The sequence below is a fragment of the Peribacillus sp. BM1 genome, from assembly GCF_056679975.1.
Genome location: NZ_JBWXPJ010000003.1, coordinates 1 through 104063, shown reverse-complemented (window position 1 = coordinate 104063; position 104063 = coordinate 1). Strand labels below are relative to the sequence as shown.

104 protein-coding genes, 1 tRNA gene and 2 pseudogenes are annotated in these 104063 nt (G+C 36.7%); 37 read left to right on the top strand and 70 right to left on the bottom strand.

Going from position 1 to position 104063, the window contains the following annotated elements:
* The 3 genes from AC1MGI_RS22210 to AC1MGI_RS22200 form a co-directional block, all read right to left on the bottom strand.
* A partial coding sequence (locus tag AC1MGI_RS22210; RefSeq protein WP_480350259.1) for an alcohol dehydrogenase catalytic domain-containing protein occupies window positions 1-492 on the bottom strand: 492 nt, incomplete at its 3' end.
* 16 nt (window positions 493-508) lie between these two features.
* The gene (locus tag AC1MGI_RS22205; protein ID WP_480350257.1) at window positions 509-871 is read right to left on the bottom strand and encodes a spore coat protein; all 363 of its coding nucleotides are present in this window, start codon (window positions 869-871) and stop codon (window positions 509-511) included.
* A 10-nt stretch (window positions 872-881) separates the two neighbouring features.
* Window positions 882-1097 carry a spore coat protein gene (locus AC1MGI_RS22200; protein ID WP_480350256.1) on the bottom strand — a complete coding sequence of 72 codons (216 nt, stop codon included), beginning with the start codon at window positions 1095-1097 and terminating at the stop codon, window positions 882-884.
* 144 nt (window positions 1098-1241) lie between these two features.
* Between AC1MGI_RS22200 and AC1MGI_RS22195 the strand changes: the two genes are divergently transcribed.
* The 9 genes from AC1MGI_RS22195 (at window position 1242) to AC1MGI_RS22155 (ending at window position 8181) form a co-directional block, all read left to right on the top strand.
* Complete coding sequence (locus AC1MGI_RS22195) at window positions 1242-1454, top strand: hypothetical protein (RefSeq protein ID WP_009330592.1); 213 nt, start codon at window positions 1242-1244, stop codon at window positions 1452-1454.
* On the top strand, window positions 1447-1746 hold the full coding sequence (locus tag AC1MGI_RS22190) for a spore coat protein (protein WP_480350254.1): 300 nt from the start codon (window positions 1447-1449) through the stop codon (window positions 1744-1746). Before AC1MGI_RS22195 ends, AC1MGI_RS22190 begins: the two co-directional genes overlap by 8 nt.
* 282 nt (window positions 1747-2028) lie before the next feature.
* Window positions 2029-3498 carry a spore germination protein gene (locus AC1MGI_RS22185; RefSeq protein WP_480350253.1) on the top strand — a complete coding sequence of 490 codons (1470 nt, stop codon included), beginning with the start codon at window positions 2029-2031 and terminating at the stop codon, window positions 3496-3498.
* Window positions 3499-3514: 16 nt separating this feature from the next.
* Entirely contained in the window at window positions 3515-4609 is a 1095-nt protein-coding gene (locus tag AC1MGI_RS22180) for a GerAB/ArcD/ProY family transporter (RefSeq protein ID WP_480350252.1), read from the top strand.
* Window positions 4606-5838 carry a Ger(x)C family spore germination protein gene (locus AC1MGI_RS22175; RefSeq protein ID WP_480350251.1) on the top strand — a complete coding sequence of 411 codons (1233 nt, stop codon included), beginning with the start codon at window positions 4606-4608 and terminating at the stop codon, window positions 5836-5838. Before AC1MGI_RS22180 ends, AC1MGI_RS22175 begins: the two co-directional genes overlap by 4 nt.
* A gap of 1 nt (window position 5839) precedes the next feature.
* Window positions 5840-6001, top strand: a complete 162-nt coding sequence (locus AC1MGI_RS22170) for a hypothetical protein (RefSeq protein WP_480350250.1) — start codon at window positions 5840-5842, stop codon at window positions 5999-6001.
* Between the two features lie 887 nt (window positions 6002-6888).
* Window positions 6889-7086: a hypothetical protein gene (locus AC1MGI_RS22165; RefSeq protein WP_480350249.1), complete on the top strand. Its 198-nt coding sequence runs from the start codon at window positions 6889-6891 to the stop codon at window positions 7084-7086.
* Window positions 7087-7451: 365 nt separating this feature from the next.
* Window positions 7452-7583: a hypothetical protein gene (locus AC1MGI_RS22160; RefSeq protein ID WP_480350248.1), complete on the top strand. Its 132-nt coding sequence runs from the start codon at window positions 7452-7454 to the stop codon at window positions 7581-7583.
* Window positions 7561-8181 carry a Cthe_2314 family HEPN domain-containing protein gene (locus tag AC1MGI_RS22155; RefSeq protein ID WP_480350247.1) on the top strand — a complete coding sequence of 207 codons (621 nt, stop codon included), beginning with the start codon at window positions 7561-7563 and terminating at the stop codon, window positions 8179-8181. The genes AC1MGI_RS22160 and AC1MGI_RS22155 overlap by 23 nt, the downstream gene beginning before the upstream one ends.
* A 371-nt stretch (window positions 8182-8552) precedes the next feature.
* Here the strand turns inward: AC1MGI_RS22155 and AC1MGI_RS22150 are convergent, their stop codons facing one another.
* The 20 genes from AC1MGI_RS22150 to AC1MGI_RS22055 form a co-directional block, all read right to left on the bottom strand.
* Complete coding sequence (locus AC1MGI_RS22150) at window positions 8553-9161, bottom strand: recombinase family protein (protein WP_480350246.1); 609 nt, start codon at window positions 9159-9161, stop codon at window positions 8553-8555.
* A 289-nt stretch (window positions 9162-9450) separates the two neighbouring features.
* Window positions 9451-10323 carry a class II fructose-bisphosphate aldolase gene (locus AC1MGI_RS22145; RefSeq protein ID WP_480350245.1) on the bottom strand — a complete coding sequence of 291 codons (873 nt, stop codon included), beginning with the start codon at window positions 10321-10323 and terminating at the stop codon, window positions 9451-9453.
* Between the two features lie 78 nt (window positions 10324-10401).
* Window positions 10402-11361 carry a 6-phosphofructokinase gene (pfkA, locus tag AC1MGI_RS22140; protein WP_480350244.1) on the bottom strand — a complete coding sequence of 320 codons (960 nt, stop codon included), beginning with the start codon at window positions 11359-11361 and terminating at the stop codon, window positions 10402-10404.
* Between the two features lie 288 nt (window positions 11362-11649).
* Window positions 11650-12039, bottom strand: a complete 390-nt coding sequence (locus AC1MGI_RS22135) for a rhodanese-like domain-containing protein (protein WP_480350243.1) — start codon at window positions 12037-12039, stop codon at window positions 11650-11652.
* Between the two features lie 48 nt (window positions 12040-12087).
* On the bottom strand, window positions 12088-13377 hold the full coding sequence (locus AC1MGI_RS22130; RefSeq protein WP_480350242.1) for an MFS transporter: 1290 nt from the start codon (window positions 13375-13377) through the stop codon (window positions 12088-12090).
* A 345-nt stretch (window positions 13378-13722) separates the two neighbouring features.
* Complete coding sequence (locus AC1MGI_RS22125) at window positions 13723-14772, bottom strand: 2,3-butanediol dehydrogenase (RefSeq protein WP_480350241.1); 1050 nt, start codon at window positions 14770-14772, stop codon at window positions 13723-13725.
* 80 nt (window positions 14773-14852) lie between these two features.
* Window positions 14853-16859, bottom strand: a complete 2007-nt coding sequence (tkt, locus tag AC1MGI_RS22120; RefSeq protein WP_480350240.1) for a transketolase — start codon at window positions 16857-16859, stop codon at window positions 14853-14855.
* A 246-nt stretch (window positions 16860-17105) separates the two neighbouring features.
* Window positions 17106-17720 carry a TetR/AcrR family transcriptional regulator gene (locus tag AC1MGI_RS22115; protein ID WP_480350238.1) on the bottom strand — a complete coding sequence of 205 codons (615 nt, stop codon included), beginning with the start codon at window positions 17718-17720 and terminating at the stop codon, window positions 17106-17108.
* Between the two features lie 342 nt (window positions 17721-18062).
* On the bottom strand, window positions 18063-18791 hold the full coding sequence (locus AC1MGI_RS22110; protein WP_480350236.1) for a Fic family protein: 729 nt from the start codon (window positions 18789-18791) through the stop codon (window positions 18063-18065).
* A gap of 210 nt (window positions 18792-19001) precedes the next feature.
* On the bottom strand, window positions 19002-19535 hold the full coding sequence (locus AC1MGI_RS22105) for a hypothetical protein (protein ID WP_480350234.1): 534 nt from the start codon (window positions 19533-19535) through the stop codon (window positions 19002-19004).
* A 17-nt stretch (window positions 19536-19552) separates the two neighbouring features.
* Window positions 19553-20587, bottom strand: coding sequence for a bifunctional lytic transglycosylase/C40 family peptidase (locus tag AC1MGI_RS22100; RefSeq protein ID WP_480350232.1), 1035 nt, complete (start codon window positions 20585-20587; stop codon window positions 19553-19555).
* 92 nt (window positions 20588-20679) lie between these two features.
* Complete coding sequence (locus tag AC1MGI_RS22095) at window positions 20680-22710, bottom strand: CD3337/EF1877 family mobilome membrane protein (protein ID WP_480350230.1); 2031 nt, start codon at window positions 22708-22710, stop codon at window positions 20680-20682.
* Between the two features lie 11 nt (window positions 22711-22721).
* Complete coding sequence (locus AC1MGI_RS22090) at window positions 22722-23153, bottom strand: hypothetical protein (protein WP_480350229.1); 432 nt, start codon at window positions 23151-23153, stop codon at window positions 22722-22724.
* Window positions 23150-25600, bottom strand: coding sequence for an ATP-binding protein (locus AC1MGI_RS22085; protein WP_480350228.1), 2451 nt, complete (start codon window positions 25598-25600; stop codon window positions 23150-23152). Before AC1MGI_RS22085 ends, AC1MGI_RS22090 begins: the two co-directional genes overlap by 4 nt.
* A 12-nt stretch (window positions 25601-25612) precedes the next feature.
* Complete coding sequence (locus AC1MGI_RS22080; RefSeq protein ID WP_480350227.1) at window positions 25613-26002, bottom strand: TcpE family conjugal transfer membrane protein; 390 nt, start codon at window positions 26000-26002, stop codon at window positions 25613-25615.
* Complete coding sequence (locus AC1MGI_RS22075) at window positions 25999-26229, bottom strand: TcpD family membrane protein (RefSeq protein WP_062187292.1); 231 nt, start codon at window positions 26227-26229, stop codon at window positions 25999-26001. Before AC1MGI_RS22075 ends, AC1MGI_RS22080 begins: the two co-directional genes overlap by 4 nt.
* A 6-nt stretch (window positions 26230-26235) precedes the next feature.
* Window positions 26236-27303, bottom strand: coding sequence for a conjugal transfer protein (locus AC1MGI_RS22070; protein ID WP_480350226.1), 1068 nt, complete (start codon window positions 27301-27303; stop codon window positions 26236-26238).
* Window positions 27290-29278: a type IV secretion system DNA-binding domain-containing protein gene (locus AC1MGI_RS22065; RefSeq protein WP_480350273.1), complete on the bottom strand. Its 1989-nt coding sequence runs from the start codon at window positions 29276-29278 to the stop codon at window positions 27290-27292. The genes AC1MGI_RS22070 and AC1MGI_RS22065 overlap by 14 nt, the downstream gene beginning before the upstream one ends.
* On the bottom strand, window positions 29244-30038 hold the full coding sequence (locus AC1MGI_RS22060) for a hypothetical protein (protein WP_480350225.1): 795 nt from the start codon (window positions 30036-30038) through the stop codon (window positions 29244-29246). The genes AC1MGI_RS22065 and AC1MGI_RS22060 overlap by 35 nt, the downstream gene beginning before the upstream one ends.
* A gap of 1149 nt (window positions 30039-31187) precedes the next feature.
* Window positions 31188-32735 carry a primase C-terminal domain-containing protein gene (locus AC1MGI_RS22055; RefSeq protein WP_480350223.1) on the bottom strand — a complete coding sequence of 516 codons (1548 nt, stop codon included), beginning with the start codon at window positions 32733-32735 and terminating at the stop codon, window positions 31188-31190.
* A 1095-nt stretch (window positions 32736-33830) separates the two neighbouring features.
* Between AC1MGI_RS22055 and AC1MGI_RS22050 the strand changes: the two genes are divergently transcribed.
* Complete coding sequence (locus AC1MGI_RS22050; RefSeq protein ID WP_480350221.1) at window positions 33831-35687, top strand: helix-turn-helix domain-containing protein; 1857 nt, start codon at window positions 33831-33833, stop codon at window positions 35685-35687.
* A gap of 697 nt (window positions 35688-36384) precedes the next feature.
* On the opposite strand, the gene AC1MGI_RS22045 is transcribed toward AC1MGI_RS22050, so the two are convergent.
* Entirely contained in the window at window positions 36385-36975 is a 591-nt protein-coding gene (locus AC1MGI_RS22045; RefSeq protein ID WP_480350271.1) for a C1q-like domain-containing protein, read from the bottom strand.
* Window positions 36976-37847: 872 nt separating this feature from the next.
* Here AC1MGI_RS22045 and AC1MGI_RS22040 point away from each other — a divergent pair.
* Together AC1MGI_RS22040 and AC1MGI_RS22035 are read left to right on the top strand one after the other, a co-directional pair.
* A complete protein-coding gene (locus tag AC1MGI_RS22040; RefSeq protein WP_480350220.1) occupies window positions 37848-38177 on the top strand; it encodes a transposase in 330 nt (109 codons plus the stop codon).
* Window positions 38099-39040 carry an IS3 family transposase gene (locus tag AC1MGI_RS22035; RefSeq protein ID WP_480350270.1) on the top strand — a complete coding sequence of 314 codons (942 nt, stop codon included), beginning with the start codon at window positions 38099-38101 and terminating at the stop codon, window positions 39038-39040. The genes AC1MGI_RS22040 and AC1MGI_RS22035 overlap by 79 nt, the downstream gene beginning before the upstream one ends.
* A gap of 173 nt (window positions 39041-39213) precedes the next feature.
* On the opposite strand, the gene AC1MGI_RS22030 is transcribed toward AC1MGI_RS22035, so the two are convergent.
* From AC1MGI_RS22030 to AC1MGI_RS21975, 12 genes and pseudogenes are all read right to left on the bottom strand, one after another.
* On the bottom strand, window positions 39214-40227 hold the full coding sequence (locus tag AC1MGI_RS22030; RefSeq protein ID WP_480350265.1) for a zinc-dependent alcohol dehydrogenase family protein: 1014 nt from the start codon (window positions 40225-40227) through the stop codon (window positions 39214-39216).
* 141 nt (window positions 40228-40368) lie between these two features.
* Entirely contained in the window at window positions 40369-40671 is a 303-nt protein-coding gene (locus AC1MGI_RS22025) for an ArsR/SmtB family transcription factor (protein ID WP_062187369.1), read from the bottom strand.
* Window positions 40672-41000: 329 nt separating this feature from the next.
* Window positions 41001-42649, bottom strand: a pseudogene (gene ltrA / locus AC1MGI_RS22020) (group II intron reverse transcriptase/maturase).
* An 855-nt stretch (window positions 42650-43504) separates the two neighbouring features.
* Entirely contained in the window at window positions 43505-43774 is a 270-nt protein-coding gene (locus tag AC1MGI_RS22015) for a 2TM domain-containing protein (protein ID WP_480350219.1), read from the bottom strand.
* Between the two features lie 222 nt (window positions 43775-43996).
* Window positions 43997-45345 (bottom strand): IS3 family transposase gene (locus tag AC1MGI_RS22010; RefSeq protein ID WP_480348478.1). Its coding sequence is split into 2 segments (ribosomal slippage): window positions 43997-44901 and window positions 44901-45345, totalling 1350 coding nucleotides; the frame shifts between segments, so codons are not numbered across the junction.
* A gap of 144 nt (window positions 45346-45489) precedes the next feature.
* Window positions 45490-46506, bottom strand: coding sequence for a transthyretin-like family protein (locus AC1MGI_RS22005; RefSeq protein WP_480350217.1), 1017 nt, complete (start codon window positions 46504-46506; stop codon window positions 45490-45492).
* Window positions 46507-46875: 369 nt separating this feature from the next.
* Window positions 46876-47154: a DUF2798 domain-containing protein gene (locus tag AC1MGI_RS22000; RefSeq protein WP_062187367.1), complete on the bottom strand. Its 279-nt coding sequence runs from the start codon at window positions 47152-47154 to the stop codon at window positions 46876-46878.
* Between the two features lie 274 nt (window positions 47155-47428).
* Window positions 47429-48145, bottom strand: a complete 717-nt coding sequence (locus AC1MGI_RS21995; RefSeq protein WP_480350268.1) for a cupin domain-containing protein — start codon at window positions 48143-48145, stop codon at window positions 47429-47431.
* A 390-nt stretch (window positions 48146-48535) separates the two neighbouring features.
* Window positions 48536-48670, bottom strand: a pseudogene (locus AC1MGI_RS21990) (group II intron reverse transcriptase/maturase); the annotation flags it as partial.
* Between the two features lie 580 nt (window positions 48671-49250).
* On the bottom strand, window positions 49251-49538 hold the full coding sequence (locus tag AC1MGI_RS21985) for a TIGR04104 family putative zinc finger protein (RefSeq protein WP_480350215.1): 288 nt from the start codon (window positions 49536-49538) through the stop codon (window positions 49251-49253).
* Between the two features lie 369 nt (window positions 49539-49907).
* A complete protein-coding gene (locus AC1MGI_RS21980; protein WP_480349977.1) occupies window positions 49908-50294 on the bottom strand; it encodes an exosporium leader peptide-containing protein in 387 nt (128 codons plus the stop codon).
* Window positions 50295-50544: 250 nt separating this feature from the next.
* Window positions 50545-51153, bottom strand: a complete 609-nt coding sequence (locus tag AC1MGI_RS21975) for a collagen-like protein (RefSeq protein WP_480350214.1) — start codon at window positions 51151-51153, stop codon at window positions 50545-50547.
* A 240-nt stretch (window positions 51154-51393) separates the two neighbouring features.
* Here AC1MGI_RS21975 and AC1MGI_RS21970 point away from each other — a divergent pair, with 240 nt between their 5' ends.
* Together AC1MGI_RS21970 and AC1MGI_RS21965 are read left to right on the top strand one after the other, a co-directional pair.
* The gene (locus tag AC1MGI_RS21970; protein WP_480350213.1) at window positions 51394-51945 is read left to right on the top strand and encodes a site-specific integrase; all 552 of its coding nucleotides are present in this window, start codon (window positions 51394-51396) and stop codon (window positions 51943-51945) included.
* A gap of 19 nt (window positions 51946-51964) precedes the next feature.
* Complete coding sequence (locus tag AC1MGI_RS21965; RefSeq protein ID WP_480350211.1) at window positions 51965-52213, top strand: hypothetical protein; 249 nt, start codon at window positions 51965-51967, stop codon at window positions 52211-52213.
* 391 nt (window positions 52214-52604) lie between these two features.
* On the opposite strand, the gene AC1MGI_RS21960 is transcribed toward AC1MGI_RS21965, so the two are convergent.
* Window positions 52605-53273, bottom strand: coding sequence for a helix-turn-helix transcriptional regulator (locus tag AC1MGI_RS21960; protein WP_480350210.1), 669 nt, complete (start codon window positions 53271-53273; stop codon window positions 52605-52607).
* Between the two features lie 724 nt (window positions 53274-53997).
* A complete protein-coding gene (locus AC1MGI_RS21955; RefSeq protein WP_480350209.1) occupies window positions 53998-54477 on the bottom strand; it encodes a hypothetical protein in 480 nt (159 codons plus the stop codon).
* A 291-nt stretch (window positions 54478-54768) separates the two neighbouring features.
* Here AC1MGI_RS21955 and AC1MGI_RS21950 point away from each other — a divergent pair, with 291 nt between their 5' ends.
* Window positions 54769-55137 (top strand): hypothetical protein, encoded by a 369-nt coding sequence (locus tag AC1MGI_RS21950; RefSeq protein ID WP_480350208.1) that lies wholly within the window; start codon window positions 54769-54771, stop codon window positions 55135-55137.
* A gap of 519 nt (window positions 55138-55656) precedes the next feature.
* Here AC1MGI_RS21950 and AC1MGI_RS21945 read toward each other — a convergent pair.
* Window positions 55657-55730 (bottom strand) — tRNA-Met (locus AC1MGI_RS21945).
* Window positions 55731-55845: 115 nt separating this feature from the next.
* Window positions 55846-56058, bottom strand: coding sequence for a hypothetical protein (locus AC1MGI_RS21940; RefSeq protein ID WP_480350267.1), 213 nt, complete (start codon window positions 56056-56058; stop codon window positions 55846-55848).
* A gap of 505 nt (window positions 56059-56563) precedes the next feature.
* Here AC1MGI_RS21940 and AC1MGI_RS21935 point away from each other — a divergent pair.
* The 3 genes from AC1MGI_RS21935 to AC1MGI_RS21925 all read left to right on the top strand — a co-directional run bounded on the left by AC1MGI_RS21935 (window position 56564) and on the right by AC1MGI_RS21925 (window position 59836).
* Window positions 56564-57706: an Alp7A family actin-like protein gene (locus AC1MGI_RS21935; protein WP_480350206.1), complete on the top strand. Its 1143-nt coding sequence runs from the start codon at window positions 56564-56566 to the stop codon at window positions 57704-57706.
* A gap of 8 nt (window positions 57707-57714) precedes the next feature.
* Window positions 57715-58140: a hypothetical protein gene (locus AC1MGI_RS21930; RefSeq protein WP_480350205.1), complete on the top strand. Its 426-nt coding sequence runs from the start codon at window positions 57715-57717 to the stop codon at window positions 58138-58140.
* Between the two features lie 1012 nt (window positions 58141-59152).
* Window positions 59153-59836 (top strand): hypothetical protein, encoded by a 684-nt coding sequence (locus tag AC1MGI_RS21925; RefSeq protein ID WP_062187349.1) that lies wholly within the window; start codon window positions 59153-59155, stop codon window positions 59834-59836.
* A gap of 998 nt (window positions 59837-60834) precedes the next feature.
* Here AC1MGI_RS21925 and AC1MGI_RS21920 read toward each other — a convergent pair.
* Window positions 60835-61059, bottom strand: a complete 225-nt coding sequence (locus tag AC1MGI_RS21920) for a helix-turn-helix domain-containing protein (RefSeq protein WP_480350204.1) — start codon at window positions 61057-61059, stop codon at window positions 60835-60837.
* A 432-nt stretch (window positions 61060-61491) separates the two neighbouring features.
* On the opposite strand from AC1MGI_RS21920, the gene AC1MGI_RS21915 reads away from it, so the two are divergent.
* The 5 genes from AC1MGI_RS21915 to AC1MGI_RS21895 all read left to right on the top strand — a co-directional run bounded on the left by AC1MGI_RS21915 (window position 61492) and on the right by AC1MGI_RS21895 (window position 64957).
* The gene (locus tag AC1MGI_RS21915) at window positions 61492-61827 is read left to right on the top strand and encodes a hypothetical protein (protein ID WP_480350203.1); all 336 of its coding nucleotides are present in this window, start codon (window positions 61492-61494) and stop codon (window positions 61825-61827) included.
* Between the two features lie 82 nt (window positions 61828-61909).
* Complete coding sequence (locus tag AC1MGI_RS21910) at window positions 61910-63070, top strand: FtsK/SpoIIIE domain-containing protein (RefSeq protein ID WP_480350201.1); 1161 nt, start codon at window positions 61910-61912, stop codon at window positions 63068-63070.
* Window positions 63070-63729 carry a replication-relaxation family protein gene (locus AC1MGI_RS21905; RefSeq protein ID WP_480350199.1) on the top strand — a complete coding sequence of 220 codons (660 nt, stop codon included), beginning with the start codon at window positions 63070-63072 and terminating at the stop codon, window positions 63727-63729. The genes AC1MGI_RS21910 and AC1MGI_RS21905 overlap by 1 nt, the downstream gene beginning before the upstream one ends.
* A gap of 19 nt (window positions 63730-63748) precedes the next feature.
* Complete coding sequence (locus tag AC1MGI_RS21900) at window positions 63749-64027, top strand: hypothetical protein (RefSeq protein ID WP_480350198.1); 279 nt, start codon at window positions 63749-63751, stop codon at window positions 64025-64027.
* 339 nt (window positions 64028-64366) lie between these two features.
* The gene (locus tag AC1MGI_RS21895; RefSeq protein WP_480350196.1) at window positions 64367-64957 is read left to right on the top strand and encodes a PBECR4 domain-containing protein; all 591 of its coding nucleotides are present in this window, start codon (window positions 64367-64369) and stop codon (window positions 64955-64957) included.
* Between the two features lie 767 nt (window positions 64958-65724).
* On the opposite strand, the gene AC1MGI_RS21890 is transcribed toward AC1MGI_RS21895, so the two are convergent.
* The 5 genes from AC1MGI_RS21890 to AC1MGI_RS21870 all read right to left on the bottom strand — a co-directional run bounded on the left by AC1MGI_RS21890 (window position 65725) and on the right by AC1MGI_RS21870 (window position 69922).
* A complete protein-coding gene (locus AC1MGI_RS21890) occupies window positions 65725-66099 on the bottom strand; it encodes a hypothetical protein (RefSeq protein WP_480350195.1) in 375 nt (124 codons plus the stop codon).
* Window positions 66100-66612: 513 nt separating this feature from the next.
* Entirely contained in the window at window positions 66613-67737 is a 1125-nt protein-coding gene (locus tag AC1MGI_RS21885; RefSeq protein ID WP_480350194.1) for an NADH-dependent flavin oxidoreductase, read from the bottom strand.
* A gap of 55 nt (window positions 67738-67792) precedes the next feature.
* Window positions 67793-68806, bottom strand: coding sequence for a zinc-dependent alcohol dehydrogenase family protein (locus AC1MGI_RS21880; protein ID WP_480350265.1), 1014 nt, complete (start codon window positions 68804-68806; stop codon window positions 67793-67795).
* 141 nt (window positions 68807-68947) lie between these two features.
* Window positions 68948-69250, bottom strand: coding sequence for an ArsR/SmtB family transcription factor (locus AC1MGI_RS21875; RefSeq protein WP_062187369.1), 303 nt, complete (start codon window positions 69248-69250; stop codon window positions 68948-68950).
* A 474-nt stretch (window positions 69251-69724) separates the two neighbouring features.
* A complete protein-coding gene (locus AC1MGI_RS21870; protein ID WP_480350193.1) occupies window positions 69725-69922 on the bottom strand; it encodes a DUF4177 domain-containing protein in 198 nt (65 codons plus the stop codon).
* A 253-nt stretch (window positions 69923-70175) separates the two neighbouring features.
* Between AC1MGI_RS21870 and AC1MGI_RS21865 the strand changes: the two genes are divergently transcribed.
* Together AC1MGI_RS21865 and AC1MGI_RS21860 are read left to right on the top strand one after the other, a co-directional pair.
* Window positions 70176-70358 carry a hypothetical protein gene (locus AC1MGI_RS21865; RefSeq protein WP_480345756.1) on the top strand — a complete coding sequence of 61 codons (183 nt, stop codon included), beginning with the start codon at window positions 70176-70178 and terminating at the stop codon, window positions 70356-70358.
* 140 nt (window positions 70359-70498) lie between these two features.
* Complete coding sequence (locus AC1MGI_RS21860; RefSeq protein WP_480345755.1) at window positions 70499-70708, top strand: hypothetical protein; 210 nt, start codon at window positions 70499-70501, stop codon at window positions 70706-70708.
* Window positions 70709-71262: 554 nt separating this feature from the next.
* Here the strand turns inward: AC1MGI_RS21860 and AC1MGI_RS21855 are convergent.
* Window positions 71263-71928, bottom strand: coding sequence for a hypothetical protein (locus tag AC1MGI_RS21855; protein ID WP_480350192.1), 666 nt, complete (start codon window positions 71926-71928; stop codon window positions 71263-71265).
* 836 nt (window positions 71929-72764) lie between these two features.
* Between AC1MGI_RS21855 and AC1MGI_RS21850 the strand changes: the two genes are divergently transcribed.
* Window positions 72765-72890 carry a YjcZ family sporulation protein gene (locus AC1MGI_RS21850; RefSeq protein ID WP_480350190.1) on the top strand — a complete coding sequence of 42 codons (126 nt, stop codon included), beginning with the start codon at window positions 72765-72767 and terminating at the stop codon, window positions 72888-72890.
* 292 nt (window positions 72891-73182) lie between these two features.
* Window positions 73183-73359: a YjcZ family sporulation protein gene (locus tag AC1MGI_RS21845; protein WP_480350189.1), complete on the top strand. Its 177-nt coding sequence runs from the start codon at window positions 73183-73185 to the stop codon at window positions 73357-73359.
* A 216-nt stretch (window positions 73360-73575) separates the two neighbouring features.
* On the opposite strand, the gene AC1MGI_RS21840 is transcribed toward AC1MGI_RS21845, so the two are convergent.
* From AC1MGI_RS21840 to AC1MGI_RS21830, 3 genes are all read right to left on the bottom strand, one after another.
* A complete protein-coding gene (locus tag AC1MGI_RS21840) occupies window positions 73576-73875 on the bottom strand; it encodes a hypothetical protein (protein WP_480350187.1) in 300 nt (99 codons plus the stop codon).
* Window positions 73876-74273: 398 nt separating this feature from the next.
* Entirely contained in the window at window positions 74274-74510 is a 237-nt protein-coding gene (locus AC1MGI_RS21835; RefSeq protein ID WP_480350186.1) for a ribbon-helix-helix domain-containing protein, read from the bottom strand.
* Window positions 74511-74811: 301 nt separating this feature from the next.
* On the bottom strand, window positions 74812-74985 hold the full coding sequence (locus AC1MGI_RS21830) for a hypothetical protein (protein ID WP_480350185.1): 174 nt from the start codon (window positions 74983-74985) through the stop codon (window positions 74812-74814).
* Window positions 74986-75592: 607 nt separating this feature from the next.
* Here AC1MGI_RS21830 and AC1MGI_RS21825 point away from each other — a divergent pair.
* Window positions 75593-76174, top strand: coding sequence for a hypothetical protein (locus AC1MGI_RS21825; RefSeq protein ID WP_480350184.1), 582 nt, complete (start codon window positions 75593-75595; stop codon window positions 76172-76174).
* Between the two features lie 213 nt (window positions 76175-76387).
* On the opposite strand, the gene AC1MGI_RS21820 is transcribed toward AC1MGI_RS21825, so the two are convergent.
* Window positions 76388-76684: a DUF5661 family protein gene (locus tag AC1MGI_RS21820; RefSeq protein ID WP_480350263.1), complete on the bottom strand. Its 297-nt coding sequence runs from the start codon at window positions 76682-76684 to the stop codon at window positions 76388-76390.
* Between the two features lie 647 nt (window positions 76685-77331).
* Here AC1MGI_RS21820 and AC1MGI_RS21815 point away from each other — a divergent pair.
* Window positions 77332-77862 (top strand): isochorismatase family protein, encoded by a 531-nt coding sequence (locus AC1MGI_RS21815; RefSeq protein WP_480350183.1) that lies wholly within the window; start codon window positions 77332-77334, stop codon window positions 77860-77862.
* A 132-nt stretch (window positions 77863-77994) separates the two neighbouring features.
* On the opposite strand, the gene AC1MGI_RS21810 is transcribed toward AC1MGI_RS21815, so the two are convergent.
* The gene (locus AC1MGI_RS21810) at window positions 77995-78381 is read right to left on the bottom strand and encodes a ferritin-like domain-containing protein (protein ID WP_480350262.1); all 387 of its coding nucleotides are present in this window, start codon (window positions 78379-78381) and stop codon (window positions 77995-77997) included.
* Between the two features lie 923 nt (window positions 78382-79304).
* Between AC1MGI_RS21810 and AC1MGI_RS21805 the strand changes: the two genes are divergently transcribed.
* On the top strand, window positions 79305-79586 hold the full coding sequence (locus AC1MGI_RS21805) for a hypothetical protein (RefSeq protein ID WP_480350181.1): 282 nt from the start codon (window positions 79305-79307) through the stop codon (window positions 79584-79586).
* 84 nt (window positions 79587-79670) lie between these two features.
* Here AC1MGI_RS21805 and AC1MGI_RS21800 read toward each other — a convergent pair whose 3' ends face one another.
* The 5 genes from AC1MGI_RS21800 to AC1MGI_RS21780 form a co-directional block, all read right to left on the bottom strand.
* Window positions 79671-80261, bottom strand: coding sequence for a hypothetical protein (locus AC1MGI_RS21800; protein WP_480350180.1), 591 nt, complete (start codon window positions 80259-80261; stop codon window positions 79671-79673).
* A complete protein-coding gene (locus AC1MGI_RS21795) occupies window positions 80248-80658 on the bottom strand; it encodes a hypothetical protein (RefSeq protein WP_480350178.1) in 411 nt (136 codons plus the stop codon). The genes AC1MGI_RS21800 and AC1MGI_RS21795 overlap by 14 nt, the downstream gene beginning before the upstream one ends.
* Before the next feature lie 703 nt (window positions 80659-81361).
* Entirely contained in the window at window positions 81362-81841 is a 480-nt protein-coding gene (locus AC1MGI_RS21790) for a CDI toxin immunity protein (protein WP_480350177.1), read from the bottom strand.
* Between the two features lie 211 nt (window positions 81842-82052).
* Complete coding sequence (locus AC1MGI_RS21785) at window positions 82053-82235, bottom strand: hypothetical protein (RefSeq protein ID WP_480350175.1); 183 nt, start codon at window positions 82233-82235, stop codon at window positions 82053-82055.
* Between the two features lie 309 nt (window positions 82236-82544).
* Entirely contained in the window at window positions 82545-82997 is a 453-nt protein-coding gene (locus tag AC1MGI_RS21780) for a JAB domain-containing protein (RefSeq protein WP_480350173.1), read from the bottom strand.
* 1078 nt (window positions 82998-84075) lie between these two features.
* On the opposite strand from AC1MGI_RS21780, the gene AC1MGI_RS21775 reads away from it, so the two are divergent.
* The gene (locus tag AC1MGI_RS21775; protein WP_480345839.1) at window positions 84076-84288 is read left to right on the top strand and encodes a hypothetical protein; all 213 of its coding nucleotides are present in this window, start codon (window positions 84076-84078) and stop codon (window positions 84286-84288) included.
* Window positions 84289-84701: 413 nt separating this feature from the next.
* Here AC1MGI_RS21775 and AC1MGI_RS21770 read toward each other — a convergent pair whose 3' ends face one another.
* Window positions 84702-85247 (bottom strand): TetR/AcrR family transcriptional regulator, encoded by a 546-nt coding sequence (locus AC1MGI_RS21770; protein WP_480350171.1) that lies wholly within the window; start codon window positions 85245-85247, stop codon window positions 84702-84704.
* A 242-nt stretch (window positions 85248-85489) separates the two neighbouring features.
* Between AC1MGI_RS21770 and AC1MGI_RS21765 the strand changes: the two genes are divergently transcribed.
* The 6 genes from AC1MGI_RS21765 to AC1MGI_RS21740 all read left to right on the top strand — a co-directional run bounded on the left by AC1MGI_RS21765 (window position 85490) and on the right by AC1MGI_RS21740 (window position 89297).
* Window positions 85490-86245, top strand: a complete 756-nt coding sequence (locus tag AC1MGI_RS21765) for a carboxymuconolactone decarboxylase family protein (protein ID WP_480350170.1) — start codon at window positions 85490-85492, stop codon at window positions 86243-86245.
* Between the two features lie 11 nt (window positions 86246-86256).
* Window positions 86257-86409: a tautomerase family protein gene (locus AC1MGI_RS21760; RefSeq protein ID WP_480350169.1), complete on the top strand. Its 153-nt coding sequence runs from the start codon at window positions 86257-86259 to the stop codon at window positions 86407-86409.
* A gap of 63 nt (window positions 86410-86472) precedes the next feature.
* Window positions 86473-87336, top strand: coding sequence for an aldo/keto reductase (locus tag AC1MGI_RS21755; protein ID WP_480350167.1), 864 nt, complete (start codon window positions 86473-86475; stop codon window positions 87334-87336).
* A gap of 23 nt (window positions 87337-87359) precedes the next feature.
* Window positions 87360-87770, top strand: a complete 411-nt coding sequence (locus tag AC1MGI_RS21750) for a cupin domain-containing protein (protein ID WP_480350165.1) — start codon at window positions 87360-87362, stop codon at window positions 87768-87770.
* A gap of 91 nt (window positions 87771-87861) precedes the next feature.
* Window positions 87862-88581, top strand: a complete 720-nt coding sequence (locus AC1MGI_RS21745; RefSeq protein ID WP_480350164.1) for a dihydrofolate reductase family protein — start codon at window positions 87862-87864, stop codon at window positions 88579-88581.
* Window positions 88582-88718: 137 nt separating this feature from the next.
* On the top strand, window positions 88719-89297 hold the full coding sequence (locus AC1MGI_RS21740; RefSeq protein ID WP_480350163.1) for a sugar O-acetyltransferase: 579 nt from the start codon (window positions 88719-88721) through the stop codon (window positions 89295-89297).
* Window positions 89298-89807: 510 nt separating this feature from the next.
* Here AC1MGI_RS21740 and AC1MGI_RS21735 read toward each other — a convergent pair.
* The 12 genes from AC1MGI_RS21735 to AC1MGI_RS21680 form a co-directional block, all read right to left on the bottom strand.
* On the bottom strand, window positions 89808-90080 hold the full coding sequence (locus tag AC1MGI_RS21735) for an HU family DNA-binding protein (protein WP_480350162.1): 273 nt from the start codon (window positions 90078-90080) through the stop codon (window positions 89808-89810).
* A gap of 509 nt (window positions 90081-90589) precedes the next feature.
* Window positions 90590-91552 (bottom strand): carbohydrate kinase family protein, encoded by a 963-nt coding sequence (locus AC1MGI_RS21730; RefSeq protein ID WP_480350161.1) that lies wholly within the window; start codon window positions 91550-91552, stop codon window positions 90590-90592.
* Between the two features lie 85 nt (window positions 91553-91637).
* On the bottom strand, window positions 91638-93122 hold the full coding sequence (locus AC1MGI_RS21725; RefSeq protein WP_480350160.1) for a glycoside hydrolase family 32 protein: 1485 nt from the start codon (window positions 93120-93122) through the stop codon (window positions 91638-91640).
* A gap of 108 nt (window positions 93123-93230) precedes the next feature.
* On the bottom strand, window positions 93231-94847 hold the full coding sequence (locus AC1MGI_RS21720) for an ABC transporter substrate-binding protein (RefSeq protein ID WP_480350159.1): 1617 nt from the start codon (window positions 94845-94847) through the stop codon (window positions 93231-93233).
* Between the two features lie 19 nt (window positions 94848-94866).
* Window positions 94867-95754, bottom strand: a complete 888-nt coding sequence (locus AC1MGI_RS21715) for a carbohydrate ABC transporter permease (RefSeq protein ID WP_480350158.1) — start codon at window positions 95752-95754, stop codon at window positions 94867-94869.
* Window positions 95755-95769: 15 nt separating this feature from the next.
* A complete protein-coding gene (locus AC1MGI_RS21710; RefSeq protein WP_480350261.1) occupies window positions 95770-96663 on the bottom strand; it encodes an ABC transporter permease in 894 nt (297 codons plus the stop codon).
* A gap of 360 nt (window positions 96664-97023) precedes the next feature.
* Window positions 97024-98355 (bottom strand): ABC transporter substrate-binding protein, encoded by a 1332-nt coding sequence (locus AC1MGI_RS21705; protein WP_480350157.1) that lies wholly within the window; start codon window positions 98353-98355, stop codon window positions 97024-97026.
* 25 nt (window positions 98356-98380) lie between these two features.
* On the bottom strand, window positions 98381-99973 hold the full coding sequence (locus AC1MGI_RS21700; protein ID WP_480350155.1) for a response regulator transcription factor: 1593 nt from the start codon (window positions 99971-99973) through the stop codon (window positions 98381-98383).
* Window positions 99945-101738: a sensor histidine kinase gene (locus AC1MGI_RS21695; protein ID WP_480350154.1), complete on the bottom strand. Its 1794-nt coding sequence runs from the start codon at window positions 101736-101738 to the stop codon at window positions 99945-99947. The genes AC1MGI_RS21700 and AC1MGI_RS21695 overlap by 29 nt, the downstream gene beginning before the upstream one ends.
* Before the next feature lie 248 nt (window positions 101739-101986).
* A complete protein-coding gene (locus tag AC1MGI_RS21690) occupies window positions 101987-102481 on the bottom strand; it encodes a hypothetical protein (protein WP_480350152.1) in 495 nt (164 codons plus the stop codon).
* Window positions 102482-102576: 95 nt separating this feature from the next.
* Window positions 102577-102894: a hypothetical protein gene (locus AC1MGI_RS21685; RefSeq protein ID WP_480350151.1), complete on the bottom strand. Its 318-nt coding sequence runs from the start codon at window positions 102892-102894 to the stop codon at window positions 102577-102579.
* A 524-nt stretch (window positions 102895-103418) separates the two neighbouring features.
* Window positions 103419-104063 (bottom strand): zinc-binding dehydrogenase (locus tag AC1MGI_RS21680; RefSeq protein ID WP_480350149.1); only part of this gene is annotated, 645 nt, incomplete at its 5' end.

Below are 104063 nucleotides of genomic sequence, written 5' to 3'. Positions count from 1 at the left end.
GGCTGCATCTGCAAGTAACACTAACTTTTCATCTTCTACTTCGCAGTTCTCCGGTAATTTGAATGGAGTAAAGTTTCCATATGGAACACGCATATATTCAGCTTGTCCGCCAGCAAATCCACCGGTTGTTTCTGAATATCCAAAGAAACCGCCCATTTCACCATGAGGGTTTGAATTATCACATTGGCTGGTTAAATCATGGTTACAGTACCAGCAATGCCCGCAGCTTACATTAAAGGGAATAATTACCCGATCCCCTTTTTTCAATTTTGTTACTTCCGGTCCTACTTCTTCGACTACCCCCATCGGTTCATGGCCTATTACGTAATCAGTTGGCATATTGGGAATCATTTGATGAATCAAATGCAAATCGGATCCGCATATAGCAGAAGATGTTATTTTTACAATGATATCATCGCCATTTTTAATTTTTGGGTCTTTTACTTCTTTAACCTGGACATTTTTACTCCCCTGGTACGTGACAGCTTTCATTTTTCTCTAACCTCCCTTATTTATTAGGCGTTGCGAACATTCCAAGTCTATCCGTATCATTCGGGAATAAGTTCATCCGGGCAATCATTAAAGCATTGTCGGCAGATTTAAGATCCAACTCAACTTGCTTGCCAACATCGTTCGGATATAACCAGCCCTTGCTTATCATCAATTCAGATATCTCGGTGTGTAAATCAATAGATAGTTCCATTTGCCTGTATAATGCCTCTCTTAACTCCAGGCTCGATGTTTCAGTTAACGCAATGGCATATGTATGAATGCCCGTTTTAACTGAAAGAAGAAACTCCAATGCAATGCCCGAATCTGCCATTTCTGGCATATGTTCAGCCCCTTGGGGATCCAAATAATCCATTTCCATTTTTTTCACCTCATTCTATATAATTGGTTCTTGCCCCTTTATAAAATTCTTTAAGTTCATTTATCGCTGCAATTGACTGTTGAACATTTTTTTCCATCAGTGCTTTTAAATCATTATCGAAACAAAGGCCCTGCATAAGCTTTGATTTCAATAAGCATACAGTTTTCAGGTTTAATACCTCATGTGTTTCCATTGTTTCATGATAAGCCAAGCTTTTCTTCTCCATGACTTCACCTCCTGAAATTAAAATCCCTTTAATATGTGAATATTATTCAATTGAATATTACTGGTTATGGAATATTTTTGGTGGAATGTGAATCTCCTGTCTGAAGCAAGATAAGAGAAGTTTTTAAAGATTGGAGAGATACTCTTGACAAAATATTTAGGACTTCACGAAACACTGGAGACACTCGAGTTAATTGCATTTAAAACAGTATGTTTAACAAAAGCTGTAACTATGAGCAAATTACTTCCTGATGGAGATCTTAAAACGATTCTTTCTGGTGATTTAGAATCAGGAAGTCAAGGTCTGAAGCAACTTCAGACCTTTATTACAAACCGGGAGGAGACTCACAATGACTAATCTCCTGCAAAATATGGCTGGAATGGGAGGATTAACAGAACGGGCAATCGCCTCAGATTTTCTGATTTCATCTAAATCTGCCGTCAGAAATCTCGCATTTGCTATTACGGAAACAGCTACACCTGAACTGAAATCAGCTCTTCGCGAGCAATTAAGAAATGCAGTGGATGCACATGCCAAGATAACAGATTATATGACTGCCAATGGATATTATCACCCAAATGATTTAGATGACCAAATAAATGTGAGACTTCAGGATGCACATACCGCTTTAAACCTCAAAGAACAATAGGGGCAGTATCGTATGTTTTATTGAAGGTAAAAATCAGCTGCTATTAAACAGCTGATTTTTCCGAAACATTACCTATCCTTTTTCATCGGAACCCTCATAGCAATAAATTAATTTTGCGGCCACTGCACCAATAGTAAGTCCCGTAATATAGATGATGCTCGAACACTATGATATTTTCATGCTCTCCTCTTCCTCCAAGCTAAAAATATCCAGCCTTATTCGGTATATGTTTCCTCATTTTGCTTAAAATACATATAACATATTCACAAAGGAGAGCGTGCCATGAAAAGAAAAATCCGGCTTCCTGGAACGGAAGAAGTTCAAGACGAGCAATCTGCCAATTTTCTGTTAGTAGAGCTCGATAAGCTGAAAGAAATGTTTTCATATCCTTTGAACAGCGATTTTAAAATCAGGAAACTTTTCAGGCCTAATCAGCAACGGGTGTTTATTTGTTATTTGAATTCGATTGTAAATACTGAAGTGATAACACGTGATGTGATCTCTCCTCTGTTGAAAACCGAAGAAACATATTTACCGTCTGTTTTACCTAATTTCGAAATAAAAACCGCATCATTAATTGATGCAGTAACCTTTCTGAATAATGGATTCGCTTATATTTTTCAAGAAAAAGATCCTAATGGATATGTGATGAACGTGGCGAACTTTGAATCCCGATCAGTCGGAACCGCAGAAACAGAAATTGTCATTAAAGGACCGAAAGAAGCGTTTACAGAAAATGCTCAAAAAAATATTTCACTAATTCGAAAAAAAATAAGGAATGAGCAGCTAATCGTCGAGGATATACCGATGCAGGCGAATTCAGCTGATATCGTCAGCTTGCTTTATATTAAAAATGTGGCAAATGAAGATATCTTACAAAATATTCGAAATAAATTATCGGAAATTAAAGTAGAAAACGTTCAAAATGTTGAAATACTCGAACAGCTGATTGAAGACAAACCCTATTCTCTCTTTCCAACGATCATGTACACAGAAAGACCAGATTTAGCTTCTGCTCATTTAGAAGAGGGTCATTTTATTTTATTGACCCAAAGTTCATCAGCATGTTTGATACTGCCGATTACATTTTGGTCATTATTTCATACAGGCGAAGAACATTATTTACGGTTTTTCCCAGGGAATTTCACCAGACTGATTCGACTTATCAGCCTGCTTATTACACTATTTGCTTCTCCTTTTTATGTAGCTATTACTACTTTTCATCAGGAAATGCTTCCAATCGATTTATTACTAGCCATTAATGCTACCAGGGAGAAGGTTCCATTTCCTGTTTTTATTGAAATTTTTATTATGGAGCTTTCTTTTGAATTAATTCGTGAAGCCGGTCTTAGGATTCCTACCCAGTTAGGACCTACGATTGGAATTGTTGGAGGTTTGATTTTAGGACAAGCCGCAGTACAGGCAAATATCATAAGTCCGATTATCGTCATTATAGTTGCTCTCTCTGGATTAACTTCCTTTACAATTTCTGAGACTAGTTTAAATTACAGTGTCAGGATTTTTAGATATCCGTTTATTCTTATAGCTGCTATTTCCGGGATATATGGTGTGGCTCTTTTGTTTGCCGGATTAATTGTGTATCTTGTTTCGTTAAAATCATTCGGGGTTCCATTTTTCTCCCCGCTCACTCCACATTATCCAGCTGCTGGTGATACGTATTTTAGATCAATCATTAAAAAAGAAGGAATGCGATCAGGTAATTTGCTCCCAAAAAGCATGAAGAAAAAGTAGCAAGAGGATGATCACGTTGAATATCAAAACAGCAGGAAAAATAGGAAAAAGAGAACAATTTTCAATTTTACTCATTTGTATGGGCATTAAAATGACAGATACGATTCCTGCTCTCCTATATGCAGATACGAAAAGTGCATCTTGGATGGTTCCGCTTCTATCTGCGGCCTTCCTTCTCCCTTTCTTTTGGCTGACACTTAAAGTCGTAGAAAAGTATGAAAACAAAAATTTAATAGACGTTATGTATCTTGTGTATGGAAATTTTTTTGGCTTTTTGTTTGGATTTGGTTTTATCGCAATCTCTTTTATGATAACCATGGTCGACAGTAAAGATTATATTGATAGTATTGCATCGCTGTATTATCCGAATACCCCGCTTGTGTTTCTTATTTTACTTCCATTAGCCGGCTGCTTGTTTGCTAATCGCAGAGGACTTGAAGCAATCGGGTCTGCCATGTATTTTTTTCTCCCCTTTATTAAAGGAGCGTTCCTTCTTTTAGCTGTATTAATGTTATGGGAAGTCGAGTGGAAAAGAATGTTTCCGTTATTTGGCGGAGGTATTCCAGTGATCTTAAAAGAGAGCTTTTTGAAGTCTTCTATCTTCGGGGATGTTTTCGTCCTATTACTTATTTACCCTAAATTACATGATAAAAAATCTTTTAAGAAAATCAGCTCTTTTGCAATCGTCATTGCAGCATTGGAAATTAGTGTTTTTATTTTATTATATACGTTTGTATTTGAATATCCATTCATTCAGAGAATGACTTACCATTTTCATGAAGCAGCCAAACTCGTTGAATTAGGAGAGTTCGCTACTCATATCGAAACGTTCTTCTTGTTTTTTTGGCTGCTTGGGGCTACTTTTCGCTTTTCATTTTATCTGTATGCTATGTCTGTTGGATTTGGTTCACTTTTTAAAATAACAGATTCGAAGCCTTTAACAGTGCCTATTACAGTACTTGTTTTCCTTGCTCATCTGGTTTTAGCCAACCCCAGCATCAATACATTTTATCTACGCGAAAGGATATTCTCGATTACTTCATTTATTCTAGCCGGAATGGCTGTGCTTATTTGGTTGGTACATAAAAGTAGAGGAATGAATTCATCATGAAAAAAAATCTATTGATTCTTTTTGTGTTTTTACCGATGCTGACTAGCTGCGGAGATATGAAACAAATGGAGGAACTAGGATACGTTATTGCAATTGGACTTGATAAAGGGGATGACGGAAATATTAGGGTCACGTTTCAAATTGCAAATCCAGAAGTAGGCACCTCACTTGCTGGCGGCTCACAGGCCCCCGAAGATCCTTCTGAAATTATTTCAATAGACACAAATGATTTTATTACAGCCAGAAATACAGCAAATCTCATTTCAACGAGAAAGTTAAACTTTTATCAAACGATTGTACTGATTGCATCAGAAGATTTGGCAAGTACAGACGATTTCCTTCACATTTTATATGCATCGATTCGCGAACGAGAACTTCGGAAAGAAACCACCCTGCTTATTTCTAAAGAAAAAGCAGAAACATTTATTCGGAAAACACACTCGCCGCTTGAATCACGACCGCATAAATACTATCAATTAATGATTGATAATGCCCAGAATACCGGTCTTGTTCCCAAATCAGATTTATTACGTTATTTTCAGGTAACAGAGACTGATGCTGACCTGCTTTTAGCCATGTATGCTACCACTGATCAAAATAAGATAGAAAAGGCGAACGAAGATGCTTTGTTAGCAGGACAAATCCCAGCAAAATCCAAGTCTGCTGCCCAATACTTAGGTTCTGCTATTTTTAAACAGGGGAAAATGATTGGAAAGTTAAACGGGGAGGAAACGAGGCAATCATTAATTCTTGATGAAACATCTCATTTTAATGATATGCTGGTTTCACACTCTGACCCATTAGATGAGAATTATCGAATATCATTAAAAGTTACGTTGGAAGAAAAACCTGATGTGAGAATGGACCTATCCTTAAAGAATCCGAAAATCAAGGTTACGGTACCTTTTAATATTGAAATTCTCGGCATACCGAGTTTAAAGAACTATTCAACAAACCTGAAAAACCAAAAAATTTTAATTTCTTCCATTGAAAAAGTTATACAAAAAAAGTTGGAGAAACTTGTAGAAAAATGTAAGATTGAATTTAAAGGTGAGCCGTTTCGCTGGTCACTTGAAGCTCAAACCCACTTTCTAACGATGAAAGACTATGAAGATTTTGATTGGATGAAATCGTATCCTAATATGGATATTGATATCGAAGTGAATGCCCGAATTGTTGAATTCGGTCAGCAGGTTCAAAGCCCAAATTTGCGTGTCGTGGAGGACTAAGATGAGGTTATTAATATGGCTAATCACGATTGCAAGTGTAGTATATACGTACCGGTTTATGCTTCATAATTATCGAGAAAACGGAGGGAAATTGGGTGTAATCGGTCTGATATTTCTTATTTTCCTTTTGATAGCGGTTCAATTTTTCATCAAGATTATGTAGAGTTTTTCCCTTTTTCAAGCAGACCTAATAAGAGAGTGATAAATCTAGATCATCTTACTATACGGCAGTCCATCATTTGGACTTAGCAGTCTATGTTGAATTTCGACTGATGCTTGAGAAACCTGGTGACAATTGTAGATAAATATATAGATCTTTTTGCAGGAAAACAGGGTCGCCTTCCATAAATAGTTAAGAGCAATAAATAAGTGGAAAGGTGGTCGTTGTTTATGAGTACAGAACTGAACCTACAACAAATTGCCGAGAGTGTAACAAGATCTGTTTTAAATGCATCTGACAAAGACTTGGAAAGCTCTTTCTCGACGGGAATCCCACCCGCTATATGATACGACCTAGGCTCGGTCGCACAAGCAACCATCAGTTGAAAGTGAAACCTCATTTAAGTAACACTTTCAAGGCTTTTTCAATATCCGTCTTCATTTTGAGATAAATTATATAATGTTCCTGAAACTTTAAAATAACCACCAAAGTAATACCACAAAGTTTCGATGATACATTCGGGTCGAAACTTTTTTCACGAGTCTTTCCACCTTGATATTTTGTCAATTATGGTTAAATTAGGAATGTGTAAATATAAAGGTTGTAATTTACAATGGACATGCCCCTTTCCCAAAACCATTGTTTTTTATGCGGCGAGGAGCTGACAAAAAACACAGACGAACACATCTTTCCAAAATGGCTTCAGCACAAATTTAATCTTTGGAATCGCGAAAATGTGAAAATAGATAGAAAGCTTCTCATTAATCAATTACAGGCACCAGTTCGTGTAAGACACTGAAATAATAATTAATCGAAACATAGTATTGGATTTTATTTCAGATTAATTGTTCATACTAATTATAAAATACCTGTTACAAGAAGGAGATTATATGCCAAATCAAAAAAATAATCGTCATAATCCAGTCCCACATAAAAATCAAGTTAATCCATTAAATAAAGAAGATGATACATACAGCATACTTAAACAAGCAATGGAAGTGGATACAGATGTCAATGAAGACCCGAATCGGGAAAGATTATTGGATGAATCAGTCGATACTTTTTTAGAATCGAAAGAAGAACAGTAATATAAGAGAAGGAAGTGTCGTTGCTCCTTATCATATTTTTACTAGTTGTTGACTCAAGCACCAATTTATTTTTTTCCTAATGTATGATTTAAGATATTTAGGTATTATTTATCCTTCTAAACATTATTGTAGACTTATGTAAGCATGGTAAAGGGCAGCTGTTACACTGTCTTTTTTTAATGATTAATTTAATCAACCATTTTAATCATTTAAGCTGTTCACAATTTGAATCAAATCCTGCATGTAGAGTCCTAAGTCGATCCAATCTCCAAACGACAATTGTATCGCCTTTACGGATTTTTTCTATACTAGGTTAAATGTATAGAAAATGTTTATGGTAAAATTCATGTAAAGGAGTGAGGTACATGGTTATACATATTAAACCGTTTGATAAGATAGAAGAAATAGACGTTTTACAGTATTCAAAAGATAACCCTATAACAGATGAAGGGTATGAATTGCCTAGAGGGAGATATGTTTCAAAACCTCATAAATAATGAACTGACGCACTGGGAAAGCATTCTTCAAAATCGTCTCCTTTCTATAAACTCAAACTTTGCCTATACAATGTATTATTTCGAAAGAGGTATTCCAGATGAAGAATGGTTTATATCCCCGGGATTAAAAGGTGAATCCGTTCAATTTTTCCCTCACTTCACAGATGAACATTACAGTAACTTCTATAATTTTTGTTATTTCGTAGACAACTTTTTTCTTAAAGCATTTACGGTTTATGAAACAATAGGTCACTTATTATACAAGCAATTTGACCTACCGCTTGATGAAGATGACTGGAGAGACCAAATTAGTTTTAAAAGTGCAATTTTTAAGCTGAAAGATATAAATCCTCAACTCCATACAGATTTAAAAAAAATTAAAAACTCCCCTGAGTTTTCCAGGGGTATTAAAATGAGAAATGATATTGCTCATAATCACCCTCCCTACCAAGTTAGCTCTGGGGTTACACTCACAGAAAATATGGCTTCATATGGAGTTGGTAGCTATATACCTTCTAATGAAATTAGAAAAACAATGATAGGATTGCTCGTCAGTATTAAACAAACATTTGAAGTTTTAAATAAACATTTGACCTAACAGACATAGGGAAAATTGAATCTAATAATTTTAATCTCATCTTTTTAGCACTCAGAAGTTATTTTGCCATTTTTTTGTTTAACCCTTATTTCGTTAACCTGCCCTTATAGTTTAGGTAGAATCCTTAACAATCTCAATAAAGTTGCAGGTAGTGATACACAATCAAATTATCTCTAAATTATGTCTTATGTTGTCTAATAAAACTTGTACCAATCTAATCGTTGTATAGATTCACATTCCTGACGATACCCCAATAAAATATATTTAGAGCTCGTTTTAAAGATAGTAATAAATTATTCCTCTTTAAAGTAGCCTTTGCTGTCATATGCAAAGGCTATATTTTTTGACGAGTTTCTTCTATTATATATGATTTATTTCAATGGTCCCTCGTACTCCTTGACTAACTTATAGAAAGTCGTCTTTTTTATTCCTATTTCCTGCATAGCTTTTACAGCCGTCATTTCTCCTGATTTCCATTGATCATATACTTGTTTAAATTCTTCCGTAACGGTTGCTTTTGGCCGACCAAATACTGTGCCATTTTGTAATGCCAAGTCAATTCCCTCACGCTGTCGTTTTCGAATTCGATCCCTTTCTTCTTCCGCCATCCAAGAAAGAATCTGCAAAACGAGATCGGCAATGAAAGATCCTAAGCTATCCTTAAATTGAGTCGTATCAAGCAATGGCATATCCACCACCACAATATCAGCCTGGATGTTCTTCGTGATGTCATTCCACTCCTGTAAAATCTCTTCTTTGTTCCGCCCAAAGCGATCCAAGGAATGGATATATAGCACATCTCCTTTTCTCAACATCCGTTTAAGCAACTGATATTGAGTTCGATTAAAGTCTTTTCCACTTTGTTTGTCCATGAAAATATCTCGTTCGCCTATTTCCTTTTCTTTCATAGCCTCAAGTTGCCGTCCCTCATTTTGATCCTTGCTGCTAACTCGTATGTATCCAAACTTTCGAACGTCCATTTAAATCTCCTTTATTTTGATGCTTTTTCTATTATTCTATCAAGAAACGTTCGCAAAAGTATATACAATTCAATGAACGTTCGTAAATTAATTTCAAAGTTTTACAAACGCTAATATTGGCCGTTTTTAAACAAAAAATACGCGTTCATAAAAGTGTACTTTTATGAACGGGTGAATGATATCTATATTGAACAATTCTAACCGAACAATCTCACACCTGTATTTCTTGCTCTGTAATCTGTTGTAACAGAGCTTGAATAAGTCTTTCATTATATTTTCCCAGTAAAAATCAGCTTAATACAGTTTTACCTGAAGAACCAAATTCACGTATTTTTCCGATAACGGTTTCTTTTATTGCTTCACGACCAGGACCTATAAATTTACGTGGATCGTATACGCTAGCGTTAGCATCTATATTTAATATTTCACGAACTACTTTAGTAAAGGCCATTTGGTTTTCAGTATTTACATTAATTTTTGCTGTTCCTAATGAAATCGATTTTTTGATTTGTTCTGTCGGAATACCTGTACCACCATGTAAGACTAGAGGTAAATTAATATCTTCACAAATTTCTTTCATTTGTTCAAAACCTAAGTTTGGCTCCCCTTTGTAAGGACCATGAACGGAACCTAATGCTGGAGCAAGACAATCAATACCTGTACGTTTAACTAGCTCCTTGCATTCCTTTGGATCTGCATAAATAACACATTCGGCAATTACATCGTCCTCTTGTCCGCCGACAATTCCTAATTCAGCTTCTACCGATACCCCATGCTCAATCGCATATTCAACTACTTGCTTCGTTATTTTAACATTTTCTTCAAATGGTAAATGAGATGCGTCAATCATCACTGAAGTAAAGCCAGCATCAATAGCCGCTTTACATTTTTCTAAGCTAGAACCGTGGTCTAAATGAATCACTACTGGAACTGTGATATTCATTTCTTCAATAAGAGCTTTTACCATTGCGGTAACAACGAGAAAGCCTCCCATATAACGAACTGCTCCTTCAGAAACCCCTAGAATTACTGGAGATTTTTCTTCTTCAGCAGCGTGTAAAATAGCTTGGGTCCACTCTAGGTTATTTATATTAAACTGACCAACTGCATACCCTTCCTTTAATGCATTATTTAACATCTCTTTCATTGAAACTAATGCCATTGTATATCCCCCTTCAAAATAGATAAATGCTTAATAACGGAACTTTTTTAAAATCGGTTACAACATTTAACAGTCGGATTAGATTGATAGACTTCTCGCTAAATGATAGTCGGACATATCTAAAGTATGTTTATCTTCTTCCGCTTTCGCAAAAGGAACATGAACTAGTTGGCTATTCTTCCAGCCAACCATTACACCTTTTTCACCTTCTATTAACAAATCAATTGCTTTTGCCCCCATCCTACTGCCCATCATTCGGTCATAAGCAGTTGGTGATCCTCCCCGCTGCAAATGTCCAAGTACGACAACTCTTATGTCAAGATCTAATTCTTCTTCTATCTTGGCTTTAAGATATCCACCATTGAAAACACCTTCAGTTACTACGATGATACTGTGCATTTTCCCACGTTTTTGTCCTTGCTGAATACGGTTGACGATATCGTCAATATGATGGGGTACTTCTGGGACGATGATGGATTCTGCGCCCGTACACAATCCGGTCCATAAGGAAATACCTCCAGCCTCCCGCCCCATCACCTCAACGATACAAGTACGTTCATGAGAAAAAGCAGTATCTCGAATTTTATCAATGGCTTCTACAGCAGTGTTAACGGCTGTGTCAAATCCAATTGAATAATCGGTTCCTGCAATATCGTTGTCTATTGTTCCAGGGATACCAATGGTGGGAATTCCTTGAGCCGTTAATTTGCTTGCACCTTTGAAGGAACCATCTCCACCAATGACAATCAATCCATCCATATCAGCAGCATTCAGTACCTCTAACGCCTGTTGTTGTCCCTCAACTGTTTTAAAAGATTCACTACGTGTGCTTCTTAAGATAGTTCCGCCGCGGTGAATGATATCACCTACGCTACCAAGGTCCATTTGATATAAATCTTTATTCATTAAGCCCTCGTACCCATATCTTACTCCATAAACCTCTATCCCTTTAAAAATCCCTCGTCTTACTACTGCGCGTATCGCAGCATTCATTCCTGGTGCATCTCCTCCACTAGTTAATACGGCAATTTTTTTCATATTCATTTGCTCCTATTCTTTTCATTCCCTAATTCATTTCGCTAATTTACTCGTGTAATCAGAACATTCAGCAGTTTTTTAGAAATGAGATTGAATTAATTTTAAAAAATAAACCATTATTATTCAGAGGATTCCAAATTGAAAAAGAGTACCTCTCCAAAAACTCAAATAGATAAGTATTGAAACAATCTAATGAGATTGAAGAAGGACTCTCTATTACAAAGGGAACTTATTTGATCTTCATTTATAAAATCATACATACCATCTAAATCTTTAGATATGATTATTTCATTCCACTTTAAATCCAGCGGCCTTCCACGATTCTGTTCCTCCATCAATATAGGAAACATCCGTAAATCCCATTTGTTTGAGACAATAAGCCCCAAGTGCTGCCTGCCCACCGGCGCCGCAAGTAACTATGACAGATCTGTTTCTATCACTCAGCTGTGATTCCCGCAAATGTTCCGGTAGCTCAAGATCCGCACGAATAGGCAGCATCCCAAGTGAAATATTCATACTGCTTGGAATTAATCCACAAGCACCAGCATCAGATGCATCCTGCACATCAATAACTAATGTCTTCTTATTTTTTTCTATGTTCTCTTTTGCTCCAACCGAACTAATACCAGGTACATTTTCGCGAGCTTCTGCTACCATTTCCATAAATGTTTTTGCCATCTTTTAAACCTCCTCTTAAACTCTTACGTACCTATTTCAAATTAAGAATCAATCATTACTAGCAATAATCTCTTTTTCAGTATTTACACTTTCTTCCCTATTTGCTTTAAGATATACGCTGAGAAAAGCGCCTACAATGTACAGACAAGCAAATGTCCACATAATGGCTTGTACATTTTCACCGCCTATTAAACCTACAATGCTTGGTCCAATAAAAGTACTAAGACCTGCTCCTAAGTTTAATATTGCCATAGCAGCTCCTGTATTTTTAGATTCAAGCCCTGGTACTAATGCTCCTAGTGGGCAAAATGCCGCCAATGTAACTCCATAAAGCATTGATACCATTATCGCGACCCAAAATACTTCTCCAAACGCCAATGGAAGGTAATAAAAGAGAAGTGTTGTAATAGCACTCCCAACACACCCAAACCAAGTGATAACGAATCTTCTGCCAAATCTGTCTCCAAGATATCCCCAAATTACACAACAAAACATATTAACAGCCGACATACTTCCCCAAATGATCAACCATTGAGAGATTGTAAAACCAATTACACTAGTAAAATAAAGGGGTAAAACAACAACGAAACCATATTGTGCAGTTGTGTTAATTGTACGAAGTAGTCCAACTACCCCAATCTTAGGGTTTTCATAAACAATCGTAATTGCTTTAAGAAAACTCTTAAGCTTTCCTTTTTCTGAATTGATGCTCTCTTGGCGGTTTTGTTTAAATCCACCTTTCACCATCAAGACACCTAAAATACCACCAAGAATAATAAAGACTAAAGCAGACCATAAAGTACCCATATATCCTAATTTTGGAATTGTAAAACTAGGATAATATGCACCTATAAAACCTAATCCACCAGCATATGCGAACCAAAACCATCCCATTATCGTTCCAAGTCTCTTATTTGGAACAACTTTAGCGATCCATACGTAGAAAGAGAAAGCAAATAACGGGTATCCAAAACCGCGGAAACCATACATTAACAGGATCATCCCATAATTTTTTGCTTCTAATCCAAAAGTTAGCAGTCCGATATGAAATACTACCCAAATAAGTAAACCTGTTAGCATTACGCGACGTGGACCAAACATTTCAGACAACACGCCAGCAAGCCAAGAAGCGATTGTCAAAGTGATTCCGTATACACTAAAGACAAGAGCCGCTTCACCGACTGTAAAACCTAAATTAACTACTAAATACTTTGATAAAAAGGCTTGCTCAATGCCATCTCCTACCATAAAAAAAAATACAGCAATAATACCCCACGTTAACTTTTTATTTAAACCTTCGACTCCCTTATTATTCAGTGTCATTGAACTGTTGCTCATCAAGCTCTACCTCTTCCCCTTTTGTTTCATGATTAATTTTTTATTACTTCTTCTCCTCAGTCTTTCGATTCTTTTGCCATCCCCAAGTTTTGTAAGTTGTTCAATTTGGGATCGAGGTTTTGGTCTTGTGTACTTACCCAGGCATATCCATAGATCATATTTTGTTCTCTTTTAATATATATTTTTGATAGGTTCTATTGAAAGTCTATAAAGCTAATATGAAGGAGCCAAAATATTATCAATAGGGTGTACTTTATTGATAAAAATTAGACTGAACGGTATAAACCGATCAGTCCATTAATAATTTTCTTACTCCACCAAAGCTCCCGTTTGTTGAATAAACCTCTATTTTCCCTTACTTATCCCTACAAGAATTTTTGCTTGAGATTTGTCATTAGACAAAGCTTCAAAACCGGCTTCGACAATGTCTTGAAGTTCAACTCTATCTGTCACAATACCTTGAGGTTTCAACTGCCCATTTGCCATCATATCAATGGTCTGTTGAAAGGTAATTGGTTCATAGGCAAAAGTAGATGTAATTTTTACCCCTGAAGTTGTTAAAGACATTGGATTAAAAGAAATTGGTTTCGCAAAGATGGAAATTACTGTCAAAGTCCCTCTCGCCTTTGTCATTTGTACCGCTTGTTTAAACGTAGGTTCAATACCTGCTACTTCAAACGAAGCATCTACGCCATTCGGTTCAATTTTTTTCACTTCTTCCACAGGATCGACATTACCTGAGTTGATAATATGAGTGGCACCGACTTCCTTGGCTTTCTCCAGTCTGGCCTCAGAAAGATCCATCGCAATAATTTTTGAAGCACCTGCTGCCTTAGCGGCGACAATTGTTAACAATCCGATAGGCCCGGCTCCCACAATCGCAACCGTTTGTCCCATCCGGAAGTTTGCTTCTTTGATAGCTTGGACTCCTACTGCCATAGGTTCAACTAACGCACCATCCTCTAGAGTTAAAGCGTTAGGTAAGACATATACATGTTTCTGGTTCACAACAACAGTCTCTGCAAATCCACCATCTGTATGAAGACCTATAGCTGCATATCCATCATAGATATCTACAGAATCGTCTTTTACACCGTAGGTCACCCCAGGATTCACCGTAACGCGATCACCTTTCTTATACTTGGTGACGCTCTCACCAACCTCCTCAACAATTCCTGCGAACTCATGTCCCATTGTTAAAGGTGCCTGGTTCCCCGTGAGTGGGTCTTTATTATCTACAGGAATTTGGATAGGGCCATGACTATATTCGTGTAAATCACTGCCACAGATCCCTGCCCAAGCGACATTAATTTTTACGTCATTTTGTCCTAAATGGGTAACATCACGATCCTCCACACGAATATCCTTTTTGCCATACCATACAGCTGCTTTCATGTTAATCCCTTCTTTTCTATGAATATTGGGACAGGCACCACGTCCCCCTGCCCCATTAAATATGCAAATTAATTATCCCACTATAAACTTTCTACGTGCTTCACTACGTTTTCTACTGTAAATCCGTATTTCTTAAATAAATCTTCGGCTTTGCCTGATGCACCAAAGGTATTGATTCCGAGTATTTTTCCTTGATCGCCTACATAGCTTCTCCAGCCGAATGGGGATGCCATTTCCACCGCAAGCCTTTTCTTCACATTTGGCGGGAGAACGGAATCTTTGTATGCCTGATCTTGTTCTTCAAAACGATCCCAAGATGGCATGCTGACAACGCGCACATCGATGTTTTTCTCTTTTAATTCTTTTTGTGCTTTTACAGCTAATTGAACCTCTGATCCTGTCGCAAGGATAAGTGCATCCGGTATTTCTTTTTCAGAATCACTGATGACGTATGCACCTTTTTTCACACCCTCATATGCATGTTCTTTTGTACCTTCGAAGGTTGGTAAGCTTTGACGACTTAAAACTAATGCAGTTGGTTTGTCTTTCGATTCAACAGCTAGTCTCCATGCTGCCTGTGTTTCATTTCCATCTGCTGGACGAATTAGCGATAATCCTGGCATAGCACGGAAAGATATTAAATGTTCAATAGGTTCATGAGTAGCGCCGTCTTCACCTAATGCGATGGAATCATGAGTCCATACATACGTCACCGGTTGTTTCATCAATGCAGACAAACGTACAGCTGAGCGCATGTAATCACTGAATATGAAAAACGTTCCTCCGTATCCTTTGATACCACCGTGCAGTGCCATTCCATTTAATGCTGCTGCCATTGCAAATTCACGAACACCGAATAAAATGTTTTTGCCCGCATAATTTTCTTTAGAAAATTGATCAGCATCTTCAATAATTGTTTTATTAGATTCTGCGATGTCTGCACTTCCACCAATAAAACCTGGAACTACTTTAGCTATTGCATTTAATACTTCACCGGATGCTGCACGTGTTGCAGGTGCATCCTTTCCTGGTTCATAAACCGGAAGATTCTTATCCCAGTTTTCTGGTAGTTCATTGTTGATTGCTAACTGAAATGCATGCCATTCCTCTGGATATGCTTCTTTATATTTCTCAACTAATGTATCCCACTCCGCTTCTGCTTGGGTACCTTTTTTCACTACTTTTTCATTAAAATCACGATAAACTTCATCCGGAACATGAAATGGTTCATGTGACCAATCGTAATTTTCTTTTGCTAATTTTGCTTCTTCCTTACCAAGTGGGGCTCCATGGGAAGCGGGAGAACCGGATTTATTTGGTGAACCATAGCCAATAACTGTTTTTACTTCAATTAATGTTGGCTGCTCTGTGTTTGCTTTTGCTTGCTCAATCGCCGTGCTTAAATCAGCAATATTATTTCCATCCTCTACACGGATAACTTGCCAACCATGGGCATCGAAACGCTTTGTTACGTCTTCAGCGAACGATTTATCTATGTCTCCATCAAGGGAAATATCATTCGAGTCATAAAGAACAACTAATTTTCCTAAACCGAATTGTCCAGCAAGAGATGCTGTTTCATAAGAGATTCCCTCCATGAGATCTCCGTCACTAACTAGCGCAAATGTATAATGGTCCACAATCGGGAAGTTCCCTTTATTATATATTGCAGCTAAATGAGCTTCGGCCATTGCCATCCCGACAGCGGTTGCAATCCCTTGGCCAAGCGGACCTGATGTTGTTTCCACCCCATCCGTATCAAGGACTTCCGGATGTCCTGGTGTATTTGAACCCAACTGGCGGAAAGACTTTATATCCTCCATGCTGACATCATAACCAGATAAATGAAGTAAACTGTATAGCAGCATCGATCCATGGCCGGCAGATAATACAAAACGGTCACGGTTAAACCATTTGGAATGCTTCGGATTGTGGGTCATAAAGTCTGTCCACAATGTATATGCCATTGGAGCTGCACCCATTGGCATACCTGGATGACCTGAATTTGCATTTTCAATTGCATCGATTGAAAGTGTACGAATTGTGTTAATTGCTAGCTGTTCAACAGAAATAGTCGTTGTTGTCATTTATCTTCATTCCTTCCATAATTAATCTACTTAAATTATAGCTATCACTAGTAAGCGATTACAATATGCAGATACACCTCGAATTGTTCAATTAAAAACATTCTTCATTCAAATACGCCTCATATTGTTCAATTATGAACATTATTCGTATATTTTGTTGATTAATTAAAAAAACAGTGCAAATAAAAAAACCACAATGTATCATTGCGGTAAATAATTCGTATTTACTTTATATTTTTTACCATACTAATTCTCACTAGGACCATAATGTATCTTAAACTTCAAACTCGGATGGTCAAATAATAGAATTTGATTATGCTGTTCGGTCATATACTGTGGTGAATAAGAGTAATTACTTCTATCCCATTCAACTAATAAACCAAAGATCCCATAGCATTGATACACAGAAAAAAGCTTTTTCTCAATTTTCGGGTGCTCCATAAAGTACAATAGATCATTTATATGAACTTCACTAATGGTTTCGCAAAATATCCGTTGAAATTCGTAGAGATCTGTTGAATTTAATACTAAATGATAAAATTTCCTATTTTGATAAATATGATCGAATAAAGAGGTCTTATTTTTTTTAGTAATCTCCTCTTGTTTATAGTATGTTAATCCTTTATAAGGCAATTTATAAGCGTTACGGAGATCTTCTATAATTTTAGCCTGGACTTCTTTTATGAGATCTTCTTTATAATTATAGTATTTATAAAACGTTCCCCTATTAACGTCGGCTCGATTTACCAGATCGGTTATTGTGATACTTTTAAATTCCTTTTCATCCATTAATTCCAGTAAAGCATCTCTTAAAGCCTCTTTACTCTTTCTAGTTCTTCTGTCTACTGTCCTTTCAATCATATTCCTTCTATCCCTTCTGCACTTTCCCTTTTGGTTGCTTAATAGACATAAAACATTCAGAATGTTGTTGAATACGGAAAACCAATAATTCAGATATGTATACGATTTACTATTAATTATACTAATATTAAATTTTTTTTCAATTAAGCTGTTTTAATTGGTTAGTAACACTACAATAAGGGTATTTTTGCATATCCCCCCGAAAAGGTTTATTATGAAAATCCCTCCTGTTTTGTAAAAGTTCAGGAGGGATTTCTTTGTATTCAAATGAGTGATAGTCTACTGTTTAAAAAAGATTGATCATTTTTAGCGGTGCTTCTTAACCTAAAGCCCCCAATTATCTTAAGAAATAGCATTTAAATAAAGATTTAGTGAATCTTCTACTTCTTTTGTGATCAACTGAATGAAATCACGATAATCCTTTGTTGTATGAGATTTATCTAACGCTTCATAATAAGCTAATCGGTTTTCCACTTTAATAACAACTGCAGGAAAACCTGCTTTCATCAATTCTAAATTTAAAAGAAGTCGAGATGTACGCCCATTCCCATCAATGAACGGATGGATGCCAACGAATATTGCATGCAACATGGCTCCTCGCTCCACTGGATGTAACTTTTGCGCCTCTAAGTCATACCACTTAATCAACTGTTCCATTTGTTCCTTGATTAAATAAGGTGCTGGAGGTGTATGCTTTGCTCCAGCAATAAACACTTGTTGGTCACGATACACACCTGCGTAATCATCATCAATACCTTTTAAAACTAGTCGATGGAGATTTTTTATTTGCCATTCTGTTAGTGGCTCACCTTTTTGCACAATGTCTTCAACATACGCAATTGCATCTCGATGATTAATGACTTCTAAATGCTCTCGCATCGTTTTACCGCCGACAGTAATCCCTTCTAACACAACCTTTGTTTCGTTAATTGTTAATGTATTACCTTCAATAGCGTTGGTATTATATGTCCATTCAAGCAATAGCTTTTCACGTAAACTCTTTAACGTATATTTTGGAAATGGTCGTAGGTTATCTAAGTTCGCCTTTTTCCTATTTATTTGTTCAAACATTTAATTTCACCTCTATGCGTGACCTATTTTTCTTATCTCAATTTTACACTAATTGTTAAATAAAAACAGCTTGCATTATTTCATGATTAGCAAGCTGTTTATCAAACATTAATATATATAAATCGACTTTCGCAGTTGAGTTTTAATCCTAAGCCCTACCATTGGTGGTAACTCAATAAGAAAAACGCTGTCTATCAGAACCATTTACTTTTATTTACGCCCAGTTAATTGACCAACAAACTCAACATCATCAACTTTCCAACCTTGCTCATTCACATATATGAGCGATGTTTTGACGATAACTGTTTCAGTGGCAGCAACATTATTAAATTCCGTAGTAAGCTTAAATTCATTAAAAAATTCAGCTTCCGTCTTCGAGGATTGATATTCATAAGGCTTCAGGCCTACCATGGATGACTTGACCGATTCTTCCGAATCTGGAAGTTCTGTTCCTGAAGGATGGGTCGCCTTGTATCCTTGATTAGTCATAAACGGTTCAATTTTTTTGTATCGTTCAGCAGTGGTTTGATAGGAGAAAAAACTTTCAAGAAACTTACGATTTATCTTTAATCCATCCGTGTTCTGGATAGAGGATAGAGCTTTAACCTGATCTTCATAGTTGTCCTGGTTAGCTCTGACTTCCTGCAACTGTAATCGCAAGCTGAAAACGTACATAATAACCAAAGCAGCCATTACGAATCCGATCATTAATAAAAAGAAGTTTTTCTTTTGGATTGGCTCCATGCCATGCATCTCCATTTCTAAATCCGTCTAAAACCTAAGAAAGGATATAAGTTTTTCCATTCTTCAACGGACGAATAAGAAGTACCGCCACTGCTATTTGCATTGATAAATTGACCGTTCCCTACATACATACCCACGTGTGACGCCCCGGGCTTATATGTAGAGAAAAAAACGAAGTCACCTGGCTTTATTTCGTCTTCAGGAACCGGCTTGGTTTTATTGTACTGCGATTGAGCTGTGCCATACATATCAATGCCAATTTGTGCAAAGGCATATTCAAGAAGCCCACTGCAATCAAACCCTCCTGCTGCTGGCGTTCTGCCTCCCCATACATACGGTCGGCCAAGATACTCTTTCATGATGTTATGAACTTCTTCTACATTAAAGGATTGGGTACCATCACCTACGACAACCATGTTGCCGTTTCCGGAGTTGTAATAACGCATAACATTTTCTACATAGTTCACATCACCGTACCGGCTCCAGCCTTTTTTAGCAGCCATCATACTACTAAACTGGGTAGCTATTTCTTTGGAATAGCCTCCACGTTCTAAAGCGTACCCAATAAACCCATTTCCAAAGTTATAGCTTTGCAAGGATAGATTAATATCCCCTTTAGCTTGTTTTATCACTTCCGCAAAATATTTCACGCCAATTTGAATAGAGTATTCAGGGTCAGTAATCCCTCCGGGTGGAAGCCCGATTGATTCGGAAGACTGCATAACATCTAAGTGCCTTCCACCTGATTCTTGTTGAATAAGAGCCATAATAAGCTCGACGTATTCACCGATACCATTTTCCTCCGCATACTTCCGGATTAACGGCTCATATCGCAAAACTCCAGGTGACACTTGCGCTGTTCCTCCGGCTCCTTCACCAGACATTCTCGATTCAAACTGGTTCTCACCGCCCAAACTGATTGAAACAAACAAAGCAAAACCGAAAATAGAAGTGAGAAGAAGAAGGATACCTGCAATAATCCAAGTGATGGGGTTTTTGAGAATGGCAATGGTTCCAGCGACTTTTGCACCTTTCTTCAAAACTCCTTGCATAGGAACTCCTTTCTAAGAGCGATTCTGACACAATGAATAGCCGGTTGGTCGCGAAACTGCATCTAATGACGTCAAAGCGCTTCTCTCTAATATCATTTTCGCTCTTTTTCTGTTTCCTGACTTTTCTTCCTGCTCTCAGAACGTTTGACGGGTTCGGAAGGTGTTGCGTTTGCTTTTCTCGCATCGATTTTCTGTTGGACTTCCCACTGCGTTAGGTGTTTGACGGGTTCTCTTGAAGCTGCTGCTTCTTGTTGGCTTTCCATTCTGGCAGTTGGGTTACGATGCGGAGAAGGCTGATTTTCACGGCTAGTTGATCCCGAGGTCCGTTGGCTAGTATGCTTAGGCGCCTCTTGTTTTCTGATTTCTTGTCTATTTGAATTTGAAGGGTTCGAACTCGGCTTCCGAGCTTCTGAAACGGTACGTTCGGAACCTCGGGCAGCTGGTCCCGTAATTGTACCTTTACCTGTTGCCCCTTCTTCTTTTTCACTTTTATAATCCTTTAAACTCACAATGGCTGCTCCCGCATTTCGTGAAGCTGATCGATTGGCTGTTTCTGTCGCTAATTTCGATTCTTTTCCAGTTGCTTGTTTCCCTAGATTTCCACCTGTGCCTATTTGAGATGTATTTTCACCAACAGCTTTTCGGTACTCTGACCTTCCACTGTTTGCTACTGCAGGATTGGTAAAAGTCTTTCGGCCTGTACCTTCTTTTCCTGACTGAAATTCTTCTCGACGTTTTTTATTTTGGTGGCTTCTATAAGCTTTACCAACCATTCTTTTTGCTCCTTTGAATCCTTTTCCTCCAGCGTCACCCATCTTATCAATTGTATTGGTTGTAGCTCTCTCTACCACTTGCTGACCTTGAAGCATACCAGCAGAGGCAACCTCAAAGATTTCGGAACGGTATTTAAACAATCCCCAAATGGTAATGCAAATCAAGAAAACAACAAAGACATACCCTTCTACACCATTCGTTACTTTTACTGATTCGTATAGCAAGGTAACAAGACCGGTAATAACGGAAATCAACAGAACTAATCCCGCTTTCATAAGTAGTACACCCACAAGCTTCTTCCCGTGATTCAAGGCAGTCTCGCTATAAGATGGGATTAAAGAAAGGACTAGTGGAATGGCTGTGAAAATGACCAATGCCAGGAACCATAGCTGCAGCAAAAACTTAAAGATACCTAACAATAAGATTGGAATCGAAAGCGCTATGGTTGAAATGATCGTGATAATGAGGTACCCGAAACGTTCACCGCCAAAATCAGGTGACATTTGAATATTTTCAAGTTCTGACACTTCTTCCCTAACAATATTCCTTCTTTGTTCTTTACCTTCTTCAGTATGAGGTTTGATTTCTAAAAGTTTATCTACCCGGTTTGGATCCTCGCTTACTGCATCAGATTCTTTTGTAGAACCATAATTTAAAAGTAAATAGGGTCGCTTCACCATAAGATTAAACAGTTGATTTTCCAGTACCGCAATACCCTCTTTTGAATCGTAAGTAGCATTGCTGTCGAACTCATCAGAACTGATAAGCACATTTGCAGAGCTGGCAATCCCTTCAAACTCCGCCCCTCTATCATTCAACCATTTTATATTTCCTGCCGTATTAGAATAAAACCAAAACGTAAGCACCATGATCGCCAACGCACCAATGATTGCTTTTACCGCATGACCAACTTGTTGATTTACAAAGTAACGCCAGGCTGCTGAGCCTCCTACTAAAATGACAAACAAGGATAAGAAGGTGCCAGACATAATTTCGTAGATTCGTTCACTCATAATCCCAGCTTCATCAACAATACTGCTAATCAAGTCAAAAGACATCAGCTGGTTAACGGAATAGAGAGTAAAACTAGCAATCGTTTTATTGAATCCCCACATCCCTTGATTAATGGCATGTAACGCATTATCGCCAACCTCCGTGATACCGTCGCCAATATCAGCTGCCATCTGGTAATGATAGAGAGGATATTCCTTACTTTCCAAAGTCACACGGCCAACTGTTTCCTCCTTTTTTTGAACAGTTGTTGCGGCATCCTCGGCAAATGAAGCCGTTGGCAAAAGAAGAAACAACAGCACTAAACAAAAGCCTAGGCCTTGTTTAAGGGTTTGCATCCAATCCCTCCTTATTTGCAGTTAATGCACGCTTCTTGATCAAACTTCTCTGATATATCTCTACGGACGATATCCAAACTCTTGCTGGTATCAACTTTCCATTCCTCATCTTTTTTACGAAAAACAATACTATCCTCTACTGAATTTTCACCATTCGGGTTTTTAAAATCCACAAAAACATAATACTGTTCTAAATCTTCATCGAAATAGATTGCATAACGAATATCTTCATACTTTAATCCTGAATCAATTTTTTTATCATCCTTATCAACCTCATAGGAACCTTTCTCATAAAGAATTTCTTTTTGCTTTTCGTAATCATTATCAAACTTTGCTTTTTCCCACTCGTAAGCAAGATTCGCAATATCTTCAGAAGATACGCCTTGATTACACCCAGTTAAAAGTGCAATCAAAGCAATGAAAAAGATTAATAATTTTTTCACATGAACGCCTCCTCGGTCTCTGCTCTCCCACGATCACTTTCTTTTGTATTGAAGGCGCTAATCCACTCATCAAACAATACATCCGTCTGAATCTTGGCTGTTCGCCCGTACATATCCTCAACGATACATTGGCCTTCAGAAAGGTTTTTCAGCATATCTCGGTTAGCTTTGTTATCTTCCATCCCAAGAAACTCAATAATATTGCCAGCTTCTTCAGTTGTTTTCGCTTTAAAAGCAAACTTCGTGCCAATATTCTCTTTGATCTGTGGCTTGTTGTACTCATAAGTGGACTGTGTGACGATATAGACAGCTGATCGCAAGGAACGCCCAGTACGCAATAATTCATTGATCAATCGATCGCCAGCACCCGTATTCATAAGCATCCATGCTTCTTCAAAAATCGTCATCTTAACAACGGAATCGTCCCGTGCGAATTTCGTCGCAAACTTGGCCAGTGGTTGCATCAAAGCAACGGCAATGTGTTCGTCTCGTGTGGCTGCCTTTTCGCCTTCATCTGGAAGATTCAAATTTTGAATCTGTAAAATGTTCACTTGTTCACCAAGACTAATCCCGTCAACATCACCGTCTGAAAACATCAGTTTAGCAACCCCGTTCGTACCGATTTCATAAAGCAGATCACCCACATTTTTAACGTCCTGATCGTCAGATGCCTGCAAATAACGAACGACTTTCAATAGCCCAGGTTTCTCTCCTTGTTGAAGAATATGACGAACACCTTTATAAATGGCCGTTTTCACATTCCGCTCGTTCGATTGTAGCTCTGATAAGTATTCAAGAACGCCAACTGCCGCATCCTGCGCCTCTTCCCCTTCAAGGAAAGTAAGGGGATCAAGCTTTCCAGCATCCTTTTTCTCACTTGATAGAGTGATATAGTTGAAACTTTCAATTAACTCTTTAAAGAAGGGGGCTGTACGCTCCATTTCAGGCGTAAGGGCTTGTTTGAATTTCTTTTCGACTTCGTTCTTGGGATCCGTCATAAGGACTTTCGCTCCGAAAAAAACACCATTCAATAGAATATCCTTTAGTAGATAAGATTTCCCCATCCCTGTCGGTCCAGAGATTGTTACATGCGGGGAAGAATATTTAGAACCCTTTAAGCCCAAGTGGGCTAGGAACGGATGGTAAAAAACGAGAGATTGAGAACTTTCAATGCTTTCCCCATCATGCGATATATTTTTTCCGAGATAGAATCCCACAGTATTTCCGATTTTTCGTGTAAGAGAGAAAAGGGATTCAGCAAATGATTCAGGAGTAAGAATTTGTTCCCAGTCCTCGGCTACAATTTTGGCTGCTGGTAACGATTGATGGAACAAAAGGAGTTGGTCGGCAAGTGGCTGCACGATTTCAATTTGCTGGTCTTTAAAATCTGATTTGAGCCTTCTGGCTCGTTTTCGGACTTCTTCTTTTGTTTGACCATATACAACGAAATTGATGTGCGTTCTAAGAAGTGGTTTTCCTTGATTTTTAATTTCATTTTCCAGCTCATGCAGAAGCACACGCCCTGTATTAATTAAGCTATCGTCATCCTCATTCGCTTCAATCAATTGAGCATCTTGATCGCGAAATCGTTTTTTAATGGTATTGGTTTGGTTCTCATCGTCTTTTTTCTTCTTATAGATCGTTCGCATGTTGACCTCTACCGGAAAGTGATAGAACTGAAAAAAGTAAGCCCACTCTTTATGACTTAGATCTACTGGAAATTCCGAAACAGGTAGGAAAGCACACCACGATTCATCATCTAGTTGCTTAATATTGAGATACCCGGCTTTTCCTGGGTCGATTATACCTTCAGTAAGGCTGTAAACACTGCCGTCACCGTCAGGCTGCTCTTGACCTCTGACAAACTGATGACGGATGATATAACGCAATTCCTTTTCTTTCACCTTGAAAGCGCCTAGATAATTATTTAGGGTGGTATAAGCATCTTCCTCGGATTCCTCAAACATACTGGCTGTTAAATCATCAACCTCATGCCCTTCAAAACCAGCAAGCTTTTGCAAATAACGGTTCATACTTTTGAGAGAAGAAGAAAACGTGCTAAGTATATTTTCATCCAGCTCCCTTTTCTTTAACTTAATGCCTACAAAAAATTTGTATTCTACGACATTTTTCGCTTCTTCACGTAAGATTTCTTTTGCTCGATCCGCATAATATTTCCCTGTTTCGGCATATTTCCCTTCATACTGTTGTTGCAGACTATCCATACGCTTATCAATATCAACGGGTATTGGAACGATTTTATAGTCAATTTCTTCAAAGGCCGCAAATTGCCAAGCAAGCCTTTGAAGACGGTTAACCAGATGATTTTCAGCTTCCTGCTCATTCACGCCTACCGTATTTTCATGTAGGCGATAATAAGACCAAGCTTCCATGTCATGCGTGTAGATCACATTGCCTTTGTAAGATTGAATGGGAAATTGTATCATGGTACCACCACCTTATTGGAATCGCTCGTAAGATTGTGCTTTCTTCATCTGTGGCTGGTAAACAGGTTTATGGCTGCTATAACTAAAACGCTTATTATACATATATCGAAAGTACCCGATAAAAAAACGGTCAAGTCGTTTACCGTCCAGTTTACTTCTGCAGATCACTCCGGCAATCATCCACGGCAGCACGGCGTAAAAAGCCAGTTGTAAAGTCGTCGGTAATACCTGATTAATACTCCCTCTGAATAGAAAGAAAACACCGAAAAGAAATAAAGAAACAATGATCTGTCTGATCTCGATCCCTTTTGAAAAAACTAAAAATTTTTCATTTTTACCAATTTTCCAAATTTTTAAAGGATACTTGAAAAATTTTCGGTAGCTGTAGGCTGCTGACCTCATGAAAGTCCACCGCTTTTTACTTGGTTCCAAATAGCTGTGGCCATACTTTCAAACTCACCAGGATTCGCGACAATCACGTAACAAATGACCGCAAAAATAAAGCTAGAGAAAAACTGACCCCATCGTTGAGAAATAAAAGCTCGTACAATCATGACGACCATAACAATAAACAAGACGGCTGCGACTTGAGCTGAAACATAATCGGTAAGACCTGTAATATCTGGCATATACAATCATCCTCCTATCGTGTGTTTTAATTCTTGAACATAATATTTATTGTTCTGCTTGCTCACAAGCAGGGTAAACGGGTGTTTGGATTGAAGGCCCGTATTCGCCTCCTGTAAGAGAACAAGCGATTTCACCATGTATTGCCCTTCTTTTTCCCTGTCATATACCACAAAGTCTTCTAGTCCCTTATACTCGTACAGGTCTTTAAGAGATTCGGGTGTTTCCATAAGGTACGACATTTCCTCCATAGAATTAGTCGTATAAGAGGTGAAAAATTGTGTAGCGAACTGTTTAAGATCACTTTCAACCTTTGTGTTCTTATGTGTTTGATCGGTTTTATCTGTAATAGCTGTTAATCTTGTAGCGCTTGGAATAGCTTGATAATAAGGCTGCTCAATAACGTTGAAGGAATTTCCGTCTGTTCCAAGTCGAACCACAATCATTTGCTGTTTTTTACCCAGCGATTCTTCAGCCATAGGTACTTTTTCTTCTACCTCTTCCTTGCCTTCTGCGTTTTTCCCCTCTACTTGTTCTTTTTTCTCTACGATCTTGAATAGTTCATAATCTATACGATACACATAACTGGCTGCGGCTTCCGAAACGTCCTTCACATCATATAAGCTAGCACTCTTCAAAACTCGTTTCCCTTTAAATTCCGAAAGGTTTTCCAACTCTCCAACCTCTAACCCTTCAGCAAGAAAGCTTTGAAGTGCTTTCGCTCGTTCTTCTCGCTGTTTTTCGTCATTGGATACGTTGATGTAGGTGGCAATAAATGTACTGGCGTATTCCTCACCAGCTGGTGAATTGGCAAAACCAACTTCGTTCAGGCTGGCGATTTGCGTTGCTGCTTCATTCTGATATCCATTCACCTTCTCATTCAGGAAGCCCGTTCGAGACCACGATTGAAAAGTGAAAAAAATCACTCCGACAAGCACCGCCCAAAATACAAAGCTAAATACCAATCGACCATTAAATCTTGAGGACTTTAGTCGCCTTTCATCTTTTAAGACCTTCTTGCGCCCTCGATCCGCATTGTTCTTAAAACCCTGCTTCAGACTATCAAGAAGCTTCATTGGATTGAATCCCTCCTAATTCTAGTGCGTTCCGTACATACACTCGGCGGAAATAGGTATCGCCTGTATCTTCCTCTACCATTTTGCGATTGATGAAGATTTCACCGATTTGCAAGTTTTTAATTTCACTAGGATTCGCCTTAAATCGTTCCACATTACGGACAGTTCCCATGGTTGCTTCATAGCGAATATGAGGATATTTCTTTTCAATCTGCTGCGTAATTTCCCGATCGGAATACGTGCCAAATACTTGGGCAATTCGCTCGGCATCCTTGGATGAATTGACACGTCCAGTGGCGATAATATTGCAGTTAGAAATGATTTGCTCCGTCATGACAGGGTCAATGGCGTCAATATCGGACAACGTTTGAGTAGAGATTATGCATTCAAAACCTGCAGAACGTGATTTATTGACGATATCAACGATTCTGCGATCACCATAAGCTGAAAACTCATCATAGACACCCAAAATCGATTTACGCCCCTGGGCTTGTCTGTAAGCTACCAAACTATTTACGTCCAGAATGATCATTTTTCCAATCTTTTTAATGTAATCAGCATATCGGCTTCCAGAAATACTGAAGATCACGACGTCGTTGTTATCGGTGATTTTTTGAAGATCAATACCATTCTTACTTTCCACAAATAAATGCCCAAGATCGGATTCTAGCAGCTCTCCTAGTTGCATCTTTAATCTTGTCAAACAGCCTTCGACAATCTCTTCCGGAAATTCATCATCTAACACTTTTTTAATACGTTGCATGCCCTCTTCAAGTTTTGTAACAGATCGCTTACGCTTTCTTACAACCATTTTTTTGACGGTTTCCGTCTTTGGCTCTGTCGACGAAAGAAAACCGCTTAAATCGTCATCCAGTGACGTTTGAGACTCCTTTTCAACAAGTACTTCTTCCTCTACTTCCATCTCAAATTCTTCTTCAATTTCTTCCTGGGTGCTGTGTTCCCTGAAAAATTCACTCATGTAGGTAAAACTGGTTAGCTTGGCAATCGTCTTGATCTCTCTAGGTACGCCTGCTTCATCAATTAGCTTGACCACTAGTTGCAAATAACGGGATGCAATATCGGTGTAATAGGCTCCATCCCCCTCATTTGAAAAACTGAAAAGCGACATCAGCTTATCTCTTGTTTCAGTCGGTGTACCATTCTTGATCGGGTTATACGTGAGTTCATCCATTTCAGAAAACAGATACACTTTCCGGCCATATGCTTCACACAACGCCTTAAATTCAAGCATAGATTTCCTTTCACCCTTGCCATCCATGAAGATAACGGGTTTTTCCTGCTGCAAGGCTGCTTCCATGAGCGAAGCAATGAGTGTGGTCTTTCCTGTACCCGTTCCCCCGGTAGCCAACATGTGATAATTAAGCTCATTTGCACCAATTGCTACACGCTCTTTAAAATCGGTGTACCCGACAAAAACCTCTTTGGATAGCTTATTTCGGTACTGTAGCTGCTTCTTACCTAAAAATTTTACGCGATTTTTTCGAAAAGCTTTATACTTCTGCTCTTCTTTTTTCTTTAGCACGTCACCAGATTTAGTAGTCACTCTCTTCTTCCAAAAATACTTGGCGAAGATAAAAAATCCAAACGAGAATAGGAACACCAATCCTAGTAACACAAAGTAGGAAGAACTTGTTGCGGCAATGGCATTTCCTTGATTCAATAATTTTTCAACACCCGCCGACATGTATGGAATATTCAGTTCTGAAATTAATCCAAAATAACTAAGGATACGGCCTGATTGAAATTGCCAAAATAAAATAATCGCTCCAGTCGCAAGTGCAGCGTATGAAATCCAATCTCGTCGAAAGAGGTTAATAATCGCAAAGATCAGCATTCCAAGCATAACCGGCAGAAAGAACAAAATTCCAATTATCCCGATTAAACCGTAAATCACGAGTTCACCAATCATTAGATCCGTTTCAGTCTGTTTTGGCTCCCCTCGTTTCTCCATCATTGGTTCCACTAGGCAACACCTCTTCCCACCGTTCTTCTAATATGACAGAAGGAACATTGCGTACCGTAATCTTATTAGCATTAATTAATCGCTGTTTTGCCTCAATAATTACATTATGAATTTTTACTTCATTCGCAAAGTAGATCACTTGGTCGTAGGAGTATGGTTGTTTACCCTGGCGCTCTCCAGAAAGTATTTCATCAAACATCTTGAACTTGTCATCATAGCGTTTTCGTTCTTTCTTATTCAATTCCAGCTCAACCCAGGTCGTGGTGACGTTTCCATTAGCTGGCTTAAAAAAGAAAACTGCATCCGGTATTCGGTCCCGCTTATCATTAAAAGCTTTCAATTTACTAGGATTATCACCCTCCCCAATCATAGAGAAACGAATTTCCCTCTCTGTCCGATACTTAAAGTCAACACCCTGCTTCTCCGATTGAATCTCATAAAATAGAATGAGATCAGTGATGAGAAGATCATGTTGTATAGTATAGATCCTTGCCTTATTCGGAACGGTTACATCGACATTCGTTAATTTTCTGGCGTCAATCGTTCCAAGATAAACCCCAACCTTATGTGCAATGCGTTCGTACTTCACATACTTTTTATCTACTAATTTTCGAAGTCTGCGATAAACACGGTGAATATTAGGCTCACGAAATTTCAGCATAATTTGTTTGGCCGTCACCATACCATTCCTCAAAATAAACGATAGATACTCCAAATCCTTCTCTTTTAACGAAGTATACTTTAGCATCATCTAAAACATCATCCTCTACTAACAAATATAAGAACCACTCTCCCTTTTAACAAAACAGAAACGAATTGCGTAAACAATAAATGCAATCAACATCACAATTAAAAGCACAGTTAATTGAAAATTTTTTAACGCCCACATAAGCAAACATTAATGATCCTAAATAAGCTTTTATTCACCCATTCACCGCAATAACCCCACACCTCATTGATGAATAAATATACAAGGAATCTAAACTGATACAAATTTCAATTAGTTACAATACCCCTCCCTCATCATTATAAAATTACTTTTTCTCTTGATCTTAGCTATTCCTTTAACCATGAACGTTATTACTTGAACTTATCTTTTGAACTTGCACTTGAACTTAATTTTTGGACCTACATCACTTGAACTTATCTCTTTAACTACCTCTCTACCACTCTCCTCCCTATCTAAAATCTATCCAGTCGCCCCCACTCTCACTTTGGATTACCTCCGCCTTTAGACTAGTAGCAGAAGACCTCGGCTATGTTTACGTAGTATAGGCGAGGTCTTCTGCTGGTTACGGGAATAAACAGGAGGTGATCCGCCCTTTGTGTGATTGGGGGCGACTGCTTTTTAAAACCGCAACTCATATAGACATTCATTAACTTCTAAGTTACGTATATTAATCTATATGGTTTACGGTTTTTTAAGCTGTATTTCAAGCCTACTAGACGTACATTTGTTTGGCAATACTTGTAAAGAAAAATGAATATAATTTCCCATATTTTAGGATACAAATCTATGGTGAATCACTTACATATACCCATTATCTAAACTTAAGATCATTGGTTCCTCGATAGAATAATAACTTAAAACTCACCCAATCTTATCCAATGAATCTCATTGTTTATTTCTTCATAATTTAAATAAGCAACCAAATAAACCCTATTATGACTTTAAGATCTCCCTCACTAATAAAATCTTAAACATGTATAAAAGGATGCATATAATATGCTAATTCTTCTCGCGCCCACCCTACACAAAATCCAAATAGAAGCCACTCAAAAAGTTCTTCCCCAATAAAAAGAAAAACTATCCACTACTCAAGCTAGTAAGAGAAACCATTTTCTTACAGACACCCAAAAGGATACTATAGATATGTGATGGCAGACTGGCTCATTAATTTTAAGAAGTCATTTTATCCGGTGGAGAAGCCCCAGAACGGTATAAAATATCTACTTCATGAGTCAGCAATTCAGTTTCCAATGTGGGGAATTGGAGGGCAACAAATTGATTCGGTTCGGGAAGAAGTTCGGCAAAAGAAAGCTGGGCTTGTAGAATGCTATTCTTACGTAGCATCAGCAAGCTCCTAAATAGCATCGAACGGCTGGCAAGTTTTGTTATAGCCCCGCGGCCACGACCAATCGTAAATTTTTTAAGTTTGCTCGATTGCTTACAAACTTCCTTAAGCGTAGATACAGACATTCCAAAGGTTTTAGCAAGACTGCTCAAAGAAGCCTCCAAAAATGGCTTTTCAGGGCTTGTATGTGTATTTAAATAAGCGATGATGTCCTCTTCCCACTCCTCATAATGGGAACGCACTCGCTCTTCACGCGGCTTTTTGAATTTATACCAGCCTTCCCTTCCCTTGAATTGAGCTTGTCCATCTGTCCAAAGCTCTAGTAAGTCTTCCACGTAGGAACGCTTTACACCCTTATATTTGCCTGAATACGCACTCCTTATAATTCGTTCAAATTCCCCTTTCTTTAGTGGTTGATACAAGTTGCTGTTAAATTGATCAAGTTCATCATAAGCTTCCTCCAATGGCCGCTCACTCGCGTAATTGGCAAGTGCAAGCGTCATGAGTGCATTATTACGGCTGGAGCCAAAATGCCCTTTCTGGATGTGTGTAGCTCGAATAAGCGCCCGATACCAGTCTGAAGACGTTTGGTCGATTACTGAAGCATTCTTGTTATAAACTACTCGCAGGAAGTTTCTATTTTCCTTCTCTTCATACTGTTTAGACCAGGTTAGCAGTTGGCTTGTGTTGGCAGGCTGGTCATAGAAGTCCAGTACATTGTCTTCCCTTGGGATGCGGTAAAAGCCGAAAGGGACACATCCGGTATCAACCGGCACATAGCTTTTAAGTGCTTTTCGCATATTTTCAGACAGACGCTCGGCAACTCTTAAAGCCTTGTAATCTTGTTTTTTGTGTATATGAAAAGGAGTTTCCAGCACAAAGAAGACCTGGAATCCTCTTGGCGTTTCCAGAAGAAGATTAGGACGAGGCAAGCCCAATTCCTCACATCCAAGATAAAGGGCGTACAGATCCACTTCTTTTGTATCGATATCAAGGCTAATTACATTGATTTGTTTTAGATTCTCACGCTCATGCCCCTTGATGATACGTCTTTTGAAGTCATAGTATGTACCACCTCGATAGGTATTAGGCGTCCAGTGGGTCAGGGTCCCATACTTTTCTTGGAGAGCTTCGTAAGAAGTCACAATATAGCCTTTCCCCTCCACAAGGTCAGCCTTACATGGCGATACAAATACCACGCCTTTACGATGAGGGTTTTCGTTCATAGTATTCTCGTATTCAACCACTCTATTTAAGGGCTGACGGGAGCCCTTCTTTTTATATAGACGCAAGCTACTATGAGTCATAAATTGCATGATTTCAACGATTGAAAGGAGACTTCTTTTGTAATTAGCTGCTATTGGAGTTCCCATGATACACACCTTCTTCCTCTACTTAAATTACAAACATTTAAAGTTACAATAAATTGCACCGATTTCCACTTCTTGCATGGAACTTTTTGCTGAATATAGTATATCGAACTCGACTTTTGAAAAAGGGTGCTCTCTAGGAGAAATGCACCAAAAATAAAAAGTCCCTTGGGACTTAGAGCCCCAAGGGTTTGATTTTTTTTTTTTTTTTTTTGTTATGCAAGTTCCGCTCACTTTTTGCACCAAAAAAGCCGAAAGTGTACCATTATTGCACACATTGCATATTGAACGTAATCCTAAAAAAGCTTGTCATGATAAGGTCCGTTGACATACATCTAAAAAAAATACTAAACAGGTTCCGCTCATCTCTGAGGGTGAGTGGTGCATTTTTGGTATACAGGTTCCGCTCACTTATTAAATAATGGTGCTCAAATTGGGTATATTTCTTATATGCGATAGAAACAAACTAGTGCTAATATGTATATAAATCAACGTTTTTTCCTCCTACACAGGTTCCGCTCACATGCACACTAAAAATATAATTTTGGTGCATTTTTTAAAAAAATAGTATACAAGTTCCGCTCATTTCGAGAATAATGGAGCATTTTTGTAAACATATTTCGCTTTATCAAATTTACCTAGAATAATTTCAAGTTGGTACTCACCAAAATCTTAGAGCTGTATTTACAAGTAGTTCAATAAACAAAGAGAAGGTTGGTGCATAATAGCTATAAATAGTACACAGGTTTCGCTCACTTTAGAATAATGGTGCGTTTCCCTTAAATCATATAGAAATCATTGAATCTTTTGTTTAGTGGCCTTGAACATTTAATGATTATTTTGACAGGGATATATGTTTACATATGCTGGCTTCGTAAAACCAGTATGGTTTATGGTGCATATGCACCATTACTTCGAAACCTGTATAGTAAATGGTGCATATTATTCGGAACCTGTGTAGTAAATGGTGCATTTTCTCTTCGAAAACTGTTCCACTCTTGTTATAATGATAAGAATGTGGTGCATTTTAGATAAAAGGAGAGGTTTTAATCTTTTCAGCCATTGGATTTCCTTCATAATAGAGAGGGTGGATTTTTTTTGATATATCAGGACATACATGATCATATGATTTTGAACTATGAGTTTCTGAAGATTGCTATTTTCGAAGAAACCAAAATTTTGTTTAAAGATCGTCCTTATATTCTGGCTAAATGGAAACAGGAAGCCTATCGTATGACGGAGGAAGAGGTCAAAAATCAGATTCCGGACTATACAATGAGTCCAAGCTTCCGGGCCTTATTTTCTTTGTTCACTCAAACATTATACTTCGAAAAACTTATAACAAAAGAAATGTTAAAAAAGGCTGTAGAAAACTATCAGGATACAATGAAAGTCATATTAGCCGGACATTTTATAAACGAATTCCCTATGGATGAGATAAAACGAAGCGCGAATGAAGAGAAAATAAGTGAAGCTTTGAGCCGTGAATATATATATTCCAGCATGGACATGGATTATCATTTAATGAGAGACATCGTGACAAAGAAAAAGGACTTTAAAAAAGGAGAGACGGGTCTTTTGGCAACCGAGATTATCGACAATCGTGGAAAGGTCAGAGGATTAGCAGAAATCAGGCCTCCTGAGTCTCATGTGACTGAGCTTGCCTCAGATCAACAGGAAATGTGGTTTGAGCTTATCGAATCTACTATAAACTCATTGGATGAAATGACGGCTGACCTCTTTGATTTAATTACATACTTATGGATGGTGTCTCCTAAGACCAGTGACGGATATATAGAGTTTCATAGTAATGATGCCTTACAGCTTAGGAACCTAAAGAAACGCACAGCACAAGGCAGGGAACTGGATTTTCGTGAGGAAGATCGCTTCAATATCATGAAACGAGTGGCTGCACTTTCAAGCATCTGGGTCTCCCTTGGTAATCAGCAGGTAAAGGTGTTTAACGCCCAAGATATCCAGGACAATGAACTTTATGAATTCAAAGATTTCCAAAGAATGTTCGAAGTTGGAAAAATCCGTGTTGCCTATGATAAAAAAACAGGAGAACCAAAAGGTATATATGCCGTACAAGTAAAACCGTCCTCTGTTCTTACCCCCTACTTGGATGGACCAAATCGAACACTTGGTTTATTAGATTTAAAGGTTTTTCAATATAGCCATTACACACAGCGCGAACACAAGCGATTGACCCGTTATTTTAATATCCAGTGGAAAATCAGGACCATTAGAAGAACCTTGCAGCAACCCTTTAAGGTATCTACCCTGTTGAAAATAATGGACATATCCAGTCGATATAACGGAGTGCAAAAGAGAGATAAGTTTGAAAACGTGTTGGATGAATTGCAGAAAGACAGCGTGATCAGGAGCTGGAACTATACGGAAGAGATCGATGAGGAACAGGTTGGGAAAAAGGGTTGGTTCCAAAGCTATTGGACCAAACTGAACGTACTTATTCTGCCAACAGACACTGTCGTTAATGAAAATCAGAAAAAGTTACTGATTGATTCAAATCGTTTGGTGAATGAAGAAATTATTGAACGGATGAATCAGATAAGTCACGAGAGCTCAATTACAGAAGATCTTATGTACTCACAGAACTTTTCATTCAATGAGTTAGCTCCAACACTTGAATTAGAATCCACCGAGGATCCATCCATCGTACCTTCTGGGAAAAGTAGTAAAGATAGACACGGGGAACCGGAACAGCAAGTGTTGCATTTCGGATCAGAACATGAAATAGAGCTCTCTCCAGAAACAATGAAAGCCATGATGGACTCCCAAAATATGAGTATCCGACAGACAGCAGAAGAAATTGGTTTTTCCCACTCTACTCTTTCGCGGTACCTAAGAAGAGAAAATAAACGCCAAAACAACAAGAACGATGAGAAAATGCTCAATTGGTTAAAAGAAAAACAACAGCAGCACTCTTACTAATGAAATATGTTAGAGTGTTGCCGATTGTTTATTCCTCTCTTAATCGCAACAAATGTTTTTTGTAAATCAACAAGTTAGTTATTTGATTTTAAAACCTCATACACGCATGCCCCGTTCTGATTTTAAGACCGGATTAAAATAAAGTTGTTAAATTATTAAAGTAAAACACTTCACTTCACTGCACTTAAAAATAGAACAATAAAATCATTTAAAACCTAAGTGATCTTCCTTAATCGCGCCCTTTAAGCGAAACAACAAGCAAATTTAGGTGTATCACAAAGGATTTTAACAAAATATTGTTACACAGAAATTATGTGACAGTATTTTGTTACACCATATTTAGCGTGTTTTGCATGAAAACAAAGCAAGATTGGATTTGTATCTAATTAGACCATTTTTGTGACTACAAAATAAGTGCTCTCATTCGCACATTAGATGATTGTACACACCACATGTGTTTAATGGTCTATCGTAATCTATAGTAAAGCTCTAACTCTAAGGATTACTTTGCCCCTGGTTGCATCGACGCTGGCATTAGACCCTTTAGTTGAACAAGAAACCCTTAAGTGTTTGTTTAATTTTGCTTTTATAAACGTCAAATTGGAGATAAAAAACAACAGGGCAGGAGTGATATGCACCTGCCTTTGTTGTCATAATAAATTTAAACAATTGAAATGTTTATTCCAAGTATACATGTTTATGATGTTGGGGATGGAAATCTTGCTGCTTCAAAACGGGTATCTATATTTGCTCTAATAGACCCATTTACATTTGGTACTGCAAAAACCTCGACGCGGTCTCCTGCTTGTAGTTCCAAGATAGTTGTAACATTTGCTACACTCAAAACAACATTAGGTGCTCCAAAAAATTCATTATCAACAGCAGCTTGTGTAACACCATTTACGACAATTATTACTGCAACAACGTGGTTCTGAACGACGTTAGGGCCAAATACTATAGTCCCTTTAATTTCATATACTCCTCTTGTTGCTGGAATAAATGTTGATGTAGCTGTATTGTACTCATTGGCTAAATCAAATTGTTCATTTGAAAATAAAACCTTTGTTCTAGTGTTTGCAGGAGCAGGGATGGAAGTAGCTGTGTTGAGAGCTCTGAACGCTGATGGTCTTACGTTTCCTTTATTATCATCTTTTTTACGATCATGGTCTTTTTCTGAATTTATATTAATATTGATTTCATTGTTGTTACCACCACAACACTTTTCTTTTTTACTATTATAGTAGTCATCGTATGATTTCTTATGATGGTCTTTTTCTACATAATAAATATCATCTTTTTGGTTATAAAGACTATAATTCTTGTTTATTTTAATCACCCTCTTTTGAAATTATATATATGTTATTCATTACTAAAAAGAGTGTTTGTACAATATATCCAATTATTTATACCTTATTTGGTTCATTTTTAGAGCAAGCATAATCAATTTAAATGTTTTCATAGATCGTAATGACTCAGCCTGCATATTACAACATTTAGTATGGGATTCTAAAAACAGTACTACATATTGCTCATAAACTATCTTTACAACGAAAAGACTGAATCTTGGAAACACTTATGTGCCATATGAACACAATATGCGCCATGATTTAGTTCCTCGAAATCAATATGTAGTGGCTGAGTAGTTACCATAGATCAATCATTTCATTTGGAATAGGATTCCATTTATGGTTTGTCCATATACTGAACCGCAGGGAGAATAAGAATGGACGAATAAGGCTGTTAAACATTTATGGTTTTATCCTCTTGGCAGGGGTGGGAAGTTTTGAAACCTAAGTTTCAAATTGCCGAAGGATCATGCGATTCAACGCGCTAGGTTGGGCGGGCTTGTCTTTTAGCACGTAAGCGTGCTTTGCCTGTATGCAGGCAAAGATTTCTCTCAGACAATAATAGGGTATGACCGAGATACCAGTAAAAATAGGTCACAAGCTTACAAAGTTTAGGAAAAGAACAAAAGATAAAATACTAGTCTTAAAGGCTAAAAGGTTGCCATGAAGGCAACCAAAACCTCGTTTGTAAAGGACTATAGTTAACATAATCACCTTTATAGGTACTAAAAAAGGATCTTCGGTTTGTTATTATCCCCTTATAGTAGACAGTAAAAAGAAAGGATTGTACTGTCTTCTATGGAGGGGATTTTTTATGGGGAAAATTAGAACAACCTATAGAAAAGAAATTAAGCTAAAAGCGATTAATTTATACCAAAAGAAAGATATGGGTATTAGATCAATTTCCAAAGAGTTAGGGATTGGATATACAACTGTGCAAAGGTGGATAGCTCACTATAAAAGAGAAGGAATTCAGGGGTTAGAGGAAAAGAGAGGAACATATCGTAGCCCACTGAAAGGTGGACTTAAAAAAGACTATGAAAGTGATACAGAAAAAATAAGTCGATTAGAAGCAGAGAATGCCTATTTAAAAAAGCTTTTAACTGCGAAAAGGGGGATGATACCAGAAAAGAAAAATCAATAGAATACAAAATAATTCATGAACTTAAAAATCAATTTACCATCATCATGTTATGTATGATAGCAGGTGTTTCAAAGAGTGGCTATTACAAATGGCTAAAACGCCAAGAAAACCCAACAGATAAGGATTTGGATGATCAATCAATCGTAACTAAGATTATGGAATGCCAACAAGATTCTGATATTAATTGGAGCTACGGTTACCCAAGAGTTAAAACTTGGCTTAAAAAGACGTATGGTTTGAAAGTTAATCATAAGAGAATTTATCGTTTAATGAAAGCGAATGGAATTCAAGCGAAGATACGGAAAAAGAAGTGGAAGCACCTTGGACGAAAAGAAAAATATGCCGTTTCAGAGAACCATTTAAACAGAGAATTTTCAGCTACACGCCCAAATGAAAAATGGGTAACAGATATAACCTATCTACTATTTAACGGAAAGAAAATCTATTTATCTACGATACTAGACCTATACAGCAATGAGATTATTTCATATAAAACAAGTGAAAGAAATGACCTTAAACTAGTAGCTGATACTGTAAAAGAGGCCGTAAAAAAAAGAGATGTAAAAGGGCTCCTATTACATAGCGATCAAGGATTCCAGTACACCTCAATAAGATATAACCAACTATTAAAAAGATACAATATTAAGCAAAGTATGTCTAGAAAAGGAAATTGTTTAGATAACGCATGTATGGAGAGTTTTTTTAGTCACTTTAAAACTGAATGTTTTTACCGTTACCAATTTGAGACCTCAAAAGAGGTTAAGGCAGCAGTAAAAAATTATATTAAGTTTTATAATAATAAACGTTTTCAAAAAAAATTAAATAACCTCAGCCCTACTGAATATAGAGCTAAGGCTGCCTAATAAGTGAACCTTTTTATTAATTGTCTACTTGACGGGGATAAGACCAGTTGGAAGATCCTTTTAGCTGTTTGTTCAATTAAAGCGCCCTTAAATAGAATAAAGCAAACATTCTTCGTTAATGAATCAGTGATTCATTACAACTCACGAAAGGTTATTTTTATCTTTCCTTTGACTTATTCAGAAACTTTAATGACAATTTTACCAAAAGCACCACGACCTAGATGCTCGTAGGCTTGGATAGCCTCGTCGAATGAGTACACTGTATCGATTACTGGATGAATATTTAGTTCATTAAAGGCTTTGTTCATGTCATCGAATGCTTTGCGGTGACCGACATAGATGCCTTGAATATGTGCTTGTTTCGCTAATAATGCGAATAAATTCACTTCCGCCATCATGCTTTTCAGGAATCCAATGATATAAATATGTCCTTGTAGTGCAAGCGCCTCGATCGAACGGTTAATGCTATCTCCACCAACAACCTCTAAAATATGTTGAGCACCTTTACCATCCGTCAGTTTTAATACTTCTTGTTCCCAATCTGGCGTATCCACATAGTTGATGACTTCTTTTGCGCCTAACTCTTTTACTCGTTCACCTTTTACATCACTGCTCGTTGTAACAATTACTCTTGCACCTAATGCAGAAGCGATTTGAATCGCATAGACGGACACACCACCCGTACCTAGAACAAGTACCGTGTCACCGGCTTTGATTTTGCCGTATTCTACTAAAGAAAACCACACTGTTAATGCTGCGATTGGCAGTGTTGAAGCCTCTTCATCTGTTAAATTAGCTGGTGCCATTACTGCTGCATATTCATCTAACAACATATATTCCGCTAGGCCACCATCATTCGGTCCACCCACTGCTGTTGGCGCATAGTCTTCGCTTGCTGCCCCATCAACCCATTTTGTGTAAAGATGCGAAACAACACGGTCTCCCTCTTTAAACTGGTTCACATCTGAACCTACACTTACAACAACGCCTACTGCATCCGATACAGGTGTGAAAGGTTTACTCATTAAGTCCGGTAAATAATCGCCATCCATGATGGATTTATCACGGAAATTAAGCGATACAGCTTTCACTTGAATTAATATTTGTTTAGGACCTGGTTTCGGCATCTCTACCTCTACTAGTTTCAGATTATCTAATCCTACGCCTTGTTTTTTCCATGCTTTCATCATCATTTCCTCTTTTCTTATATTTAATTATTTATAACAAGAAGTATTTTTTAAATCTGCATCAAACAAATCGATAAATCTAGAATCATCGATATATTAGGTTGTAACAACAACCAAACTCTGTTATGAATTTGGTTATTGTTACAACTCTTTTTGAATGAATTTACCGAGATTTTTTATGGCTTCTTCATCCCTTTTGTAATAAGTCCACTTGCCTATTCGTGTTGCTTTAATTAAACCAGCTTTTTGTAAAGTTGAAAGGTATTGAGAAGCAGTAGATTGAGTCATATTTAACTTAGTTGTTATTTGACTAACACACACACCAACTTCCACTAAATCAATTCCTTCTTGTGGTCCAAAATGAGCAAAAGGGTCTTTCAGCCAATCTAAAATTTGTAATCGAGCCTCATTTGAAAGTGATTTAAAAATAGTTATCTTGTCCATGTTCACATTATAAATCGACAAAAGTCAATTTGTCAATTTAACCTTACATTTATAACTAGAATATTTTTTTGTAAATTCATTTCTTCTTCAACTCTACTGCTGGTTTAGTTTAAGTACTTTTCTTCACAATATCCATTTATATTACTAAGCGTTACTAAACAATCTGGCCCTTTAGTTGAACAAGGTCCCAAAGTATCACATGCATACTCTATACAAATCTAGTTTAGTCGGGTAAGCGAGGGGCATCACTGCCCCTAACTCCCCTAAGAACCGTACGTGACAGTTTCCTATCATACGGCTCAAGCCTTCTTTTTATCTAAACAACTCTTTTATTTAACGCAAGGTGTATGTACTAGCTTAGTAACTTCACCTGTAGGAAATTCTAAATTCCTTACAGTAACCTTTTCACCGTTTTGTAGAGGTTGCCTGCATAATGCACAACGATATCCTTGCTTTCTTGCGAGTTTGATTCTGTCCAAAGTATTTTCTGTATCGAAAATCTTTTGGTCTCGTTTTTCCCAATACTCTTTGAGGGCAGGATCATCTGGACTGTTTTTGTATAACACCATCACATGTCGTTTTATTTTAATCCAAGTCATGTGTAAGAGTTGAATATTTGTTATCGGGCAAGTTAAAATCCAGGAGTTATTTCCGCCATGATGTGGTTTTCTAAAATATCTTTTTTTATCCATTTCCAAGGTTTTTTAGGATGAAGTTGTCTCAAATATTTACAAGTTTTATGAAATACATAGTTTGCAATCACACCAAAAGACTTCTTCGATACCACATGCTTCCAGTATTGTCCGTAGCCTCTAATAATGGGATTTAACACTTTGATAAGTTCTCGGACTGGTTGTCCCTTCATTATTCGGAACGTATCTCGTATCTTCTCTTTGGCTTTCTTAATGCTCTCTTTACTCGGTTTAATTAGTAGCTTGTTCCCTTGCCATGTTTTATATTGTCGAACTGAGAATCCGAGAAACTCAAAACCATCTTCGATGTGAGTGATCTTAGTTTTCTCATTGCTTAGTTCGAGACCTCTATTACTAAGGTACGATTGTAGTCTTACGTATACGGACTGTGCTTGTTCCTTAGTTTCTGTTAATACAACAAAATCATCTGCATACTTAACCAGAGCTATCTTGCAATTGGGATGGATAGCGTAACTTCCATTAGATTTATATGTTTTACGATATAGAATACCAAGTTCTTCTTCCATTCCATGAAGAGCTATATTTGCTAACAGAGGAGATATGACACTTCCCTGGGGAGTACCTTCCTGCGTTTCGGAGAACACGTGTTGATCTACATACCCCATCTTCAACCATCTATTAATGAGTGCTTTTCCTGAAAACCGAGAGGTTTGTTTCTCTATCCATTCATGACTCAAACGATCAAAACAACCCTTAAAGTCCCCTTCAAATATCCATTTTTTCTTACTATTGGTGTTAATCTTGTTAAAGATGTTGCTAATCGCATCATGGGTGCTTCGCTTTGGACGGAACCCATATGTGGAGGGTTCAAATCTTACTTCCCATTGAGGTTCCAATGCGTTTTTAACCATGTTCTGATAGACTCTATCTTTAATAGTCGGAATGCCAAGTGGTCTTAGCTTTCCATTTTCCTTCGCAATATAGGTTCGTTTTGCCGGTCTCGGGCGATGTTGAAGTATATTCTGTTGCTTTAGTTGTCTATATAATTCATTACGTCTGCCGGCGTGCAAGGCTGTGTAACCATCTATACCAGAGGTGCGTTTTCCTTTATTCTGTTGTGTCACTTTTCGAATGGACAACAGTAAGTTTGCTTCACTCCGTAGGAGTAATCGTTGAAGTTTTCGTACTTTCCTTTGTTGTTTGAGTTGTTCGGCACGATAAATTCTTTGTCTTAGCTTCGTCACATACTTTTTAGTTTCATTCCAGTTTACTGAATTCCAATTGGTATACGAGGCGTGCGCCGACGCTCGTTCCAAGGTGTTCATAACTGCACGCTCCTTTTCGTCAGAAATTAACCACAAATTTATTTTCGTGTTGAAGACCTATTGGAAGTCAGCTCTCTTTCGAGCCTTTCATGGTTTTGCCAGAATTGGCGACAGTATCCGTCCAGTTATACAGCTTCCTGTTTTCCTGTTACCTTTCGGTGTGACGGCTTTTGCTTTCTCCAATATCCCATACCCTCTGCCACATCGATTAGTTTTGCAACCTCTCTACTGTTGATACAGATGACATAGGGCTTACCAAGTTCCACATTCCACAGGTGCAACAGGGTTAGGTGGGTTCTTTACTCCGGGTAAGATGTGGGACACAGCACAGTAGCATTATGAGTCTACTTTTCCTCTTACCAATACCCAAGCGATACTATGCATTATCTCGAGCTAATTGTAACGAAGCTTACAAACCTTCACTTTCGTTCACCATATCTGTCTTCTCCTAGCAGTATTCTGGACCATGCACTTGTCCTCTGTTTCCTCATTTCCTCATGCAATCTACAAACTCGTTACCAAGCATGCAGTTTCGGATGGAGATCATCTTTGTGTCTAAATGAGTAGCGCAAGCTACACTGTGTGAATGCGACTTCTTGTCGCACCATAAAGGCAATTTTCGGAAGTTCCGAACTATAAAACCCCTTGGTGCTCAAGGGGTTCCGAATGGTCCATTTTACTCGTTTATTCATGATTTTATACATGGTTGATGAATCAACATTTTCGGCTTCTTCAGAAGCCTGGTAGCTGCATGAAAAAGGGGTGTTTTATGCAAATTCTTCTTTCACTAAAGCACTCCGTTAGTTTAAGTGTAATTATTCACAGATTATTAATTGGTTAATTTCAGAAAAAGTTTTATTTACCTTTCTCTATATACTCTTTAATCTTTCGTTCTTCCCAATCTGCTCCAAATTTACCTAGCGATAAAGTTGTCAAACCATGTACAATAACCCCAATTCCCCAACCTCCAAGTGGATATAAAAACCATAAATAACTTGAATCAGAGAATATGTTAATTAAAAACAGCATTATATTAACTAAAATATAAACAGTTAAATGAATGTAAAATGCTTTTAAATTTTCCACCCTTTTTTTAGCCCGTAAATAAATCTCATCTCGTTCCATCTTTAAACACTTCCTCCATTATTATTTTTTTCCATACTTGATATAAATTTACCATAAATATCAAATAATGAAATTGCGTTTTAAAATTACTCACATTTCGTTATTGAATTAACCTGCCACGTTAGTTGAATAAGGTGTTTTTATGAATGTATGATTTTAGATATTTTCGTACATTAAAAAGACCACTATTGTGATCTGACCCAATAAAGTTAGACAAATATTTTAGGCAACTTTTAAGATCCGAGTTCGGTATTCTACCGGGCTCAGGTCTTTTAATTTTGCCTTCATTCTTTTGTGATTGTAGTACTCAATGTACTCTTTTAATTCTCTTTCAAAATGAGCCATACTTTCAAATTCTTGCAGGTACAGCAATTCAGACTTTAATAAGCCGAAGAAATTCTCGATAACGGCATTATCTAAGCAGTTACCCTTACGAGACATGCTTTGTGTAATTCGGTGCTCTTGTAATGTTTTCTGATACTTCTTCATTTGATAATGCCAGCCTTGATCGGAATGAAGAATGACTTTGTCTTCCGGTTTAAGACGTTTTATTGCTTCATCTAACATATTGCCCACGAGTTGATAGACAGGGCGGCTCATGACTTTGTACGCAATAATTTCGCCATTACATAAATCGAGGACAGGCGACAGATAACGTTTTTCCCCGAAAAGATGGAATTCGGTCACATCTGTTACCCATTTTTGATTCATTTTATCTGCGTTAAAATCACGTTGTAATACGTTCGGCGCGATTTTACCCACGTTCCCTTTGTAAGAACGATACTTCTTCATACGGACCATGCATTTTAAGCCAAGCTCATTCATTAAACGATTGATGGTCTTCGGATCATGAATAAAACCATATTTCTTTAGCTCTTTTGTGATGCGACGATACCCATAGCGACCTTTATGTTCATGATAAATCTTCTTAATTGCCTCTTTTATATCGGCGTATTTGTCCACTCGGTCTAATCGTTTCTCCCAATAATAATAAGTGCTGCGTGGAATGTCTGCGACTTCAACTAGATCCACAACGCCATACGGATCCTTTAGTTCAAAAATTACTTGCGCTTTGATTTGGTTTGTAATTTTTCCTGCATTTGAACTAAAGTATTCAACTTTTTTAAGTAAGCATTCTCCACTTCTAAACGCTCGATTTTCGCTTGTAACGCTTCTACTGAGCCCTCAGCTGGTGTCGTTTTAATTGTTTTCTTCTTCATAGATGGACGCCCCTTTTTCTTTGGTTCTAGCGCGTCCAATCCCTTTGTTTTCAGCAACTGATCCCATTGATAAATGGTACTGGGAGCAGAAATATTAAATGTGCTTGCCGTTTCTCGAAAAGACGCGCCCGTTTCGTTCATAAAATTGAGTACGTCTAGTTTAAACTGACTGGAGTAACTTGTATAGCCCTTCTGAAAACCTTCTGCCCCTTGCGCTTCAAATAATTTAACCCAAGTAATGACTAGTGATTTCACTGTACCAATGCTTTCTGCAATGGTTTTATAGCCTTCCTTTCCAGTTAAATAACGTTCTACCGCTTTTAACTTATCCTCTACTGTATATTTAGACATAAAAACACCCCGTAAATGTTAGTTTGGTGTCTAACATTTACGGGGCAGTTCATATTCGTGGTCTTTTTTTTCAACTACAACTCCGCCTAAAGCATAGGAAGAGAAGATGCAGCGCAAAAGCGTTTTTGGTATTTTTTATAAAAATTATGGACAGTCATTAATGATAATAGATGTAGTAACCTTTGTTCCAAAAGAAGGAAGAGAAGCCGTAACGTTTGATGTACCTGAAGTGGTATTTGCTGTAAATAATGTGCTGAAGTTTCCTGAAGCGTCCGTTGTAGTGGAGAATTGATTGACAGTACCAAGATTATCGTTTACTTGAAATTGTACGGTTACCCCTCCAGCAGGACTACCATTCACGAATACTTGACCAGAAAGATTCGACATGTTTGTTCCTGTGCCGGATGTACATATCGGATTTGAAGAAGCATTAAAATTATTAATAGTGGCGGTAGGTGAGGAACAGTTATTGATGGTAATAGAAGTAGTAGCATTGGTTCCAAAGGAAGGAAGGGAAGCCGTAATGTTTGCTGTACCTATATTGTTATTGGCTGTAAATAATGTGCTAAAGTTTCCTGATCCGTCCGTTGTAGTAGAAGGTGGATTGACGCTACCCAGATTATTGTCGTTTACTTGGAATTGTACGGTTACTCCTCCAGCAGGACTCCCGTTCACGAACACTTGACCAGAAAGATTGGACATATTTGATCCTGTGCCGGATGTACATATCGGATTTGGTGAAGCATTAAAATTATTAATTGTGGCCGTAGATTGAGAACAGTCGATAATGGTAATTGGGATGCTAGCGATTGTTCCAGGACATTCTGGCAGTGTTGCGATAATCAATCCTGTACCCGTTCCGTTTGTAGCAATAAATACAGCTGTAAAGTGACCAGTTTCATTGGTAATCGTTGCAGTGGGAATGAGGATACCAAGAGAAGGGTTGCTTACGGAAAGACTGACAATTACTCCTGCCCCAGCAGGACTCCCGTTTACGAACACTTGACCAGAAATAAATCCCGTGTTATTTCCTTGGTTTGACGAACATAATGTAGGCTGGTTAATAGAAAAGATAATAGTTGCTGTAGGGTTTGTAGGGCAACATGAATGGTTGCACTTTTTTGAATTTGTTGTTGTTCGTCTGATCATACAATGTCCCATCAAGTTATCTCCTTCATTTTCATAGTAGTAATAAGTATATTTCGCTTTACTAACTTCGCTTGGACTCCCCCCCAGACTTGCTCATTTTTTGTGATTTCTCACTACTCATCTAAGTTGACAGTTTAACAAGAAGTTTTTCCGAATGTATGATTTTCGTTATTTTCGTACATTGAAAAGACCACCAATTTGGTGGTCGCGTTGTTGAATTAAAGCACCCCGGTAGTTGAAAATGCAGCCGATCACCCGGCTGCTCTAATCTATTGTGCTATCATTACCCGTTAGCGGTTAAATAAATATAAAAATATAAAGAAAAAGTTCACCTTGGATTTTGTTAATATTACTAACTTAACTTTAATTCTCTACTGTTTATTATCTTTTGGTTTGTTCTCTCTCTAAAAAATCATTCTCTATTAGAGGTTTTTCTACAAAATTAATTTTCCTCATTATTTTTTGTATTACTCTTGGGAAAAAGTAAGCTCCAAAAAAAGCACAAATAAAAGCCTCTAACCACATTTTTAACCATATATGCAAAAATGTATTACCATAACCAAAATTAATTGAGACTAATACGAATGAAACAAAAAAGGACATACTTAAAGCCATTAAAAATGCAAAAATAATATTTCTGTATTTGACATTAATACTCATTATTTCCCACCTTTTAAATCCACCTTTAGATACATTATTTTATCATAGCATTTTACTGTTTTATTTAAAATATTAACTTTTATACCTTATAGAATTAACCTGCAAACGTTAGTTGAAGTAGAGGGTTTTCTTCTTTAACTGAAAATGAACTAGTTCACATAATCACCCTTATCGGTATTGAAAAAGGATCTTCGTTTAGAAGATCCTTTTTCAGTATTTTTGCTTTTCTAAAAGAAGTTTGGATTCTCCTGTAGGTTCCCATTCTTCTACTGTTTCATATGCGACCGTAGGCTTGTTCCGCAGTCACTGCATCTGCTTTAGTAGGATGAACAGTACCAAATGGATGATTAGGAGGAGCATATATCGAGTAGAGCTTTAGTGGAATATTACCTGTATTAATTACATTGTGCCATGTTCCAGCAGGTACCATTATTGCGGAATCATCGTAGATATGTCTTTCAAAGTTTAAATTATCTTTACTTCTGCCCATTTGAACAATACCCTGACCTTGTTCAATACGAAGGAATTGATCAACATTAGGGTGGATTTCTAAACCTATATCTTCGCCAACATTAATACCCATTAAGGTAACTTGTAAATGTGTTCCTGTCCATAAAGCAGTACGATACGTATTGTTTTGCTTCGTTGCTTCATTGATATTAACGACAAATGGCTTTGGCCCATAATCCTTCAATTCGATGTTTCTATAATAAGAATTTCCGTTGTTATTCGAATAATTATTATTATCTCCTTCGAAACGACCTACACCATGAAATCCAGGTATTCCATGAACACCATGAAATCCACTTATACTTGGAACACCATGAAATCCATCACCATGGAAGCCTGCTGGGCTTGTGAAGGATGTATAACTCTGAAGTTGTTTATTGTAGGTTTGATAATAGGGATTATGACTATATTGACCATAATAGTTTGGTTGATCAAGAAATCCACCATATCCATAATGGTACGGGTATCCACCATACCCCATGCCGTAAGATGGATAACCTCCATATCCTCCAACTATTTGTCTTTCCATTTTATATCTCCTCCTCAAATTGTTTCAAAAATAGTGTATGTGTCCATATTCAATGAGGGGTAGATATTTGCCTATTTGTAAAGGTTGTATGCTTGGTTGTTATTATATTTGAGGTATAGTCATAACCTCTCGTTGACTAGCTTTCACAAGACAATTAGCAACAGTCAACGATTTACTTTTCTCTCAACCAACCCTCGCCTAATAGAAGTAGGAGTTTTTCTGAATGTATGATTTTAGATATTTTCGTACATTGATAAGAGTGGCTTAAGCCACGTATTACTACCTTAAGGCCATTAACATAAAGTCCCTTATCGGTAGCAAGTTTTGTATGCAAATGCATACTTTATTTTCTTTCAGATATTGTTTCAATTCATCGACCGTTATTCCATCGACTCCACTTGCACCTTTATTTCTATACACACGTAGGTAGGCCTCATTCATATTTTGATTACTTAGAATCTTTTCTAAAAGTTCCACACACTCGTTTCTCCTTTCCTCTCACGTAGTAAATGATATCTCCTTTTTGGTTGTCCTTTGAGATACGCTCATACTTTCACCATTAACACATTCGGAGTTCGTCACTTACGCATTCGTGGCGTTGAAACACTATAAATTGTTCAGCCCTTCATGACCTTAGGTCATTACTATGGCTTCTGCTGACTTCTTGCGACTAACCTTTTTCGACTGTATTTAAATACATCCGCAAGACCTCCCGGGGTAAGACAACTATCTTTCCTCTTTTACTCGCCTGATTTACCCTACAAAGTTACGCACATCTTTTGGACTTTGACTTGCTTGGGAGCCTTATCCCTTTGCGGAGCCTTGGTATCAGATTTCTGTTCGTCGAGCCAAGATTTTATTCCACGCTTCCTCCAGCCCTTAACTCACGCTAAGTACCTTGCGCTTCCTTAGTGGTTGGTCGATGTGTACCCCCACAGTGGACTTTCACCACCTAGATAGTTGTCATGCCTGGCACACCATTGAAAAGACCACCAGATTGGTGGTCGCGCTGTTTAATTAAAGCAAGTAAAGCACCCATTTGTTTAAGTATAATTCCTCACAAAACCTCTTTGTATTGAACAACATATGGAGTGAACAAAAAACCAATAAGTCCTATAAAAACCCCTATACCAGGCATCACAAAGATGTTATCGAAAGGAGAAAGAAAAAAGGAAAATATCCATATTGGCAAAATAGACATGGCTACAAATGTAAATCTACCAAAAATGGTTATCTTATGTTTAGTACCACAGTTGTCACATTCAATTGGTTTATATGTCCACCAAAACGATTTAAAGATTTTACTCCAGCTAAATGGTGAGTTGCAGTTTTCACATTTTTGCAAATTAATCCTCCTTAAAATTTGATTTTGCTAAGCGATTAAAACCTTAATATACAATTCCATTTTAACATTTATATCCCATTCAATATTTTCCAATTTCATTGAATTAACCTGCAACGTTAGTTGAAGAAGTTTTTCGAATGTATGATTTTGTATAGTTTCGTACATAAAAAAAGTTGTTTAAACCATGTAATACTTACCTAAAGGCAATAGAAAATTAGATTGGACGAACAGCAAAGATATATATAAGAACGCAAAGCGTGATTAAATTTTAATGCAATTTTTGGGAATCACAAAAACAAAATAACTCCTCCTGAAAGCACAGAAAGAGAAGATGAAGCGCAAAAACATATTTGAATTTTTAAGTAAGAATCATGGACAGTCGATAATGGTAACTGAGGTGCTAGCGATTGTTCCAGGACATTCTGGCAATGTTGCGATAATCGATCCTGTACCCGTTCCGTTTGTAGCAATAAATACAGCTGTAAAGTGACCAGTTTCATTGGTAATCGTTGCAGTAGGAATGAGGATACCAAGAGAAGGGTTGCTTACGGAAAGGCTGACAATTACTCCTGCCCCAGCAGGACTCCCGTTTACGAACACTTGACCTGAAATAAATCCCGTGTTATTTCCTTGGTTTGACGAACATAATGTAGGCTGGTTAATAGAAAAGATAATAGTTGCTTTAGGGTTTGTAGGACAACATGAATGGTTGCACTTTTTTGCATTTGTTGTTCGTCTGATCATACAATGTCCCATCGAGTTATCACCTTCATTTTCATAGTAGTATTCAGTATATTTCACTTTACTAATTTTGCTTGGACACTCCCCCATTGTTTTTCATTCATCTAGGCTTCCAGTTGAACAAGAAAACCTCCTTGCTCAAAATGAACTTTTTATGGTCAGATCGGAAGGCCTTTTATTTCAATTTCGTATATTTTTTCTTGCTGTTTAATACCAAAAATATACCTCAAAGCACAAAGGGAAACCCTGATAAGAGCTTCCTTGTCTATCCAATTCGTGTGATAACAAGATGCGCCGAAACAGACCTTGTTCCTCCAGCGATAGGAGTAATGGTCAGCGCCGTGCTATTACCAGCAGGATTTCGTACAGTGAGTAATGAATTGTTGACTGTCGTTTGCACAAGAGCCATTCCTATTATCTGAGACGTACCGGTTGCTCTTCCGACCACCGTATAGGCTAAGTCAGCACCATTGAGAGTTAAAATCAGTTGACCTGGTTCGGTCACACTCACCTGAAACAAGACCTGATAAGTGCCAATTGCAGACAAGCTAAATGTACTAGGACTAGTACGAGTAATAGCAGCTCCACTAGTAGGTCCATTTTGCGGAAAACTCACGTCTGTACCTGGAGCAACTGTTGCTGCATTATCAGGAGGCATCAACGCAAAAAAATCTGCAAAGTCTAATACTCCAGGTGTTCCTGGTGTTCCTGGAGGTCCCTGAGGACCTGGAGCTCCAGCTGGTCCCTGAGGACCTGGTATTGGACAACAACAAGAACAGGAACAATTACTTTCTTTGCACGATCTTTTTGGGACTCTTCGTGAAGTGCATTCACAAAAATTTTCACTAAATGAACAATTCGGACAAAACTCCATTAAATACCACTCCTTTTATTCAATACTATAATATTCTATTAACATATTGGATAAGTGGTCTGTACTTATAAGCTATAATACTGGTTTATTTACGTAACTTTGATCCGGCTGGCCCTGAATTCCCTTTAATTCGAATGTATGATATTACATATTTTCGTACATTCAAATCCTTGATAGCACTGGTTCCTTCTGATAAACTATTAATATCATACGTTGAATGTACGATATTGGAGGAAAATCATGAAAGAAAAGAACGTGCAGCCGTTGCGAACGGCTAAAGAAATTGAGGATCTGAAATGGGCGCTACGGCGCTATGGATCCGAACGGGACTATTTTTTATTTGTCTTTGGCATTAACACGGGTTTGCGGGTGAGCGATATGGTTCCGTTGACCGTTGGGGATGTACGAGGAAAAACGCATGTGGTGATTCGAGAGAAAAAAACGAATAAAACGAAGCGATTTATGTTGCCAGTGAAGCTACGGGAAGAAATCGAGGATTATACAGCTCATATGAGCGATGAAGAGTACCTGTTTCCAAGTAGGAAGGGGAATGGACCCATTACACCCACACAAGCTTATAGAGCGCTTGTGAAGGCCGGAGACGTGCTTGGGAGGGATGACATCGGCACGCATACCATGCGCAAGACGTTCGGGTATGCGTATTATCGAAGAACGAAAGACCTGGCGTTCCTGCAGAATATCTTTAACCATTCCGCCCCATCGATCACCAAACGGTATATCGGGATTACACAAGACGAAATCGATGAAACATTAAAGGATTTTTCTTTATAGATAGTGCTGGAGGTTAACGATGAAAAGAATGATTGTTTGTTTTTTATACCTTTTTGCTTTGAGTTGCTTAGTAATGGGGGCTATGGATGGTGTAATGTTATCTGATGTGTTTGGCGGGATAAGTAGTTCTATTGTTAAAATCGCTGGAATATCTTTGGTGTTTTTGATTAGGCAATATTTCAAAGAGATAAATGGATTTGTTTTTTTGTTGTTATGTATTTTGAGTATTATGCTATTTTTGGGTTTGGTTGTTGCATTTGTAGATTAGAATGTTGTTATGGTAAATGAGGTCGGGCTCGGAAGTTCGGAACCTTAGAGTATTCTCGTTCTACCCTTGCCAACAAAGGGATTGAACACCCTAGTAGTATGATTTAACATAACCGGTATTCTAGTCAACCCCAAGCGTGCCAACGCTTTGAGTGTGACGGTAGTACACTCTTTATCCTGCACGTTGTTCACGCACCTCCCAAACAGTCCATTAAAAAAGTCGATTTCCTGTCTTCCTACGGAATCGACTTTTTTATTTAGTCTTCTTTAACTAAAGCTACCCAATAGTTGAATAGCAAGATTCCATAATGGACTCCGAGCCTTATAAATGATTGCAAAACCTATACATATGAAATAAACGCTTAATAAAGGATTTTATCTAAAATAACAATTTAGTTATTTATATTAGATATTTCAAAAGGAATTAAATTATTCGATTGGTCTCCATACAATTTCAACGTAATATCTTCATTTGAGACATTTTCATTAATTAGAACAGACTGGTCAGCCTTAACAAATCGATGCATATCAAAAATATTAAAAATACTAAACGTCCAATTTGTTTGTAATGATAAATTTCCATTTTCCTTGAAAACTAACATATCGTCTCCGATTGGTTTAAATAATAAGTTTTTAGATTTTACAGTTAAATTAATTGTTGTATTCCAATCTCTGTTTGGATCTTCTCCGTTATAACTTAAATCTCGATTCATATTAACATTACTAATTTCCAAACTATTTGGATTTGCTTTAAACGGTGTTGCACTTACAAATGTATTGACTAACAATACTGATGAAATAATTACTAGCACTATTAACATTCTTTTCTGCTTGATTCCAAAATTCAATTTTCGCACCATTTTTTCATCCTCTCTTAGTAAAAAATCTAAAGAAACATTAAAACAGTCGCAAATTTCAATAACTATTTCTAAATCTGGATAACTCCTCCCCGTTTCCCAACTTGATATAGTTGATCTTGACACCTGCAATTTTTCAGCCAATTTTTCTTGAGTTAAATTATTTTCTGCTCTTAGCTTTTTAATTTTTTCAGATAAATTCACAACTTGTCTCCTTTCTAAAATCAGGATATTTAAGATTCATTTAAATGACTAGATAAGCTTTTTCACATCACAATTTTTCAATGACAAGAATCTTGTCAACATTGATATATCAACGTTTTTCAAAATTTCCTGAGATAGCTTTAATAAAGACAGTTGCAAACAAACGTGGGTATTCCGAAGTGAACTTGTGAATGATTTATCTGAAAACATTTAAACGTTAATTACTTCACCAACAGAATAAAAAAGACAGGGGAAATCAACTCCTGTCTTTTTTGGTTTTATTCCCCCTTGTTTTGAGGTGTGAGGTTGGCTGGGGTGAATTGCGGTAGCAAGAGGGGCTAGCCCCTGTATTGCGTAAAAAATAAAGCTAAAGATCCACACGTGGATCGGAAACACTGGTGGTTTGGCAGGTACAATGGTCAGAGCAAGCCGAATTCCGAGGATCCTCGTTTTGAGTATGTTCGGCTTGGCGACATGCGCTCACCTGCCAAAATGCGGAATGCAAGGGGGAAAGGGCGGAGATTTTTTGCGTGGGTTGCTCAAAAAATACTACCCGAACCTTGCGTGGAGCATAGCCCTTTTATAGATATAGGGGTAGAATCAGATAAATACAGCTTTACAACGCTAAGGAAGTTTAAATCCATTAAAAAAGTCGATTCCCAAAACAGGAAATTGACTTTTTTATTTAGCTTACTAAATTAACACACCTATTAGTTCAACAAATCTACTTCTTTTTATTATGCAGTTCAAATGACTCTTCAAATTCGTCCCATTTTACATTTACTTGTATAACTTCATCATCGTTTACTTTTGCCCCACCTTCTGAACTACTTTTGGAAGTAAATATTAATTCTCTAGGAGGATCAGTGAACTCATTTGTTGATCCCCCACTACTACTACTTGTAGTATAGGAGTATTCAAGATTTCGCATGGAAGATAATTCTTCTAAAGTACCCTTGTATTTTAATACAAGTTCATCACTATCTTCGTTAGAGTAAGTCTTTGTTCCGTCATTATCTTCCCATATTTCTGTTCCTTTATAAGAATATACAGCGTCCCAATGTTCACTTTCTCCAATAAATTTATAATTATTGTTAGTAACTTCTTTTTTAGTAACCTCATCTTTAGTGACTTCATCTTTAGTAACTTCCGTACAAGCCGTTAAAACCAGTATTGTAAATATTAGCGTGAGTATTTTTTTCATTTTACCTCCCCTTTACAATTCGATTTTACCACAATAATCCAGTTGCTTTATTCAATTATTTTACCGTTACTTTAAGTGCATTCTTTCACAATCTCAATAGAGTAGAACCTATTGATACACAATTAATTTATATATAAATTAGGCTTAATTATGTCTCATAAGACTTGTACCAAAATCTAATCGTTGTAAATCCGCACTTTCCTGACGCTACCCCCTAAACAGAAAAAAAGGTTCAAAATTATTATTTCTTTATTACTCATTTTTATTATCATTACAGTAGTCTATATGTTTATGCTATCAAAGAACTATCATACGGGTGTAGAAGTTCCACTAAATGAAATCAAAATTTCTGATATCACACTTTCAAACGTTAGCGAAAATGATGCGGATACTAGAATCACTTTTCTGGCAAAATCAGAAAACGCATTCTATCGTATAGAACCTGATAGCTCCCTAGTTTATGTGGAAGATAAATCAATTTATTTAATTCTAAATACAGTATTTGATCCTTTCTCAATTGTAGCCAACAAAGAAATATCAGAAAGTAACTCTATCATGGCTCCAGACTCATTTTCAGACGAGACAAAAGTTTATTTGATAGAAAGTGTCGGAGAAGGAAACATAAAATTAGTAGGTACCATAGGAAAACTTACGAAGTAAATATAAAAAACTAAAAAACAGTAGCGAAACGATTTTTTCGCTACTGTTTTTTGCGTAGTCTTGATTGTTTTTTCTAATAACTGGCGTTATGTTAACCTGTTGTGTATGGCGTATACAAGCCCGTTCAGCGAATGAATCTCAGGGAGCTATTCCAAATTATTGTTTAACTAACCTGACCCGTTAGCCATCCATGCAGCACAAAATCAGTGCTGCACCACCGAGAATGAAAATGGTTAGGAAGTGTCAATACTGATACTGACCTTAATCCAGTCAACCCTAATCCATAGACTTATTAATTATCGCTCTCTTATTTTAAGTTGTCTTCAATAAATTCTCTGAACACGTTTTTAGCCTCTTCCAATGTTACTAACTCCCCGATAACCTTACTTCCAGGGATGTTTTTTGAAAGTGATATACCTAAAAGATACCTTTGACACTTCCATATAGGAACTTCAAGACTTTCTTAACTGAACTAAAGCCCCCGTTAATTTAAGTAGAATTTTTCACAATATAATCCAATAGCGACAGAGGGGATCGAACCCCCGACCTTACGGGTATGAACCGTACGCTCTAGCCAGCTGAGCTACACCACCAAAACATCTAAAGAATAATAGAAAATTATTCTTTAGAAAATACAGATTACAGCACCAAAGCAATTTCAATCTATCACATACAGCCGATTTTCTGTTAAGGAATCGACTGTATGTATTATGCTTTTACTTCCAATTTGCTCATCATGTTCATCATAGATGTCATCATTTCATCGCATTCTTGCATTTTAGACATCATTTGATTCATATCCATATCCATGTTCATATCACACATTTGTTCCATCATCATTTTCATGCAATTCATTTCACACATCATTTTTTCCATACACGCCATCATCATCATGTTCATACACACTTTTCCCATTTCCAATTCATCCCATTGATAAGTAAATGTATTTTGAATAAAAAGAAAAATGAAAGAAGCGCATAAAAATCCCCTCATACTTAAGGTCCTTTTAGCGCTTCTTGTTGTCAAGTCAGCTTTTCTTATTTTATCCAAAATTAACTATATATTAAAAATTTTAAGAAATGTAAGAGTTTTTTTATTCTTAACATTTATTCAGTATTAATTTACCAAACATTTACCTTTAATTAACATTTTGATAGATGGTATGTTCATAGGCAATTCCGTTGATTATTACTTGAACTATACTGCTCCTTTAGTTCAAGTACAAACCTTCACAATCTTTAAGATGTTATTCAACAATCCTCCCCTTTAATTGAACATAATGACTGGCTTTTTTAACACCTTTATTGTCATACTAATTTCTTTGCATACATTTCGCATACAAACTTGAAATTTGCATACAAATAGCATACAATAGATTTAGCTTTAATATGAAAATAGATGAAACTAAGGAGGAATCTACTAAACTATGGCTAGATTCGTATCAATTGATATTGGAAATGATGCTGTTAAGGGATTTTTAGGAGATCTTACTAACCGGATATACATACCCAACGTAATAGCGAATGTGCAAAATCGTGAAATTGTTGAAATGGAAAAAAATTCGTTACATGCCTTACATGTAGAAATTACATCCTCTGCTTTAAAAAGTAAAAATGGTAGTTTTGCAGTCGGAAAACTGGCATCTAAATACCCGAATAATGACGAATTGACTCCCGACCAGGATAAAGCCGACAGTGATCAACCAGTTATTATGTTATTAACAACCCTTGCTTATGACGCGGTAGAGCAATTTCCCGAAGAAGATGGTATAATAGAAGCAACTTATTATTTATCTACGGGATTGCCCTTAGATGAAACTAAACAAGGCAAAGCAAAAGATTTCAGGAAAAAGCTAAAAAACTCGCAGCATGAAGTGAAATTTTTAAAAACACCTTCTCTAGAAGGAAAAATTGTGCGGATAAAGTTTGAACAAGTACTTGTAAATACAGAAGGATTTGCCGCATTTGTAGATTTAACGACAAATAATGATGGTTCCACTAAAAACGAAGAGCTTTTAGGGAAAACGATACTAATCAACGATATAGGCGGTCTTTCAACGGACTCCGCGATAATTACGGATGAAGCTGAAGTAGACAATGAATATAGCAACGGTATAAAAAGAGGTGTATCTACGTATTTAGATACCATAATTAAGAAGGTATATTCTAAATATAAATACTCCATTAAAAGTAGACGAACTCTTGTTGAAATCATCACGAACGAACAACCTGAAGAACAATATCATATCTGGGTCAATGGAACTCGTGTCTCTATTAAAAACATCATTGATGAAGAATTATCTATTTTAGCAAAAGAAGAATATAAGTTAATTAAAGATATGTGGCGTAATGTACCAGATATTCGACTTGCTTATCAAACCGGCGGTGGTTCCCTAGTATTAAAACCTTACCTTACTAAATTAAATCAAGCTGATAAAAACTACCCTCTTCGATTTGTATCTGAAGATGATAGTGTATGGATGATTGCGCGTGCTTATTTCAAAATTTTACTTATGTATGCAAACACCAAAGGGATTACAACACAAAATACCACGTTAACAAAAGCGTGAACTGAAAAATGGAACAATTTGAGCCGGGAAAATCTCTTTCGTTTCGATTACCATCTGATACCCCTTCACATGTACTTAAATACTTAACAGAAAACAAGAAAAATGCTGGTAGAAAATTCAGTAGCAATATAGCTTCAATTTTTATTGATGCTGTATCACAAAAAGCTTTAAGTACTTCAAATGGTAATCAAATGAACGTCCCCCTTCCTAAAGGGCTAACATCTGAAGAATTAGAATGGTTAAATCATCCGCATACAAAAGCATTAGTTAGCCAGCTCCTATATCAAGTAGTTAAAAAACCTTATTCACCCTTTGATTTAAATCAACAACCCGAAAAAAATGAAGAAGAAAATCCTCCTGCCTTTAAAGCGAATGCAGCCATTCAAAATTTCGCTCAAAAAGCATTCTTGGATTTTGATGACGACGACGATTAACCCCCTTATATTCATAGGGGGTTTTTCATTAGACAAAAATAGTCATAATTTGATGTAGATAATATAAATAACAGCTTAAATACCATATTAATCAAGGATACATATAGACCACACACTATACATACCTTACATTTTCACTAATAATGTATTCCACATGTAGCTAGTCGTCTACATGTGGAATTGTATAAACACTGATTTTCATTACTACCGATGACAAGGTTTAAACTTCTTATTATACATACACTATTTTTCGCTACACCAAAACAGTAGTTATAATTTGGTGTAATGTATCATGATTAGCAGTTCAAATACCGTATAAATTCATGTGTACATATAGACTACACGCTACATATCCCTTAAAAACGTAGACCATTTGTGGCCAATGGTCTACATGTGGAACCTTATAAAAACTCATTTTCATTACTGCCGATGACAAGGTTTACACGTAGTTACATAGGAGGTTTCCATGAACACAAATAGTAAGTCATAACTGGATGCAGGATACTAAGGATAGCAAACCAAATACCTTATTAATCAGGTGTACATATAGACCACACGCTACATATACTTTACATGCTTCAAAAAAATGTAGACCATTCGTGGCTAAAGGTCTACATATAGAACCTAATATATGCTCATTTTCATTATTGACTCATGACAAGATTCCCCACATTTTCATAGGGAGGTTTTCTATAGACAAAAATAGTCATAATTTGATGCAGGTTATTATGAATAGCAAGTCAAATACCTTATTAATCAGGGATACATATAAACCATATATTCATAACTAATGATAAAATGATGAATAGAAAACTTTCAATATTTTATTTTATTTTATTTTAACTATCTATTATAATGTTTAATATTATTGTGTGCCACAAGTGGTCTATGGTCTACTTATAGACTAACAACTGGTCCATAAAGACCAGTAAAACAAACAGCTTCATAACTTTTTGTATGTCATCCAAATAAAAGCTCAGTGCACATAAAATTTAAAAAGGAGGTAAAAAAATTGAATGAACCTAAGTATTGGAAAATCAGTGATTTTGTAGAAGAATTAAGAAAAAATCTAGATATCTCAAACATACATATTAATACAGTTGATGGCTGGTTTAAACGGCTAGAAAAAGATCGTATCCATTATATCAACCGTACTGTAGAAACAAATGAAAAAATTTATGACGAATTAGACTTAAAGATTGCCGTTTTTATAAAGAAAAAAAGAGAAGAAAAGTGGGCCCTCGTGGCCATTTCTAGAGAGCTGACCAACTTTACGAGTTTAAGACCATTTCCTCCCAAAGAGGACAAACCAGCACCATATGTGGACAACATAGAGGCCCTAAAGAACCAAATTACTGCAGAAGTCCAAAAAACATTTGCAGAACTTGCTGCGACGCAAATGGAAGAACTTAAAAATCAATATAATCAATTACTAACCACTTTACCGAAACAACAATCCCCAGAAGAACAAAGAACAAAACGATTTGAAGAGTTAATGCTACAAAAAAAAATAGAACGAAAGCTAGAAGAAGATGCAGAAAAAACCTGGTCGGAACTGCCTGAAACAGAACGTCTGAAAAAGGTAGGATTCTTTAGAAAAGAAGTAGATTTAGACAAAAAAAGTGCGTTTATACGCAACTATAAAAATGACCATTTTGAAAGTTATTTAAAATCCGAAATGGGATTAGAGATATAATATATTTCGACTTATTGATCGTTTATACGCAATTTTTAAGAGTAAACATAATGGTCTCTTAGAAACTCTCCCTTGAAGCATAAAGGTTCTTGGGGGAGTTAGTTGATTCTGTTACTTTTCATATTGTCTAGTTCTTTATATATTCTGGCGAGATTTATTCTAAAATAAACATAACGAATATATTTTTAATCATTATTACCTTCGAATTTACCTTTACGTAATCTACATCTCCCTACGAAACACCTTCTCCAAAACACTATCGTATCAGCATTCATATGGGTGAAAGATAGAGACTTATCAACTTATTTCACATACTACAAAGTGTTAAGTCTCAGGAAGAGAAACAGAGTAAATGATCGATTATGGTACTGTTCTTGCTCAACAAACAGGGCAGTTTCATTGAGGATATATCTAATATTAGTCCTAAAGGACTTCAATGCTATAATCCCTATATTTGTATTGGGAATGAGATGAATTTATATGAAACAGTTTATTATAAGACATCATAAATGCATGTAAATGATATGAGAGCCATTGTATTCCAGTAGTTCTCACATCGAAGTTAAGATAACCGCATCTTCCTGAAGTTCCCCCTATGTACGTTAAACCCTTTCACTACAATAAAATCAACGGTTCTTTTCTTTTTCTATTCGTTCTAAGACTTTCCCCATCCTGCGGTTTATAGCACTTCCAGAGAACCTTAATATCTTTCATCTATTTTTTCGTAAATAGGCTTTTTCCCGCCTATCATGAGCTTTTGGTTAGGTGTTGGATGGAAATCTCCACCATCACATTCTATGTATGATTCAGGATCTCTTCTATGTGATTCCAGTTTTCTATGGGGGCTTTTTTTACTAACCCTAATTTTCTTATTCGTATTTCATGAAGTATGTATTCGCAATCGCTAAAGTTAACAAAGAAAAGAAGGCTACATACTCAACCAACAAAAAAGCATACCTCCATGCCTGATTTTAAACAGGAGTCTTGCCTCGTATTATTTACATACTCCAGAAGTCGTCATAATCCACCTTATATCCGGCTTTTTTCAATACTTTAATAATCTTTGAGGCGTTCTTCATAGATGGTTTATTTTCATCTGACTGCGTTATTCTGCTAATACTATTCCTGTTTACCCCACTGACTTCGCTAAGCTCTTGCTGTGTAATTCCATTTTTATCGAGAAACTTACCGAACGCAGACCTTTTTTTACCTAACCCAAACATACGGATCAACCTCCTGATTTATTGTATGTCCACCATTCTTGACTAATATTTTGGTCTTTATTCACATTAATGTGATTTTCGCCAATAAAGTGTGAAACATGTACAAGCAGTCTCCATAAACTTTATCAAGGCAGCTAATTTGGTAGTTAGCAACTTCTGGCCAAAGTAATTACCAAAGTATCTACCTTGCTACCCTTACCAAAGTAATGAACCAATCCGGATTGATATAGAAGGAAAAACGAAAGTGTTTAGATTGAGCCGAAAGGCGAATGGATGGGAGGAGAGCATGAGAGGGGGAAAAGAAAAATTTTGACCCGCCATAGTTAGCGCTTGAAAAGGGAAATTTCACTCTTCAAATCTGAGGAGTCAACCGGCGTAAAATTGCGCTGGTTGACTCTCCACAAAATTGAGGGGATCTAAGGAGGATACATCATGTTACTTAATCTGCCTTTTGTATCGAGTAAGATAGAAACCGTTGATTTTAAAGCATTCATGAAAAAAGAACATAACAACGTTGCCACAACTGGCAACAACTCACCTATTTTGTTCTCATTTATTCCACTGCATCCAGCTGCTATGATCGACCCTGTATTCATAGGAATTGGTGCTGCTGTTCTCCTGATTGCGTTAATAGAAAAAGGATTAGCCGATACGGGAAACATTTCAATAGCAGCCTTTATCTCCGCTTTCCTTCGTATCGCTTTTCCCGTAGCTGGCATGGCTGCGTTATGGTACCTGGTCAATGATTTAAAATTCCTGTTCTGGTAGGTCTGGTACACGATGTACCAGAGTTAAAAACAGAAGTTCATCCTGAACCAGCGTCTTAAACTAAATCATTTGAGGTGAGCATATGAAAATGTGGTTAGCGAAACAAAGAGCAAAAGCAGAGCTTGTGAAAGCATTTAGGAATGGGGAAATAGGTAACCGGTATTCTTACGGGTCCAACTCCGGTCTTGTTTATCCAAAGATTCTTTCCGTGAATATCAGTCGGAAGGAAAAGTCGCTGATGTATGTATTTTCGATTCCTACAGGTATGGATCCAAAGGAAATTAAGAAGAAGGAATATTGTTTCATGCAAGTATTTGGGGAAAAGATCGAGATTAAAGGAGACACCAAGGTTTTTACGCTCAAAGTGTACGTAGGAAACGGTTCAAGTCTTATCCGTTATGACGCTGATTTGTTCCGAGAACAAGCGAATAAAATGCGTTTACCTATCGTCTGTGGCACTGATATGAACGGAGCTAATGTGCTATATGACATGGTGGATCACCCTCATTTGCTCATAGCAGGCGAAACAGGATCAGGTAAATCCACTCAACTGCGCTCAATTTTGAGCTCGTTAATCCAATTTAAAAATCCAGACCGCCTGCAGTTGTACTTATGTGATCTAAAGCGTTCTGAATTTCATATATTCCGCAGGGTGAAGCATGTTCAATCCGTTCTTGTAAGCCCTGTCGATATGGCAGCAATGCTTGCGTATCTCAGTGATGAATTAAAGAAACGTGGCGATTTATTAGACGCCTATGAGCTATCCCATATCGATGATTTACCATCCCCGCCACCTTATATTGTCCTTTGTATTGATGAAGTCGCTTTGCTACGTAAGGAGAAGGCAATCATGGCTATTGTGGAAGACATAAGCGCTATCGGGAGAGCTTTAGGTATCTTCTTAATCCTTTCCATGCAGAGACCCGACGCAAAGCTCTTAGAAGGTGCTTTAAAAAATAATTTGACCGTCCGTATGGGGTTTAAGTGCGCCGATCTAATCAACTCCCGAATTATCGGGACTCCTGGAAGCGAGAAATTGAAGGAGAATGGGAGAATGTTGCTAAAGTTGCAAGGTCAAGACGGATTAAAGGAGATACAGGCTCCATACTTAGTCTTAGAAGAGGCGAAAATAATTTTAGATAGTCATAAGTCACCTTTTACTAAAGAGCCGTTTAAAGAGTCTTCTAATCCCTCTGGAGATGATTCTCAAATTATCGATGCCATATTCGAGGTGTTGGACTAATGAGAAAACGAGATTTGAACATTTTAGTCGACCTCACGCGTTTTCGTTGCATGACAAGGGACGATATTATCGCTCTGCATTTCGAAGGTCTTCGGAACCCAATAACATGCTGTAATACGGTTCTGAAGAGATTGCGAAGAGATGGCCAAATCGAAGTAAATACGACCCAGCAACCATATATCTATTTCCCTTCACCCGCTCCTATAAAAAAAGACTCTGCTAAAATTCCACATTTCCTAAAAATCGTAGAGTTTTATAAGTCACTATCCAATTTTGGACAGTCAGAATCGTTCATAGTCGAACCTAAATACGGAAAAAGTTACATGGAACCCGATGCCTTCATGATCTGGAAACGCGCGCCATTCTTCGTGGAGATTCAACGCTCAGTCTATTCCGAAAAGGTTATGAACGAGAAGTTTATGCGCTATGTCACGTATTACATGAGCAATGAATGGAAGCAAGAATCGTGGCAACCGGCAGACAAAAAGGTTTTCCCTAAGATTATCCTGATTACCGACAACCGCTATAATTTACCGCGTCACTCCGGTGTCCAATTCTTTCAAGTTCAGGATATAAAACAGTTTTTAATGTTTGCCGCTAAAACAAAAGAGCAAAAAGCAGAATCGCCAAATATAAACGAAATCAAGATAAATAATTGAAATTGAAAGGGTGACAATTATGATTAAAGTTATAAACGAAGTGGAAGTTTTGTCTGTAGACGAAAGATGGGACTTCGAAGACCAGGTTTTCATCATGAATTATAAGGACAAAGAATACTTTCATAAGCTCATTCTTGTGGATTTAGAGGATTATCTTCTCAATAAGGAATCTTACAGCAAAGTTGTACGTGAAATTCACAGTCGCGTCGAACCATATTTAGAAGAAACGTATGGTGGTAAATTTAGTCGGTACATTTTTGCAGATCACGAATATAACGTTTACGGTCAACCAGTTTAACTCAATACAAAAGAAGACTTATGTAAATCAAAGCAAAGAAAAATACCCAAATTATAAGAAATACTAACGGTCCGTTAGGAAAAATCACGGATTTCCCTTGTAAAATATGTACAATCCGGATATAATAACAGTGAAGTTAAACAATCTAACTTGTGTAGAAGGGTGGCTCTACATTCCCGCGTGGGGGCGCTAAAAGGTACCACGATATATCCAGTTCAGGGATTCCTTCCTGTGCCGATCACCATTTAGATTTTTTAAATTTTAATTTAATCAAAACAAACGTATAATTGACCTTGGTAGTATTTTGCCAGGGTCAATTTTTTATTTAGGGGAAAATATATGTTATCTGTAACGGATTTACTTACGATTCAATCTTTGCCTCATGAAAAAGACATCTCTTTGCAAACTATACAGCAATTCTATAAAGAACATCTATGCGGCAAGGTTTTTATTATTCATTTAGATGACGAAGATAGAAAGACTGTAAAATTACGCTTCGAAGAAAAACACCTATGTCATCTACTCGGAATTCATTATGTGGTGAAAAAGCTAAAGAACAAATATGATTATATTGGAGAAAAAGGCTATAAAAAAGTCGAAAATGGTACTGTTACTTTTGATTTTCTTAAAACCACAAACAAAGATTGGTTTAAATCAAAGAAAAAGCGAATGTTATACTTTCCATTCATCTATCAAATAGTCCAAAGGCCTTCAGTCATTGTATTTTCTTTAGAAAACCTCACTACCCGATTAGATGTAGATATCATTCTCTATAATCACACTGATAATACTTACCTTCATTTGGGCCTTGATCAGGACTCTGATTCAAATTTCTATTATCCTAAAAGCTTTTATGACAGAAAAAAAGATGACCATATTGCAGGAAGAACTGTTTTACGAGTGTTGAGAGTAGATATTGAAAATGATTAAAAGGATCCTAAATTAAGGACCCTTTTTTCATTTCAATACAAAACTCGGGTTATGTAAGTAAAAGAAACTACACCATATAAGCTTCAATTAAACCAAGAATTCTGCTTAACTCATCGTTTTTCTTTTTATGAACAAAATCCTATAATCGGGTTATCTGCTCATGTCATAAACAAAGTTTCCCCAGTATTTGCTGCTGCTCCAGTACAGCCAGAAGCCATAGTAGTGACAGGTGCTATATCCGGTGCAGTGGAAGAGAAGATTGTCCATGCGTTCGATCCGTTGGTGGAATTAATTATGGGTGTATCGCTTCTGTGATGATTGCAGGGGGGCATTGCTTGTTATGATAGGGATTAAAGATAAAGGGTATTCTATGATTATGTCGTCAGCCATCGGATATGTATTAGTGAAAATGATGCCTTTATCAATTGATTTATTGGCTGGTATAGGTAGTGCAATTTAGGCATGTCGATTACGATTATTTTTGAAGTATATATCTGTGAATTGAAAAGAGGACCCTGCAAAATGAGGTGTCCTCATAAACTCAGTACAAAACAACACCTTTGTACTCAATACAAGCTGAATATATGATTTTTGTTATTTTCGTACATTCAAAAGATTTCCAAGACGGGGTTTTCTTCTTGAACCAACGCCACCCGTTAGCTTATTAAGATAGATAAAAAAGCTAAAGCAAAAACGCTACCCCGAATTTTGATTTTGGACAGCATCATCTAGCTACAATTCGTTAATTTTAATGTTAACTGACTTCCTCAATACCCATACCCATATGGATATCCATATGGGTATTCATATCCATAACCATACGGATCATATTGAGGATAACCATATCCGTACCCATATCCAGGACTTAGCAAAGAACCAGCTAATAATCCTCCTGTAAACCCTCCAAAGAATGGGCTTCCGAACCCAAAACCAGGTCTACCGAATCCTCCAAATCCCATACCAGGTCTACCGAACCCTCCAAATCCCATACCAGGTCTACCGAATCCTCCAAATCCCATACCGGGTCTACCGAATCCTCCAAATCCCATATGGCCAATAATTCTTTCATCATTTTCTATTTGTTGAGGTTGATTCCATTGATCAACTTCGTCAGTCCAATATTGTAATTCTGTGTTCAACATAATCCCTCCTCTATTTTTATTTTTTAAACACAATAAATAATATGTAAGACTTCGTGTGAATTCTTGGGTATTTAACTAGATCCGGAAATAGACTCCGCAACGGCAATAAAACCACGCTGAAACAGCCTTGATAATGCCGGATCAACTTCTCTCCTGCCATGTTAGTGGAACAAGGGTGTTTTTGAGGGTTTTATTGAACGTATGATTTTGTATACTTTCGTACATTGAAAAGAGTACCTTAAGGCACTTAACATAATCACCCTTATAGGCACTGAAAAAGGATCTTCGACTGGAAGATCCTTTTAGCTGCTTGTTTAATTAAAGCGCCCTTTATTGAAAAACTGCTCTTTGCAAATTTTCCTTTCACTAAAGCACCTCGTTAGCTGAAGAAGAATTTCACGTTACAACTCCCCTATTCAGATGTATAAAATGCAGAGGAACAAGAGATGCTGCAACTTGAGGCATCTCCCTTGCAAACATCTCTTGTCCTTAGTTAATCAATCGTTGGTGAGATTATTCCTCAATCTTAAACCATGAATCTTTAGCTTGAATTACATTCCAAAGTTTTTCTGGAAGCTCAAGCTCACTTACTTTTGAAGTCTTAATTGCTGTCTCAATTTCAGCTTCTTTTCCATTCTGAACCTTTTCTACCCAGTCTGGATTCATGATTAACGTATGACCAACCACTGCTAGGGATAGACCCTTATCTAATGCTGTTACAACGTCATCTGGCGTTACCATAGAACCCGCAGCCATTACAGGAACTCTGCCGTTTACATGTTCAACAATTAATTCAAGATATGTTTTTTCATCTTGACTATCGACTGGCTTTGAGGAAAGGGCATTAGCCAACGAAGCATGTACATAATCAACATTTTCTTCAATAAGACGATTAATTAATTCATAGGTATCCTTCATTCTCAAACCGTCTTCTCTATGTTCTTCTGGAGATAGTCTGTATCCTAAAAGGAATGGTTTGGTCGCATATTCTTTAATGACACTTTTAACTTCTTGAACGACTGCAAGTGGGAAACGTAAGCGATTTTCTAGAGAACCGCCCCATTTGTCCTCACGTCTATTGAAGAAGGGAGAAAAAAAGTTTTGATTTAAAAATTCATGTGCACCATGAATTTCCACACCATCAAAACCAGCTTGGATAGCTCTTCTTGTTGTTTCGCCAAAGGCATGAATCACTTCCAAAATTTCATTATGAGTAAGCTCTCTAGGTGTTACATGGGAGCTTCTTTTAGAGCTTACATTACTAGAACTAACAAGTTCACCATTTGGAATAAAATCAGGTAGTGCTTTGTTACCTGCATGGAAAATCTGAAGTAATGCAGGAGCTCCACCGCTTTTCGCAGCATCAGCTAATTTAGCTAGACTTGGAATAAATTTATCGTCATAACCAGCGAATTCATTAATAAAGCCTACTCCATTTGGTTGCACATGAGTACAACCTGTAATGACAAGACCTACTCCATTGGCTCTTTTTCTATAATACTGTAATTCCTCATTTGAAATTGTGTAATCATCGTTACTAGAATAAGTTGTCATTGGTGCCATAACGACTCTATTTTTAATGGTGATACCACTTTTAAATGTAAAGGTTTCAAATAAGTTGCTATATTTTGTGTTCATTTTTTAACCTCTTTCTAAATTTTCATTTAAAGGTTATTTTTATCTTTCCTTTGACTTATTCAGAAACTTTAATGACAATTTTACCAAAAGCACCACGACCTAGATGCTCGTAGGCTTGGATAGCCTCGTCGAATGAGTACACTGTATCGATTACTGGATGAATATTTAGTTCATTAAAGGCTTTGTTCATGTCATCGAATGCTTTGCGGTGACCGACATAGATGCCTTGAATATGTGCTTGTTTCGCTAATAATGCGAATAAATTCACTTCCGCCATCATGCTTTTCAGGAATCCAATGATATAAATATGTCCTTGTAGTGCAAGCGCCTCGATCGAACGGTTAATGCTATCTCCACCAACAACCTCTAAAATATGTTGAGCACCTTTACCATCCGTCAGTTTTAATACTTCTTGTTCCCAATCTGGCGTATCCACATAGTTGATGACTTCTTTTGCGCCTAACTCTTTTACTCGTTCACCTTTTACATCACTGCTCGTTGTAACAATTACTCTTGCACCTAATGCAGAAGCGATTTGAATCGCATAGACGGACACACCACCCGTACCTAGAACAAGTACCGTGTCACCGGCTTTGATTTTGCCGTATTCTACTAAAGAAAACCACACTGTTAATGCTGCGATTGGCAGTGTTGAAGCCTCTTCATCTGTTAAATTAGCTGGTGCCATTACTGCTGCATATTCATCTAACAACATATATTCCGCTAGGCCACCATCATTCGGTCCACCCACTGCTGTTGGCGCATAGTCTTCGCTTGCTGCCCCATCAACCCATTTTGTGTAAAGATGCGAAACAACACGGTCTCCCTCTTTAAACTGGTTCACATCTGAACCTACACTTACAACAACGCCTACTGCATCCGATACAGGTGTGAAAGGTTTACTCATTAAGTCCGGTAAATAATCGCCATCCATGATGGATTTATCACGGAAATTAAGCGATACAGCTTTCACTTGAATTAATATTTGTTTAGGACCTGGTTTCGGCATCTCTACCTCTACTAGTTTCAGATTATCTAATCCTACGCCTTGTTTTTTCCATGCTTTCATCATCATTTCCTCTTTTCTTATATTTAATTATTTATAACAAGAAGTATTTTTTAAATCTGCATCAAACAAATCGATAAATCTAGAATCATCGATATATTAGGTTGTAACAACAACCAAACTCTGTTATGAATTTGGTTATTGTTACAACTCTTTTTGAATGAATTTACCGAGATTTTTTATGGCTTCTTCATCCCTTTTGTAATAAGTCCACTTGCCTATTCGTGTTGCTTTAATTAAACCAGCTTTTTGTAAAGTTGAAAGGTATTGAGAAGCAGTAGATTGAGTCATATTTAACTTAGTTGTTATTTGACTAACACACACACCAACTTCCACTAAATCAATTCCTTCTTGTGGTCCAAAATGAGCAAAAGGGTCTTTCAGCCAATCTAAAATTTGTAATCGAGCCTCATTTGAAAGTGATTTAAAAATAGTTATCTTGTCCATGTTCACATTATAAATCGACAAAAGTCAATTTGTCAATTTAACCTTACATTTATAACTAGAATATTTTTTTGTAAATTCATTTCTTCTTCAACTCTACTGCTGGTTTAGTTTAAGTACTTTTCTTCACAATATCCATTTATATTACTAAGCGTTACTAAACAATCTGGCCCTTTAGTTGAACAAGGTCCCAAAGTATCACATGCATACTCTATACAAATCTAGTTAGCATAAATTCAACTCTCGGAAGTTCCGAAACATAAACCCCCTTGGCGCTCAAGGGGTTCCGAATGGTCCATTTTTATCGTTTATACATGATTTTATACATGTTTGATGAATCAACATTTTCGGCTTCTGAAGAAGCCTGGTAGCTGCATAAAAAAGGGGTGTTTTATGCAAATTCTTCTTTCACTAAAGCACCCGTTAGTTTAAGTGAAAACCTTCACAAACTTTCATAACGAATGGTTTCTGTTCTGTTTACTGTTTTATAGGTCTTTCAAAAATCAATTCATAGTATGACCCTACTGCAACTCCTGAAGTTGCAAAGTCAGGAGAGAAAATTTGAACAAAACGCCAGCCTTGATTTGCGTGATTTTTAATTACTTCTCGATAGTCTTCATTAGGTTTACCAGATAACTTTTTAAACTCTATTTTTATAAATTTGTATTCATACATTTATTTCTCCTCCTTTTGATTATGCGTCATAAACAGAATAAGGATGTGTTTAACTTAACTACTATTTGTACGTTTTGGATTGGAAAAAGTTTCAATTTGAAACGATTTTCTTCAACTAAACTGCGTCGTTAGTGAAAAAGCGTCTCCACTTATTGTAGAAACGCACCACGTTAGTTCAATGAGAATTGTTCACAAATGCTACGGTTATATCTTGGGTATAATACAGTTTATATACATTAGAGGGGGGAATAGTATGAGGCTAAGAAATGGAGATTTTTATACAAATGTTTTGACCAATAAGTTATATAGGTTAAATGAAGATGACAATAGCAGCTGGTACTTGAGCTTGCGTGATGAAGAAGGTTATCATGAAACAGAAAAGACATCAGGGCGTGATATGATTAGATTGGTAGAAGGTAGTTATAAAAAAAGCTAATAAAAAACTAACCCATTCCTATCATAATACCTGTAATCAGATTCTTTTAGTGGAAAGTAGGTAAAACTTGAAACAATATAAGATATTTCAAGGAAAAAGTCGCCTTTATGTCGAATATAACAGATAAAGGGGATTACCCAATGAATAAATTTGAGTTATTAAAAAAGTTACTAAATAGTAGTCGAGGTAATTTGTTTTCATTAGAGATTCCTACTACAAAAGAAGATGAAAAAAGGATTCAAGAATTGGTTAGAGTATTAGAAACAGAAAAAAGAATTAAATTAAGAGAATATGTACAGAGAGAATACTCAGTTTATTTACAAGGAATAATTAAGTATGCATCCGAATAATCGGATGCTTTTTTTATTGGGGTGAACCACCATAAGAAATCCGGGTTCTTCAAGTTATACAATAAGCCAAGGTGGGCATAGAATTTTTATGAGATTTAGAAATTGTGAACCTTCATAACCCACAGAGCCAATAAATCCCTTTGGCATCTATTTTCTTAAACTAACCTGCCACGTTAGTTGAATAAGGTGTTTTTATGAATGTATGATTTTAGATATTTTCGTACATTAAAAAGAGTGACTTAAGTCCATTCACATAGTTGACCTTATCTAACAACAATGAAAAAAGAAGCTTCGATTGAAAGATCATCAGATTGACTACCCTTTCATATCCATATTTTTCTATGTAAAAACCTCTTTTCTGCCTTTATTTATAACACTATGTTATGACACCAATAACACAAACAGGACCATCTCGTATGAGATGATCACCTTTTACTTGTTATTAAACTAAAGCTACCAGTTAGTTCAATATCTTCATTATTTGTTATCTATGAATTGCAAAAACATTTTTTAAAATATGTAACTTAGATTAAGATTAACTAAAAACAACCGAATTATTCAATCATGTCAGACTTCATATACAGAGCATTAACTTCAAACCCAGCACGTGTATTATATGTTACAAGATTAGTAATTGCTCCATATACGGTTAGACTATCTCCAGATCTAAAGTTAATTGGTCCTGGGTATTCAACAACTATATAATGTTCAGGATGATCTAATATAAGTTCAAAATGAGTAATTGGAGTTTCAGTGGGAAGCACTTCACCAATTATCCCCTTAAAAACAACGTATTTTCCAGAATATTGCTCGATATTTTTTTGTACAGATACAAAATCAACAGATTCTGCAGTTTCTCTTATTTCTTCTGGGGTTCTTAATGAAGCCTCTATCTCTTGCCTAGCATTTTCTCTATATTGCTTTTGTGCTTCTACCGCAGCCTTCTCGTTTTTTTCTATATTTTCGATGATTTGTTGGTTAAATTCCTCATCTTTCTTGGAGGTTTTATCATCCCAATAATCAGGCATAGTGAAGCTCCCACCTATAAAACCTACAAGAAATAGAGGAACTGACACAAAAGAAAATTTAAAGAATGAGATTGCTAAATCTACTTTTCCTTTTATAAAAAGAATAAGTGCAACACCATTAATTACAAAAAAACCGATTATTGAAAATAACATTAAAATTGCAAAAATAACTTCTAAAATACTCATATTCATAGTGTATACTCCTAAAAAATGAAAAATACTATTTTATATAATATCGGTTGAAACTTTTTATTGTTAATAGCTCTACTTAAAGCACAATCATAGTTTTTAGTCTCTGTGAAACGTTATACATCTTCAATGAAGTTAAGATGAGTTTTTATTGTTTTCTTAATTAGGCTAAATAACCAGTGTCTATTTTGTAAATATGGTCCTTCTTTCACTAAACTGATTCATTAGTTAAAGAAGAAACCATTCTATAACACTTAAGTTATGAAATCGGTTTTTTTATTAAACTAAAGTGTGAATGTATGATTTTGTATACTTTCGTACATTCATTACAATTCGGACTCATTGTTCTATTCAAACATGCTTTTCATAATGAGTTTTCATTCAATGCAAAGCTGCCCCCCACTCTATTAATAGAGTGGGGGCATCTATTAGTTCTCCATACTTTTTGTACTATTCTAATGGTTCTAAAAACCCCATGAGCACCAAGGGGTTAACGTCTTCATTGTTATTGTTTATACATAATTTTATATATCACATCTGAAGAAACCTCTCAACTGCATAAAAAATGCTAGTTTTAAACAAATAAAAAAGGACATTTCATCTAAGCCCTCTCCCCGGCATCGGCCACACGTGCCTTCCAACCCATTATCATTTTAACAGAAAACGCTTACAATTTCAAATATTAATAGAACACAAGTTTCGACATAAGGATGGAAATCCTTATCAAAATAAATTTTCGGGCTTTGATTCATGCATATTTGTGTCACTTTATTAATTTCAAACATACTATAAATTAGCCCATTTAAGTGCCTCCTTTAAACAAAAGGAGATGTTTGTATATGTCAGGTTTTGCTGGTGGCGGCTGTGGATTTGGTGGCGGCTTTGCCTTGTTAATTGTATTGTTTATCCTCTTAATTATTATTGGTGCTAGCTTCTGTGGTGGATTTGGCGGAGGCATCTGCTAATAAGTAAGTAACAAAAAGGGCGACCGTCATGGTCGCCCTTCTTTAAGTTTACTGGTTATTTCATTATGATTGCTGATCATTCTTTTTTGGAAAAGAGTGTATCCCCCTTTCCGTGCTATGCCCTAATTTAGTAAATGGGCTTATCTTCACTCCAAATAGGTGATTACCTATTAAATAAAAATTCGTGCATCATAATGCGTATATTTGTGTCATTTCATTATTTTAAACATATAATTAATTAGCCCATGCAAGTAGTAAGTGCCTCCTTTAATACAAAAGGAGATGTTTGTATATGTCAGGTTGTGTAGATGGCGGCTGTGATGGCGGTCGTGGATTTGGTGGCGGATTTACCTTGTTAATTGTATTGTTTATCCTCTTAATCATTATTGGATGTAGTTGTGGCGGTGGATTCGGAGGCGGATTCGGCGGCGGCTATGGTTACGGGGGCGGTTACGGAGGCTTCTGCTAATAAATAAGTAACAAAAAGGACGGCCGTCATAGGTCGTCCTTCTTTAATTTATAGATGGTTATTAAATGAAGATTGCTGACTATCAAAACCATGTTTATGTAAATAGGTTTCATTCTCTTAGTTCGTCCAGATAATAAAAAAAGGAGCTATTGATCGGCTCCTGGGATTTAAGTAATGCATCCGTATTCTTATTTAATGAGGCTAGCAAGAACCATCTCAGTAATGTCCACCATATCCCATGCCGTGAGATGGATAACCACCATATCCCATGCCGTGAGACGGATAACCGCCATATCCCATGCCGTGAGATGGATAACCGCCATATCCCATGCCGTGAGATGGATAACCGCCATATCCCATGCCGTGAGATGGATAACCGCCATATCCCATGCTATGAGATGGATAACCGCCATATCCCATGCCATGAGATGGATAACCGCCATATCCCATGCCATGAGATGGATAACCGCCATATCCCATGCCGTAGCCATAACCTCCAACTATTTGTCTTTCCATTTTATATCTCCTCCTCAAATTGTTTCCAAAATAGTGTATGTGTCCATATTCAATGAGGGATAGATATTTGCCTATTTGCAAAGGATGTATGCTTGGTTGTTATTATATTTGAGGTATAGTCATAACCTCTCGTTGTACTAACTTTCACAAGACAATTAGCAACAGTCAGTCAACGATTTACTGTTCTCTCAATTAACCCTCCCCTAATGAAGAAGGAGTTTTTCTGAATGTATGATTTTCGTTATTTTCGTACATTGAAAAGAGTGGCTTAAACCGCGCAATACTGTCTATAGGTAATGAAAAAAGGACCTTTGATTGGAAGGATCCTTTTTTACTGCTAATTCAACTAAACATCCGATAGTTTAATAAAAACAAACCTATAGACTTTTATGTTTATTTTAACCTTTATTTAATAGTTCTTTATTCTGACTAATGATGATTTTATTTTTCAATATCATTTCTTTATTATTAACCCCAAAGGCTTTCGGTTCGGTAGCACTTTTCATCTTCTCTAGAAAAGATTTTACAGATACCTCTAAAAGTTCAGAAATTGATATGTTTGTTTTATCTGATAAACTTTGAAGCTCTTCAATTAATTGAGGAGGTAATAAAGATGCTAAAGCTTGCTTTTCCATATTATAAACTCCTTTTTTTAGGAATTATTTATTTGTAATTTCAGTATGTAAAAATTAATTTTAAATACAAAATTAGATTAGTGTTAATTATATTAAGATTTGATTGCAATTGCAAAAAAAAAGAAAAAACGTACCCATAACTTAAAACCAACCTCTATAAGCATACTAAAGAAAAAATACTGAGGTGGATTTTATGTATGAATGGATTTATAACCAATTCATCAATACTATATTTTTCTTTGTGTCAGTGTTTGGTGGAACAATAATAATATCAGCTATCTTTATTTACTTTGTAAGTAGATCAACAAACAGTTAATAAAGAAATACCCCTTCTACTCACTGCTTTTTTTATCAATTCTATTTCATGATACATAGCTTCAGACAAGATGCCTTTTTTTATATTCATGTTGATTTCATAATAAAATTCAACTAATAAATCCATTGGAAGCTTATCGTATGATGTATGACCTTGCAATGTTGCCGACCCCTTTTATCTATTTTTTAAAAATTATATCAATGGTAAATTTGTATTGCTACTAATTAAAGTAAATATTGTGTAAAGTTTAATTTAGTATAGAAAAGTTACTCTAACTATGCTTTGTACTCTGATTTGTGTATATTGGTGTATTAAATATTCAAAACTAGCTTACATAATGCTACATTTCGGAAGTTCCGAAATATAAACCCCCTTGGTGTTCAAGGGGGTTCGAATTGTCCATTTTTATCGTTTATACATGGTTGATGAATCAACATTTCCGGCTTCTAAAGAAGCCTGGTAGCTGCATAAAAAAGGGGTGTTTTATGCAAATTCCTCTTTCACTAACATCCCCGATAACCAATCATACAGCGTAAGATCAATGCTGTGCTACATAAAAAAAAAATGGATAGCCCCGTCTATACTATTTGTATAGATCACGCAGTAGATGGATACATTATCCTAATATAGATCTATTTTAAAAAGTATCAACCTCTTTTTTATAAGAAAAAATTTATATAAAACTCATCTAATTTTAATCAAACTTTCATTTATATAGACTATACTGACGTTATATTTCACATTAAAATACTAGGGAGCATCTACGATGAGTTCAAAACCGAATACAAGAAAAAACACCTATTTTTTATCCAGATATATTCCAAATCCAAAAGAACGAAAAAACATAGTTATCTGTTTAACTATAACTATTTGTTTATTTTTCATTGGACTTTTACTCATTACTCTTAATCATCAGCAGCTAATGATGCAAGAATACAAACATTATAAGAGTATCCTAAAACAATTTGGGTCTATATCAAGAATTGTGTATTTTGCCGTTTTGTCTATATATCCTGTTTTTCTTTTATTAAAGTGGAAACGCTTGAAATCAATAAAATGGAGGAATTTTCAATTAAAGAATTTCATACAGTTTCTCGGATTGCTAGTCCGCAAATGGCATGTCCCCCTTGCGATAGTATCTACCGGATCCATTTTGCTTCATAGTTATTTGGCGATCATGAGGGGATTTAAATGGGACTTTACGAATATCTCGGGAATCCTTGCTGTTATTCTCTTATTTTTTCTCCTATTTATGGGGCTTAAACGATTCAAGAGAAAAGATAAAAACTGGCATTTAAAACTGGCTATTGGATTTCTCATTTTATTTATGATTCATGCATCTTTTTGATTGAATAATGAACATTATAAAAAGAGTATGTCGCATGATAAGGATCAGTTCCTTATACAACAAACTCTTTTTCATGTCCCTTGTTTCACCACACATCAACATAGACTAAGATCCCTTATCCACAGTGGCTCCTTATGTAGCTTTGAAATAAAGATTGATTAAAAAATATCCTCAATTCCTTATCTAACAGCAACTTCAAAAGCTCCATTTAAATCATTTGTTCCAATAGGCTTTTGCTTCTTCCTCAAGTACCTTTAATCTTTTGTAGTAATCAGGAAACTCGTTAATATGAGCCAGTGCAATTTTCCCAGTAATAATAGGATCATCACCTGTAACATTAGTTTGGCTGGATATTTTCCCATGTTCAAGCTCTGTATTTACTCCCATCCAAAACTCATCTAAATCAAACTTGCTTTTATTAAAATCAATGCCTAAAAGTAAAGCGATTTCTGCTGCTTCCTCTTTGGAAAAAGATTTAACACTAGTTGCAGAACGATTATTTCTATACAAGTTTGGACTTCCGGTGGTTGGATATAGATATTGCGTACCATAGTTATAACCGTTAGTCCAGTGGTTCAAATACGGATTATTATAGTAGTACAAATACATCTCTCCTAAAAAGGTAGTTATCAACAATATACGTTAGTTACCTATTTATGAGCATGTCTTCTAAAAGTTAAACAAATAGTGAATTCAACAAAAAATACAACTTAGCTAATTGGACTAACCTGCTCCGTAGTTGAAGAATGGGTCTTTGCCAATGTATGATTTTGTATATTTACGTACATTGAAAAGACCACCAAAAAGGGTCTTCTTCTTGAACCAAACCCGTTAGCTTAATTAGCTCGATAAGCATAGGACATTTTTAGGTTCTGATTCTATTCAAGTGAAAAATACCTTTATTTTGGCACCGTCAGCATTCCGAATATGTACGAGTTAAGATAGCTGCGTAAAACACGCATTAATTGGAGTATGTTTTACGTGAAATGTTAGTAGGACCCTAATCATTAGAAGCTTAAACACTCCTTCATATATTTTTGCAAAAAAATGTTTTTAAAAGAGGATATAGATTGAAGATATTCCTAATCATAAAACCATCAGTGGCAATTTTAAAAGACCTTACTTAAGGGGGAAATCCAGAAAGAACGGTGATGTGTATGAAAGAAAAAAATACTGCATTACTTATAATTGATCTTCAATTAGGATCATTTTCGGATGCGAAACTCATATATAAAGGTGATGATTTATTAAAAAATATTCAATTCCTCATTTCAAAGGCCCGTATTGATCAGGCCACTATTTTTTTCACGAAACACAATGGTAAAGCAGGAACCCTTAATCAGAAAGGAAATCCCGGATGGGAAATTCATCCGTCGATCTCTCTTTTAAAAGAAGACGTTATAATTGAAAAGGATTATCCTGATTCATTCCAACAAACGGATCTTCAGCAACAATTAGTAACCAGAAAAATAAGTCGAATTATTATAACAGGAATTCAATCGGAAATTTGTGTAGATGCTACTTGTCGTCGTGCATTTAGCCAAGGTTATGAAGTTATTCTCGCAGAGGATGGTCATAGTACACGCGATTCTAACATTTTAAACGCTTCTCAAATAATCAATCACCATAACAACATACATGCCCAATGGTTTGCCAGTGTAAAAAAAACTGAAGAAATTTTCTTTTAGTTATTTCATAAACAGAAAATTATTGTAACTCGTTCATTTTCATACATTAAAAAGACTACCAAATTGGTGGTCTTTTCCTAATGGAACTAACGGACCTATTAGTTCGACAAGAACAATTTGAAAATAGCTCGATTATTTCGCTTTTGAAAAGTAGTATAGAAACCAAACTGCATGATTTTGCTCATCTACGGATGCTCTCCGAAATACCTCTTTAATGTATTGATTAGATGTTTCATCTGCAATATCTAAGTAAAAATCAACAGTTTCTTGCTCATCTTGTATTGCAAAGTTTAGCCCTTCTAAATATATATTAGGACATTCATGGATGATTTTTGGTTGAGGTTGTCTTCCAGTTAGACTGACATAAATTTGTCCGAACTTTTCAAAATGCTTAATTTCATCTTTGCGTATTTCAAGAATCTGTTTTCGCTCATTGTCTTTAGAAGCCAAACTTGCTAACTTATTATAACAATTGATTGCACTATACTCTCCATTAATTGCTCTTTCAATGTCACTCATCAATTTATTAGACTGTCTATTTATATCATCATAATTAACTTCTTCGAAACGACCTACACCATGAAAACCAGGTATTCCATGAACACCATGAAATCCACTTATACTTGGAACACCATGAAATCCATCACTATGGAAGCCTGCTGGGCTTATGAAGGGTGTATAACTCTGAAGTTGTTTATTGTAGATTTTATAATAAGGATTATGACTATATTGTCCATAAACACTATTCAAATAGTTTAGTTGATCAAGATATCCACCATATACATAATGGGACGGATAACCACCATATCCCATTCCGAAGTCATAACTTCCAAAATTTTGTCTTTCCATTTTATCTCTCCTCCTCAAATTGTTTCAAAAATAGTGTATGTGTCCATGTTCAATGAGGGGTAGATATTTGCCTATTTGTAGACGTATGCTTGGTTGTTATTTTATTTGAGGTATAGTCATAACCTCTCATGGTATTAGCGTTCACAAGACGATAAGTGATAGTCAGTTATTTACTGTCATTCCCTTTTGAAGATGATTTTTTCGAATGTATGATTTTAGATATTTTTATACATTCATTTCGTTGACAATAAAGAATTTTTTCGAGAAAACTACAATATCATACGTCTAATGTACGATATTGAAAGCATGCAGCGTTTGCAAGTATTGAGTAAAAATAGGAATCTCTGCAAAAACTTATAAATTACAGCAAAGTTCTTATTCCCCCCTCTAAAAATGCATTTTTGCTAGGTGAAAACGTCATTTTCGTATCAAAGCAGGGCTGAAAATTAAATTTTGGTGATTTTCCTTTCAGTCAACTTTCAATTAATCTAAAGGCACATATTGAAGGAGTGATACGCATGATTAAAGTCGTAAATGATGTGGACATTTTGGTTGCAGAGGAAAGGTGAGAATTCGAGGACCAGGTTTTTATCTTGGCCTATAGGGACAAGGTTTACTTTCATAAGCTCATTCTTGTAGATTTGCAAATGGTAACGGTAGTTGGGCAAGATGAAGCATATAATGGACCTACTTGGATATACGTAATCAAACAGGTCGACATCGAAGATTATCGTCTCAATCAGAAAGCATATGGTAAAGTTGTACGTGAAATTCATAATCGAGTCGGACCATATTTAGAAGAAACGTATGGTGGTAAATTTAGTCGCTGCATTTTGGCAGATCACGAGTCTAACGTTTACGGTCAACTTGTTTAAACTCAAGTCGACATCTATGTATTGTTACATTTTGATAGAATAAGCAAAGGACCGTGAAAACACCGGGTCCTTTTTATTTTGGCTCTATTCTTCTTTTAACCGTGTAAGGATGGCATCTAAGGCGTCGTTATTATCACCCTTTCGGAACTTCTCTACAAAGTCACAGTATAAAAGCTGAATCATATTTTCAAGCGTATAAGGGTGTCCCGGATGAACTTCACCTATATCCGCAAGCATTACCTCACCGCGTAGTACTGATTTACGTTTGAAAACTATTTCAATAACTTGTATCTGTTGATCAGTGTTACTTAAATGAACCAGTTTAAAAACCGATTGATCTTGCTGCTGTTCCAAATTTGTTTTTTTACCAACTTGCTGATCAAGCGTGTTCAATATTTTTAATAAGTGATTAGGATCTGGATTCTTTTTTGCATATAACAGAAAATCATCATACAAAACAGCAATCAAATCAGCCTGGTTAAAATGGATCTCACCAATGTCCTGAACATCTTCACAGAAAATCTCTGCCCTTACATATAAGGTGAGTGGTACTTCGATAGTAAGCTTAACTGAAGACGTCTTGACCAACTTATAAATCATCTTACTGACGAAATCTTGGGGTGTCCTAAGTGAAAGTTCTTCTGCAAGTAAATCCGCAGCACTATACTTCACCATTTGTTACGCACCCCAATTGTTTCTTCTTGAGCGATTCAGTAAATACTCGATGTGCCGCCTTGCGAATACTGCAGCCCCAAATGTCTGCTAGGTCTGCAATTTTCAAGAAGGTAGCTTGGTCAACTTTGCAATGAACAGTCTTTTCTTGTTGCTTATAATCCACTGCTGGGAACATAAAGATATTCTCAAGACCATACTTTAGAATTTCTGTTCCAATTGCTGTTTTAGAGCCTCCCCATCTTTTTCTAGACTCACGCCTTAAAACACTGTCTACAACAGCGCTGATAGGAATTTTTATATCATGAAGCTTATCAGACCTGACTTTTCTTTCTGACGTCTGACGGTTAGCTTTTGGAGGCATGGATAATATAGGATTAATTTGCTTCTCTCTTCTCATTTATTTTTTGCCCCTTTCAATTGGATTATCCTTGGGCCATTTGGTCGGATGGTCAATGCGTCGCATGATTTCGAGAGTGGGGGGAGGTATAAACTACATATGTATTGGGAATGGATGAACCAAGGAGAGTGATGAACATGGCAGAGAAAAAGTCTGGAATTACAAAGGAGCAAGCGCAATTACTGGCCAAGAAAGCCAAGAGCCTCAACCATGTAATAAGCTTGAAGCCAGTTAAAAAGATTTCAAAGTACTAGTAATATAGTAACTCTTTTTTCCGATACTCGCCCCCCATGCAGTGGGGAAGAGGTGATTCTTTTGAATTTTACTTTACAAAGATATTTATATGTTGGTCGGGTGGTCATTATGTCAGTTGGCCAAAAAAGACTAAATACAATACTCGACTAAGTCTTACCAAGCAGGATTTTCATCTGCTAAATTACGCAACCTTACTTGGTCCCCGAAAGTTGAGTTTATAACAATGAAAACATACTAGATCCTAATAATCCCTTATATTGTTCTCTTGACAATGATTCATCAGAAAGATACGATTAATGTAATAGAACTCACCACGCCTCTTAACAATGCGGACCAAGGTGGGTCATTTTTTTGTTCAAGGAGAAATTGAAATCCCCACCTAAAGAATAGGTGGGGATTTTTTGACGCTTACACAGAAATTATAGTACAGACTAATTACAAAATTATATTAAAAATTAAAGCCTATTGTGATTTCCCCATCATGATAAAACTCTATGAGGTAATTAGGTTCTTGACAGTAAATAAACTGATCAGAACCTAAACTTAGAAAATCATTAATATTGTTGAATATATTTTCTAACGTTGTCTTTGCAATCAGGTACTGTTCAAAAATTGCATAAACTTCTAGGTTTAATTCAATCTGCTTGTTAGCCAAGACAGATTTTAGCTTATCATAATTATAACCTTGAATGCGATAATGTACTGTGGCTCGATTCCAGTCAATTCGATCCCATTCATTATTAGGGAAGTATTTATCAATTGATGAATTTATACTGTCTGACGCTTTATCATTTAATATTTCCACTTTTTTGTTCTTAAACACGTTTATAACATATGCTTCGTTAAGCTGAGACAAGTAAAGGTTATTCTTTTCTTTTAGAGCAATCAATTTTTCTTCTAGTAATTTCCTCCTGTTCGTTTTTTCCATAATTCCATCCTCCTTACTATTTCTTATTGTAACTATCTACTATTTTTTTGTATTGGTTATGAGTAGCTTTAAATGGAATTGCTATTTCATATGGATTATTTCTCCAATTACAATATTAAGATGTGCCCTTTTCTTTTCATCCCAATCAACTCTCCAATACCAACTTTCATCGATAGCCTGACTACCAATTATTTTATCTTTTCCGTTCCCTTTATTTGATCATTTCCTCATGGGGGAAACATTCTACATCCTTTGCTTTACGAAAAGTAAGAACAGCCGTAAAACAAGTAACTACAAGTAAACGATCTAAGATACTTTGCCAAATGGAACCGTATGGGTATTCCCGGATGAGTACACCAGGGTGAAAAAGCAAAACAACCATTGTCCATCTCATTTCACACTACCCTGAATAGTCTATCAAACGTTTATAAAGGTTGCTCAGCAACCGCAAGCAGGCTCGATGCCTGCCTATAATAAAGAAAAAAAACGGTAGTTTTTTTCTTCCTTGCGTATGCATCCCCGCCGTGAAAATAATCGGTGCAACAGTCATAAGCTCTTTTCCGTTTTATCCGTTTTATCTTTCCCTATATAAAAATCAGTTGCGCATTTCATATTCTTTCATTCACTAATTCTTTCATTCTTGTTTATTATGAATTTCTCCTTTCAAGCAAAGGGGAAAATCCCCTTTGCCTGTTAGTTAATTTTAAAGATACCCCTTTTCTTTCAGGCTCACATGCTTTCCAGTATGGCTAACTATCACATGGTCTAAGACTTCTATGCCTAAAATTTTTCCGGCCTCAGCTAATCGTTTTGTCACCTCAACGTCTTCACGACTCGGTGTGGGGTCTCCTGAGGGGTGCTGATGGCTGACTATGATGGATGAGGCATTATTTAGAATAGCGCTTTTCATGACATCGCGCGGATGGACTATGCTTGCATTCAGACTTCCTACATGTGCTCTATGAAGCCCGATCACTTGATTTTTAGTGTTGAGCATCATCACAAGAAATACTTCTCTATCTTCATCTGCGATAAATGAAGCCGCTAATTCTTGCGCATCGCCCGGTGATGCAATCCGATAAGATGAAAAGGGCTCTGATGTTTCCCTGACTTCCTGTTTAATTCGTACCACTTCAAAAATTGGATTTAATTCCATTAAAAACACTCCTTTGTGGTTGTGATTGTGTACATTTCTGTTCCATTGATTTTCGGTCTTGTCTTTTGGGCTTGTCCCTCCTCCTAAAGGTTTTTCTTTAATGAATTGGGGGTTTTAAGTTTTTCTTTTTGTCTTTCGAAGCGAAGTCTGTTCCCCAAAGGGGGATTATTTTTCCCCTTTTGCAAGTAGAACGAAAAACACGCATAGACAATGGGTCAAGGGCGATCTGAGCGCAAAAGTTTTTTATGTTGCGTAGCGTTTTTAATAAAAAAGTTTTGTGCCCCTTGACCGATTGACTAGGCTTCTTAGCTTTTAGCCGGTAAGGTTCGGGTGTCCTACCGGCTGGAAGATTAGAAGGCTTGCGCTGTTTTACGATTCGGAAGGCAAAAGGGAAAAATAAAGTAAAAAGCAGCCGGATGGCTGCATTCCTTTCGTCTTTATCCCTTTGATTCTCAGGTTTTCGGCTCGTTCGGTATGGCGGCGTAGCCGTAAATGGTACAGGAACCTACGGAATGTAGGCGCTAGCCATACAGACCGTAGGTTCCTGTACCATTTAATGCCGAAGCGACACGTACAGCATGTTAGAAAGGACGCTCTTCCCTTTCTTACATGCTGTAGTGCTGCCGCCCGAAGTATGCTTGAAGCCTTTATCCAATAAAACATCTAAAGAAAGACCGTGCCTAAAGACTACTCGAAGCATCACAAATGAATATAACGTGAAATATATTGATATTGAGCAAGGGAGTTTAGTTAGTCATAACTAAAATTTACTTTCACCAGGTACCCTTGCTCTTAACCATAAAGAACAACTGTTTCTTGACAGTGACAATAAGGATAAATATCCATCTTGCACATCTGCTAGTAATGGGATTACATAACTCAAATAGCGATAATCGGCAACATTTAAATGAACCTTCCTGAAAAATAATGAATTAACATGGACATGTAACAGATTCTCATAGATAACAAGAATAAATTCTCGTTTTTCACTTTTCATATATGTTTAATCGGGTATAATAAATCCAGAGCAACATTTAGTTTTTTATTTGTTCTAAGAGTTGATAAAGGGGATGCCTCAATGAATAAAGAGAAACTATTAAAAATGATTCAGAGTACTCATCAAGGTAATTTATTTTCACTAGAAATTCCTAAGAATACTAAAGAAGATAAAAATAAGATTGAAGAATGGGTTAAAGAATTAGAAAGAGAAGGAAAAATTAAATTAAGGGAGTATGTGCAGCGAGAATACTCCGTTTATTTACATGGAATCATTAAGTATGTATCCGATTAATCGGGTACTTTTTTTATTGGGGTTAAGAAAAAACTTTAACAGAGACTTTCGAAAAGAACAGAGTATATATAACCCGTCTTATATGTACCGGTACCTCTTTTGTGGCAATAAAAAAACAGAAGCCTATTAACTCCTGCTCCTACCTACCCTAACAACTTTGGCCGTATACGTGATCTTGATGATCTGCTAAGGTACAATCACCAATATCTCCATACATCGCTTTAAGATAACCTGCCACCCGGTTATGAATCTCTTATAGTGTAGGTTTGTAATAGTTTTCGATCTAATTGATACTAATTACTTTAATAAATGGACAAAAGGAAAGAGCGTGTTTTGAAAAAAAATTGATCATTTCTGTGATCCATCTTCAATTAAAGCTCCCGATTGCTGAAGATTGAAAAAGTATTCTATTACTATAAATTCCTATCTAACAAAATCCCCATTTGTTCTGCCACGACTTGAGTTGGTTCAGATAATCCATTAGTGATCCACGCTTCTACTATCTCTACGATGGCAGCTCCAAAAAATTTAAGAATTAAATCTTTACTTAATCCTTGATTTTTCCCTTCGGTTTCATCTACTTCACCCTCCAACTCCTCGATTACAAATTCAAGGAAATGACCTCGAAAAATAGGACCTCCTTTACTGCCTAACATTGTAGAAAAGAAAGCATAATTACGTTCAAAATATTCAAACCATATCAGATTTCCCTCAGAAAAACTCATTTCTAATGAGGATTCACACAGCTTCCTTAGTTCGTTGATATGTTCTTCAATGAGCTTATCCAGTAAATCAAATTTATCCATGTAATGGTCATAAATAGTTCTTCGACCGACATTTGCTCTGTCGGAAATATCTTGTATCGTAATATGATCAAAACCTTTTTCAGACATCAGTTTAATAAAAGCATTTTTAATTGCTTCTTGAGATTTTTGTACCCTTCTATCTACCTTAGACATTAGAGTAATCACCAAACTTTCCTTAATAATTTCCGCACAATTTTATTTGATGTGTGCAATAACGCACAAATCATAGCAATTTGATTATTGCACACATCCTCTTTTCATTTTACATTATACATTATACACAGATGTACGATAACACATCAACGTGCGATTTGCTACTACAGATTTACTATTACATTAAATGTTATTGCCTTCGGAATAATGGGGTTAGTTAAATCTAAGAGGAGTTGTTAATTATGGACCGTGTTGAAAAGAGGAAGAAAAAGTTCATACAGCTATTTGGTGAGGGAGTAACTGCCGCACATGCTACTGACCCTGATTTTCAAGATATTCTGAGTCATTTCATTTTTGGGGAAGTATTTTATCAAGGCAACCTTGACGATAAGATGCGTGAGTTGATTACGCTGGTCGTTCTTGCGACTAATCAAACATTGCCTCAGCTGAAGGCTCATGTTCATGCAGCACTAAACGTTGGGCTAACACCTGTTGAAATAAAAGAGGCTGTTTACCAGTGTGCTCCATACATTGGATTCCCAAAAACCTTAAATGCTATCAATGAAGTTAATGAAGTTTTCAAAGCAAAGAATATTGCTTTACCGATTGAAAGTCAAAAGACTGTTAATGAAGATAATCGTTTTGACAAAGGACTTGCAGTGCAGGTACAGATATTCGGTGATGTCATTGCCAAAATGCTAGAGAGTGCCCCATCCAATCAAAAGCATATACAGGACTATCTTTCTGCTTTTTGCTTTGGAGATTTCTATACTCGAGGCGGACTGGATTTAAAAACACGAGAGTTGTTGACACTCTGCATCATCTCTGCTTTAGGCGGTGCTGAAGGTCAAGTTAAGGCACATGTGCAAGGTAACAGAAATGTGGGCAATGACAAGGTAACAGTGATTACAGCCATTACCCACTGTCTTCCATATATAGGCTTTCCGAGAACGCTGAACGCATTAGCTTGCATCAATGAAATTATTCCTGAAGTTTAAGAGAAGAGGGGATGCCACATATTACTGTAAAACTTTTAACCGGCAGGACTGAAGAACAAAAGAAAGAACTTACTGATAAGATTGTTCAAGCTGTTAAGGTTACAGTAAACACTGGAGAGTCAAGCATCTCTGTTTTATTTGAAGAAATTCCTAACGAGAAATGAGAAAGCCTAGTATATAAGAGCAAGGTACTACAAAAAGTATAAAAATGCAAAGGAGACAAAAGCATGTTTAACGAAACTTACAAATTATTAAATGGTGTAGAAATTCCAAAATTAGGTCTTGGTACATGGCTACTCGACGATACACAGACAGCACAGGCAGTGCAAGATGCGGTTTTTATCGGATATCGTCATATTGATACTGCTCAGGCTTATATGAATGAAGCTGGTGTAGGCGAAGGAATCCGTTCCTGCGGTGTTGCAAGAGAAGAACTTTTCATCACGACAAAGGTTGCTGCAGAAGCAAAGACCTATGATGCAGTTACGCAGTCCATTGATGAGTCTTTAGCAAAGATGGGACTGGATTACATTGACCTTCTGATTATCCACAGCCCACAGCCTTGGACGGAATTCCGTGAGGAGAACCGTTACTTCGAGGAAAACAAAGAAGTATGGAAAGCAATGGAGGATGCTTATAAGACAGGCAAGGTAAAGGCAATCGGTCTTTCCAACTTCCTTCAGGATGATGTAGAGAATATTCTTGCGAGCTGTGAAATCAAGCCTATGGTCAATCAGGTATTGGCACATGTGAGCAATACTCCTTTGGAACTCATTGAATTCTGCCAGAAGAATGACATCCTGGTAGAGGCATATTCACCAATTGCACACGGTGCAGTTCTCGATAATGCAGAGGTTAAGGTAATAGCTGATAAGTATGGAGTATCTGTTGCTCAGCTTTGCCTACGTTATGATATCCAGCTTGGTCTTGTATTAATTCCTAAGACGGCAAATCCGGATCACATGAGAAACAATGCAGAGCTTGATTTTGCTATCAGCGATGCAGATATGGAGACTTTAAAGAATGTAGAGCACATCCAGAATTATGGTGAGCATAGCTTCTTCCCGGTATTTGGCGGGAAATTAAAATAACAAAGTTAATTGGAGGAATTAAAATGGCAAGACATGAAGAAGTAAAAAATGGAGTTATTTTCCCAGTGGGTGAAAAAAATGAAGCATATGCACAATTTTTTGTGGGACAAAGTTATCTTAAAACATTAATCGCTGATCCTAAAGTGAGTGTTGGAGTTGGGAATGTGACCTTTGAACCAGGATGCAGAAATAACTGGCATATTCATCATGATGGATTTCAACTTTTATTAGTAACTGGTGGCGAAGGTTGGTACCAAGAAGAAGGAAAACCTGCTCAAATCTTAAAAGCTGGTGATGTTATTGTCACCCATGATGATGTAAAACACTGGCATGGTGCTACAAAAGACAGCTGGTTTGAACACATTGCAATCACTGCAGGTACACCAGAATGGTTGGAACCAGTAACAGATGAGGAATATAACAAATTAAAATAATTGTTAGGGATAAGAATTGCCCTGTAATACGGGGCTTCTTTAGTTCTGGATCCTAATCATGGCAATCTTTAATGATTGGAGTAATATAACATTGGAAAGACCATATATTATTTGCCACATGGCAACTTCATTGGATGGAAAAATCATTGGTGAATATTTAGAAATAGAACGAGCAGCTAGTTTTACAGACGAATACGAAAAAATTCATGGCCGATACAGATGTAACGCTTGGATGTGTGGCAGGGTTACTATGGAAGAACACTTTACTTTCGGACATCAATTAGATTTAAAACACGAAAACATCCCACTTATCCCTAGAATCGATTACGTTGCAAACAGGAATGCTGAATATTATGCTATAGCAGTAGATCCTTCTGGGAAATTAGGATGGACTGAAAATTCAATAGAATCATGGAATGAGAATAGGACGGATGACCACATAGTAGAGGTGCTTACAGAGCAAGTTTCTGATGCTTACTTAGATCATTTGAGAAAGTTTAATATATCTTATATTTTCGGCGGGAAAGAACAATTAAATTTTACTGTCGTAGTGCAAAAACTAAAAAAATTATTTTCAATCGACAAATTAATGCTGGAAGGTGGAGGCTTTTTAAATGGCTCCCTTTTGAATGAAGGTTTAATTGATGAATTGAGCCTGATCTTAGTTCCAATTGCAGAAGGTGCATCTAACTCTTTAACACTATTTGAAACTAGTTCTTTTCTAAGTAAACCGAAACCAGTAAATTTCTTCCTGAAAGAAGTCGAAAAACTTAATGACAGTGGGTTATGGTTGAGATATGTAACAAAATAAGACTAAAATTTATTAAATGAAAAAGATTAATGTAAAGGGACCGAATCTATTTTTAGTTTGATTCAGCAAATTCATGTTATATACAATGGGGATATTGTTGATTACCTACAATGTCTTATAGATAGAGGAGGATACAAATGGATATTCATAATTTCTTGGCACATTTGAACCAAGGTAAAGTAGTTGAGGGCGGTTCGGAAATACACCAAATGATGCACAAAGTCTCACAAGAAGCATTGAAATTAACTTCTGAGCTGAACGGACATTATCATACCCCCGAAGAAATTCGGGAACTGTTTTCTCAGTTGATAGGTAAACGAGTAGCTAAAACATTCGCCATGTTCCCTCCTTTTTATACGGACTGTGGAAAGAACATCTCTGTGGGCAAAAACGTCTTTATCAATTCGGGCTGCCGTTTTCAGGATCAGGGCGGCATTACGATTGGTGATGAAGTTCTTATCGGGCACAATGTCGTGTTGGCTACCCTTAATCATGACATTAATCCGAAAAAGCGTAGCACCATGCATCCTGCACCAATTGTAATCGGTAAAAATGTCTGGATTGGAGCAAATGCCACTGTCGTACCTGGTGTGACCATTGGTGATGGAGCCATCATCGCTGCAGGTGCAGTTGTGACCAAAGACGTTCCTGTAAATGTCATTGTAGGCGGAGTGCCTGCTAAAATTATCAAAAATATTGAAATCGATCAGGAGTAATTCTTTCATTTTTTTATTTCTAACAGATTATATGGTGAAGATAGTTAAACTTATTTTTCGTATAACCATCAAAGTGCTATCACGACCTCCCTAAATTTTCCTTTTCTCTACTCTATGCCATCCTAACTTAGTGGGTTTCTCACCAAATCTCCTTTATCCCTTCTCCCAGTGTAAAAAGATCTTCCTACTAAGGAGAATGATTTTTCAACTTTGTTAAGAAATTCACTTAAACTAATCTGGCTCGATTGCTGAACAAGATAAAATCCTACATATCAATACAGGACTTCCATTGTAGGGCGCTATTGTGGAAAAAGAAGTAAGAGGTTTTATGTAGCCCCATGACTGCCTGTTCATCACGAGACAGTTCATGATTGGATTATGTATCCCTGCAAGGGGTATTACAAACTCATATCTATTAAAAAAATAGAAAAAATACTTATTTAAATAGAAAAGACTCTGGAGAGCCTCTCATCCCCAGAGCATTTTTACACAATTATACATATATTTATTTTACTTAACAGCTTCTTTTAATTCCTTACCTGGTTTAAAAGCAGGAACTTTAGAAGCAGCAATTTGTATTTCTTCTCCTGTTTGTGGGTTTCTACCTGTACGAGCTGCCCGGTCGCGCACTTCAAATGTTCCAAATCCAACTAATTGGATTTTTTCCTCTTTAGCAAGCGTAGTAGAGATTGTTTCAATCAGTGCATCTACTGCTTTTTTAGCGTCTTCTTTTGTTAGTTCTGCTTGTGTTGCCACAGCACTCACTAGATCTGTTTTGTTCATCGTCAAACACCTCGTCCTTTTATCTTAAATAATATGTAGTAGTGACAACATAAACATAACATATGTTCGGTATGTCTGTCACTTGTAATGCTAGAGAATAGGCAGTTATATTCTAGTCATTATTGCTAAGATTAGGTTTTTGCAAATTCCGATAAGGTGTATTATGTAAACTACATATTATATCTATAAGATATTAAATAGAAAATAAGTATGACTGACCAACAATCAACCATATCCTGTATTTTTTCATCTAATCCCCTCTATAAAGGTGAAGGTTCAATAGACTTATTCAGCCCCAACAATTTGAGGTAAAGGAAGTAACAGCTGAATTTTATAAATCAAAAGAAGTCCCTGTTGATGGGAATGTTTAATATGCTTTAACTAACCTTAAACATATTTCTAAGGAATCGACTAATTCCACCTCTTTTTACTGTGAAAATACTTTTGTAATATTCAATTTCACAAAGTAGAACAGCCTTTCTATTAATCAAGAAAGGCTGTTTCATCGATTAAATGTTGTTTACTTCCTCTTCAGTCGGCAGTGCTGGGATTGCTCCAACCTTTGTACAGACCAATGCTCCTACTTTATTGCTGAAGGAGATGATTTTTTTTAGTTGGTCGAAGTCTACTAATACTGTTTTTGGGTATTCTGACATGGCTAACTGATAAAGGGTTGCGCCAACAAAGGCATCTCCAGCACCAGTAGAATCGATGGAATTGATTTTAACACTCGGGACAATTTCAAATTCTTTCCCATTTGAAATCATCGTTCCTTCTTTTCCTAAGGTGACAGAAACAACTTTCGCTCCGATTTGATGAAAGATAGCTACTCCTTCTTTTAAATCATTAACCCCTGAAATAATTCGTAACTCTTCATCACTCACTTTTACAAAATCAGCAATACTAATTCCCTGTTTAGCTAAATCTATGAAGTGGCAACGTCTTTCTTTCCAAAGGTCAATCCTAAAATTGGGATCGAAGGAGATGAATTTCCCATTTTCCTTTGCAAACTTCATAAGGTTTAGGTATGTGGATTGGAAAGGATTCTCCAATAGAGCGGTTGCAGAACCGAAATGAAGAATATTGTTCTTCATGATTTTATCTATATGCAATTCGTCTTCTGTTAAGTATCCATCAGCACCACGATTGAAAACGAAATCCCTCTCTCCATCAGCCGTTAAAGAAACGAACGCCAGCGTGGTTGGATGGGCATCATCTAGAACAAGTAATGACGTATCAACTTTAGCATCTTCTAAGGTTTTCTTTAAAAAATAACCAAACGGGTCATTGCCGACTTTACCGATAAATTGGGCATTGCCCCCTAATTTCACAATAGCTACGCAGACGTTGGCTGGTGCTCCTCCAGCCTGCTTTTGAAAATTTCGGCCTTGAACTAAATCTATGTCCACATCTGTACAGAAAAAATCAATAAGCAATTCCCCAATACATAGAATTGATGAATTTTTTTTCACTTAAATCGACCTACCTTTATAGATTTCCCTTTTAATTCAGGTAAAATAAAGATCTAACCCAATTGTTCCGATCAGAGCATCGCTTCTAGTACTTACCCCATACTGAATTCAGTTCGGTGAGCTTCAATGGAGAGACCCTTGTCGTTCCTTTATTTGAGAAGATGATTATTCTCTCATACAGATGTTTCGGAAAGAGTAAGCTTGTGCAAACTGCCTTTCCACCATTGGCTAGTACTTCTATCGAAGATGTGTCCATAAAGATTTGCAGATTGATTTTGCCGTCTTCCATTTTCAGATCAGTTTCCTGTAAGGCAGCAAAGGATTCAGAGAAACTATTGACTCCAGCTTTCGTCCGGTCAACCATTAGCTTTTCACTTGCTGTATCGTACTGTATCATGATGCTTTCATTTTTAGAATTCTCAAAAATCAATCCAAATGAATTTGAATCCTTATTATCAAACTTAACATTAACTTCCATTAAAGGACTGGTCAAATTAAAAGTTACAGGATTGTCAGATTCAATTGTAAGCTCCTGAGTAACTTCTGTATGATTTCTAATGGAGTCAATTTCGGAAATGATTTTCTGGACTATACGATTTCCTTCCTCGCTAGAAGTAAGCGACAGCTCTCTTGGCAATGTCATCGCACTTCGCCATTCTTCTGTTGGTACTTGGTTGGCATATCGCCAATTGCTCATCCATCCAATGTAAATTCTTCTGCTGTCTTGTGCAGGGATATCAGACCAACTTACACCTGCATAATTATCACGACCAAAATCGAGCCATAGAACTTGTTCATCAGGATTGTCATTTAAAAAAGTGGTACCATCAAATTGTCCGACAAAATATTGTGTCCGTGATCCTTCTTTAAACTTTGGATTATCCCCAATACTAACAAACATGATCCATTTTTGATTAGTATCGTCACCATCTACAGGTAATTTAAACAAATCAGGGCATTCCCAGACCCCATCATGTGAACCCGCATTATTTCCAAATTCGCTGGAAAATTCCCACTCTTTTAGGTTAGAAGATGTATAAATACTTATGGATTGACCTGTTGCCAACATCATTATCCATTTACTCGTTTCTTCATGCCAAAACACTTTTGGATCCCGGTAATCCGTAATGTTAACATCTGAGAGAACTGGATTCCCTTCATATGTTATCCAATTTCTTCCATCGTCCTTGCTGTATGCGAGGCATTGCCGCTGGCGAGGTCGATCAGAGTTAGGATAATTATCAGCACTTGTATATATAGCCACTAAGCCAGGCTCATCATCAAAAAATCCCGAGGTATTGTTCCAATCAACTACTGCACTTCCGGAAAATATCGCTCCATGCTCATTAGGATAAAGCGCGATCGGCAGATGTTCCCATTGAATCATGTCCTTGCTGACTGCATGCCCCCAGTGCATAGGTCCCCAAGTAGTACCATATGGATGATATTGATAAAATAAATGATATTCATCCTTAAAAAAGACCATCCCATTGGGATCATTCATCCACTTTTTTTCCGGTGAAAAATGAAATTGAAGGCGGTGCTTTTCATTATATATTTTATTCATCATTCATTCTCCTTTTTTTATAGACTATTAAATGTATAAACCCATTAAGTAAAACGAGGCTGTACTATACTTAAATCTGTACAGCCACAGATTATATATTGACAACAACTATTATTTTGAGTTTCTATCATATCCTGATTGCTTAATTTCTAACCACTCCTGCAGCCCTAGTCGATCTAATTCATCTAAATATTCACTCCATTCTTTTTCAATGCCGCCGTTTGCAATCCATTCAGCACGTTTTCTTTTAACATAAGCAAATAAGTCTGCTTCTATAGTAGAAAGTCGATCAAGTTCTTCCAGAGAAAAGAATACTCTAGGGTAAATATTTTCAGCTTCTATATAAGGAACCATTACTTCCTTCATTAAATTTAATCTCCATGCAGCATCTTCTGGTTTTGTTGTCACTTTACCATAGTAACTATCCAGGATGGCCAATGGGCCACCAACAGATGTTTTCTCTCTAAGCTCAACTGGGGCGGTACCTTCTAACGGACGGTGCTTTAACATATTTGCGCTTTCATCAAACTCAAAGATGTTTTGTTGCTTTTTATCCCCATACGTACCCCAGTTATTTTGTACAGATTGATGTGGGTCATAAAGTTGGTCGATCCATTTTGCTGTCAATTCAAGATTATTATTAGTAGACGTTACGACCAAGCGGGAACGGTCAAATCCCATTCCGTTTGATCTTGCCACATTTTGATGTCCTTCAGGTCCTTTTAAAGGAGCAAGTAAATCGTAGTCGTCGCCCATTCCTGTGATATTTCCTTTATCCCATGTGAAGTATAATCCATAGCGATTTTCTCTTCCTTTTGCTAGATACGTATTCCAATCATGTTCAAATGCCTCTACATCGATTAACCCTTCGTTGTATAAGTCGTTTAACCATACGATTGCCTTTTTATAGCTTTCATCAGCTGCTGAAAGTTTTACTTCTTCATTATTGGTTACCACTGTAAAATCCCCGTTATCGCCTAAACCAAAAGCTCCGAATAATGAATGAGGATCTTGCCCGCCGTCATTAATGATGAAAGACATTGGGATCTCGTCAGCTTCTCCATTTCCATTTGGATCTTGTGTTTTGAATGCAATTAGTACTTGTTTTAATTCTTCAGTTGTTGTTGGCATCTTTAATCCTAATTTATTTAACCATTCCGTATTAATCCAAGGAAAAGCATCGACAGAGTGGATACTTTCTTTCCCTTCACCTAATTCTTCAATCCATGGAAATGCATAAATATGGCCATCAGGAGCAGTCATCATTGCCTTATATTGTGGTGCTTTTTCAAGTACCGCTTGTAAGTTAGGCATATATTGAATTAAGTCTTCGATAGGAACGATTACACCATCTTTGGCATTTTTCAATAATTCATAGTCGCTGAACCCTGAATTAAAAATTGCATCTGGAAGCTCACCGCTGGCAATGGCTAAATTTCTTTTTTCATTAAAAACATCGCCTGTATAGTTTCTCCAATCAATATGAACACCGGTTTCTTCTTCCAATCGTTGAAAAATTAATTTTTCATTTGGGTCCTTAGGTGCTAATGGTGAGCTTGAGGTCATAATCTTCAATGATACTTCTTCTTTTAATGGAAATGATACATCTGAGAGTTTATAATCCTCGGATGAAAATTTATTGTCGCTACTACTCTTACTACTACAACCTGCAACTATTAGCGACCCTGCAAGAAGAATAACTGAAACTGATTTTCCTATTTTATTCATATTAACCCCTCATCTTTTTTTATTTTAAAGAACCCACCATAACTCCCTTTTCAAAATACTTTTGGAAGAATGGGTACATGATTAATAAAGGTAAACTAGCAATCACAATCGATGAGTATCTAATCATCTCTGCAATTCTCATTATCTCATTTCTAGCCTGTATATCTGCAACCATTCCAGGCTGTACCTCGTTTTGAATGAGAATGGAACGTAAAACCAATTGCAATGGATATAGGTCTCGATCATCCAGGTAAATCATCGCATCAAAATACGCATTCCATTGACCAATGAAAGCATATAATGCCAACACGAACATAATTGGTTTAGATAGTGGTAAAATTATGCTCATGAATATTCTGAAATCTGAGGCGCCGTCTATTTTGGCTGCTTCTTTTAATTCGTTTGGAATCGCTTTAAAATAAGTTCTTGCTAGAATAATAAACCAAACATTTACAGCACCAGGGATAATGATCGCCCAAATTGTATTAAGCATTCCCAAATCTCTGATAACAAAATAAGTCGGAATTAGTCCACCACCGAAAAACATCGTAATCAGGAAGAAAAACATAAAAGCTTTTTTGCCAACCAGGCCATCTACAGATAATGTATAGCCTGCAAGGATGGAAACTGTAACAGTGACAATGGTAAAACCAGCCGAATATATTATCGAATTTAGAAATCCCTTAACTATTGTCCCATCGGTTAAAATTCGTTTGTACCCTTCCAAAGACCAATCAGACCCACTTAAGTTAAATCCCTTCCTAATCAATGCATTTGGTTCCAAAAGAGAAGAGAGAAATACGTACAGCAGTGGTACAATAATCAAAAGTACTATAATAGCCAAGAGAATATTATTAATTTGAAGTAGAATCCGATCGCCTTTTGGGTGTTTTATTTGGTTATTCATTGTTCTCCTCCTTTCTTAGACAAGACCTTCGCCTTCATTTAGTTTTTTCACCACTTGATTGACGAACACCAGTAAAATTACATTCACAACTGCATTAAACAATCCAACTGCTGTAGCAAAAGAGTAATCTCCTGCAAGCAATCCTCGTTTATAGACATAAGTTGCAATAATTTCTGATGAAGGTGAATTCATCGGCGTTTGTAATAAATAGGCTTTTTCAAATCCGATTCCCATGATTCCCCCAGCCGCTAAAATAAACAATACCGCCATAACCGGCTTAAGGGTAGGAAGATCAATATGCCAAATCCGTTGTAATAGCGATGCTCCGTCTAGTGTTGCTGCCTCATGTAGTTGTGGATCAACGTTTGCTAGAGCCGCAACATAAACGATAGATGCCCAACCAGCTCCTTGCCATACTCCAGACCAAATGTAAATAGTTCTAAAGTAATCTGGGTCAGACATGAAGGAAATGGGTTTATCTGAAAAAATCCCTAATAATGCATTAATAGGTCCTACGGGTGATAGAAAAAGGAAAACCATACCTGATATAACTACTACTGAGATAAAATGTGGAGCGTAAAGAGCTAATTGAATATTCTTTTTAACACTCGATTTTCTCAGTTGATTTAACATAAGAGCCAAGATGACAGGAATCGGAAATCCTATAAGAAGTTCAAAAGAGCTCAATTTTATTGTATTCATTAAAATCTCCATAAAATTAGGGGATGTTAAGAAGCTGGTAAAGTGTTTAAGCCCAACCCACTCACTTCCCATGATTCCTCGGATCGGACTAAAATCCTTAAATGCAATTATCGCTCCATAAATTGGTATATACTTAAAGATAAGCGTAAGGATTACAGCAGGGGCAATAAGTAAATAAAGAATATAGTTCTTTTTTATATAATTCATTTTTCTTTTTAACTTAAAAGCTGCTTTGGTTTCCCTAGCTGGTTCTCCTTTAGTCTTTACTGATACTTGCAATCTATTAACCTCCTATTTAGATTTTCACCTGCAAAAAAAGTAGTTTTTGACAATAGTATTGAATCGTGATTATTACATTCAGCTTTAGAAAAGCCTTTTTATTTCCCCCTCATCACTTAATTCCATATCTAGTTTTAACTATATCAGGATATTTAGAGCTTATATTTTCATATCTTTGGTAACAGGTATTTAAAATTTTCGGTAATTGAAATCGGTTACAATATATTCAAAACAGCGATAACACCAAAACAAAAACCCTCTAGTCATAAAACTAGTGGGTTACATCATTTAAGGTTTTTGCATTTCTTTAATTCCTGTATTAATTTTTTCTACGGCTTCCTTGGCAGAAGTGCTTACATCTTTCCCTCCAATTCCAACATCCTCAAATAATTCCCTAATAGCTTTGCTGACAACAGGATAAGCGGGAGTGACTGGGCGGTTCCTTGAGTACTTAAGAGCTTGCTGAACAAAAATATTTGAAGGATACTCATTAAGTTCTGGAATGCCTTCTGCAACAGAGTATCTTGCAGGTACATTGCCAGTGATGGTTACATATTTTTTCATACCTTCATATCCTGTGGCATATTTGATAAACCTCCAAGATTCATCAGGGTGTTTAGACAGGGATGAAATCCCTAACGCCCAGCCTCCGTTTGAAACGGCCTGATACTTACCTTTGGGTAAAGGAGCAATTCCAAAATCCACTCCAAGTTTAAAATCGGGATTGCGTTCAAAGTCCTTTAATGCCCAAGAACCAAGCACAGTCATAGCAAGCTTATCTGACTCAAATGGTTCCGGGGGCAGTTCTACAGAAGCTACTTTATGTTTTTGATAGAGATTCTGGAAAAACTGAAGAGCCTCTAATGCTTCTTCGGAATCCAAATATCCACTCGCTGTAGTACCATCCGGGCTCAGGACATGAGCACCAAACTGCCAGAGGAAAGGTATTTTAAAATACGCTGGAGCTTCTGCATCTCCAAATCCTTGGGCTGGGTCAATCCCGAAGATCCCCTTTTCAGGGTTATCCAGTTTTTCAGCAATCTCAACTATCTCATCCCAAGTTAATGGTTTATCGGGATCTCCCGAGGGATATGGTACACCCGCCTGATCAAACAAATGGCGGTTATAATATAAGGCGATACTTGACTCTACTATAGGTGCAAGGTATATTTGGCCTTTATAGCTTAATCCTCGTATGGTGGACTCCGGGAAATCTTCAATATCACCTTCTTTTTTCATAAATTGATCTAGAGATAAAAGCGAGCCTGTATTTGCATAAAGAGCTAAGGTTGGACTATCTATTGCAAGGATATCAGGAGGGTTTCCGTTGGCTATTTCAGTCCGAATCCTGATTTCATAATCGCCATATGGAATAGACTTCATATTAATGTCTATACTAGGGTTAGCTTTTTCAAAGGAAGACACCAACTCCGAATAAGCTTTATTCTCCGCTTCATTCCCGCTATTTCTCCAAAATGTCAGCTGTATTTGGTCTGAGGGAACCGTTTTTTCCTTATTATCATTTGGGCTATTAGGAATGGTATCCATGAATAACAGTGAATAAACTAGTATACTCACAAGGATGGTTGCAAAAAAAAGAATCGTTAGCCATTTTTTCATCAACAATCCCTCCTATCATTTAAAATTATGTATCAAGTGAACTACGAAAATTAACAGGTGTTTGCCCAATGTGTTTTTTAAAAACTGTACTAAAATACCCCTGGTTCGAAAAGCCTACCAGGTATGATACATCAATTATTTTTAATTGTTTATCTTTAAGGAATTCTTTTGCTTTTTCCATACGCAAGTTAACAAGATAGTCACTGAAGTTCTGACCGACTTGATTTTTAAACGTTTCAGATAAGTAGGCACTGTTTATATGAAAGATCTCAGATAATAGCGAAAGTGAAATATCATTGGCATAATGTTGATCAAGATACTGTTTCACACTGTCAATGATTAATTTACTGTTTGAAAAACGGGCCAATCGTAGTTTTTCAATAATAAACTTAGCTAATTCATTGAGCTGTTCGATCACTTTTTGATAAGAATTAAGCTCCCAGATACGCTGCTGGCAATTCCATATAATTATTTTAAGGTCATTCGTTTCAATATCATATTTTCTTGCGATTGAGCCTAACAAAAACAACACTCTATTAGCAATAAGTGAAAAGGACATAATCGATTGATTTTCATTCGCACCCAAAAGAGATTGAATGTTCCCCCTATACATCTCAAAATTACCATTCTCAATAGCATTTATCAATTTCAGTTCAGAATCAGGTAAAAACTCAAAAACATCTTCTTTGGTAATCGTCCCTTCTATTACCTGAGATTTCAGCCCAATTTGACTTTGGCTCCAGGCAAGCAGACTAGAGATGTAACTGTTCTTAAAATTCGAGATACCTGTTACAACATTTCCAATTCCGATAACTGTTTCTAAATTCAGAAGTTTTTGCACATTCTTCTGAATTTCATTTACTAAGATGGAACTATTGTTTACTTTTCCTAGAACGCTATAATGTATAAAATGAACCATATTTGCATAGCTAGGATCATAAAACGAATAAGTGTCACCATATTCCTTAGCCATTTCCTTACACACCATCTGAAAAGGAAGCCTGAGTTCCTTTAATCTATCTTCATTACCTTTGTTTTCTCTAATTTCAACTGTGATAAATTGTACTGCTACGTTGTCAATTGCTAGGTCTTCCAAATGCAACTGGCGCAGTCTCTCTAAAACGAAATTTATCTGCTGCCACTCCTCTTTAGCTAAATACAGCAAGTATTGTTCCTGTACTTCCTGTAGCTGAGTATTAACAAGCTGGCGCATCTTGAATGCCTCCGCTTGTTTTTCCTTCTCTTCCTCTACTTCTTTACGAATTTTCCTTAATACTTCTACTAATTCATCAGGAGCGACTGGCTTTAATAGGTAATCCTTAACCCCCTCCTTCATCGAACCTCTTACATATTCAAAGTCGGAATAACCAGATAAAACAACTACTTTTACTTTTGGAAATTCCTTCTGGCACCATTTAGCCAGTTCAAGTCCATTCATAATTGGCATTCTCATATCTGTAATGATCACATCAATATCTGTGTTCCGCAGCAATTCAAGCGCTTCTTTCCCATTTGAAGCTTCTTCAACAATTTGGAACCCTTCTTTCTCCCAATCTACTTTCATACGCAGACCTTTACGAATTTGTATTTCATCGTCCGTTATTATGACTTTCATCATGCAGCCCACCTCCATAGTAGTTTATACTTATTGTAATGCTGGTGCCCCCACCCTTTTCAGATTCAATCTGATATGAAAAATTCTCTCCGTAGTAAAGCCTCAAACGCCCAAGTACATTCCTTAGCCCAATGCTGCTTCCTTTACTCTTTAATACACTAATGGTTTCATTCATAGATTCATCGCTAAGTAAGTCAGAAATAACCGCTTGAGGCATTCCGACACCTTTATCTTCAACTACCATAAATATCTGTTTATCAACTTTTTCAATTTTGATAAGGATTTCCGCAAAACTTTTTTCAACAAAACTATATTTCACCGCATTTTCAACGAGAGGCTGTAGGACAAATTTTATAATAGGTAGCTCCCTGGTCTCAGGATCTTCTTCAATTTTAACGGAGATATTTTCTTCATATCTTACCTTTAAGATGTTTGTATAACTGCGGATATAGTTTACCTCATCAGCCATTCTTACTACATCATTTTGAGTATTTAAGGAATACCTCATCATTTTCCCTAAGTATACGCTAACATCCATAACCTCTTTATTTTTCCCCTGGGCAGCTAACCCCCCAATGATTTCAAGAGTGTTATTTAAAAAATGAGGATTAATTTGCAGCAATAAAGCTTTATACTCTGCATCTTTCCTTCGGATATTTGCTTCATATTCTGTTTCAATTCTGTTTTTTAATTGATTAACTGTATGATTGAACACGCTTATTACATAACCAACTTCATTTTTATGAGATTTAATGGTCGGCATATACCGTTTTGCACCGGTAAAGTCCCCTCGTTCAATAAATCCCATGGCTTTTGCCAATTTCCCTAAGGGGCTCACGATATTCGAAGAAATCATATATGAAGCAACAATCGTTAATAGAAAAACAATGGCACTTATTATTAACAATCTGCGCTGAATACGATCCACTTTTGAGAACAAATCAGTCCCCGTTACTTCACTGATTAAAATCCAATCACCCACCGGAAGCTTTTGATAAAAGACAAAGTGTTTCTCATTGCTATAAACTATTTCTAATAACCCTTTTCGATCCTTGCTCTTCTTAATTTTAGCTAGACTATTATTTAAAACGTTCTCTGGGGTTGTAATCTTTCCTTTCAATATGTTTTCTCCATGTTGGTTCACCAAATAAGCTTGTCCATTTATTCCGATTGTATTTTTTTCTAAAGCAGTCTCGAGCAATTGTGTTGGAAAATTAACCTTGATTACCCCGTATGAGACAAATGTATTCATATCAATGAGAGGCAATATATAGCTATTTATACTCCCTGTAGTTGGCTGATACGGATCCTCATGTGACTTTACAAACTGTTGTTTATATAATGTATACTCTTCATACCAAACCGTTTTACGCAGATCGGGGTTATTCCCCCAAGTCCCTGTACCATCATTAAGCATCACTGAAATTGACATTCCATTTGAATTATTAACCATCATTGAGGAAAACAGCATTTTGAGTTGATTTCTCGTTAACAGTCTCTGTTCCTTAGATGTATCTGCAGATTCTTCCTTCATCCACTTCTGAATCGTTTGGTTAACAAGAACTTGCTTCCCCAAATCCTCTGCCTGTGTAGTAATTGACTCAATATATAGCGAATATTGATCCATCATCGCAACCGCTAAATCCTCAGTCTGGTTTTCAATAGTCGACGTTAACCATCTCGGAATCAAAAACGAAAATACGATGATCGGAATCGTCAACAAACAAGTAAAAATAACAAATAAACGATTGCGCAACGAAAAAAACATGTTTCACCTCCCTAATCAAAAAAGAAAACCCTTACATTTATTTAGGCTATAAAAAGGCAAGTTAGTACTTTGTATGTTCTAATAATCTAGTATATTAAAAAAGTATAACACCAAACTATCTTGATAAAATATGATTTTATGGTTATTAGATTAACCTATAAAAGAACCCACAAGCTGTTCAATCAAAAGACTGGACCAACTCGATTCTAAAAAAAGCCTAATTTCCACAATCATTGTTAAAGATTTACTCATTTTATCCGTTTCTTTTCAGATTCAGCGAATTTTTCTGCTTCGGACTGATCCCAATATTTAACGCCTCCGATAACGATAGATGGTTCAAACAACGTTCCCCTGCCATAATACAAATTAATTTTATGCCGATCATACCTTAATCCCTTTTCAGTAAGGAATTCAGCAAGTTGACTTTGATTTAACAAGGTTTCTGTATCACGAATAATCGAATATTTTGGCTCTTGAATCAGATAGGTGTCCCTTCTAAAATAGGTGGTAATTAACTCTAAGACCCACTCTAAATATTCATTATTTAGATGCTTATACAGTTCTCCTAATTCAAAGGGAAACCCATCAGGATTCTCAAAAAAGCACCCCAAACGAAAGAAAGTGAGTTGTGTTTCATTCAAACTTTTTAATGATTCTTCATCCAATTCTCGTTTATCCTGTTCGATGATTAATTTCTTCAAATTAGGAAATTGCTCAATTATAAGGTTTGTCGTTTTTTTCATAATGTCCTCCTTCGTATACAATGTATACACTTAAGTTAACACAATTCGTATACATTGTATACAAATCGTCGCAATTGCATTCATATCCTCTTGGCTTAACTCAAAGTCAAAGCTGAAAAAAGATTGATCATTTGTAAATATAGTCTTCCACAATCACGCCCGATTGTTGAATCGTATTTTTGAAGGGTATCAGGTTGTTCAAACTCTATATCGGTAAAATCAACCTGATTAAACCCCATTCCTATCATATCTTCTTTTGCCTTAATCGCAAATTTATGGTTTTGTTTTTTGGGAGATGCAGTAGTAATGACAGTTGCCTTTTTATTCTCTAATTGTTCGCCGATAAGTTGTAAAAATTGTTGCTTAATTTGTTCTGTAAAGAACCCGTTTGACGTTAATAAAATCCTAAACACTTTTATCCCAACCTCTTTAATTACATTCCACTATTTATTCAAGATCAGGGTAAAATTTACCTACTTGACAACAGTTGCTTCTTCAGCTAATCTGCTCGTTAGCACAATAAGAAAAATGCTCTACTCCTTATTGAAGTAAAGCACCCTATAGTTTAAGTACAATGTTTCACAAAGTTTCCTTATGGTGAATAATTTTACATATTTGCTCTGCTGTCCTTCAAGAAATCAAGAATATTCAATTATACCTATAACCATAATGATTATCGGTAATTAAGAAATGATTGATTCAACAAAAAAGACGATGGATGATCACCGCCTTAAATGATTGTCTGTAATTTAATTTGTGAAATAAAGGTAATCAACCTTATGTTTTGTGGCCATTAGTTGTGATGCAAGTATTGCGGTGTAGATAGTTGTTAATAGTATACCAAAAACTCCAATCCCAAATAATGAGTCCTTGTTATACAAAATAACAATCTTATTTCTAAAAGAATTTATAGGAATTCATCTTAGATTTATTCAATTTAAGGTTTTAGAATGACTTTTATACAATTATCGGTCCTTGTGTCAAAAACTTCGTATCCATGCTTTGCCTGGCCTAATGGAAGAACATGTGTAATTACATCACCAATATCAACCTTTCCTTCAGATATAAGATTATAAAGAAAAGGCATATAAGGAATAACTGGGGCCTGACCCGTTTTAATGTCAACATTTCTTTGGAAGATGTCTCCTAACGGGAAACCATTATAACGTCCCCCATAAACACCGGTAATTTGGATGGTCCCAGCTTTGCGTACAGCCTGTGACGCAATGACAAGCCCGCCCATTGCACCGCCATGAAGCTTCATTCCGGATGCAAGATATTCAAGAGGAGTCATCTTGCCGCTCATACCTGAACAATCAATAACGATGTCTGCTCCGCCTTGTGTTATCTCTCTTAAATATTCGCCAACGTTTTCATGTTCCTCAAAATTTACAGTCTCCACTTTATTGGTTCGTTTCGCATGATCAAGCCGGTAATTGATGTAATCGACAGCAATAACTCGCTCAGCACCTTTATACCAGGCAAATTTTTGAACAAGGAGACCTACTGGACCACATCCTAAAACGATGACAGTATCACCAGCTTTGACACCAGAGTGATCTACACTCCAATAAGCTGTTGA

Excerpts from the sequence above, each read along its gene's own strand:
- AC1MGI_RS22205 (WP_480350257.1), bottom strand. The coding sequence starts at position 871 with ATGGAAATGGATTATTTGGATCCCCAAGGGGCTGAACATATGCCAGAA.
- AC1MGI_RS22200 (WP_480350256.1), bottom strand. The coding sequence starts at position 1,097 with ATGGAGAAGAAAAGCTTGGCTTATCATGAAACAATGGAAACACATGAG.
- AC1MGI_RS22190 (WP_480350254.1), top strand. The coding sequence starts at position 1,447 with ATGACTAATCTCCTGCAAAATATGGCTGGAATGGGAGGATTAACAGAA.
- AC1MGI_RS22185 (WP_480350253.1), top strand. The coding sequence starts at position 2,029 with ATGAAAAGAAAAATCCGGCTTCCTGGAACGGAAGAAGTTCAAGACGAG.
- AC1MGI_RS22175 (WP_480350251.1), top strand. The coding sequence starts at position 4,606 with ATGAAAAAAAATCTATTGATTCTTTTTGTGTTTTTACCGATGCTGACT.
- AC1MGI_RS22170 (WP_480350250.1), top strand. The coding sequence starts at position 5,840 with ATGAGGTTATTAATATGGCTAATCACGATTGCAAGTGTAGTATATACG.
- AC1MGI_RS22165 (WP_480350249.1), top strand. The coding sequence starts at position 6,889 with ATGCCAAATCAAAAAAATAATCGTCATAATCCAGTCCCACATAAAAAT.
- AC1MGI_RS22160 (WP_480350248.1), top strand. The coding sequence starts at position 7,452 with ATGGTTATACATATTAAACCGTTTGATAAGATAGAAGAAATAGACGTT.
- AC1MGI_RS22155 (WP_480350247.1), top strand. The coding sequence starts at position 7,561 with ATGTTTCAAAACCTCATAAATAATGAACTGACGCACTGGGAAAGCATT.
- AC1MGI_RS22150 (WP_480350246.1), bottom strand. The coding sequence starts at position 9,161 with ATGGACGTTCGAAAGTTTGGATACATACGAGTTAGCAGCAAGGATCAA.
- AC1MGI_RS22145 (WP_480350245.1), bottom strand. The coding sequence starts at position 10,323 with ATGGCATTAGTTTCAATGAAAGAGATGTTAAATAATGCATTAAAGGAA.
- pfkA (WP_480350244.1), bottom strand. The coding sequence starts at position 11,361 with ATGAAAAAAATTGCCGTATTAACTAGTGGAGGAGATGCACCAGGAATG.
- AC1MGI_RS22135 (WP_480350243.1), bottom strand. The coding sequence starts at position 12,039 with ATGGCAAAAACATTTATGGAAATGGTAGCAGAAGCTCGCGAAAATGTA.
- AC1MGI_RS22130 (WP_480350242.1), bottom strand. The coding sequence starts at position 13,377 with ATGAGCAACAGTTCAATGACACTGAATAATAAGGGAGTCGAAGGTTTA.
- AC1MGI_RS22125 (WP_480350241.1), bottom strand. The coding sequence starts at position 14,772 with ATGAAAGCAGCTGTATGGTATGGCAAAAAGGATATTCGTGTGGAGGAT.
- tkt (WP_480350240.1), bottom strand. The coding sequence starts at position 16,859 with ATGACAACAACGACTATTTCTGTTGAACAGCTAGCAATTAACACAATT.
- AC1MGI_RS22115 (WP_480350238.1), bottom strand. The coding sequence starts at position 17,720 with ATGATTGAAAGGACAGTAGACAGAAGAACTAGAAAGAGTAAAGAGGCT.
- AC1MGI_RS22110 (WP_480350236.1), bottom strand. The coding sequence starts at position 18,791 with ATGTTTGAACAAATAAATAGGAAAAAGGCGAACTTAGATAACCTACGA.
- AC1MGI_RS22105 (WP_480350234.1), bottom strand. The coding sequence starts at position 19,535 with ATGGAGCCAATCCAAAAGAAAAACTTCTTTTTATTAATGATCGGATTC.
- AC1MGI_RS22100 (WP_480350232.1), bottom strand. The coding sequence starts at position 20,587 with ATGCAAGGAGTTTTGAAGAAAGGTGCAAAAGTCGCTGGAACCATTGCC.
- AC1MGI_RS22095 (WP_480350230.1), bottom strand. The coding sequence starts at position 22,710 with ATGCAAACCCTTAAACAAGGCCTAGGCTTTTGTTTAGTGCTGTTGTTT.
- AC1MGI_RS22085 (WP_480350228.1), bottom strand. The coding sequence starts at position 25,600 with ATGATACAATTTCCCATTCAATCTTACAAAGGCAATGTGATCTACACG.
- AC1MGI_RS22080 (WP_480350227.1), bottom strand. The coding sequence starts at position 26,002 with ATGAGGTCAGCAGCCTACAGCTACCGAAAATTTTTCAAGTATCCTTTA.
- AC1MGI_RS22075 (WP_062187292.1), bottom strand. The coding sequence starts at position 26,229 with ATGCCAGATATTACAGGTCTTACCGATTATGTTTCAGCTCAAGTCGCA.
- AC1MGI_RS22070 (WP_480350226.1), bottom strand. The coding sequence starts at position 27,303 with ATGAAGCTTCTTGATAGTCTGAAGCAGGGTTTTAAGAACAATGCGGAT.
- AC1MGI_RS22065 (WP_480350273.1), bottom strand. The coding sequence starts at position 29,278 with ATGATGGAGAAACGAGGGGAGCCAAAACAGACTGAAACGGATCTAATG.
- AC1MGI_RS22060 (WP_480350225.1), bottom strand. The coding sequence starts at position 30,038 with ATGATGCTAAAGTATACTTCGTTAAAAGAGAAGGATTTGGAGTATCTA.
- AC1MGI_RS22055 (WP_480350223.1), bottom strand. The coding sequence starts at position 32,735 with ATGGGAACTCCAATAGCAGCTAATTACAAAAGAAGTCTCCTTTCAATC.
- AC1MGI_RS22040 (WP_480350220.1), top strand. The coding sequence starts at position 37,848 with ATGGGGAAAATTAGAACAACCTATAGAAAAGAAATTAAGCTAAAAGCG.
- AC1MGI_RS22030 (WP_480350265.1), bottom strand. The coding sequence starts at position 40,227 with ATGAAAGCATGGAAAAAACAAGGCGTAGGATTAGATAATCTGAAACTA.
- AC1MGI_RS22025 (WP_062187369.1), bottom strand. The coding sequence starts at position 40,671 with ATGGACAAGATAACTATTTTTAAATCACTTTCAAATGAGGCTCGATTA.
- AC1MGI_RS22015 (WP_480350219.1), bottom strand. The coding sequence starts at position 43,774 with ATGGAACGAGATGAGATTTATTTACGGGCTAAAAAAAGGGTGGAAAAT.
- AC1MGI_RS22005 (WP_480350217.1), bottom strand. The coding sequence starts at position 46,506 with ATGGGACATTGTATGATCAGACGAACAACAACAAATTCAAAAAAGTGC.
- AC1MGI_RS22000 (WP_062187367.1), bottom strand. The coding sequence starts at position 47,154 with ATGAGTATTAATGTCAAATACAGAAATATTATTTTTGCATTTTTAATG.
- AC1MGI_RS21995 (WP_480350268.1), bottom strand. The coding sequence starts at position 48,145 with ATGGGGTATGGTGGATACCCGTACCATTATGGATATGGTGGATTTCTT.
- AC1MGI_RS21980 (WP_480349977.1), bottom strand. The coding sequence starts at position 50,294 with ATGGGACATTGTATGATCAGACGAACAACAAATGCAAAAAAGTGCAAC.
- AC1MGI_RS21975 (WP_480350214.1), bottom strand. The coding sequence starts at position 51,153 with ATGGAGTTTTGTCCGAATTGTTCATTTAGTGAAAATTTTTGTGAATGC.
- AC1MGI_RS21970 (WP_480350213.1), top strand. The coding sequence starts at position 51,394 with ATGAAAGAAAAGAACGTGCAGCCGTTGCGAACGGCTAAAGAAATTGAG.
- AC1MGI_RS21965 (WP_480350211.1), top strand. The coding sequence starts at position 51,965 with ATGAAAAGAATGATTGTTTGTTTTTTATACCTTTTTGCTTTGAGTTGC.
- AC1MGI_RS21955 (WP_480350209.1), bottom strand. The coding sequence starts at position 54,477 with ATGAAAAAAATACTCACGCTAATATTTACAATACTGGTTTTAACGGCT.
- AC1MGI_RS21950 (WP_480350208.1), top strand. The coding sequence starts at position 54,769 with ATGCTATCAAAGAACTATCATACGGGTGTAGAAGTTCCACTAAATGAA.
- AC1MGI_RS21935 (WP_480350206.1), top strand. The coding sequence starts at position 56,564 with ATGGCTAGATTCGTATCAATTGATATTGGAAATGATGCTGTTAAGGGA.
- AC1MGI_RS21930 (WP_480350205.1), top strand. The coding sequence starts at position 57,715 with ATGGAACAATTTGAGCCGGGAAAATCTCTTTCGTTTCGATTACCATCT.
- AC1MGI_RS21920 (WP_480350204.1), bottom strand. The coding sequence starts at position 61,059 with ATGTTTGGGTTAGGTAAAAAAAGGTCTGCGTTCGGTAAGTTTCTCGAT.
- AC1MGI_RS21915 (WP_480350203.1), top strand. The coding sequence starts at position 61,492 with ATGTTACTTAATCTGCCTTTTGTATCGAGTAAGATAGAAACCGTTGAT.
- AC1MGI_RS21910 (WP_480350201.1), top strand. The coding sequence starts at position 61,910 with ATGAAAATGTGGTTAGCGAAACAAAGAGCAAAAGCAGAGCTTGTGAAA.
- AC1MGI_RS21905 (WP_480350199.1), top strand. The coding sequence starts at position 63,070 with ATGAGAAAACGAGATTTGAACATTTTAGTCGACCTCACGCGTTTTCGT.
- AC1MGI_RS21900 (WP_480350198.1), top strand. The coding sequence starts at position 63,749 with ATGATTAAAGTTATAAACGAAGTGGAAGTTTTGTCTGTAGACGAAAGA.
- AC1MGI_RS21895 (WP_480350196.1), top strand. The coding sequence starts at position 64,367 with ATGTTATCTGTAACGGATTTACTTACGATTCAATCTTTGCCTCATGAA.
- AC1MGI_RS21890 (WP_480350195.1), bottom strand. The coding sequence starts at position 66,099 with ATGTTGAACACAGAATTACAATATTGGACTGACGAAGTTGATCAATGG.
- AC1MGI_RS21885 (WP_480350194.1), bottom strand. The coding sequence starts at position 67,737 with ATGAACACAAAATATAGCAACTTATTTGAAACCTTTACATTTAAAAGT.
- AC1MGI_RS21880 (WP_480350265.1), bottom strand. The coding sequence starts at position 68,806 with ATGAAAGCATGGAAAAAACAAGGCGTAGGATTAGATAATCTGAAACTA.
- AC1MGI_RS21875 (WP_062187369.1), bottom strand. The coding sequence starts at position 69,250 with ATGGACAAGATAACTATTTTTAAATCACTTTCAAATGAGGCTCGATTA.
- AC1MGI_RS21870 (WP_480350193.1), bottom strand. The coding sequence starts at position 69,922 with ATGTATGAATACAAATTTATAAAAATAGAGTTTAAAAAGTTATCTGGT.
- AC1MGI_RS21865 (WP_480345756.1), top strand. The coding sequence starts at position 70,176 with ATGAGGCTAAGAAATGGAGATTTTTATACAAATGTTTTGACCAATAAG.
- AC1MGI_RS21860 (WP_480345755.1), top strand. The coding sequence starts at position 70,499 with ATGAATAAATTTGAGTTATTAAAAAAGTTACTAAATAGTAGTCGAGGT.
- AC1MGI_RS21855 (WP_480350192.1), bottom strand. The coding sequence starts at position 71,928 with ATGAATATGAGTATTTTAGAAGTTATTTTTGCAATTTTAATGTTATTT.
- AC1MGI_RS21850 (WP_480350190.1), top strand. The coding sequence starts at position 72,765 with ATGTCAGGTTTTGCTGGTGGCGGCTGTGGATTTGGTGGCGGCTTTGCC.
- AC1MGI_RS21845 (WP_480350189.1), top strand. The coding sequence starts at position 73,183 with ATGTCAGGTTGTGTAGATGGCGGCTGTGATGGCGGTCGTGGATTTGGT.
- AC1MGI_RS21840 (WP_480350187.1), bottom strand. The coding sequence starts at position 73,875 with ATGGAAAGACAAATAGTTGGAGGTTATGGCTACGGCATGGGATATGGC.
- AC1MGI_RS21835 (WP_480350186.1), bottom strand. The coding sequence starts at position 74,510 with ATGGAAAAGCAAGCTTTAGCATCTTTATTACCTCCTCAATTAATTGAA.
- AC1MGI_RS21825 (WP_480350184.1), top strand. The coding sequence starts at position 75,593 with ATGAGTTCAAAACCGAATACAAGAAAAAACACCTATTTTTTATCCAGA.
- AC1MGI_RS21815 (WP_480350183.1), top strand. The coding sequence starts at position 77,332 with ATGAAAGAAAAAAATACTGCATTACTTATAATTGATCTTCAATTAGGA.
- AC1MGI_RS21810 (WP_480350262.1), bottom strand. The coding sequence starts at position 78,381 with ATGAGTGACATTGAAAGAGCAATTAATGGAGAGTATAGTGCAATCAAT.
- AC1MGI_RS21800 (WP_480350180.1), bottom strand. The coding sequence starts at position 80,261 with ATGGTGAAGTATAGTGCTGCGGATTTACTTGCAGAAGAACTTTCACTT.
- AC1MGI_RS21795 (WP_480350178.1), bottom strand. The coding sequence starts at position 80,658 with ATGAGAAGAGAGAAGCAAATTAATCCTATATTATCCATGCCTCCAAAA.
- AC1MGI_RS21790 (WP_480350177.1), bottom strand. The coding sequence starts at position 81,841 with ATGGAAAAAACGAACAGGAGGAAATTACTAGAAGAAAAATTGATTGCT.
- AC1MGI_RS21785 (WP_480350175.1), bottom strand. The coding sequence starts at position 82,235 with ATGAGATGGACAATGGTTGTTTTGCTTTTTCACCCTGGTGTACTCATC.
- AC1MGI_RS21780 (WP_480350173.1), bottom strand. The coding sequence starts at position 82,997 with ATGGAATTAAATCCAATTTTTGAAGTGGTACGAATTAAACAGGAAGTC.
- AC1MGI_RS21775 (WP_480345839.1), top strand. The coding sequence starts at position 84,076 with ATGAATAAAGAGAAACTATTAAAAATGATTCAGAGTACTCATCAAGGT.
- AC1MGI_RS21770 (WP_480350171.1), bottom strand. The coding sequence starts at position 85,247 with ATGTCTAAGGTAGATAGAAGGGTACAAAAATCTCAAGAAGCAATTAAA.
- AC1MGI_RS21765 (WP_480350170.1), top strand. The coding sequence starts at position 85,490 with ATGGACCGTGTTGAAAAGAGGAAGAAAAAGTTCATACAGCTATTTGGT.
- AC1MGI_RS21760 (WP_480350169.1), top strand. The coding sequence starts at position 86,257 with ATGCCACATATTACTGTAAAACTTTTAACCGGCAGGACTGAAGAACAA.
- AC1MGI_RS21755 (WP_480350167.1), top strand. The coding sequence starts at position 86,473 with ATGTTTAACGAAACTTACAAATTATTAAATGGTGTAGAAATTCCAAAA.
- AC1MGI_RS21750 (WP_480350165.1), top strand. The coding sequence starts at position 87,360 with ATGGCAAGACATGAAGAAGTAAAAAATGGAGTTATTTTCCCAGTGGGT.
- AC1MGI_RS21740 (WP_480350163.1), top strand. The coding sequence starts at position 88,719 with ATGGATATTCATAATTTCTTGGCACATTTGAACCAAGGTAAAGTAGTT.
- AC1MGI_RS21735 (WP_480350162.1), bottom strand. The coding sequence starts at position 90,080 with ATGAACAAAACAGATCTAGTGAGTGCTGTGGCAACACAAGCAGAACTA.
- AC1MGI_RS21725 (WP_480350160.1), bottom strand. The coding sequence starts at position 93,122 with ATGATGAATAAAATATATAATGAAAAGCACCGCCTTCAATTTCATTTT.
- AC1MGI_RS21720 (WP_480350159.1), bottom strand. The coding sequence starts at position 94,847 with ATGAATAAAATAGGAAAATCAGTTTCAGTTATTCTTCTTGCAGGGTCG.
- AC1MGI_RS21715 (WP_480350158.1), bottom strand. The coding sequence starts at position 95,754 with ATGAATAACCAAATAAAACACCCAAAAGGCGATCGGATTCTACTTCAA.
- AC1MGI_RS21710 (WP_480350261.1), bottom strand. The coding sequence starts at position 96,663 with ATGAATTATATAAAAAAGAACTATATTCTTTATTTACTTATTGCCCCT.
- AC1MGI_RS21705 (WP_480350157.1), bottom strand. The coding sequence starts at position 98,355 with ATGAAAAAATGGCTAACGATTCTTTTTTTTGCAACCATCCTTGTGAGT.
- AC1MGI_RS21700 (WP_480350155.1), bottom strand. The coding sequence starts at position 99,973 with ATGATGAAAGTCATAATAACGGACGATGAAATACAAATTCGTAAAGGT.
- AC1MGI_RS21695 (WP_480350154.1), bottom strand. The coding sequence starts at position 101,738 with ATGTTTTTTTCGTTGCGCAATCGTTTATTTGTTATTTTTACTTGTTTG.
- AC1MGI_RS21690 (WP_480350152.1), bottom strand. The coding sequence starts at position 102,481 with ATGAAAAAAACGACAAACCTTATAATTGAGCAATTTCCTAATTTGAAG.